We start from the raw sequence: 114,166 nt of genomic DNA on the forward strand, positions 1-114,166 counted from the left end.
CTTGGCACGTTCGGCGCGCATCAGGATGTCGTCGCGGCTGCCGAGCCAGTAGATCTGGAAGAAGATCTTGTCGTTGACCGCGGTGACCTCCTCGACGGGATGCGAGGCGAAGCTCGACAGGCCCATCGCGGTGCCGCGTGCGGCGGCGGCGCGGGCCACCGCGACCTCACCCTCGGGGTCGACGGCCTGCACGCCGGTCGGCGAGATCATGACCGGGAACGAGATGTCCTGCCCCATCACCGTGGTCGCCATCTCCCGCTCCGGCTGAGCGCCCACAACGTGTGGGGCCCAGGCGAGTTCAGAGAACGCCTTGACGTTGTCGTCGAGGGTCACACCGGCCTGGGTGCCGGCGACCAGCGACGAGTACACCGACTTCGGCAGCCGCTTCTTGGCACGACGCTGCGCCTCGGTGACCGTTTCGAACCAGGGGTTTTTCGCCCAGGGGTTGAGAGCCATTTCTCACTCACTCTTCTCTCGGACACGGGCCATCGCCGGAGGTGCACCCAGCGCCTCCGGGACGACTCGGTTCACGGTCGGCCGCGGGTCGGTTACCGCGCGGCAGGGGTGAACCCGGCCAGCGGGTTCTCATCACAGGACTTGGTGAGGCGGCCGATCGGCGCGAGGTCGCCGTCCGGCCGGCGGGTCATCAGGGTCAGCGGGGTACCACGCGAATGATCCTTGTTCGCAGTCGGTTTCACCCGCTCACCGGCGAGCAGTCGTTCGCCGTGGCCCTGGACGCACTCGGGATCGGGGCCGTCGAGCGGCAGGCCGGTGAAGAACTTGGCCGCCATGCAGCCGCCGCGGCAGGCGTCGAAGTGCGAGCACCTGGTGCAGGCACCGGCGTTCTGCGGCTCCCGCAGCTCCCGGAAGAGCTCGGAGCGCTGCCAGATCTCCTGGAATCCGCCGTCGGTCAGGATGTTCCCCGCGAGGAAATTCTCGTGGATGGCGAACGGGCAGGCGTACACGTCGCCGACCGGGTCGATCAGGCACACCACGCGACCGGCGCCGCAGAGGTTGAGGCCCGGCAGGCCGCCGCCGGAATCGGAGCCGAAGGCCGACAGGTGGAAGAACGAGTCACCGGTCAGCACCCGATCACCGTGTGCGACAAGCCAGTCGTAGAGCTCGCGCTGCTGCTCGGGCAGCGGGTGCAGGTCGTCCCAGACGTCGGCGCCGCGACCCGACGGACGCAGTCGGGTGATGCGCAGCGTCGCGTTGTACCGGTCGGCGAGCGCCTTGAACTCGTCGAGCTGGGCGACGTTCTGCCGGGTCATCACGACGCTGATCTTGGCGTCCCGGAAACCCGCCTCGGCGAGGTTCTCCAGCGCACGGACCGCCATGTCGAACGAACCGGGGCCGCGCACGGCGTCGTTGACCTCGGCGGTCGCGCCGTCGAGCGAGATCTGCACGTCGACGTAATCCGACGCCGCGAGTCGGGCGGCGACCTCCTTGTCGATGCGCAGTCCGTTGGTGGAGAACTTGACCCCCACCTGATGGCTAGTGGCGTAGTCGACGAGTTCCCAGAAGTCCGGGCGCACGGTCGGCTCGCCGCCGCCGATGTTGACGTAGAAGACCTGCATGCGCTGCAGCTCGTCGATGATCGCCTTGCACTGTTCGGTCGACAGCTCGCGCGGGTCCCGCTTGCCCGACGACGAGAGGCAGTGCACGCACGCCAGGTTGCAGGCGTAGGTGAGCTCCCAGGTCAGGCAGATCGGCGCGTCGAGGCCGCGTTCGAACTGGTCGACAAGGCGACCCACCTTCGGCGGCTGGTCGGCACCGACGGGCGGCGGGGTGGTGAGTCCTGTTGCGGTGGGCGGCATCTCGATGGTCGTCATCGTGGCGGTCCTAATGGTCTGGGTGGTGGGCTGAGCTACTGCTGCGGCGCGGGGGTCGGGGCCGGCGACTCTCAGGCGGCGCGGCGGGTGATCATCCCGCTGTCGGCGAGCGCGGTGAGCGCCTGCACGTACAGCGGCCGTTGGGCGGGGGTGATGCCGGCGGCCAGCAGGGCCGCCTCGGCGGAGTCGTGGTCGGCGAGGGACCGGACGATCCCCACCACCGTCAGGTTCTTGAGGAACGAGAGCTTGCGGGTGCCGAAGTGGTAGAGCAACGCGCCGAACGGTTCGGGCCGCAACGCCACCTTCGGGTTGAGCTCCCATGCCGCGAAGGTGTCGAAACCCTTCTGCGCCGCCCCGCACTGCGCGGCGTCGTTCCCTGTGTGCTCGTTCTGCACGGGACCGCCCTGCGCGGGGTCGATCTGCGCGGATGCGGTCGCGTCGGTCGCGGGGGTGTCGAACCGGACCCCGGCGACCGGGGCACGGCCGCCGGGGGTCGGATTCGATGTCGGGGCCGACATCAGTAGACCCCGCACATCCCGTCGATCGACACCTCTTCGACGAGGGACTCGGCGATGAGCTCGTCGTTCTGGGCGTTCACCGCGGACTGATCTGCCATGATCCATTCCTCTCTTGGTGGTTGATCGTGACTGCGATCACGTGTGACTGTAGTGGCACTCGGTGCAGAAAACCAGAGTCGACGCCGAAACCGTCCAAACGGTCAGGTCGCGGGTCGGGATCTGCGACGACCTTCTGGCCAACGAACGAGCAGGTCACATAGGGTGTGCTCTCGATGACGACCAACAAGGCGGACGCAGGTCCGCAGCGCAACCCGCCCGGTCGGCGCCCGGCCTCGTCCCGGGCCCGGATCAGCGCGGTCGCGATCAACCTGTTCACCACCCGCGGGTTCGACGAGACCAGCGTCGACGACATCGCGGAGGCCGCCGGCATCGCGCGCCGCACCCTGTTCCGTTACTACTCGTCGAAGAACGAACTCCCGTGGGGCGAGTTCGACAGCCACCTCGACGAGTTGCGCGCGCTCCTGGCCGAGATCCCCGACGACACCCCGATGGCCGACGCCCTCGTCGAGGCACTGGTGTCGTTCAACCGCGTGCCGCCCGAGGAGATCGACAACCACCGCCGCCGCATGTCGCTGCTCCTGGGAGTTCCTGCGCTGCAGGCACATTCGATGATCATGTATGCAGACTGGCGGCAGGTCGTCGCCGAGTTCGCGGCCGCCCGGCTCGGCCTGCGGCCCGACGACCCCCTCCCCCAGACCGTCGGCTGGCTGGCCCTGGGCGCGGCGCTCGCCGCCTACGAGCAGTGGCTCGCCCACCCCGAGCGCGATCTCGAGGAACTCATCGAGACGGGGGCGCGGACGATGGCCGACGGCGTGGCCGCACTGACCCGCGACGTCCGTGGAGACGACGCCATCGCCTGACTACGCTGGCGGAGGCATGCCCTCGTGGTGACCCCACCCGGTGGGCTATTCTGAACTAGAACGTGTTCTAATTCGGTCCGGGGCGAGCCCGGTCCTCGACGTCGGAGAGCTGCACATGTCTGACCTGACCCCTCATGGTTCACGGAGCGTGATCCTCACCGTGGCCGAGGTGATCGATGAGACGTCGGATGCCAAGTCCTTCGAGTTCGAGGTGCCCGAGACGGCGTCGGCGGCGTTCACCGACTACAAGCCCGGACAGTTCCTGACCCTGCGCATCCCGAGCGATCTCACCGGTTCGGTGGCCCGGTGCTACTCGCTGGCGTCGTCGCCGTTCACCGACGCGCGGCCCAAGGTGACGGTCAAGCGCACCGTCGACGGCTACGGCTCCAACTGGGTGTGCGACAACCTGACGCCCGGGTCCCAGATCGAGGTGCTGCCGCCGTCGGGCGTGTTCACCCCGAAGTCCTACGACGACCCGCTGCTGCTCATCGCCGCCGGCAGCGGCGTGACGCCGGTGATGTCGATCCTCAAGGCCGCGCTGAAGAAGAGCAGCGCGCCGCTGGTGTTCTTCTACGCCAACCGGAGTGAGAACGACGTGATCTTCGCGTCGGAGCTGCGCGACCTGCTCCACGCACACGCCGATCGGCTCACGGTCATCCACTGGCTCGAGTCGCTGCAGGGACTGCCCACGGCGACCGCGCTGACCTCCGTGTTCGCGCCGTACGCCCGCACCCACGTCGCATACCTGTGCGGCCCCGGCCCGTTCATGGACGCCGTGCACAAGGCGTTGTCGCAGGCGGACTTCCCACATCACAACGTCCACACCGAGGTCTACAACTCGCTGTCGGGCGACCCGTTCGCCGACGTCGCGCTCGAGGAGGTCACCGAGGAGGAGCAGGCCGACGCGGCGACGGTCGAGGTCGAACTCGACGGTGAGACCCACAAGCTCTCCTGGCCGCGGAAGCGGACGCTCGTCGACATCATGCTCGCCGCCGGACTCGACGCGCCGTACTCCTGCCAGGAGGGTGAATGCGGTTCGTGCGCATGCACTCTCACCGAGGGCACGGTCGAGATGGAGAACACCGGCGCGCTCGACCCGGAGGACATCGAGGACGGGTACATCCTCGGTTGCCAGGCCCGCCCGACCTCGGATTCACTGAAGATCGAGTTCTGAGCGCCGATCCGTGACAGCGTGAGGTGTCCCCCGCCGACACGGTCTCGCCGACACGTCCACCGCCGACACAGGAGCCGGATCCCATGGCCGTCACCCGCATCACCCGGCCCGAACCACGCGCGGGTGGCCCCCGACCCGATCCGGCGTTGCTGGCGCGCGGGCTCGCGTCCATGCTGCTCGGCATCGGAGTGCTGCACTTCCTGGCGCCCGAGCCGTTCGACGAGATCGTCCCGGAGGAGATCCCGGGTGACCCCCGAGCGCTCACCTACGCGTCCGGGGTCGCCGAGATCGCGCTGGGCGCAGGACTTCTCGTCCCCCGCACCCGCCGGCTCTCCGGGTATCTGTCGGCGTTGCTGTTCGTGACGGTGTATCCGGCGAACCTGAACATGGTGCGGCTGTGGTGGGACAGGCCGCTGCGCTACCGCATCGTCGCTCTCGCCCGGTTGCCGTTCCAGTTCCCGATGATCTGGGCGGCGCTCAGGGTCGCGCGGGAGCGCTGACCTACCTGAGCCCCCGGAAGTACGCCCGCTCCTCGGCGCTGCGGTGCTCGAGTGCGTATCCGAGTGCGGTGCGGCCCATCCGGGCCGCGTTGGCCTCGAGGTAGTCGAGCAGGATCTGTTCGTCGACACGCTTGCCCGTCTCACGCAGCATCCAGCCGAACGCCTTCTGGACGAGGTCGCGGCGGTCGTCGCGGACCAGCGGCGCCACGGCCAGCAGCGCCGACGCGTCGCCGTGCTTGATGTGGGCGAAGGTCGCGATGATGCCGACTCGCCGCCGCCAGAGATCCTCCTGCGCGGCATGTTCGACGATGACGGCCGTCTCGCCGCGGAGGAAACAGTATTCCCCGAGCACCGAGTCGGCCGACGAGTCCACCAGATCCCAGTTGTTCACCCGGCCGCGCCGCACCGCGTCGAGATAGAGGTCGACCCAACCCTTCGCGCCCGGCCAGTCCGGCCCGGACCGGCCGCGCAGCGTCTTCTCGAACTCCGCGCGCAACAGGAAGAGCGTGATCAGACGATGCTCGTGGATCGGTGAATCGATCAGGCGGACAACCTCATCGGGACCGATGCCGCGGAAGCGCCGGGCGATCGCCCGCTGCTGCGGCACACGCAGACCGATGAACTCGTCGCCCTCGCCGTATCCGCCCGGCCGGGCCTGGAAGAACCGGGCCAGGCCGGCGGCCCGCTCGGGATCGGCGAGTTCGGCGGCGGCCGCCTCGACCGCGGCCGCGGTGAGCTCGACCCCCATCGGCGCGTCTCAGAGGAGGTCGGCGATCGGGGTCGGGGTCTGCAGCTTGGGCCTGGTCTTCATGACCGCGCCGACCTTGCCCGCACCGACGACGGCCGTCAGGATGCCGTCGCGGCTGTAGTAGGCCAGGAACTTCTTGCCGTCGTCGTCGACCACGTGGACGTCGTCATCGGCACGAGGCTCCCCCAGTACCTGGATCTTGAGGTCGAACTGGTCGCTCCAGAAATACGGGACCGCCGGGGCCACCGCGGCGCCGCCGACGATCTGGTGGGCGACCACGGACGCCTGTTCGACGGTGTGGTTCCAGTGCTCGACACGCCGCGGCGTACCGTCCGCATCGCGCCAGTTGGCGACGTCGCCGACCGCGTAGACGTTCTCGACGCCGGCGTGTCCGGTTGCGTCGCAGGAGATCCCGCCACCGACGGAACGATCGGCGAGCTCGATGCCCGACCCCTCGAGGAAGTCGGTGACCGGAATCGACCCGATGCCGACCACGACGATGTCGGCGGGCAGTTCGGTGCCGTCGTCGAGCTTCACCGATCGCACCTCGTCGTCCTCGCCCACCACGATCTCGCCGACGCCGACGCCGGTGCGGAGATCCACGCCGTTGTCGGTGTGCAGGCGCGCGACGAGTGCGCCGATCTTCTCGCCGAGGGCGACCGCCAGCGGCGTGGGCGCGGGTTCGACGAGCGCGACGCGCAGTCCGCGCGCGGTGAGGCTGGCCGCGATTTCGCACCCGATGAACCCCGCGCCCACCACGACTGCGTTCGTCGCCGAATCGATCTGCTCCCGCAGCGCGACCGCGTCGTCGTAGGTGCGGATCATGTGCACACCGGAGACACCTTCGGTCAGGCCCGGGAATGGGCGCGGGACGAGGCCGGTGGCGAGCACGAGGTGGTCGTAGGCGATGATGTCGCCGGACGCCAGGGTGACGGTCTTGTCCGCCGGGGACACACCGGTCACCGCGTTGCCGAGCCGCAGGGTGATGCCGGCATCGTCGTAGAACCCGGCGGGCTTGAGGTCGACCCGGTCGTCCTTGCCCAGCAGCACCGACTTGGACAGCGGCGGACGGTCGTAGGGCGGGTGGGCCTCGGCCCCGACCAGGGTTACCGGGTCGGTGTATCCGTTGTTGCGCAGGTTCTCCGCGACCCGGACGCCACCGAGCCCCGCCCCGACGATGACCACTCCTGCGGCCGATCCACTCATCTGCTCTCCCCTCTCACCGCGTACACCGATGCGCACGGGACGTCCGGTGACATCCCGCGTCGGGTGTCTCAGCGGGTCACGTCGCCGACCGGTTGCAGGTCGGACAACAGCCAATTCCCGTTGACCTTACGCATGAATGCCCACCTCGCGGAAGAGGTCTTCGCAACTCCTGCGTCGGCCGTTTCGCTAAAGCCTATAGGTTTCTGCCCGTCGGCGGCGGTGGCGCTCTGGTCGAGGAACACCAGCACCTTCGCGCGGTCGCCGGAGAGCTCGGACAGCCCGGCGCCGACGACCGTCGTCTTCAGCCCGATCGATGACGCCCGCGCACCCGGGAGGACCACGTCGACGCCGCGGTTGCGGTACTCGAGACGGAGCGGATCGGCCAGGAGCGCGTCGGTGGCACGACGATGCTGCGGGGGGTCGTCGGGGGCGAAGGTCATGAGCGAGGTGACCGCGGTGCCGGTGGCCTCCAGGATCGCGGTGCGCCCGGTCTCGTCGAGCCCCTGATCGGCGCGCCAGGCCCCGATCCCGGCGACCACCGCGACGAGCAGTGCCGCGACGGCGACGACGTACAGGGCGGCGACCCGGCGTCGGAGGGCGCGGCTCATCCGCGGCGGAAGGAGTTCGGTCACGACAACCTCGCCTCGGCGATCTTCCAGCCGTCACCGGCGCGTTCCATCGTCAGCAGCGCGGTGATCCGTTCGGCGGTGGCGTCGACGTCGGCCGCGCCGTCCAGCTGCGACCGTCCGCCGAGCAGCACCGGGTTGGTCGCGTCGGCGACCACCAGGACATCGGCGTCGTCCCCCTCGTCGCCGGAGGTCGGGTCGGTGACCAGTCCGGCTGAGATCACCTGTCCGACACTGGGGCCGGGCTGTCCGGCGACCTCGGCGACGAGCACGTCGCGGGCCGCCTCGATGCGCTCGTGCTGGGCTCCGGTGCTGACGGCGAGCACCGCGTCGACGTATGCCTCGGCGTCACCGGGGTCGGCGGTCAGCATGGTGACGATCGCGTCGCGCGCCGACGCCAGGACGTCACGTCGGAGGTCGGATTCGTGCTCGTACCCACGGACCCGCCACGCCGACACCGCACCCACGACCAGCAGGACGACGACGAGCGCGGCCACACCGGCCAGTGCGATCCGCAGCCGGCCGCTCCGCCGTAGCGCGCGGGCCCGGAGGGCGGGCGTCGCGGCGATGACGGCCAGGCGGGCGGCGCGTGTGGCCTCGTCGACATGAGCGCGCGCGAGCTGCACGCGCGTCGGGACCCCGTCGGTCTGATCCATGCTCTCCGGCGTCACCCGATCACCTCCGCCGCGGCGAGCCGCCACGCGTCGTCGACCCTCACGAAGCGGGCCAGCACCGACCGTCGCGTCGTGGCCGGATCACCAGTGGCCTCGGCGGCGCGCACGGTGACCGCGACCCGCAGGAGCGCCTGCCCCTCGTCGGCGTCGGCCACCACGATGCCGACCGTCTCCGGCCGCCACACGATCGAGACGGCGCCGTCGGCGGGCGGGCGCGCGAGCTGGCTGCCGTAGTTGTCGAGGAACTCGCCGGCGACCAGGCCGCGGGCCCGCGCCCGGTCCTGCTGCCAGCGACCGGCGTCGACGGAGAACACGTCGGCCACGATCGTCCCCGCGACATCGCGCAGCTGGGCGCGGGCATCCGCGTCGTCGGCTCCGGACCGCTCGGCGCGCCAGGCGAATCCGACCGCGACCAACACCGCGGCGAACACGACCGCGGCCACCGCGATCCGCAACGCGGCGGCCCGGGTGGAGATGGGCTTCTCGGTCCGGATGCCACTCATGGGAGGTACTGCACCGCCGCGAGTTTCAGCGTGCCGTCGTCGGGTTCGACGAGGACCCGCAGCCGAAAGCGTCGTGCGCGTTCCCCGTCGCCATTCGCTTCGTCTCCGTCGAAGACCACGGTAGCGGCCACGAGAACGGTTGCGGTGTCGCCCCTCCGGGCCGACACTCCGGTTCCGTCCACCGACGAGGAGGACGCCGTGCCCTGTTCCCGCACGAAGGTCGTGTAGGCGTCGGCGGACTGGGCGAACTCGTCGTGGAATGCTCCCGTGGCGCCGGCGAGGATCTTCTGGGCACGACGCGGATCGCGGTGGTCCGGCGCGATGAGCACCGAGACACGTTCGGCGGCGGCACGTTCGAAGTCGGCGTCGGTGTACGCGTCACGCGCGTCGTTCCACGCGAGGACGGCGAACACCGCGAGGGCGATGGCCACGATGGCCAGCGCGAGCGGCCTCAGCCACCGGCGTCGTGGCACCGGGCGCCGAAGTCCCGCCTCGACCTCGAGGTCGTGCAGGTCTTCGAGCGCCTCGATCAGCTCACGCCGCGCCGCCCGGGCTGCCGGAATGGTCGACGGGGTTGCGCTCACGACGACAGGCGGTTCTTCTCCTCGGTGTCGACCTGCTCCCCGCGGATGCGGCTGGAGTAGGCGGCACGGGCCTGCCGGTCCGGGTGGAGGAAGATCGAGTCGAGCTTGGTGAGCTTGCGACTGAACCGCTTCATGAACTGCGGGAACAGCGGGCTGGAGTCCGCCCAGCGCATCGAGCGGGGTGCGTAGACCCGCACGACCGGCCGCGCGATGGTGTCGACAACGATTCCCGCGACCTCGCCGGGCTCGACGGTCTGGATGAACTTGTTGGTCTGGAGGCCGGAGATGAGCGCGGTGCGGGTGAAGGTCGGGAGAACCGCGCTGACCCGGACACCCTCGGGCTCGAGTTCGGCGTTGAGCGCCTCGGAGAACTCGATGACGGCGGCCTTCGCGCCGTTGTAGATGGTCAGGCCGGGCGTCGGGATGCGGCCGGCGGTCGAGGCGATGTTGACGATGTGGCCGGTGCGGCGCCTGACCATCCGCCGTGCGGCCTCCTGCGAGCCGATGATCACGCCGAGCACGTCGATGTCGTAGGTGCGGCGGATGATCGTGTCGTCATAGGACAGGAACGGTCCGACCGGCATGATGCCCGCGTTGTTCACGAGCACGTCGATCGGGCCGAGCCGCGACTCGACCTCGGTCAGGAACGCGTCGAAGGACTCCCGCTTGGTGACGTCGACCTCGATCCCCTCGATCCCGAGGTCGGCGGCGGCCTTGCCCACCGCCTCGCCGTCGACGTCGCCGATGGCGACCTTCGCACCCGCGTCGAAGAGCTGGGTCGCGGTCTCGAAGCCGATCCCGCGTGCACCACCGGTCACCACGACGACCTTGTCGTTGAGTGCCGCCCGGACGTCCTCACGGCTCGGCGTCCGGGACAGTTTGTCGCGCAGGCTCATTGGTTCCCCCTCGGGTGTTCGGGTTTGCGGGTTGTGCGGATTGTCTTCGGGCGGGCACTCGCGTCCGTCCGGCCCGGCCGGCGTCGGGTGGCCGATCACCGGCTCGGGATCACCAGATCATCGGGGCGAGGAACTTGGCGGCGAATTCGCGGACCCGCTCGGGTTCGCTGCGCTCCGGATCGGACGGGGGCGTCTCCAGCAGCGAGATGACGAGTCGCACATGGATCTCGACGGCCTCGAGCAGGTCCTCCACCGGCATCTGCGCCCCCTCCTCACGCAGCGTGGCGGCGACCCGGTCGGTGACCATGTCGATGAACAACGACGTCATCCGCGAGGTGACGCTCTTGACCTCGGAGTCGGTGAGGACCATCCGGCTCAGCAGCGGATCGTTCTTGACCAGCTCCGCGCCGACCGCGAAGGCCTCGACGAGGGCCTCCTTGGGGCCGAGTCCCTTGACCGCTTCCTCGAGGGTGCGCATGTTGCGCTCGTAGGCGTCGTTGGCGACCGCGTAGAGCAACGCCTCCTTGTTCGGGAAGCGCCGGTACAGGGTGCTGCGGCTGACGCCGGCGCGCGCGGCGACCTCGTCGACGTTGGCGCGGCGCACACCGACCGCGGCGAACTCGGCGCCGGCGGCGGCGAGGATCGCGGCCTCCTGGTCGGCCGGGCTGGCGGTGTTGCGGACCTTGCGGTTGCCCTTGGTCCTCGTGGGGGTCTTGGCGGGGGTCTTCACTGCAGGGGGGTTCACGGCGTCCTTCACGAGTTCGTCTGCCACGCGATCACCGGTGCCGGAGGGTGACGGGGAGCTTGTCCTTGGGCACGGGCATCGCGCTGTAATCCATGGGGATCTCGTAGTCGGCGGGGACCGACCACTCGAACCCGCGCAGCAGGTGGTGCAAGATCGTCTTGATCTCCATCTGGCCAAAATACAGGCCGATGCACTTGTGCACGCCACCACCGAACGGCATCCAGGCAAACCTGTGCGACCGGTCCTCGGCCCGCTCCGGGGAGAACCTCTCCGGGTCGAACATGTCCGGGTTGGTGTAGAACTCCGGGTCCCGGTGGCTGGCCATCTGCGAGACGGTGACGATGGTGCCCTTCGGCACGTAGAAGCCCTGGAACGAGGTGTCGCGCACGGCCATGCGCGGCTGCGCCGGCACCGGCGGGCACAGCCGCAGCGACTCCTTGAGGACGAGGTCGAGCGCCATCATGCCGCCGAGGCCGTCGAAGCCGAGTTCCGGACCGAGTTCGAGCGACTCGGCGCGGACCCGTTCCTGCCACTCGGGATGCTTGGCCATGTGATAGGCCATCTGGGTCATCGTGATGGTCGACGTGTCATGCGCGGCCATCAACACGAAGATCATGTGGTTGACGACGTCTTCGTCGGAGAAGCCGTGCCCCTCTTCACTTTCGGCGTGACACAGCACGGAGAACAGGTCCGGGGTCTCGCGGGCGCGCTTCGCGGGGATGTGGGTGTGGAAGAACTCCTCGAGGACCTTGCGGGACCGCAATCCCTTCCACCAGCGGCCGCCGGGGACGGGCTTGCGCACATAGGCCACGCCCGCGCGGACGGTGTCGATGAAGGCCTTGTTGATACGGTCGGCCTCGTCCTTCGGCAGATCGAGACCGAGGAAGACCTCGAGCGCGACGTCGAGGGTGAGCGCCTTGAACTGCTCGAACAGCTTCACCCGCCCCTCCGGCAGGCCCGCCACCCGGTCGGCGATCATCGGCTGCATCTCCTGCATGTAGCCCTTGAGCGCGGTGGTGCTGAACGCCTGCTGCAGGATGTGCCGGTGATGGCGGTGCTCCTCGAAGTCGAGGAGCATGATGCCGCGGTTGAAGAACGGGCCGATGAAGTGGCTCCACGCCGGGCCGTTGGCGAACGCCCGGTCCTTGTTCATCAGGAGTTCCTGTGCCGCACGCGGATTGCCGCTCACGACCATCTGCACCCCGAAGGCGTCGAGTCCCGACACCTGCCCGAACCCAGCGAGGCGACGATCGGCGAAGGCGAACGGGTCGCGCCGCATCGACATGATCTCGAGGATGCTGTTTCGGTGCGAGCACGGCACGGGCTGCAGGTCGCTGCCTGCGGGCGGGGTCGCCAACACAGATGCCATGGACCTCTCCCTCCACTCGGCCGCGCCACCGGGGCCGGCGCCGCGATTCGCGAACCCGCCATCGGGCCGCGAATGTGACCCACGTCGCATCCTAGACCAAGTTGAGACAAATCGGCAAGATTGTTCCTAGCGGGACCCGGTCACCGCGACGCGGCCTCTTCCAGGAGTCGATGGCACCGGCGCAACCGGTCCCGCCACCATGCCTGCCGATCCTGGCCCGCGGCATGGGCGTCGAGGTCGAGATGATCGCCGGGGCCGAACCACCGCGGTTCGACGACGCCGTCGCGCATGAGGAACGACGGTCCGACGTCGGCGGTGAACAACGATCCGGTCCCGAGCCCGCAGGCGAGATCGAGGTCCGGGAGGGCGGCGGCCGCGGCGACCCCGGCAGCGATGCCGACGGCACTGTCGAGCGCGCTGGACACGACGACCCGCAGCCCGAGGCCCTCGGCGAGGTCGAGCGTCGCGCGCATCCCGCCGAGCGGCGCGACCTTGACCACCGCGACGTCGGCGGCGTCGGCCGCGACCACCCGGAACGGGTCATCGGCCTTGCGGATCGACTCGTCGGCGGCGATCGGGACATCCACCGCCCGCCGGACGGCGGCCAACTCCTCGACGGTCCGGCACGGCTGTTCGGCGTATTCGACCTCGCCGATGGCCCGGATGGCGGTGACGGCCTCGTCGACCGACCAGCCCCCGTTGGCGTCGACACGGACGCGCCCGATCACCTCGCGGGTCGCCGCGACGCGTGCGACATCGTCGTCGAGGGTCTGGCCGGGTTCGGCCACCTTGACCTTGGCCGTCCCGGCACCGGGATAACGCTTCAACAGATCGGCCACCCGGTCGGCGGGGATCGCGGGCACGGTCGCGTTGACCGGGACCGCGTCGCGCACCGCGGGCGGCGGTCCGATGCAGGCCGCCTCGATCCCGGCCCTCAGCCAGTTCGCCGCCTCCCGGTCGTCGTACTCGACAAAGGGGCCGAACTCGCCCCAGCCGGCGGGACCGGCGAACACCATCGTCTCCCGCCAGGTGAGCCCGCGGAAGCGGGTGCGCATCGGCAGCCGGACGGCCACGGCCGTGGCCAGCAGTTCCTCCACGTCGGGGAGCTCCCACCCACCGTTCGGGGCGTCGTCGCCCATCACGTCCTCCTTGTCGGCCGGATCGGTGTGAACGAGGGTTGTACGAATCGTTGGAACAACCTTCACAGTTTGTTCCAAGTGCGCTACCCTCGGCCTCATGTCAGTCAACCAGGGATTCGATACCGGTATCCGCGAGGCGGAACCGATCATCGTCGAGTACACCCCGGAGACCGCGGCCGAGATCGCCCAGCCCCGCCTCGGTGCCGATTCGCTGGTGTGGAAGTTCTACGGCGACGTCCGGGGCATCCTGGGCTTCCAGCGTCTCGCCGGCACCGAGAACTGCATCGAGCAGCTCGGCCAGGCGGTGCTCGACCACTCGGTCATCTTCAGCGACTTCCTCGGCCGTGCGAAGCGCACCGGGCCGCCGGTCATGAAGACCGTCTACAGCACCGAACCGGAGAAGTGGGGGCGGACGGTTCGCGACTTCCATCGCGACATCAAGGGCACCATCAGCGACGGCTCGCGCTACCACGCCCTGAACCCGGAGCTGTTCTACTGGGCGCACGCGACCTTTGTCGACCAGGTCCTCTACATCACCGACACCTTCATCCGCCGGCTGAGCTACGCCGAGAAGGTCCAGATCTTCGAGGAGTCCAAGACCTGGTACCGGCTCTACGGCGTCAGCGACCGCGGACAGCCGGAGACCTATGAGGAGTTCCTCGAGTACTGGGAGGACATGCTCAACCGGTTCGTCCCGCACAAGACCGTCGTCTACGCGACCGGCTACATCCGCCAGGGACTGCCGCGGCCGAAGAACATCCCCGCCCCGGTGTGGAAGGTGCTGTCGGCGCCGCTCAACGCATTCATCCGCACGGTCATCGTGGGCACGCTGCCCCAGCAGATGCGCGACGTCTGTGGCCTGGAGTGGGATGAGAAGAAGGAGAGGAACTTCCAGCGTTTCGCGGCGTTCATGCGGGCGCTCAACCCACTGTTCAACCGCCTACCGATGAAGTACCTCTACGTACCGTGGGCCTACGAGGGCTGGAAGAAGGTCGGCGTCGACCCGCGCAAGCTGCACAACAAGCCGGCGACGTAGGACCACCACGGCCTGAGGGCCCCGCACGACGCCGCCCTCAGGCCAGGAACTCCTGTACCTGTCGGACGAAGTCGTCACGCCGATCGCGGTGCACGCTGTGCCCGGCCTCGATCGTCACGAAACGCGAGTCCTTCAGCGCGTCGGCCACGGTCCGCAGGTGCCGGGGCGGCAGAAAACTGCGCTCGCCGCCGGAGATGACCATCGTCGACGCGGTGACGCGCGGGAGCTGCGCCCACCAGTCGGGCGAGCACACGTCGAACTCCGCGACGATCTCCTCGCCCATCCGCTTGTCGTACCGCACGTACGGAAAGGGATTGCGGGCGAGCGCGAGGATGCCGCGGACCCGCTCCCCGAAGGTCGACTCCATCGTGATGCTCTCGGACAGGTCCGCCTCGTCACGCGGCATCGGCGGGATCTCCTCGAGCACAAGCCGCCGGACGCGGGACGGTTCGTACATCGCCAGCCGCAGCGAGGTGTGGGCGCCGAGCGAGTGCCCGACGACGTCGGCGTGGTGGATGCCGAGGTTGTCGAGCACGTAGACGAGGTCGTCGCGGAAGTCGTCGAGCCGGTAGGGGCCGTCCGGACGCCCGCTGCGCCCGTGCCCGCGCAGGTCGACACTGACGACCGGGCGTCCCCGGCGCCGCAGTGCGGCGGCGAGGTGCCGCCAGGTCGAGTGGTCCGACGCCATCCCGTGGACGAGGACGACCGGCACATCCCGGTTCGGGTCACCGGCCACCCGGACCGCGAGGTCCGGTTCGGACCGTCGACTCAAGACACGCATGGAGACGAGACTACGATCCGCGGTGATGCGTGCCGCATCACACTGGCGCATAAGAGTTCATCGACGATCCGCTGCCGTGCACTGCGGTATCCGCCCTCGGTGAGGGCGCCGCTCGCGCGGAGGTCGTCGAGGGCGTCGAGCAGCTCGGCGACCGGCCGTACCGTGCCGCCGAAGGTCGACGATGCCACCCCCAGCCCGATGAGGACGTCGAGCGCGGTGACGCCCAGGCCGGTCCAGAACATCCACTCGGTCATCGGTGCAATCGGCTGCGGCAAAGAGAAAGGCGCCCGGCCGCTTTCGCGACCGGGCGCCTCCCGTGACTCGGAGAGTCAGTGGATCATCATTGGATCACTTGATGATCTTCGTGACTCGACCCGCACCGACGGTGCGGCCACCCTCGCGGATGGCGAAGCGCAGGCCCTCGTCCATGGCGACCGGCTGGATGAGCTTGACGCTCATCTCGGTGTTGTCGCCCGGCATGACCATCTCGGTGCCCTCGGGGAGGGTCACGACGCCGGTCACGTCCGTGGTACGGAAGTAGAACTGCGGACGGTAGTTGTTGAAGAACGGGGTGTGGCGGCCACCCTCGTCCTTCGACAGGATGTAGGCCTGGCCCTCGAACTCGGTGTGCGGGGTCGTGGTGCCCGGCTTGACGACGACCTGACCGCGCTCGACGTCCTCACGCTTGAGGCCGCGGAGCAGCAGGCCCGCGTTGTCGCCGGCCTGCGCCGAATCGAGGAGCTTGTGGAACATCTCGATACCGGTGACGGTGGTCTTCTGCGACTTCTCGCGGATGCCGACGATCTCGACTTCCTCGTTCACGTTGATCTCGCCGCGCTCCACACGACCGGTGACCACGGTGCCGCGGCCGGTGATGGTGAAGACGTCCTCGACGGGCATGAGGAACGGCTTGTCGGTCTCGCGAACCGGATCCGGGATCGACTCGTCGACGGCAGCCATGAGCTCCTCGATCGACTTGGTCCACTCGGGGTCACCCTCGAGGGCCTTGAGAGCCGAGACCTTGACGACCGGGGCCTCCTCGTCGAAGTCCTGGGCGGCCAGCAGCTCGCGGACCTCCATCTCGACGAGCTCGATGATCTCGTCGTCATCGACCATGTCGGCCTTGTTCAGGGCGACGAGGATGTAGGGCACGCCGACCTGGCGGGCCAGCAGCACGTGCTCGCGGGTCTGCGGCATCGGGCCGTCGGTGGCGGCGACCACGAGGATGGCGCCGTCCATCTGAGCCGCACCGGTGATCATGTTCTTGATGTAGTCGGCGTGGCCCGGGGCGTCGACGTGTGCGTAGTGACGCTTCTCGGTCTCGTACTCAACATGCGAGATGTTGATGGTGATACCGCGAGCCTTCTCCTCGGGAGCCTTGTCGATCTGGTCGAACGCGAAGCTCTTGTTGAGTTCCGGGTACTTGTCGTGCAGCACCTTGGTGATGGCCGCCGTCAGGGTGGTCTTGCCGTGGTCGACGTGACCGATGGTGCCGATGTTCACGTGCGGCTTGGTCCGCTCGAACTTCGCCTTCGCCACTTGATTGTCCTCCTGGACTGTGTTGTTGCTCTACTGGGCGGATCCCAGCAGGGGTTTTCAATTACGTTGGTGCGCCCGCTTGTCGGCCAGCGCGTTCGCTGTGCGAACCGGTGATTACTCGCCGGTCGCCTTCGCGATGATTTCCTTCGACACATTCGCGGGAACCTCCGCGTACGAGTCGAACACCATGGAGTAGTTAGCCCGGCCCTGGGTCTTCGACCGAAGGTCTCCGATGTAGCCGAACATCTCCGACAGCGGAACCAGTGCCCTCACGACACGGGCGCCACTGCGCTCCTCCATGGCCTGGATCTGGCCACGGCGGGAGTTCAGGTCGCCGATGACGTCACCCATGTAATCCTCGGGAGTCGTGACCTCGACGGCCATGATCGGCTCCAGGATGACCGGGTTGGCCATACGCGCAGCTTCCTTGAGGGCCTGCGCGCCGGCGATCTTGAAGGCCATCTCCGACGAGTCGACGTCGTGGTACTGACCGTCGAGCAGGGTGACCTTCAGGTTGACCAGCGGGTAACCGGCGAGGACACCGTACTGCATGGCGTCCTGGGCACCGGCATCGACCGACGGGATGTACTCGCGCGGCACGCGGCCACCGGTCACGGCGTTCTCGAACTCGTAGGTCGCGCCGTCCTCGGCGTCGACCAGCGGCTCGAGCTTGATGATGACCTTCGCGAACTGGCCGGAACCACCGGTCTGCTTCTTGTGGGTGTACTCGTGCTTCTCGACCGTCTTGCGGATGGTCTCGCGGTACGCCACCTGCGGCTTGCCGACGTTGGCCTCGACCTTGAACTCGCGACGCATGCGGTCGACGAGGATGTCGAGGTGGAGCTCGCCCATACCGCCGATGACGGTCTGGCCGGTCTCCTCGTCGAGCTGCACCGAGAAGGTCGGGTCCTCTTCGGCGAGCTTCTGGATCGCGGTGCTCAGCTTCTCCTGGTCCGACTTGGTCTTCGGCTCGATGGAGACGTTGATGACCGGGTCCGGGAAGGTCATGGACTCGAGCACGATCGGGGCGTTCGGATCACACAGGGTGTCACCGGTGGTGGTGTCCTTCAGGCCGATCATCGCGTAGATGTGGCCCGCGACCGCCTCGTCGACCGGGTTCTCCTTGTTGGCATGCATCTGGAAGAGCTTGCCGACGCGTTCCTTCTTGCCCTTGGTCGCGTTCAGCACCTGGGTGCCGGCGTCGATGCGGCCGGAGTACACGCGCACGAAGGTCAGCTTGCCGAAGTACGGGTGCGCCGCGATCTTGAACGCCAGGGCCGCGAACGGCTCGTCCGCGGACGGCTTGCGCGAGAGGATCTGCTCCTCGTCGCCCACCGCGTGGCCCTCGACCGACGGCACGTCCAGCGGGGACGGCAGGTAGTCGATGACCGCGTCCAGCATCGGCTGGACACCCTTGTTCTTGAACGCCGAGCCACACAGGACCGGGTAGAGCTCGCGGGAGACGGTCAGCTTGCGGATCGCAGCCTTGATCTCCTCGACGGTCAGCTCTTCGCCGCCGAAGTACTTCTCCATGAGTTCTTCGGACGACTCCGCCACGGTCTCGAGGAGCTGCTCGCGGTACTCCGCAGCCTTCTCGACCAGATCGGCCGGGATCTCCTCGATGGTCGGCTCGGCGCCGATCTCGACGGTGCCGCGCCAGGTGATGGCCTTCTGCTCGATCAGGTCGACGACGCCGTCGAAGTTGTCCTCGGCACCGATCGGGAGCTGCAGGACCAGCGGCTTGGCGCCGAGACGGTCCTTGATGGTCTGGACGGTGAAGTAGAAGTCCGCGCCCAGCTTGTCCATCTTGTTGACGAAGCAGATACGGGGGACCTCGTACTTCTCGGCCTGACGCCACACCTGCTCGGACTGCGGCTCGACGCCCTCCTTGCCGTCGAACACGGCGACCGCGCCGTCGAGGACGCGGAGGCTGCGCTCCACCTCGACGGTGAAGTCGACGTGGCCCGGGGTGTCGATGATGTTGATCTGGTTCTTGTTCCAGAAGCAGGTCACGGCCGCGGAGGTGATGGTGATACCACGCTCCTTCTCCTGCTCCATCCAGTCGGTGGTCGAGGCACCGTCGTGGGTTTCACCGATCTTGTAGTTGACGCCGGTGTAGAAGAGGATTCGCTCGGTCGTGGTGGTCTTGCCGGCATCGATGTGCGCCATGATGCCGATGTTGCGCACCTTCTTCAGGTCGCTGAGCACTTCCTGTGCCACTTAATCGCCTCGCATTTTCGCTAGAGCTGTTGGGTCTGGGATTGTTCCGGCCGCGGAGACCGGGGTTGTGAGGTGAACTCGCCGACGGCCTCCGCGGCCGGCAAGTGTCACCAGCGGTAGTGCGCGAACGCCCGGTTGGCCTCGGCCATCTTGTGGGTGTCCTCGCGACGCTTCACCGAAGCACCGAGGCCGTTCGAGGCGTCGAGGAGCTCGTTGGCCAGACGCTCGACCATCGTCTTCTCACGACGCTGACGGCTGAAGGTGACGAGCCAGCGGAGCGCGAGCGTGTTGGCGCGGCCCGGCTTGACCTCGATCGGCACCTGGTAGGTCGCGCCACCGACGCGACGGCTCTTGACCTCGAGGGTGGGCTTGACGTTGTCGAGCGCACGCTTGAGGGTCACGACCGGGTCGGTGCCGGTCTTCTCGCGGGCCTGCTCGAGCGCGCCGTAGACGATGCGCTCGGCGGTCGACTTCTTGCCGTCCAGCAGGACCTTGTTCACCAGCTGGGTGACCAGCGGCGAACCGTAGACGGGGTCGTTGATCAGGGGGCGCTTGGGCGCGGGTCCTTTACGTGGCATTTCTGTCAGCTCCCCTTCTTCGCGCCGTAACGGCTGCGGGCCTGCTTGCGGTCCTTGACACCCTGGGTGTCGAGCGAGCCGCGGATGATCTTGTAGCGCACACCGGGCAGGTCCTTCACACGACCGCCGCGGACGAGCACCATCGAGTGCTCCTGCAGGTTGTGGCCTTCACCCGGGATGTAGGCGGTGACCTCCACCGAGCTGGTCAGGCGCACGCGGGCGACCTTGCGCAGCGCGGAGTTCGGCTTCTTCGGGGTGGTGGTGTACACGCGGGTGCACACGCCGCGACGCTGCGGGCTTCCCTTGAGGGCCGCGGTCTTGGTCTTCGCAGCCTTGTCGTGACGGCCCTTGCGGACCAGCTGATTGATGGTTGGCACTAGGTGTTCATTCCCTCTTCTTGTCGGTTGTGGTTGGTGCTCCGGGCAAGTCCGTCCGGATCTCCGGCGGTGAAACCGGTCCGTTTCGGGCTTCCACAACTCGCCCCACCAGCGCGTTCACGCTGGTCAGTACAAATTCGCTACCCCGAGGTCGGGCGTGTCATACACTCGACAGCGGATTCGCTTTGTCAGCCCGCGCCGCCGTCCTGCCGTGGATCGCCGGACCTGGTGGACCGGTCGTGAACCGTTGGCCGGGCATGCGGACTGGCCCGGCATGGGCCGGGCACCGACGATCCACTGTACCGATCGGGTTTGCACAGGTCAAAAAACGGATCCTCTGCGCGACCTGCAGGTCAGCAGGTCGTGTGCACATGGGTCCGGCGACGCTGGGAACTGGCATTACCTCACCCATGCTGACACCGACCCACCCGCTGCGTCGAGGGTTCGGCGAAGCCGTTACCGAGCTGCTCCCCGGACACCGGCCGAAGGGCCCCTCACCTGCGCCGTCAGCGCCGCGTAGCGGATGTCGGGGTCGCGCCGTCGTCCCGTCGGCGAGTACCGGCCGCCGAGCCGTCGGTCGACGACCGTCGCCGGCTGCTCGGTGCCCCGCTCCGCCCAGCGTGGTGAGCATCACCCGCGTCGCGCCGCCGATAGACGCCCTCCCCCGCTTCGGGACAGACCTCGACCGTCGGCGTCGGAGAGACAGAGATGACCGGAGAGATGAGGCCGGCGCCCGAGACCGGTCGCCTTTCCACCGGCACACGTCGCCATTTCCGGGGCCGTCACTCCGGGGTCTGCGGCAGCCTCACCTTCGCCGCCCCGGGCCTGGCCGGGTTCGACGGCGGCGGCACCACCGGGCCGATGTCGCCGTCGGGCGCCTCGTCGAGGTCGACGATGACCGGCGCGTGGTCGCTGGGCTTGCTGCCCTTGCGTGCCTTGCGGTCGACCCAGGCCGCCTCGACACGGCCGGCGGCCTGCTCACCGGCGAGGATGAGGTCGATACGCATGCCGAGGTCCTTGTGGAACATGCCGGCGCGGTAGTCCCAGTAGCTGAAGACCCGCTCGTCCGGCCACCGGTCGCGTACGACGTCGCGCAAGCCGAGCGACTCGAACCGGGACAGCGCCGCGCGTTCCGGCGGGGTGACATGGGTGTGCCCGGCGAAGGCCTCAGGGTCGAAGACGTCGGCGTCGGCGGGCGCGATGTTCATGTCGCCGCACAGCAGCGTCGTCGACGGGTCGGCGACCGCGCGGGCGAGGGCGTCGAGCCATTCGAGCTTGTAGTGGTAGTGGTCCGAGTCGGGAGTGCGGCCGTTCGGGACGTACAGGGAGTAGACGCGCAGGCCGCCGCAGACCGCCGACACCGCACGCGCCTCGAGGGTCTCCGGATCGGGATAGCCGGGCATCCCCTCGAAACCGACCTGCACGTCGTCGAGCCCCGCCCGCGACAGCAGCGCGACGCCGTTCCACTGTCCTTGGCCGACGTGCGCGACCTGGTAACCGCGCTCGGCGAGGTCGGCGCCGAGCGCATCGTGGAAGGCGGCGTCGGAGAGCTTGGTCTCCTGCAGGCAGACGACGTCGGGGCGACGTTCGTCGAGCCAGGGCAGCAGACGAGGAATCCGCTGTTTCACCGAGTTCACGTTCCAGGTCGCCACGCGCATGCGCCCACCGTAGTACGACACGCCGACCCCCTCGGACGGTGACTTCGGACCCTTTCATTCGTCGGTGATCTGTGCCACGTTGGTGTCATCGACACTCTCTCACCGCGTTCCGATCGAACTCCACGGCGGCAGGTCATCGAGCACTCGTGGAAGCGGTCGGCCATGTCCGGGGTGCGGCCCGACGACGCCGTCCCCGACCGAGTCCACGACATCGATTCCGCCGATCCGCTGCTCGACGCGGCGCGCCCTGTTCTCGACGACGCCGCGGCCCGGCTCGCCGACACCGACGTGTCGTTGCTGCTCGTCGACCATGAGTGCCGCATGGTCTCGCGCGTCGCCTTCGGGACCGCGGTCGAGCGCCGGCTCGACGCGATCGGGGTCGCGCCCGGCGTGCCGCTCGGCGAGGACGTCGTCGGCACCACGGCGTTGGGCACCCCCGCCGAGATCCGCGGCGGGGTCGTCGTCAACAGCAGCGAGCACTACCTGGAACAGCTGCGCTCGATCAGCTGCTATGGGCGGCCGATCATCCACCCGGCGACCCGTCGCCTGGCCGGGATCATCTGCATGTCGGAGATCGCCGAGCGGATCAATCCCCTCGCGGTGCCGCTCGTCGACGGGATCGTCACCGACATCGCCGATCGGCTGCTCGACCGGTCCCGGGCGCACCAGCGTCGCGTTCTCGACGCCTTCCAGCGGGCGGCGCCCCGACGCGACATCGCGGTGGCCGCGATCGGTGACGACCTGCAGCTCACCAATGCCCTCGCCGCGGAGCTGCTGTCCCCCACCGACATCGGCGCCTTGCGCGCCCTCGCCACCGATCCGGCGCTGCGGGCCACGACCCTGCCGCTGACGCTGGTGTCGGGTATGGAGGTGGAGGTCAACGTCGAACCGGTCGCCGGCACCCGTGGCGCGGCGCTCTTCCGCTTCCGGCCCGTGGCCCCGCCGTCGACTCCGCGGCCGACGGACGTGCGGGTGCCGTCCCCGACGAGCATCGCGGTGTCGGGCGAACCGGGGACCGGGCGCACCACGCTGGCGCGCGGGTTCGCCGCCGACGCGGTGCCGGGTGTGAGCCCTGCCCACCTCGATGTCGCCGACGAGCTGATCGCGGGCCGGACGCCTGACGTCGCGGCGGCGCTCGCGCAGGCCCGGTCGGCAGGGATACCACTGATCGTCGACGGCGTGGACCTGCTCGACGACCGGTCCCTCGCCCTGCTCACGCGGGCCACCGTGTCGGCGCCGGCGTCGTCGCCGCTCATCGTCGTGAGCGGGCCGCGCGCCCAGGCGGGCCCTGCGGTCGCCGCGCTGCTGAGCCGTTGCGCCACCCGGGTCGACCCGCCCCCGCTGCGGCATCGGACCTCGGAGCTGGCCGCGATCGCGAGCGCCGTGCTCGCCGACATCGACCCCGACCTGACGCTGTCGGGATCGGCGACCGACGCGCTCCTCAGCCAGGACTGGCCGGGCAACCTCACCGAGCTCATCGCGGTCCTGCGGGAGGCGGCCTCCGCCTGCCGCACCCGGATGTCACGGGTGGTCGAGACCGCCGATCTGCCGGCCGATCACCGCACCACGACGCGGGCGGCCCACCTGTCGGGACGGGAGCAGGCCGAACGCGCCGCGATCGTCGATGCGCTCGAACGGTCCGGAGGCAACAAGGTCCGGGCCGCACGGGACCTCGGGATCAGCCGCACCACGCTGTACGCGCGGATGCGGGCGCTGGGGATCCAGACCCCGGGCACCTAGCCGGGCGTCAGTCGACGAGCGGATCGGCGACGGCCTGCCGGGCGAGCGCGGCGATGAGGTCGGTCTGGGTGACGATGCCGACCAGCACGTCGCCGTCGAGCACCGGCACGGCGTCGCAGCCGCTGTCGGCGAGCATCGGCAGCAGCGCGGCGACCGGTGCGTCCGGAGCCGCGATCGGCAGCGTCGTGGCCATGACGTCGACCGCGGTCAGCGAACTGCCGTCACGCCGGAACAGGCGTCCGAACACCCGGTCCGATCCTCGGCGGGCACCTCCGTCCCGCAGGCGCGAGACCAGATGGATCTGGAACACCACACCCAGGAACCGTCCGTCGTCGGTCACGACGGGCAGTGAGGTGAACCGGTGGGTGTCGAACATCCGGGCCAGGTCGCCCACCGTCGATCCCGGTCCGACGGTGACCAGGTCCTCGGACATGATGTCGCCGGCGACGAGGGGACCGGCGCGATGACCGGCGGCCTGCAGTTCCGCGGCGCCGACCAGTCGCGCGAGGTCCGCGACGCCGAGGTTGAGCGACTGCCCGTAGCGGTCGAGGATGTCGACCAGCTCGCCCTCGTCCAGCCCGATCCGGCTGCCGGCCGAGGGTGTGTCCTCGAACCGCCGGTAGGGGTACCTGCGGCCGGTGAGGCGCGCGTAGACGACGGCCAGCACCACGAGGGCGATCGTCCCGACGGCCACCGGTTCGAGGGCGAACCGGAACCCCAGCTCACGGACCATGCCGGGGCTCAGGGCCGCGGACATCGCCACCGCGCCGCCGGGTGGATGGACTGCGCGGCAGGCCACCATCGCCAGGAAGGCCGCCCCGACGGCCACCGGGGCGGCGACCTGAACGGGCAGTCCGATCGAGCTGACCGCGACGCCGACGAGCGCGGACACGGTGTTCCCGACGACGGCCGACCACGGCTGTGCGAGCGGGCTGTTCGGCGCTCCGAAGAGCAGGATGGCCGAGGCGCCGAACGGCGCGATCAGGAAGAGACCGGTGTGCACGTCGACCGACGACGACCACAGCACCACGGCGAGGATTCCGACGCCGACGGTCGCGCCGAGACCGGCCCGCAGGGCTTCTCTGGGCTGCGTCGCGGCGGCCACCGGGCCGAGCGAGCGCAGGACCCGGCGCAGCCCGGAGAACGTGGACGCAGGCGCTGTCATCGGTCACCTTCCTGCGTCCATGGGGTTCCGGCGGCAGGCGCCACCACCGGAAGAGGCTAGCCGCGCCGTCGACGGCCACCGCCCGCACCCTCGCCTCCGCCCCTTCCCTGTACAGCTGCGGTGTTCAGTTTCTGGACACGGCGACGCCGGAGATCGGTGGGAGAAATGAGTCAGGTCACACCTATGACCCAGATCACCCCTGGCCCCGGACCGGTGCCGGCCCGGCGGGTGGTCTACCACGTCGAGATGGAGGTTCCCATGACCGCAGTCGCCACCGAACTGCTGCCGAGAGTCCGCGACTTCATCGCCCGCGACCGTCCGATGCTGATCGGCGGAGAGTGGGTCGACTCGGCGTCGGGCCGCACCTTCGAGACCATCGATCCGGCCACCGCCCGCCCGATCACCTCGGTCGCGCACGGCGACACCACCGACGTCGATCGCGCGGTCCGCGCCGCACGCGAGGCCTTCGACAACGGTCCGTGGACCCGGATGAAGCCGAACGAGCGGGAGCGGCTGCTGTGGCGGGTGGGCGACCTCCTCACCGAACGCGCCGAGGAGTTCGGTCAGCTCGAGGCCCTCGACAACGGCAAGGCCGCGACCATCGCGACCGCGGTCGACGTCGCGTGGTCGGCCGACATCTTCCGCTACAACGCGGGCCTGGCCACCAAGATCACCGGTACCACCGTCGACGTGTCGATGCCATTCGTGCCCGGCGGCGAGTTCCACGCGTACACGCTGCGCGAACCGGTCGGCGTGTGCGGCCTGATCGTGCCGTGGAACTTCCCGCTGCTGATGGCGGCCTTCAAACTCGCCCCCGCGCTGGCCGCCGGAAACACCGTGATCCTCAAGCCGGCCGAACAGACGCCGCTCACCGCGCTGCTGCTCGGGGAGATCTTCTGCGAGGCCGGGTTCCCGCCCGGCGTGGTCAACATCGTCACCGGCTTCGGCGACGCGGGTGCGGCGCTGTCCGCGCACGACGACGTCGACAAGATCGCCTTCACCGGCTCCACCGAGGTGGGCAAGAAAATCGTCGACGCCGCGAAGGGCAACCTCAAGAAGGTGTCGCTCGAGTTGGGCGGCAAGAGCCCCAACATCGTGTTCGCCGACGCCGACTTCGAGAAGGCGGTCGCCGGTTCGGTCGCGGCATGGATGTTCAACCACGGCCAGTGCTGCGTCGCCGGCACCCGACTCTTCGTCGAACGCCCGATCTTCGACGACTTCACCGCGGCGGTCGCGGAGGCCGCGTCGAAGGCGAAGATCGGGCCGGGTCTCGACCCCGCCACCGAACTCGGCCCGCTGGTCAGCCAGGAACAGTTCGACCGCGTCTCGGGCTACCTGGCCGCCGGCCTCGCCGACGGGGCACGCGCACTGACCGGCGGAAGACGCTGGGGCGACGAGGGGTTCTTCATCGAGCCGACCGTCTTCGTCGACGTCGAGCCCGACTTCTCCATCGTCCGCGAGGAGATCTTCGGTCCGGTCGTCGCGGCCATGCCCTTCGACGCCGACGCCGGGGTCGCGGCCGCCGCCAACGACTCGATCTACGGCCTCGCCGCCGGGATCTGGACCAGCGACCTGTCCAAGGCCCACCGCACGGCCCGCGCGCTCAAGGCCGGTTCGGTCTGGGTGAACCAGTACAACGGCTTCGACACCGCGATGCCCTTCGGCGGCTTCAAGCAGTCCGGCTGGGGCCGTGAACTCGGTTCGGCCGCAATCGATCTGTACACCGAGACCAAGGCCGTCAACATCCAGCTCTGATCTCTCCCCTCCCCCGAGATTCCCCCGCAAGTGCAGAGGAGCACATGATGACACTCACCACCAAGGCCGCCGTACTCACCGGACCCGGGAAGCCCTTCGAGATCGTCGAACTCGATCTCGACGAACCCCGTGAGGGCGAGGTCCTGATCAAGTACGTCGCCGCCGGGCTCTGCCACTCCGACCTCCACCTCACCGACGGCGACCTACCGCCCCGCTATCCCATCGTGGGAGGCCACGAGGGTTCGGGCATCATCGAGGCCGTCGGCCCGGGGGTCACGAAGGTGAAGCCGGGCGATCATGTCGTGTGCAGCTTCATCCCCAACTGCGGTACCTGCCGCTACTGTTCGACGGGCCGGCAGAACCTGTGCGACATGGGCGCCACCATCCTCGAGGGATCGATGCCGGACGGCACCTTCCGGTTCCATTCCGGCAAGGATGATTTCGGCGCCATGTGCATGCTCGGCACGTTCTCCGAGCGCGCCACCATCTCCCAGCACTCGGTGGTGAAGGTCGACGACTGGCTGCCGTTGGACAAGGCCGTGCTGGTGGGCTGCGGTGTGCCGTCGGGCTGGGGCACCTCGGTCTACGCCGGTGGTGTGCGGGCCGGTGACACCGTCGTGATCTACGGCATCGGCGGACTCGGCATCAACGCCGTCCAGGGCGCGGTGTCGGCGGGCGCCAAGTACGTCGTCGTCGTCGACCCGGTCGACATGAAGCGCGAGGCAGCCCTGAAATTCGGTGCGACGCATGCCTTCGCCGATCCCGCGGAGGCCGCGGCCAAGGTCAACGAGCTGACCTGGGGGCAGGGCGCCGATCAGGCCCTCATCCTGGTCGGCACGGTCGACGAGGAGGTGGTGTCGAACGCGACCGCGGTCATCGGCAAGGGCGGCACCGTGGTCATCACCGGTCTCGCCGACCCGGCCAAGTTGACCGTGCACGTGTCCGGCTGTGACCTGACGCTCAACCAGAAGACGATCAAGGGCAGCCTGTTCGGCTCGGCCAACCCGCAGTACGACATCGTCAAGTTGCTGCGTCTGTACGACCAGGGCCAGCTCAAGCTCGACGAGCTGATCACCACCACCTACACCCTCGACCAGGTGAACGAGGGCTACCAGGACCTGCGCGACGGAAAGAACCTGCGCGGCGTCATCATCCACGACAGCTGAGCGACCCTCGCCATCTCGCTGCTGTTGTCCGCCGGCGGCTCGCCGGGAGGTCTCACCTCTCGGTGAGCCGCCGGCTTTCCGCGGTCACCTCCGGCGCGGGAGAATCGGATTCCGATGTTGCGGCACCTCGATCGCCGCCGCCATGCCCCGCACCGCCGCCGTGACCCGGTCGAGTTGCCGCACCGGATCGGGATCGGCGGGTTCGAACACGAGACGGGGTTCGGCCATGGGCATCTCGCCGCCGTGCTCCACGGCCGATCCGACACCGCCGTGCTCCACGGCCGATCCGACACCGCCGTGCTCCACGGCCGATCCGACACCGCCGTGCTCCACGGCCGATCGGACACCGCCGTGCTCGATGACCGGCACCGTGTCGTCGACGGCCTCCCGTAGTTCGGCGAGCGGGTCCCGGTCGTCGGACCGGCCACCGGGAGCCACACCGGTGTCGTCCTGTATCGGCCCCACCACCGACCAGGCGAGTCCGCGTGCCGCGCGGGTCGTCTCGTGCAGATGCGGACGCAGGCGGCGCAACATCGAGCGGTGGGATCGACTGAGCGCGAAGACCGCCGACGTCGCGGCATCGAGAACCGCGGACTCGGCCTCGTCGAGAACCCGGACGGCGTGCAGGATCGCAGACGTGTCGGGTCGCGTGGCGGAGTCGGTGATCGCCTTCGTCGCCGCCTCGGCGAGGTCGACGAGCGCATCGAAGTAGGCGCGCAGTTTGCTGTCGAGGACCGGCGAGGTCGGTGTGCTCAGCACGAGGAACGCCGCGGCCGCGCCGACGACCGCTCCGCACAGGGTCTCCTCGACGCGCCATTCGACGATGTGGCGGTTGAGCACGCCGAGCAGGTCGTAGCTGTTGGTCAGGACGACCGTGATGAACAGGATCGTCCAGGTGTAGGAGACCGCGCCGAGGTAGAAGGCGAAGAAGACCGCGGATACGACGATGACGTACTGGATCACCGGATGTTCACCGATGATCAGCAGCATCGCGATGCCGATCGCCAGTCCGACCACGGTTCCCTTCACCCGCTTCACGGCCTTGGTGAGGATGGCTCCGCGCGTGGCCATCCCGTTGAAGACCATGAAGGCGCTGAGCACCGCCCAGTACCAGCGGCTCGCCGAGATGAGATCGCCGACGACGACCGCCACCGAGCAGGCGACCATGACCTGCAGCGCATAGCGGGTGGTGTCGGGACGGGGCGTCTTCGGTTTCGGTGTTCGGGAAGACGATCCCGACGGCGCCGGCGGCACCATGGTCCGACGGCGATGCCGGACCTCGATCGCGCTCAGATCGGCCGCCGCCGACGCGACCACGCCGAGCGTGGCGACCGTCGCGTCGTGCCCGCCGACCGTCGGCGCCGCGCCCGACGGGGACCGCAGTACGTCTCGGACCCACGACACCGACTGTGCGACGGTGGAATCCGGCCGCCCGGGGGCGGCACCCGCGTCGGCCACGGTCAACGCCGCCTGCTCGCACGACAAGTGCAGCGTCGCGACCCGGAGCGACAGCGTCGCATCGTCGACGTCGGTGTAGCGGGCGGCGTCGTAGTTCTTCTGCCAGACGGCCGTCGCATTCGTCGCGGCCGACAGCCGGGTGATCGCCGCTCCGAGCCGATCCCGGTCCCGTTCCGGTTCGCCGCTCGACTCGACCGCGACGCGCAGCAGGTCGTCGGCGCAGGCGCGCAGGCTGCGCAACAGACTCTCGAGTTCGCGGCCGGGCCGGTCGGGGATCAGCACGAGGCGCACGAGCAGCGCGCTCACCACGGCGACGGCCACCAGGGTCCAGATCACCGGGAGGGCCTCGAGGTCGGCCCGCATGATCACCGCGAAGAAGAACGTGAAGAACCCGAAGAAGCCGAGGGCACTCCCCCGCGGCCCGTAGCGGGTGGTCCACGCCGCGGCCCCGGCGATCACGACGAACGCGATCGCACGCGCGATCGGCCACGGGTGCAGCAGGCACGCGACGAGCGCCGCCGCGCAGCCCGGGACGAGGAGTGCGACGGTCGTGACGATCCTGGCCCGCGCGGTGGTGTCCTTCACCGCGCCCACCGTCGCCCACAGCGACAGGAAACCGGCCGAGATCTCCGCCGCGGCGGGGACATCGGTCACCGTGCGCAGCGCGAGGACCAGCAGTGCGCCGATCGCCATCGCCGACGCACCGCGCGCGGCCTTGCGCAGACGGGCGGCACCGGGATCGTGCGTCGTCAGCAGCGCGGTCAGGGCGAAGGGCAAAGCCATGCCCGAGATCATCCCATCGGCGCTCCCGTTCGTCGCCGGCCGGCGAAGCATGTTCGTGCCACCGTGGCGATGCATCGGCGATGCTGCGACTGCTCCGCGCGACCGGGTGCTTGAATCACCCTGTGACAGCGACCTGGTGGATCCGTGTTCTCCGCATCGCCTTCGCCGCCGTCGGCACCGGTGCCCTGGTCTACCAGGTGATGGTCCGTTGGGGCGACCCCGATTTCACCCTCGGCAACTTCTTCGGCTACTTCACCGTGCTCAGCAACATCGCGGCCGCGGCGGTGCTGCTCGTCGGCGGCCTCATCGCCCCGACGGCGCCCGGGTGGGAGTGGTTCCGCGGCGCGGTCACCACCTGCATGGTGATCACCGGCATCGTGTACGCCCTGCTGCTCGGCGATGTGGACGTGGACGTCACCTACAGCTGGGTCAACGACGTCCTGCACCGCATCATCCCGCTGGTGATGCTCCTGGACTGGGTCATGGTGCGCGCCCGGCGTCTACCCGAACGCAGCTGGCTGACATGGCTGGCGATCCCGCTCGTCTACGGTGTCTACACGCTGATCCGCGGCCCCATTGTCGACTGGTATCCGTACCCGTTCATCGACCCGCGCGATCAGGGTTACGTCTCGATGACCATCTCCTTGATCGTGGTGTTCGTCGGGATGACGCTCATGTCCTTCGGCGTGTACTGGGCGGGCACGAGAGGACGCTCGACGACGACCACGCCGGGCTGACGCCTCGGACTCAGCGCACGCCGTCCGCCCCCAACGCGACGGCGAGCTGTTCGCACCACGTGTCGACGACCTGGGCGCGACGTGCCGAGTCGTCGGTCAGGGTGTCGGCCAGCCCCAGGCCGCGCGCGAAGTCGAGGGTGGCCTGCACGAGCCGGAAGCCCTTCTCGTCGTCGGGCGACACCCCCATCGCCGCCATCGTCCGCTGATGCGCCGCGCGGGCGAACTTCGCCTCGAGCGGAAGGATCAGCTTGCGCAGGGCGGGATCGGACGCCGCGGCCGCCCACACCTGCAGCGCCGCCTTGAACTCCGTGCCGGTGTAGACATCCACGATCCGCCGGACCGCCGCGAGCACCCGCGCGGAGCTCATCGCCTCTCCCGCTTCACCGATCTCGCTGTCCGACGCCACGGTCAGATCCTCGAAGACCTGCTCGAGCGCTGCGGTGATCAGTGCCTCCCGCGTCGGGAAGTGGTGCTGGGCCGCGCCCCTCGACACCCCGGCGCGTTCGGCGACGGCGGCGACGGTGGCCGCGGCCCAGCCGTCGGCCGCGAGGGCGTCGATCGTCGACCGCAGCAGGCGTTCCCGCGTGCGGCGTGAACGTTCCTGCTGCGGTTCGCGGGAGTTCGCGGTGACAGACGTGGACACGCCTCGATCCTGCCTCAGTACGACTTCGGCAGGCCCAGGCTGGTCTGCGCGACGAAGTTGAGGATCATCTCCCGGCTGACCGGGGCCACACGCGCGATGCGGACCAGGCTCAGTAGAGGCGCCAGGCCGTACTCGGTGGTCAGGCCGTTGCCGCCCATCGAGTGCACGGCATGGTCGACGATGTTCTTCGCGGCCTCGGCGGCGGCGTACTTCGCCATGTTCGCCGGCTCGGCGGCGCCCCAGTCGTCACCCGCGTCGTAGAGCGTGGCGGCCTTCTGCATCATCAGCTTGGCCATCTCGAGCTCGATCTTGCCCTGGGCCAGCGGATGGGCGATGGCCTGATGCGCACCGATCGGGGTCTTCCAGACCTGGCGGCTGTTCACGTATTCGACGGCCTTGCCGAGCGCGAACCGGCCCATGCCGATCGCCGACGCCGCAGCCATGATCCGCTCCGGGTTCAGTCCGGCGAACAGTTGGCTCAAGGCAGCGTCCTCGTCGCCGACGAGCGCGTCGGCGGGCAGTCGGACGTCGTCGAGGAAGAGCTGGAACTGCTTCTCCGGGTTCACCAGCTCCATGTCGATCATCGTCCAGGTGAAGTTCTCGGCGTCCGTCGGCACGATGAACAGCGCAGGCTTGAGCTTGCCGGTCTTGGCGTCCTCGGTGCGGGAGACGATCAGCACGGCATCCGCCTGGTCGACACCGGAGATGAACACCTTCTGGCCCGACAGCAGCCAGTCCGAGCCGTCGCGCCGGGCGGTGGTGGTGATGTTGTGCGAGTTGGAACCGGCGTCGGGTTCGGTGATACCGAAGGCCATGGTGATGGAACCGTCGGCGAGACCAGGCAGCCAGCGCTGCTTCTGCTCGTCGGTGCCGAACCGCGCGATGATGTTGCCGCAGATGGCCGGCGAGACCACCAGCATCAGCAGGCCGGTGCCGGTGGCGGCGAGTTCCTCCATGACGATGGCGAGTTCGTACATGCCGGCACCGCCGCCGCCGTACTCCTCGGGCAGGTTGACGCCGATGAAGCCGAGCTTGCCGGCCTCCTGCCAGAGTTCGTCGGTCTTACGTCCCTCGCGGGCGCACTGCTGGAAGTAGTCCTTGCCGTACTTGGCGGCCAGACCTGCCACCGCGGCGCGCAGTTCGGCGCGCTCGGGGGTCTCCACGAAGGGGTTGTCCTGGACGGTCATGTGAATGCGGTCCTCTCGTTGTCTGTGTGCCGTGCGCCGGTCAGGCCTGGTAGCCGAGCCGCTTCGCGGCCAGGCCGGTGAGGATCTCGGTGGTGCCGCCGCCGATGCCGATGATGCGCATGTCGCGATACTGGCGTTCGACCTCGGTGCCGGTCATGTAGCCCAACCCGCCGTGCAGCTGAACGGCCTTGTTGGCCACCCATTCCCCGGTCTCGACCGCGGTGTTCTTGGCGAAGCAGACCTCGGCGATGAGATCGTCGTTCGAGGTGACCTTCCGCTCGACGACGGCGCGGGTGTAGGTGCGGGCGATGTCGATGCGGCGGGCCATCTCGGTGAGCGTGTCCTGCACCGACTGCCGCGCGATGATCGGCTTGCCGAAGGTGTGCCGGTCGCGGGCCCACTGCAGGGTCAGGTCGAGGCAGCGCTGGGCGCTGGCGTAGGCCTGCACCGCGAGCCCGGACCGCTCGGTCACGAACGCCATCGCGATCTGGGCGAAACCGGAGTTCTCCGCGCCCACGAGGTTCTTGACCGGCACACGCGCGTCGACGAACGACAACTCGGCGGTGTCCGAGCAGCGCCAGCCCATCTTGTCGAGCTTGCGGGTGACGGTGAAACCCGGTGTCTCCTTGTCGATCACGAGCAGCGACACACCGCCGGCACCCGGGCCGCCGGTGCGCACCGCGGTGACGACGAAGTCGGCCCGGACACCCGAGGTGATGTAGGTCTTGGAACCGTTGACGACGTAGTGGTCGCCGTCGCGGACGGCCTTGGTGGTCAGGTTGCCGACGTCGCTGCCGCCGCCGGGCTCGGTGATGGCGAGGGAACCGATCTTCTCGCCCGCGAGGGTCGGACGCACCCAGCGGTCGATCTGTTCGGGATCGCCGGCCGCGATGAGATGCGGCAGGGCGATGCCGTGGGTGAACAGGCCGGAGAAGATGCCGCCCGCGGCGCCCGCGTAGTGCAGCTCCTCGGCGAGGATGGTGGTGTCGATGAGGTCACCGCCGGACCCGCCGACCTCTTCCGGGATGCCGAGACCGAAGAGACCGAGCTTGGCGGCCTCGAGGTGGAGCTCACGCGGGATCAGACCCTCGCGCTCCCACTCGTCCTGGTACGGGAGGATGTGCTTCTCGACGAATTTCCGCACGGTGGAACGCAGTTCGAGGCGTTCCGGAGTATCCCAGACGTTCGGGCTGGCAATGGGCACCCGTGGCTCCTTCTTCTCGGTCTTCTCGGTGGGATGTGGGTATCGATGTCGTGTGTGGACGGCCCGGAGGCGTTCAGGCCCCGCGCGGTTCGCGACCGCTGCCGGGCGGGCCGGCGAAACACTGTGCGATCGACGACCATTCGAGGGCGTCGTCGCCGATCAGCTCCAGGCTCAGGTCGGCGCGCGCGCGACGCTGGGTGACCAGCAGACAGAAGTCCAGCGCCGGACCGCGCACGATGTTCGTCGCATCGTCGGGCCCCCAGGTCCAGACCTCGCCCGACGGCGCGGTGAGTTCGACGCGGAACTGCTCTGCGGGCGGGGTCTTGCCGTTGACGATGTAGGCGAAGTCGCGCGTGCGCACACCGATGTGCGCGATGTGCCGCAGCCGATCGGTCGGCAGGACCGTGATCCCGAGCGCGTCGGCGACGTCGAGCCCGTGCGCCCAGGTCTCCATCAGGCGCGCGGTGGCCATCGACGCCGCGGACATCGGCGGCCCGAACCACGGGATCCTCACGCCGTCCGGAACCGCGCGCAGGACGGCCGCGAGTCGGGCGCGCGCCGCGCGCCAGCGGGAGAGGAGCTCGTCCGCCGGGACCCCGGCGCCCGCCTCGGCCGCGTCGTCGACGTAGGTCTCGGGGTTGTTCTGCAGCGCCTCGGTCAGCAGCGCGGTGAACCTCTCGGCGTCGGTGGCCGCGAGCGCCGCGACCTCGTCCGTCCAGGCCAGGTGTGCGACCTGGTGGGCGATGGTCCACCCCTCGGCGGGCGTCGGCGTCGCCCACCCCGTGTCATCGAGATCGGACACGAGGGCATCGAGCTGCTCGGATTCGGTTTCGAGGTCGTCGACGACCTGCTGCACGGCTGCACGGGACATGTCAGCAGCGTCACACACTCTCCGAGAAGAATCAAGCGCGCTTGATTGTTTTTTCCCGACACGATCACCTCGGATGGCGATCGACGCAGGTCAGTGGTAGTGGACGTCCAACGTCGCGCGACTGAGCAACACGTCGTCGTAGGAGGTCATGGTCGCCTCGAACGAGGAGATGCGTCGCCCGGTCTTGATGGGCGTCACCTCGACGGTGACCTCTCCCCCGTCCACGGCGGGCGAGCGGTAGAAGCCGATCGCCATGTCGCCGATCGAGTATTCCTGCCCGGCCCCGGCGTGGAGCTGGCCCGCAAAGGAGCCGGCCTGGCCGACGATCGTCGCGATCACGCCGCCGTGCATGGTGCCGAACATGTTGCCCATCCACCCCTCGGTGAGGGCACGGAAGCGGACACCGGCGTCGCGTTCCGAGGTTCCGTCGAGGATCTCGACGGTGCCGTCGAGCATCTCGGTGAGCGGCCCGGGTTCGCGGACCTTGGTCGCGACCTCCTCGACGATCTCGCGTCCGGTGAGAGCGACCGGGATCGGTTCGGGGAGCCGCACGTCGACCTCGCAGCCCGGCAGCGGCAGACCGATCTCGCCGGAGGGGGTCTCGCCGACCGGGGCACGCCCCACGCGGACGTTGCGGGCGGTGCCGATACATCGCAGTTCGCCTGCGCCGGTGCGGATCGCGACGGTCGTCGACCCCCAGCCCTCGTCGTGCATCATCACCTCGGCGCGCGCCGAGAGGGTGTCGCCGGCCTGCGCGCGCCCGTGCGTCGACAAGGACAGCCGGGCCTGCAGGGTGGCCGCCGACGGATCGCCGTGCACCTGGTGGAACGGGATACCGCCGCAGTGGTCGAAGAGGACCGCAAGCGCCGGCAGCTCGATGAGGCCGCGGTGATCGGCAAAGCGATTGCACAGCACCTGCCCGGCGCGGACGGTACGCTCCGAGACCTCGATGCCACCGACATGAAAGGCGTTCAGGGGATCGCGGGGTTCGGCGTGCTGCCCATGTGTCATGGATCCCCTTCTATCAGCCGGACGCAGCCGACCTCACATTGAGGAGTTCAACATCACTGCCGTAGGCTCGGTTATAAGTGTCCAGAGTGACGGGAGATACACATGGGACGCAAGATCACTGCAGCACTCGGAGCTCTCGCGGCATTCAGCGCGCTCTCCATCGGCGCGGCCTCCGCTCACGCGACGCCGGGTGAGCAACCGCTGAGCGTCGACCAGGTCCCGAACGCCGGCATCACCGTCGGGTCGAACGGCATCAGCGGAGGCTTCGCGGCCTCCATCCTGGCATCGGCCACCGTACCCGGCGTCACCCAGGTCGCGCTGGACACCATGCCCACCGAGGCGTGCGCGACCAACCTGAGAGGCGCCCGGGTCGGCATCTCGTGGACGAACAAGACCACGGGAGCCACCGGCAGCAAGGTGTTCGACGCCTGCAGCGACGGCCGCCCGGCCGACGGCGTGGCCCTCGAGACCGGCGCCGGCAAGGTCGAGTTCACGACGACGATCATCGGCCAGAACGATCAGACCTTCACGGTCGTCCCCGGCAGCGGGTCGTTCACCCGCTGACCAGGCCCCACGGACCTGCCGGGGATGCCGCGGCGTCCCCGGCAGGTCCGCGAGTAGACAATTTCTCAGATCTGTACATACGCCAGGTGAACGCGTTCTAGATTCGGCTGCATGGCCGAGACAGTCACCCAGCTTCTGCAGGCACGCGCCGACGACGACAACCTGGCGATCACCTACGAGGGCCGCACCTGGACGTGGCGCGAATACATCCGTGAGTCGGAGAAGACCGCCGCCGCGATCCTCGGTCTCGCCGACACCTCCCGTCCCATGCACATCGGGACGCTTCTCGGCAACACCCCCGACATGCTCATCGCCCTCGCGGCCGGCGCGCTCGGCGGTTATGTCACCGCCGGCATCAACAACACCCGCCGAGGTGAGGGCCTCGCAGGCGACATCCTCCGCGCCGATTGTCAGATCCTCATCACCGACGCCGAGCACCGGCCGCTCCTCGACGGTCTGGACCTCCCCGGCGTCCGCATCCTCGACACCTCCACGCAGGAATGGGCCGACCTCGTCGCGAATGCCGGTGAGCTGACCCCACATTCGGTGCCCGGCGCGATGGACACCTACATGCTCATCTTCACCTCCGGCACCAGCGGCGACCCCAAGCCGGTCCAGTTCGCGCACATGATGATCCCGTTCGCGGGGCCGGTGCTGGTGGACAAGTACGACATCGGACCCGGCGACGTCTGCTACCTGTCGATGCCGCTGTTCCACAGCGCAGCGCTGATGGGCGGCTACTGCGTCGCCCTGTGCGGCGGCGCCGCCATCGCCCCGGCCAAGTTCTCCGCGTCGACCTTCCTGCACGACATCCGCCGCTACAACGCGACCTACATGAACTACGTGGGCAAGCCCCTCGCCTACATCCTCGCCACCGAGGAGAAGCCCGACGATGCCGACAACCCGCTGCGGGTCGCCTTCGGAAACGAGGCCACCGACCGCGACATCGAGGAGTTCTCACGGCGTTTCGGCTGCACCGTGTGGGACGGCTTCGGCTCCACCGAGCTGGCGATCATCATCACCCGCGAACCCGGTACGCCGCCCGGCTCGATCGGCCGGGGTTTCCCGAACGTCGCGATCTACCACGAGGATCCGCTGGAGGAGTGCCCACCCGCGCGGTTCGACGAGACCGGGGCGCTGCTCAACCCCGACGAGGCCATCGGCGAGCTGGTCAACGTCGAGGGCGGCGGGATGTTCATGGGCTACTACAACAACGAGGAAGCCACCAGAGAGCGCCTGCGCCACGGCATGTACTGGTCCGGCGACCTCGCGTACAAAGATTCCGACGGCTGGATCTACCTGGCCGGGCGCACCGGCGACTGGATGCGCGTCGACGGTGAGAACCTCGCCGCCGGTCCGATCGAGCGCATCCTGCAGCGCATCCCCGAGGTGAACCGGGTCGCCGTCTACGCGGTGCCCGACGAACACGTCGGCGACGCCGTCATGGCCGCCATCGTGCTGCAGGACGACGCCGAGCTCACCCCGGAGCGATTCGCCGAACAGCTTACCGCGCAACCGGATCTGTCACCCAAGGCCTGGCCGACCTACGTCCGCGTCGCCGACGATCTGCCCACCACGGCGACAAACAAGATCCTCAAGCGCGCGCTGAAGGAGGAGGGCCCCACCGCGGGCACCGGGACGCTGTGGGTCCGCGAACCGAGATCGCGGGTGTATCGCGAGACGGTGAGCGCGAGCGCCTGATCCGCGCCGGACGGCAGGCAGATCGTATGGACCGGCTCACCGAACTCGGCTACTACGCCCTCTCGCGCCATCCGGTCACGCCGCGTGAGCTCGCCGCGGAGGCGCGCTTCGCCGACGACCTCGGACTCGGGACGGCGTTCGTGTCCGAGCGGTTCAACGTCAAGGACGCCGCCGCGCTGTGCGGTGCGCTCGCCGGGGCGACCGAGGATCTCGGCATCGCCACCGCCGCGACCAACCACAACACGCGTCATCCGATCATCACCGCGACCATGGGCGCGACGCTCCACGAACTGTCCGGCGGGCGTTTCGCGCTCGGGCTCGGCCGCGGTATAGCGCCGCAGTGGCAGATCCTCGGCGTGCCGCTCGTCAGCGGCGCGGGACTGCGTGACATCACCGGCCTTCTGCGGAGGCTGTGGGCAGGCGAGATGGTCGTGGGACACGACGGGCCGGCCGGCTCGTATCCGCTGCTCGGTCTCGGTGTGACACTCGAGCCCCCACCGCCGGTCCTGCTGGTGACGATGAGCCCTCGGACCCTGGAGCTGGCGGGCGAGATCGCCGACGGCGTCGTGCTGCACACCTACTTCGGCGCCGACGCCACCAGGCGGGCCGTCGAGCACGTCCGGCGCGGAGCCGAACGCGCGGATCGCGACCCGGCGTCGATCCGGATCTGGTCGGTCGTCGCGACCGTCACCGACGACCTCGCCCCGCCCGACCGCGTGCGCCGGCTCCATGGACGGCTGGCCACCTACCTGCAGGGCTATCCCGACCAGCTGATGTGCGCCAACGACTGGGACCCGGCCGATCTCGAACGCATCCGCGCGACAACGGCGTTCGGCAATGCCCGCGGCCCGATCGACGCCACGGCCACCGACGACGAGCTCGCCGAACTCGCCGAGGTGATCCCCGAGGCGTGGGTCGCCGATTCCGCGACGGGTACCCCGGCGGAGTGCGCGCGGGCCATCGCCGGTCAGTTCGATCTCGGCGTGGACTCGGTGATCCTGCACGGCGCCACGCCCACCGAGCTGGCCGGTGTCGTCGAGGCGTATCGCACCATCCGGCCCGCCGCCGCGGCCGGGTTGCCGGTGAATCCCGGAAGGATGTCGCAGTGAGCGAGACGGTCGAGATCCCCACCAGCGTCGAACAACTCACCCCGGCCTGGTTGTCGCGGTTCCTGACCGACAACGGCCACGAGGCGAACATCGCCTCGGTGGACGCCGAAACCGTCGGCACCGGGCAGATGGCGGGCTCCTACCGGCTGCGTCTGCAGTACGACGGCCCGACGGACCTGCCGTCGACGATGGTCGCGAAGCTGGCGACGGGGGCGCCCGAACAGCGCGAGTTCGGATCCGGGGTCTTCCGCAACGAGGTCCGCTTCTACCGCGAGCTGGCAGACGACTTCACCGTCCCCAGACCCGACTGCTATGCCGCGGCGATCTCCGACGCGGGAACCGAATTCGTGCTGCTGCTCGAGGACATCGGCGACGCGCTGCAGGGCGATCAGATCACCGGGTGCTCACCCGCGCAGGCCGAGGCGGTGGCGGTCGCCGCCGCCGGGCTGCACGCCCCGCGCTGGAACGACACCGCGCTGCTGGAACAGATGCCGCTGCCGGGCGAACCCGAGCGCGAGATGATGGAATCCATCCTGGCGCCGATGGCGGACGTCTATCGCGACCGTTTCTCCCCCGACGCCCGCGGTTCGGCGGCCATCGACTGGTTGGTCCGCACCGCCGGCGACTGGCTGGTCGCCCCGCTGGAGAATGCCGCACTCATCCACGGTGACCTGCGGGTCGACAACGTGCTGTTCGGGCCGGGCGGCGCGGTCACCGTGATCGACTGGCAGACCATCACCACCGGCAACCCGTTGCGCGACATCGCCTTCCTGCTCAGCACGAGCCTGACCGTCGAGGACCGCCGCACACACGAGCGGGGCATCGTGGCGTCATATCACCGGGCACTCGTCACCGAGGGCGTGACCGGGTACACCCTCGACCAGTGCTGGGAGGACTACGTCGGCAACCTCGTCCAGGCCCCGCTGATCATCGTGTTCGGTTCCGCCGCCGCACAGCCCACCGAGCGTGGCGACGCGATGTTCGACACGATGTTGTCACGCAGCGCCGCCGCCATCGACGACCTGGTTCCGGGCGGGCTGGGCTCGTGACACCCTCACCGCGCTCATGAAGCTGGTGATCGGCGGCAACGGATTCCTGGGGTCGCGGCTGGTCCGGCAGCTCATCTCCGACGGCGAGGAGGTACGGGTACTCACCCGCGCGACCAGCGATCTGCGCACGTTGGACGGACTCGGCTTCGAGCACGTCACCGGGGACCTCTTCGACGCCGCGGCGGTGCGGTCGGCGATGGAGGGCTGCGACGTCGTGTTCCACTGCGCCGTCGACACCCGTGCGTGGCTGCGGGACCCGGCTCCGCTGTTCCGGACCAACGTCGACGGCCTGCGCGCGGTGCTCGACGTCGCCGCCGGGATGCCGTTGCGGAGGTTCGTGTTCACCAGCAGCGCGGCGACCATCGGGCGGGTCTCGGGACGCCCGGCCACCGAGGAGGACACATTCGACTGGCCGGGGGCGCCCGGCTACGTGAAGAGCCGCGTCGCCGCCGAGGATCTGCTGCTCACCCGCGCCCGGGAGGGAGCGGTTCCCGGGGTCGCGATGTGTGTCGCCAACACCTACGGCCCCGGCGATGTCGGCCCCACTCCACACGGGTCGTTCGTGGCGGGTGCCGCACTCGGGAAGCTGCCGTTCACCATTCGCGGCTGGTGCGCCGAATCGGTGGGCATCGACGACGCCGCTCGGGCCCTGATCCTGGCCGCAGACCACGGGAAGGTGGCCGAGCGCTACATCGTGTCGGACCGGTCCATCGACATGTCCGAGATCACCGCGATCGCCGCCCGGGAGGCGGATCGGCAATCGCCGCGCATGACCCTGAACCGCGCGGCACTCTACGCAATCGGGGCGGCCGGCACGGCGCGGGCCGTCGTGACGCGCAGGCCCGTACAACTGACCGTGCCCTCGGTGCAGTTGATGTTCTTCATGTCCGAGATGGATCATTCGAAGGCCCGGCGAGACCTGGGCTGGACCCCACGTCCGGTCGAGGAGTCCATCGCCGCGGGCGCACGGTGGTGGGTGGAGCGCGCGGCCGCCCGTCGCGCGAAGTCCACCGGCTGACCAGACCCGACCGCCTGACCAAACCGACCGATAGAGCCGACCGACCCAGTGCCGGAACGACGACCCGCACTCTTCCGAGCGCGCCCGTCAACCCAGCAACTCGGCCAACTCGACGAGACTGTATGGCGAGGAATCCCGGTGGTCCCGATAGGCGATGAAGCTCGCCTGCTGGGACTCGAACCGTCCGATGAACCCGCCGGCCGCGCTGAAGACCTGACCGTTGATGTGCTGCGCGGCGTCACTGGCGAGGAAGACGTAGAGAGGTGCGACGTATTCGGGTGGTGCCGGATCGAGCGCGGCGTCACGGGTCTGGTCGTCGAGGATGCCCCGCCGATGCAGACCCTCGATGTGGGCCACGTAGTCGTCGCCGGTCGACAGCCGCGACCTGGCGCCCGGCATCACGACATTGACCCGCACGTGGTGTTCGGCGAGATCCGCGGCGACCGCGAGCGCCAGCGCGTTGACCCCGCCCTTCGCCGCAGGGTATCCGCTTCCGCCGAACATGCCGAGCGACGCCGCAGATCCGGTCAGCACGATCGACCCCGCACCCTGTTCGACGAAAACCCGCCCGGCCGCCCGGACGAGATGGAACGCACTCATCAGGTGGGCGTCGAGTTGCGCGCGGAACTCGTCCGGGGTTATGGTCAGAACCGTCGAGCCCGGTGGTTCGGCGATGCCGGCGCAATTGATCGCGATGTCGAGCGCACCGAACACCCCGAGCGCGGTGTCGACCATCTGCTGGGCGACGCCGTCGTCACCGGCCGATCCGCACACGCCGACGGCGTAACCGCCTCCACCGCGGATCTCCTCGACGGTGTCGTCGACCGCAGCCTTGTCCCGGCCGTTGACCACCACCGATACACCCTGGCCGGACAGCGCATACGCGACCGCCAGCCCGATGCCGCGGGTCGCGCCCGCGATCACCGCGACCCGGCCGCCGAGTCCGACGGCACCGCTGGGCCGGCCGCCGTCCGGACTCACGCCGAGCTGCCGACCGGGGTGATGGGAATGGAGCGTCCGCGGTCGACGAACTCGAAACCCGCACCGCCGCTGAATCGTGCGACGGCGACCTCGCCGCTCTCCTCCTGTGCGGTGTCGGACGTGACGATCCGGATCTCGAGTGCCTCGTCGGAATCCACCGCGCCCTCGACGCTCAGGTACGGACTCACCGCGGTGGCGGCCGCCTGCAGCGGTTCGAGGTGATCCGGGGTGATGATCGACATCCACCCGTCGTCGGCCATCGCCGCCGACTCCCGCGGTAGTCGCACGAGGACGGTGTCGTCGTCGGCGGTCGCGGTGAGACCCGTGTACTGACTCGGGCCGAAGCACGGATGCACGGCGAGCACCTGCGCGAGCCCTCGTGCATCGGTGGGCAGGTCGAGCGCGGCCCGGATGCGGTCGGCGGCCAGCCCGGCGATCCCGGTCAACTGCTTGCGACAGATCTCGACGACCTGCAACTCGTTGTCCGCGCGGCGACGCAGGCCGAGCTGGAAGCCGAGCGCCAGCAATTGATGTTGCAGCGCAACCTCTTCGGCGACCCGCACCAGCGCCGTCCGCGACCACTCGGCGAACTGCAGATCCGCCACGAGCGGACCGCGGTAGTCGACCCAGCCGTCCGTGGCCGAGGCGTCGATCGGCGACAGCTCCAGCCGGCCGGCCTCGGTGCCGAACATCGTCTCGGCGTCCGGCGGCAGCGGAAGTTCCTCGCGGTCGGGTTCGATGGTGACCGTCCACTCGCAGTGCGGCGTCCGGTCCGCCGGGCGCCGGGGCGGCCGGTGCACCGGGCGGATGCGCGCCCTGCGGTTGGTGGCGATGGCCGTCGCGTCGAACGTCGGGTCCTCGATGTCGTGACACATGGTGGTCACGTACTCGTCGCCGAGCGGTTCGACGTCGAGCAGTGCGCCGCAGTGATCGAGGACGAACGATCCGTGGTACTCGTCGTCTATCCGGAACCGGAAATCCATGAACTGCGGTGGCGCACCGATGTCGAGTTGCAGGCACTTGAACATGTCCTCGACGCCGTCGCCGTCGATGCCGAGCGCGGTGCGCATCCGGCTGGTGTAGACGGGACTGGCCGCCATCCACTCCTCGATGGCGATCTCGCCCATCACCTCGCGCCCGTAGGCCGAGATCAGGTGGGCCATCCCACTACGGTCGATCATCTGGCCGCTCAGCAGGAGCTCGGGTACCAGGGTCGCGAGCTGGTCGTGACTCAGACCTGGATAGGTCGGGGCTGGTCGAGTCATGTCACGTCACCAGATCGGAACCGGGGTCTTGCCGTGGTCGTACCAGCCGGGCAGGTTGCCGGGTGCAGCCTTCTCCACCCGCTTGAGCATGCTCTCGCTCATCGCCTTGTCCTGCATCATCTCGATGAACAGCGACGACACGTTCCCATAGTCGAAGAAGTCACGCTGCCAACGGAACCGGAAGTTGCCGCCGTACTTGAACCAGCTGCCCTGGATGCCCTCGAGCGCGTAGTGGCTGCCGTCGGCGCGGGTGCCCTCGTAGACCTGCTTCCAGAAGCCGATCATGTCGCCGGTGGTGTCGTCGATGACCCAGGACTGGTACGGGTACGTCCAGCCCTCGAGGCCCTCCATCTCCTGACCGAGCGCGAGTTCGCGGATCTCCTCCCGGCCGACGGCCATGAAATCCTTCTTGGGGCCGTAGTTCCAGCCGTAGGTCGCATCCTCGGTGTAGAACTCGGCCAGCGGCTTCCAGTCCCCCGCCTTCTCCGCCTCGATGTTCGCGGCGAGCCACCGCTGCTTCATCTCTTCCAGTTCGGCACGGTCAAAAGACATGTGTCCCACTCTCTCCACTCGTCAGGGCTACTCGTCGTCGATGATGCGCAGGGCTTGTGTCGGGCAGTACTGCACGGCCGCCTCGACCTCGGCGCGTCGTGACTCGTCCGGGGTCGGTTCGAGGATCTCCACGTGATCCTTGTGCGCCTCGAAGATCCCGGGGGCCTCCATCTCGCACATCCCGTGGCCCTGACACAGATCCAGGTCGACCTCGATGCGCATCAGCGGTCCTTCCGCCTACGGTAGGCGACCCGGCACGGCTGCTGCAGCTGAACGACCATCTTGGAGTGGTCGTTTCGGTAGGTCTCCGAGGGCTGCAGCATCTCGAACTCGTAGTTCTGGAACAGCACCGAGAAGATCGCCTTGAGCTGCATGATCGCGAATTGCGCTCCGACGCAACGATGCCGGCCGGCGCCGAACGGTATCCACGTCCAGCGGTTGGCGAGGTCCTCCTGCCTGGGCTTCTCGTAGCGGTCCGGGTCGAAGGCGTCCGGCTCCGGGAAGTCCTCGGGCAGCCGGTTGGACACCGCCGGGGACACCGCGATCGACTGCCCTGCGGAGATCTCGTAGCCCTCCACCTGGAAGTCCTTCTGCACCACCCGCATCAGGATGATCAGCGGGGGATGCAGGCGCAGCGCCTCCTTCAGCGCATTCTCCAGCTGCGGCATCTGCCGGGTGTGCGCGAAGGTGCACTCGGGACGCTCACCGGGCGGGGTGTCGCCGTAGATCTCGTCGAGCTCGTCGTACACGCGCGCCATGTAGTCCGGGTTGCGCAGCAGTTCGATGAGCGTCCACGCGGCGGTGCCCGAGGTGGTGTGGTGGCCGGCGAACATCATGGAGATGAACATGCCGGTGATCGTGTTGGCGTCGAACCCGACCTGGACGAGCACGTCCATCAGGTCGCGATCCTCTTTGTTCTCCGTGGGATTCGCGATGCGCTCGTTCATCACGCCCTGGATGAACTCGACGAGCTCGGCGCGTGCGGCATCGCGTTTGCGGAAGGATTCGATGTCGGCGTGGTAGTCGACGTAGGCGATCGGGTCGGTGCCCTTCTCCAGGTCGTGGAACAGATGGGCGATGTGGCCGTTGAGCCTCTCGCGGAACTTGCGTCCGATCAGGCAGGCCGACGACGTGTAGAGCGTCAGCTCGGCGAAGAAGTCGAGCAGATCGATCTCGCCGGAGTCTCCCCAGTTCGCGATGATGCGCTCGACCTCGTTGGGGATGGTCACCGCGTGCTGCTTCATGTGCGGCCCCTTGAGCGCGGCATTGTGGATCGCCTTGGAGCGCTCCTCCGGGCTCGTGTCGAACACGACGCCCTCACCGAACACGGGCGTCATGAACGGGTAGGCGGCGGCCTGGTCGAGGTCCTCCTCCGGCGCGCGGAAGAACTCCTCGTTGGCGGCGGAGCCGGACACCAGCACCACCTCGCGGTCGGCGAGCTGGAACATGCCGACGTCCCCGCACTCCTGGCGGACCCGCCTGAACAGCGAGATCGGATCGGTGGCGAGTTCGTCGAGGTGCCCGTGTTCACCCTCGCCACCCGAAACACGTTGCGGCTTCTTCAGGCCTGATTCGGTGATGGCGGTCATCGGTCCGTCCCCTCGTTGGTGTCTGCCCTGGCTGACTTGTCCTGCGATGATTCGGTTTTCGTCTTCTCGATGCGGTCGCGGGAGATGGCGCCCTCGGCCTCCACCTCGACCGCACGCATGTGGGCGCCGCGGGGCATGGTGACCATCGCGTGCACGGCCTGCGCGATGTGTTCGGGCGCGAGGAAGTTCCCGTGCCGGGCGAGCCCGTGCCTGATCCAGTCGTTGAGCATGTTCTCGGTGGTCTTCTGGTCGAGGTTCATGCCCATGCCGGTCAGGGTCTGACCGGGGCGCACCACCCCGGCGCGCACACCGGTCCCCTCGAGTTCGAGCTGGATGGTCGCGACCAGACCGTCGATGCCGGACTTGGCCGCGACATACGCCGACGACCAGGGCCGGGGATGGAGTACGACGTCGGAGCCGATGAACACGAAATCGCCCCGGCCGCGGTCGATCATGCCTCCGATCACGGCCCGGTAGATGCGGTAGGCACCGTTGAGATGGATGTCGACCTGGTCGGCGAAGTGCTCGGTGCTCGTCTCGTAGGAGAGGCCGACGGCGAGGTCACCGGCCCCCGCGACGACGATCTCGAGATCACCGAGCGCCGCCTGAGCCTTGGCGACGCAGTCGATCACGGACCGCTCGTCGGTCACGTCCAGTGGCACTGCGACCGCCTCGCCCCCGGCGGCGATGATCCGGTCGGCGATCTCCTGGAGCCTCGCCACACGCCGGGCGGCCAGTGCTACGGGATATCCTGCGGCGGCGAGATATTCGGCGGTGGCGGCGCCGATGCCCGACGAGGCACCGGCGACCAGGACCGGCCGGCGTTCGGGATGGGGAAGAAAGGCCATCAGCGCACCGTCACCTTCACGGGGAGTTCGGCGAAGCCGCGGACGTTCACCGAGTGCACGCGCACGGCCTTGTCGGCGTCGATCTCGACCGCGCGGATCGAGCGGATCACCTCGCCCAGTGCGATGTTCGCCTCGAGCCGGGCCAGATGTGCGCCGAGGCAGAAGTGCGCACCGAGACCGAAACTCATCAGGGACTGCCCGGTGTCGCGGCCGATCAGGTACCTGTCCGCGTCGGGGCCGAACACCTCCTCGTCCCGGTTGGCCGATCCGACGAGCAGCAGCACCCGGTCACCGGCCGGGATCACCTTGTCGCCGTAGGGCGCATCCTCGACGACGCGGCGCACGACGATCTGGGTGGAGTTGTCGTAGCGCAGCGTCTCCTCTGTCCATTGCGGGACGACCACCTCGGGGTCTGCGAACACCTTCGCCAACTCGTCGGGATTGCGCCAGCCCCAGTACAGTGCGTTGGCGAGCAACTTGGTGGTGGTCTCGTTGCCGGCGACCACCATCAGCACCATGAACCCGATGATCTCGTCCTCGGTGAGGGTGGTCTTCTCACCCGTCGCGTCGTCCTCGATCTCGGCGGCGATCAGTGCGGACACGAGGTCCTCGCCCGGATGTCTCCGCCGGTCGGCGATGAGTTCGGAGTAGTACTTGTGCAGATCGATGTAGGCGTGGACCGCCGCCTCGGGGATGTCGAGGACACCGTCCTCGCGGTGCAACAACAGATCCGACAGCCGGCGCAGCTCGGCCCGGTCGGCACGCGGGACGTCGAGCAACTCGGACACGACGTCCATCGGCAGCAACGCGGCGAACTCGGCGACGTAGTCGAACTCGCCCATGTCCAGGCACTTGCTCCAGTGCTCATGGGTCAGCGCGGTGATCCGGCCGGTGAGATCGTTGACGCGCCGCGGGGTGAACCCCTTGCTCACCAACTTGCGGATGCGCATGTGCTTGGGGTCGTCCATGGCGAGGAACGACATCGACTTGTGCGCGTCCGGGCCGTACGCCGAGGGGTCCATCGACACCCCCCAACTGTTCGAGAACCGTTGCACGTCACGGAATCCCGCACGGACGTCGGCGTGCGACGCGAGCGCCCAGAAGTCCATCGTGGAGTTGTAGTAGACCGGCGCCTCGGCGCGCAGCCGGGCGTAGGTCGGATACGGATCCTCGTGGAAGTCATAGGCATAGGGATCGAAGGGGATCTGATCCTCCATACCGCGAACCGACGTGGTTTCGGTCATCACTTCTCCATCAGTAGATGTGCTGCGGCGACGAGCCGCTCGGAGGTCTGCTCATAGGACATGTGCCCCATACCGGCGTGGACCAGGCCACCGGCATAGATCATCTCCAGCGCATCGAGCAGCGGGCTCGGGTTCTCCGGGTCCTCGTCCAGCGCGTCAGCGAGACGCCGGCGGATGAACACACCGATCCGCACCCGCAGGTGTTCGACGTCGGGGTCGGTCCCCAGCAGCGCCACGGTCACCGCACCGCCGAGCTGTCCCTCGCCCGCCACCACGAGCGCCACCTCGCGCAGCACCTGTGCGACCCGCTCGCTCTTGGACTTTCCCGGATCCGGCTCGGCGACACCGGCCGAGAGCCGCCGCCAGAAGACCTCGGCGACGAGGTGGGACTTGGACGAGAAGTAGGTGTACGCGGTGGCCGGCGCGACGCCCGCAAGCTTTGCGACCGAGCGCACGGTGAGCCCCTCGAAGCCCTCGGCGTTCAGGACGTCGACCGCCGCATCGGTGAGCCTGGCGACCGTCTCCGCCTGCTGCTGCGTCAAGCGGCGCCGTGTGGATTCCTGCGATACGGGGCTGGACATGTGAGCCACGCTACACTAGCTTTGAACTTGAGTCCAGACACCTGTCCAGATGGAGTTCCAGCTCATGACCCTTCGTCCCGAATCCGCGTCGAATCTGTTGATCGACGGCAAACTCACGCCGGGCGGTGGTGGCGTTTTCGACGTCGTCAACCCAGCGACCGAGGAGGTCATCGGACAGGCCGCCGAGGGCACCGTCGCCGACATGGACGCCGCGATCGCCGCTGCACGCACCGCGTTCGACACCACCGAGTGGTCGCGCGACCACGCCTTCCGGGCCCGGTGCCTGCGACAGCTGCGTGATGCGCTGCTCGCCCACGCCGACGAGTTCCGCGAGCTGACCATCGCCGAGGTCGGCTGTCCCTCGTTCCTCACCCACGGGCCCCAATTCGAAGGCCCCGTCACCGATCTCGGCTACTTCGCCGACCTCGCGGAGAACCACGAGTGGACCCGTGACCTCGGCGTGGCCGAGCCGATGGGCATCAAGAACCACCGTGAGGTGCGGTCGGAGGCGGCCGGTGTCGTCGGCGCCATCACGCCGTGGAACTTCCCGCACCAGATCAACTTCGCCAAGATCGGCCCGGCCCTGGCCGCCGGATGCACCGTCGTCCTCAAGCCCGCGCCCGACACCCCGTGGTGTGCGGCACTTGTCGGCAAGGTCGCCGCCGAGGAGACCGACCTGCCGCCGGGCGCGCTCAACATCGTCACCTCCACCGATCATCAGCTCGGGGCGCAGCTGGCCTCCGATCCCCGCGTCGACCTGGTGTCGTTCACCGGCTCCACCGCCACCGGCAAGAAGGTGATGGCCGCGGCGGCGGAGTCGCTGAAGAAGGTGTTCCTCGAGTTGGGCGGCAAGTCGGCGTTCATCGTCCTCGACGACGCCGACATCGCCTCGGCCTGCTCGATGGCGGCATTCAACGTCGTCACCCACGCCGGCCAGGGTTGCGCGATCACGACGCGCCTGCTGGTGCCGCGCGCGAGGCTCGACGAAGCGATCTCCGCCACCCGCGACGCGATGGCCGGCCTTCCCGCCGGCGACCCCACCGACGCCGGAACCATCTGCGGGCCACTGATCTCCGAGGCGCAGCGGCAGCGCGTCGAGTCCTACATCGAACTGGCTCGACAGGAAGGCGGCACCATCGAGATCGGCGGCGGGCGCCCGGCCGACAGGCCGCGCGGGTTCTTCGTCGAACCCACCCTCATCTCGGGACTGGACAACTCCGCGCGCGTCGCGCAGGAGGAGATCTTCGGACCGGTGCTCGTCATCATCCCGCACGACGGCGACGACGACGCCGTCCGCATCGCCAACGACTCCCCCTATGGGTTGTCGGGGATGGTGTACGGCACCGATGAGGGCCGGATCAACAAGGTGGTCAACGGAGTTCGCACCGGAACCATGGGCGTCAACGGCGGCATCTGGTACGCCGCCGACGTCCCGTTCGGCGGGTACAAGCAGTCCGGCATCGGTCGCGAGATGGGCGTCGCCGGCTTCGAGGAATACCTGGAGACCAAGGCCGTCGCACGGCCGGCCTAGAGAGAAAGCAGGACGATGAGTTCCAAGCGTTTCGAGAACAAGACCGTGATCGTGACCGGCGCGGCCGGCGGCATCGGCGAGGCCTACGCCCGGGCGCTGGCCGGCGAGGGCGCCAACGTCGTGGTCGCCGACGTCAACGACGAGCAGGGCAAGCAGGTCGCCGCCGACATCGGCGGCCTCTACGTCCACGCCGACGTCGCCGACGTGGACTCCGCACAGGCGCTGGCCACCGCGGCCGTCGACGCCCACGGCTCGATCGACGGCCTGGTCAACAACGCCGCCATCTACGGCGGGATGAGGCTCGACTTCCTCATCACGGTGCCGTGGGACTACTACAAGAAGTTCATGAGCGTCAATCTCGACGGCGCCCTCAACGTGACCCGGGCGGTCTACCCGCACATGACGAACGGCGGGTCCATCGTCAACCAGTCCTCTACCGCCGCATGGCTCTACAGCGGCTTCTACGGTCTGGCCAAGGTCGGGGTCAACGGACTCACCCAGCAGCTCGCGACCGAGCTCGGCGGCCAGAACATCCGGGTCAACGCCATCGCCCCCGGCCCGATCGACACCGAGGCGACCCGCACCACCACGCCCGGCGAGATGGTCCAGGACATTGTGAACCGGTTGCCGCTCAAGCGGTTCGGCAAGCCCGAGGACCTGGTCGGGATGTGCCTGTTCCTGCTCTCCGACGAGGCGAGCTGGATCACCGGGCAGATCTTCAACGTCGACGGCGGACAGGTCATCCGCTCATGACCGACGCCCCACCGACCGCACGGCCCCGGCTCGGCTTCGTCGGCCTCGGCAACATCGGCGGACCGATGGCCGGGAACCTGGCGGCCTGGCCGGGCGGGCTCTCGGTGTTCGACCTGTCGGCCGACGCGGTCGCGAAGGTCGCGCAGAAAGGTGCCGACGCGGCCGACTCGCTCGCAGGCCTGGCCGAGAAGTCCGACATCATCGGCATCTGCGTGCTCGACGACGAACAGGTCCGGTCGGTGGTGACCGGACCCGACGGCCTGCTGTCGGCCGCCCGGCCTCAGACGATCATCACCGTCCACTCGACGATCGGGGCCGACACCGCGGTCGAGCTCGCCGAGCAGTGCGCCGCGCGTGACGTGATCCTGCTCGACGCCCCGATCTCCGGCGGCGCGATGGGCGCGGCGTCGGGTCGGCTGGCGATCATGGTCGGCGGCCCTCGCGAGGCCTACCAGAGGCTCAAGGAACCGTTCTCGCTCGTGGCCGACATGATCGTCCACGCCGGCGACGTCGGGGCGGGCACCAAGATGAAGCTCGCCCGCAATCTCCTGCACTTCATCTCGTTCGCCGCCACCACCGAGGCGGCCCGGCTCGCCGAGGCAGCGGGTCTCGACATCGCCGAACTGGGCAAGGTGGTCCGCCACTCCGACGCCGTCACCGGCGGCCCCGGCGCGATCATGTTGCGGGACACCACCGCACCCGTCGACACCGACGACCCCTGGTACGGCATCCTCACCGGCGTCCGCACCCTGGGCGAGAAGGACCTGTCGCTGGCGCTGGCCCTCGCCGACGAACTCGACGTCGACCTGCCACTCGGCCGTATCGCTCTGCGCGACCTGGCCGCGGGACTCGGCGTCCCCCATGCCGAAGGAGACAACACATGACCCGATCCCACATGTCCGACGAGGCACCGGAGGAGATCCGCAAGCGCGGCCTGCGGCGCATGTCCGAGGTCTACGGCTGGGAGGTCAGCGACGGCCCCGGCGACTACTTCGCGCACACCGCCGACCAGGTCTTCGGCAACGTGTGGGCCCGCGAGGGACTCACCGACCGCGACCGGCGCCTTCTCCTCCTCGGCGCCCTCGCCGCGAGCAACAACATCGACGTCGCCGAGATCCAGGCCGGCGCCGCACTGGCCAACGGCGAGCTGACCCCCGAACAGCTCGAGGAGATCGGGCTGTTCCTCTGCTATTACGTCGGCTGGCCGCAGGGCACCAAGATGCACTTCATGTTCGGCGAGGCCATCAAGAAGCACAGGAAGAACACGTGAACGCCCCCATCACCTTCCGGCCGCTCGACGGCGGCAAGGGCTCCTCGCTCCTCAGCGCCTCGCCGGTGCCGGACCTGAGCGCAGCCGGATTCACCGACACCGAGTACGCCGCCTCCGGCGTCGCCGAACGCCTCGTCGGCGACACCCCGACCCCGCCTGCGGAGTTCACCACGCGCGTCGTGGTCCGCCGGCCCGCCCGGCCGGGCAACTTCAGCGGACGCCTCGTGGTCGAGTGGCTCAACGTCAGCAGCGGCAGCGACGCGGCGCCCGAATATTCCTATCTCGCCGCCGAACTCGTGCGCAGCGGCCACGCCTACGTCGGCGTCTCGGCGCAGTACGTCGGTATCGAGGGAGGCACCGGCTCGGTCGGCGTGAGCACGGGCGCGCCGCAGGGTCTCGCCGAGAAGGACCCGGAACGCTATGCCGGGCTGCATCATCCGGGCGACGCGTACTGCTACGACATCTTCGCCTCCATCGGCCGCGCGCTCCGGGACACCGACGCCGACGGGCATCCGCTGTCGGGGCTCGAGGTGTCCACGGTCCTCGCCGTCGGCGAATCCCAGTCGGCGATGGCGTTGACGACCTTCGTCAACGAGGTCCCCGCCGATGACGTCTTCGACGGGTACCTCATCCACAGCCGGGCCGCCGCCGGACTCCCGGCCGGCGAGGTGGGCACCGGCGTCGACGTGACGACGGTGTTCTCCGGTGAGCCGACCCGGCTGCGCACCGATCGTGATTCCCCGATCTTCGTCCTGCAGACCGAGACCGACATCCTCACCAATTTCCGCTATTTCTCGGTGCGGCAGCCCGACGACGACCGCCTGCGGGTGTGGGAGATGGCCGGGACGTCCCACGCGGATCTGCACCAGGTCGGAGCGTTCGAGGAGTACCTGGGCTGCCCCGACCCGGTGAACCGGGGACAGCAGCGCTTCGTCCTGCGCGCCGCGCTGCGGCACCTGACGAGGTGGGCCGAGGGCGGCGCTCCCCCGCCGTCGGCCGAGCCCCTGCGGTTGCGCGGAATCCACACGCCCGAGCCCGAGTTCGAGGTCGACGACCTCGGCAACGTCCTCGGCGGGGTGCGCACTCCGAGCGTCGACGCCCCGACACAGGTGCTCAGCGGCATCGTCCCGGACCCGGTGTCGCGGATCTGCCTCCTGTTCGGCACCACCCACCCGATCCCGGAACACCTGCTCGCCGATCGCTACGGCACGCGCGAGGAGTACGAGATGTGTTACGCGAACGCCACCGACGCCGCGATCGAGGCGGGATTCGTCCTCGCCGACGACCGCGAGGAACTGCTCGCCGACGCCAATCCGGAGTTGGTGCCCGAGTAGGTCGGGGCCTCGGACCGAGACATATCGCCCGCGACACCACACCGGTGTCGCGGGCGATATGGGTTCGGGAAGGACGCACCTGACCGGCCCGTCCGTTCGGTGCAGGTCGTCGCCGGACGCACCTGCACCGAATGGTCAGGTCACCGCCCGCCTGTTCTCGCCTGCCGGCCCCGCGGGCCTGACGGGCTCGCTCAGGAACCCGTCGGTGGCGTGCCGGATGCCGGGCGACATCGCATGCCCCACGTGACTGCCGTTGTACCAGTGGATACGTCCGCCCCAGTGCTGGTGCAGTCTCTGCGCGGCGGAGACCCAGGTGACCCGGTCGTTCAACGCCGCGACGACCATCCGCCGGTCCGGCGCGGGCAACGGCTCGACCGACAGCGGACTGATCACCTTGGACACCTCGCGGACCTCGTCGCTGCGCATCAGTTCGGCCAGGCGACGCCCCTTCGAGCCGCCGCGGGCCATGTGGTGGGCCAACGTCGCGTGCATGTCGAGCATCGGCACCACCGCGAGGACCGAGGAGATCCGCGGGTCCATCGACGCGACCATCGCGGCGATCGGACCGCCGAGAGACGTTCCGGCGATGGTGATGTCGGCCGGATCCTGGGCGGCGATCCAGGACACGAGGGAGCGGATCTCGGCGATCGCCCGGATCGTGATGAGGGTGTTCACGAGCGGGTCGAAGCCCGGATAGGCGACCTTGCTGATGCGCCGTGGCCCGTGCGCGGGCAGCACCGGGAAGACGACGTCGTAGCCCAGTTTCTTGTGCAGGTGCGCGGCCCGGAAGGCGTACAGGTCGTCGGCGCGGCCCTGGGCGGCGCCGTGCACCCAGATCAGCCAGCGTGCGCCCGGACGCCGCCTCGTCATCACCCGCACCGAGGCCAGGCCGTCGGCGTGCGGGTCGAGGTTCGCGACCGAGTCGGGCAGCCGGGTCTCGGTCGAGTAGTCGATGTGCTCGAAGGCCGTGGTCCCGAAGATCTTGCGATCGCGGGACAGGATGCGCGGCGCCCCGGGGTCGCGGTAGACCTCGGAGGGGTCGAGTCGGGCGAACTCGTCGGCGACGTCGCGGCAGCGCGCCACCCACGCCTCGACCTGCTCCATCGGCGGGATGTCGCGGATCACCGAGTTGACCGCGATGAACAATTCGTCGATCGCGGTCTCCCCCACCAGTCGGGGGCCGAATCCTGCTGCGGGGATACCGGTCTCGGGGTTGCCGCGGCGAGCCTCTGCCGAACTCCCGATGGCCCGCGGCAACACGCCCGCGAAGAGCCCCACGCGGGCGAGCTCGGTTTCCCAGTCGATCAACTGGCCTCCTGCGCCATGGACCTGATGCCCAGTGCATCGGCCGCCTCGTCCACCGCGGCGGACACGCGCCGCAGGAATCCCGCGGGGTCGGGCATCGACTCGGGCGTAGCGATGAGGCCCATGCTGAGGCGTCCCGCGTAGCTGTAGGTCGTGAGGTTGACGTCGGCGGGCGCGATGGCCAGCGCGAACGATATCCAGTCGACCACCTCGACGTCACCTACCCACCGCGTCGTGCGCGGGCCCGGGAGGTTCGCGGTGGTGATGTTGTTCATCACCACCGGCATCAGGTCGGCGGCGACGCTGCGGAAGAACGGCCCCAGCCGGCCCGTGTAGGTCGACAGCTTCTCGGTGAGCTCGAAGCCAACCTCGCGGCGGCACGCCACGGCCGCCGCGCAGCTCTCGCCGGTCGCGACGATGCGCTCCACCGGATCGGCCAGATCGGAGCGCAGGTAGGCCGACGAGGTGGCGATCTCGTTGCCGTACGTGCGCGACGAGGTGAGGTCCTTGCACACCCCGAAGATCGTGACCGAGGCGCCGGGCTCCTCGCCGCGGGCGATCAGCTCCTCCCGGATGGCGCCGGCGATGATGCCGTGCAGTGCGCCGTTGACGGTGGTGTTCGCGGCCAGGGCGATCTGCTGCACCGCATACAGCGGGATGTCGGCGGACGCGCACACCCGCGTGGCGCCGCTGCGGGAGTTGAAGCTGGTCCGGCGGGCGGTGAGCGGCTTGGGAATCCGGTCCGCGTTCTCGACCTTGCGCCGCTTGGCGACCGATCGGCGCACGGCCTTGACGAGGGCGGGCAGTTCCCGGGCCAGCCGTCGCGACTCCGCGCGTGCAGACCGGCTCAGCGCCCGGGTGTCGACGTCGTCGGCCGGTATTGCGACCGGCACGGGCTCGACGGCGTGGCCGGGCTCGGCCGTGGCGGCCATGAAGGTGTTCAGCGCGGCGAGCCCGTCGGCCACCGCATGGTGGACGCGCACGACGATCGCCTGCCGGCCGCCTTCGAGACCGTGGACGAGGGTGAGCGCCCACAGCGGGTGGTCGCGATCGAGTTGCTCGACGGCCAGGTCGGAGAGCACGGCGTCGAGGTCGGCGCGGCGGCCGGGCGCGGACACCCGGCGCTCGTCGAGGTGGCGTGTGACGTCGAAGTCGGTGTCGGGCACCCAGTACGGGCGCGCCGAACATCCGCGCACCCACTGGATGCGCTGGGTCGCGCGGGGGAACTTCCCGAGGTACTGCGGCAGCAGGGCGGCGAGCTCGGCGAGTTCGACGGGCCTGCCGCGCCGGGAGGTGTCGAGGACCGCCACCTTCAGCGTGTGCATGGGGTTCGACGCCGACTCCATGTTCAGCATCAGCGCGTCGGGGCCGGTCATCCGTTCGGCCGCCTCGGGCAGCGCTTCCCAGGACACCGCCCGGAGCCGGGCGTCGCGGGTCATGTTCTGCGAGTTCATCGTTCAGCTGACCTTCCGCTCGGGAACCGCGGCCTGCAGCTCGCGCTTGAGGATCTTGCCGGTCGCGTTGCGCGGCAGCTCGTCGAGGAAGTGGACGTCGCGGGGCACCTTGAAGCCGGCCAGCTGCTCGCGGACGTGCTGCTGGATCTGTTCGGCGCCGATCAGGGTCTGCGGCGCCCGCACGATGTAGGCCGCGAGGCGCTGGCCGAACTTCTCGTCGTCGACCCCGATGACGGCCACCTCGTGGACCTCGTCGAGCGCCGCGATGACCTGCTCGACCTCGAGCGGGTAGACGTTCTCGCCGCCCGAGACGATCATCTCGTCGTCCCGGCCGACCACGAACAGGCGACCGTTCTCGTCGATCCGCCCGACGTCGCCGGAGACCATGTGCCCGTCGGCGAATGCCTTGCTGGCCGAACTGGTGTAACCGTCGAATCCGGAGTTGTTGGCGACGACGATGCGGCCGATCTCCCCGACCGGCAGGACCCGGTCCTCGTCGTCGAGGATGCGGACACTGGTGCCGACCAGCGGCCGGCCGGCGGTCTCGGGGGCCGCACGCAGGTCCTCGGGCGTCGCGGTGCTGATCAGCCCGGCCTCCGTCGCGTTGTAGCTGTTGTAGACGATGTCGCCGAAACGGTCCATGAACGCGATGAGGGCGTCGGTGCGCATCCGCGAGCCACTGGCGGTGACGAAGCGCAGGCTCGGCATCGGGCGCGCGTCGAGCACGTCGTCGGGCAGGTCGATGATGCGTTCGAGCATCACCGGCACGACGGCCAGGCCGGTGGCCTCGTGCTCGCGGACGAGATCGAGCGTGGCCACCGGGTCGAACCGGCGCCGCATGATCATCGTGCAGGTCATGGTCGCGGAGATGGCGACCTGGCCGAAGCCCCAGGCGTGGAAGATCGGTGCGGCGATGACCGTCGATTCCCCTGCCCGCCAGGGAATCCGGTCGAGCATCGCGGCCAGCGAGGCGACGTCGGTGCTGCCGCCGCGCCGGGCGCCCTTGGGAGTGCCGGTGGTGCCCGACGTCAGCAGCACGATGCGCCCCGCTCGCGCCGGCCGCTCGGGACGGCGGCCGAGGTTCGCGGCGATGAGCGCGTCGACGGTGTGCCCGCCGACCGGTCCGGAATCGGTCCAGGCGTGGACCCGACGCAGGCGCGGAAGGCGTTCGCCGGCAGGGGCGATGACGGCATCGAACTCATCGTCGGCGATGAGGATGTCGGCGCCCTCGCGCTCGAGGACGTCGGCGAGCTGCGGCCCGGCGAAGCCCGTGTTGAGGAGCACCGCGTCGGCGCCGAGGCGCGATGTTGCGGCCAGTGCCTCGATGAGCCCGCGGTGATTGCGGCACAGGATGGCGACGGTGGCGGGACGGCCGCCGGGCAGGTCTCGAAGTCCCACGGCGAGGGCGTCGCACCGGGCGTCGAGTTCGCCCCAGGTGAGTTGTCCGGCCTCGTCGATGAGGGCCAGTCCCTTCGGGGACCTCGCCGCGGCCAGGCCGATGCCGCTGACCGGGGATGCCCCGCCGTGACGTCGCAGGTTGAGTCCCATCCGGATGTAGCGGTCGAGGCGCAGCGAGCCGAGGAATCCGCTGCGGACGAGGGTCCGCACGAGCCAGGTGTAGGTGGCGAGTCGTTCTCGAAGTGTGCTGAGCATGGGGTTCTCCTTCCGGTCAGCCGAGAACCGGGAACCGGCGTTCGCGGGCGAGACCGTCGAGGGCGTGCTGCATCCGCTTGCGGATCGTCTGGTCCACCTCGTCGTGGTCCGGGTCGGTGCCGAACTCGGCGGTGATGTCGATCGGGTCGAGCACCTCCGTGACGAGCTTCGACGGCAGCGGGATGTTGGGCGGGAAGTGTGCGGTGAGACCGAACGGGAACCCGAGGGCGAACGGCGCGCTGTCGACGCGCAGCAGCCTGTCCAGCCGCAGCAGCTTGGCGAGGGTGTCTCCGCGGTTGAGGAAAAGCTGTGTCTCCTGGCCGCCGATGGACACGATCGGGACGATCGGCACCCCGGCCTCGAGGGCGGTGCGGATGTAGCCGGTCCGGCCGTGGAAGTCGATGACGGCCGACTGGCTGGTGGGCCGCAGCACCTCCCACTCGCCGCCGGGGAACACGATGGTGGCCGCACCGGCCTTCAGCGCCGCGACGGCGTTCTTGGGATGCGCGGGCAGGAATCCGAACTTGCCGAAGACGTCCTTGCCCGCGCCGGTGAAGATGAGGTCGTGGGCCAGGGTGTAGAGCGGCCGGTCGGCGCCGAACTCGTCGGCGAAGGCCACCGCGATCACCGGGACGTCGAACGCCATGAGCCCGCCCGAGTGGTTCGACACGAGCAGGACGCCTCCGTCTGGCACCTTGTCCATGCCGCGCACCTCGGAACGGAAGTAGGTCTTCACCACGAGTTTCAGCACGGGCAGGACACGCTTGACCCAGGTCTCGTCGCGCGCGGTGAGGTCGAAGGTCGGGGCGGTCATCGTCCACCTCTCGCTGATCGGGAAAACGTCCGAAACTAGAACACGTTCTAGTGTTGAATTAGAACACGTTCTAGTGAGGGTCGCCACCTGGCGTTACCTATCCCACAGTTCAAGTGATCGGAGCCATATGGAGTTCATCCTCGAGGACATCTCCGAAGCCGAGGTCGAGCGCCGACGCGGGGTGTACACGCCGCTCACCGACACCGTCCGCGATCTCGTCGACGCCGTCATCCGCACCGAGGTCTCCGAGGACGTCCTCGACGACGCCCGCCGCCGGATCGCCGAGGTCGTGAAGGACCTGCGCAGCGAACAGATGGACGGCCCCTACGGGGTCCGGCACACCCGTGAGAACACCGGCATGGCCTGGGGCAACGCGGTCATCGGCGTCCGGAACGCGCTCGCACCCCCGCTGCGCGTCGAGCATGTCGAGGGCGGGGTGCGCTGCGACTTCACCCTGGGCGCCGCCTACGAGGGCCCGCCCGGGTGTGTGCACGGCGGGGTCTGCGCGATGCTGCTCGACCATCTGCTCGGCAATGCGGCCAGCGTCGAGGGGCCGTGCTACACCGGCACCATCACCATTCGTTATCTCCGCCCCACCCGCCTCGGTGCACTCAGCGCGCACGCCTGGGTGACCGAGGAGACCGGACGCAAGCGCTTCGCGAAGGGCGCCATCTCCGACGCCGAGGGTGTCACCTGCGAGGCCGAGGGCGTCTTCATCGTGCCGAGGTCGGCCGCCGAGGCACCGGCGGTCCGCTGGTCGCAGGGCTGACCGTGCGCGCCGCCGTCACCACCGGCCGGCCCGGCCACGAGGCCTTCGACGTCACCGAGCTGCCCGATCCCACGCCCGGCCCCGGCGAACTCGTGCTGCGCGTCGCCGCCAACGGGATCTGCGGTTCGGACCTGTCGACGGCACCGTTCCTCCCGCCCGGCGTCGTCATGGGCCACGAGTTCGCCGGCGAGGTGGCCGCCGTCGGCGCGCCCGCCGATCATCTCGACGCCGATACCGCGCGGTTCCGGGTCGGCGATCGGGTCGCGTCGATGCCCGTGCGCGGCTGTCATCGCTGTCGCGCCTGCCTGGCCGGGGACATCGCCCGCTGCCCGTCGGCGCGGACGCTGGGCCTCGGCGTGCTGCCGGGAGCGCTGGCGGAATTCGTCGTGGTCGGGGCGGCCGAGACCGTCCGGGTCGACGGCATCGACCCGGTCGACGGCGCGCTCGTCGAACCCCTTGCGGTGGGGTTGCACACCGTCACCCGCGCCGCGATCGCACCGGGCGAGCGCGTCCTGGTGCTGGGCGCCGGACCGGTCGGGACCGCGGTCCTGCACTGGCTGTCCCGCGGGGTCGCGGGCGAGGTCGTCTGCTCCGACCCGTCACCCGGCAGGCGGGCGGCCGCCCTCGACGCCGGGGCGTCGGCGGTCTGCACCCCCGACGAGGTGCCCGGCCTCGTCGGGGACGGTTTCGACGTGGTGGTCGAGTGCGTGGGCAAGCCCGGCATGATCGCGGCCGCCCTCGACGCGGTGCGGACGCAGGGCCGCATCGTCGTCGCCGGCGTGTGCCTGTCCGACGACCGGTTCATGCCGGTCGCGGGCGTCGTGAAGGAGGCGTCGATCCACTTCGTCTCGTACTACACGTTCGCCGAGTTCGCGACCGCCGCAGCCGAGTTGAGCAGCGGCGTCGTCGGGTCGTCGACGCTGGTCAGCGCGATAGTCGGACTCGAATCGACGGGGCGGGTGTTCGCCGAGTTGTCGCAGCCGAACGACCACCGCAAGATGCTCGTCTCGCCCGCCGTCGGGTGAGGCGGGCCTTCACCGTGGCGCCGCCCCGGGCGTAACGTCGGACGAGTGACCAACGCCGTTCCCGACACCCCTGCCACCGAGGCCGCTTCCGCCGAGACCCCCGGCGCCGGGGCCCCGGCGCCGTTCAGCCCCGACGAGGCCGCGCGGGTGCGCGCGATCTGGACCGGGCTCCGGTTGCCCGGCCTCATCGACGTCCACACGCATTTCATGCCGCGGTCGGTGATGGACAAGGTATGGGCCTACTTCGATTCCGCGGGCCCGCTGGTGGGTCGCGAGTGGCCGATCACCTACCGCGCCGACGAGGACGTCCGGGTGGAGACGCTGCGCGCATTCGGGATCCGCGCCTATTCGTCGCTGATCTACCCGCACAAGCCCGACATGGCGGAGTGGTTGAACGGGTGGGCGCAGGAATTCGCCACGAATCACCCCGACTGCCTGCACACGGCGACCTTCTACCCGGAGGAATCGGCCACCGCGTACGTCTCCCGCGCCATCCAGGCCGGCACCCGGGTCTTCAAGGCACACATCCAGGTCGGCGACTACTCGCCCACCGATTCGCTGCTCGACGGAGTGTGGTCGCAGATCGCCGACGCCCGGATTCCGGTCATCATCCACTGCGGCTCCGGCCCCGCGCCGGGTACCCACACCGGGCCGGAGCCGATCCGCGCGCTCCTGCACCGATTCCCGTCGCTGCCGCTGATCATCGCGCATATGGGAATGCCGGAGTACGAGGCCTTCCTCGACCTCGCCCACGAGTTCCCGAACGTCCATCTCGACACCACGATGGCGTTCACCGACTTCGCCGAACGCGACGCCCCGTTCCCCGACGGCTTGCGGTCGCGGCTCGCCGACGCCGGCGACCGGATCCTGTGGGGTAGCGACTTCCCCAACATCCCGTACGGGTACACGCACGCGCTCGAGGCCGTCACCCGCCAGGACATGGGCGCTGACTGGTTGCGAAATGTCTTCTACCACAACGCGGCCCGTCTGTTCGAGGTCGCCGGGGACTGAGCTTGGCCGATGCCGGTGTCCGCTCCACGGAAAACGCGGACACCGGCATCGTGGGTTCCCGCCGCGGGGGCCGACGGGATCCCGCCCCGGGTCAGTCGGGAATGACGCGTCCCGGGGAGTTCGTGGACGTCAGCCGCGGCCGATCTGACCGCCGTCGACGGTCAGCGCGACACCGGTGATGACGCGGGCGTGATCGGATGCCAGCCACACGACGGCCTCGCTGACGTCCTCGGGTTCGAGGTAGTCGATCGGGAGGACCTGGAACGTCTTGAACAGCTCCATCACGTCGTCCTTGCTCGGCTTCTCCAGATCCGGACGCCATACGTCGTAGGTCGGCTGGTTCATCATCATGTCGGTGTTGACCAGGCCCGGGCAGATCGAGTTGACGCGGATGTTGTAGGGGCCCAGCTCGTTTGCGAGCACCTTCATCAGCCCGTTCACGCCGTGCTTCGACGACACGTAGTGGGCGAGATGCTGGTACCCCTTGAGACCCGCCAGCGACGAGGTGAGGACGTAGGCGCCGCCCCGACCCGCCTCGATCATCTGCGGCGCGGTCGCCTTCACGGTGCGCCACACACCGGTGAGGTTCACGTCGAGGGCGTTGAACCAGTCGTCGTCGGTCAGCTCCCAGGTCTTGGCGAGGGTGGTGCCGATGCCGGCGTTCGCGACGACGATGTCGATGCCGCCGAACTCGCCGACCGCCTCCGCGACGACCTCGTCGAGCTGCTCCTGCGATCGGACGTCGGCCTTGCGCGTCATCACGGTGCCGCCGATCGCCTCGATCTCCTTGCCGGTGCGTTCGAGATCGGCGGGGGTCGCCAGGTCGTAGTAGACGCGGTCGATGTTCTCCACGAAGTCGATCGCGACGATCTTGGCACCGGCCTTGGCCAGCGCGATCGAGTGCGCACGTCCCTGGCCTCGTGCCGCACCGGTGACCAGTGCGACCTTGCCGTCCAGCTCTGCCATGTCAAACCCTTTCTCACAGTGGCCCCACCGAGGGGCCGGAGTCTGTCGGTGAAGTCCGGTGCCCTCGCCCGTCACCCGACCGCCATGCGTCCGCCGTCGACCGCGAGCAGCGCGCCGGTGGTGTAGGACGACGTCGCACCCGCGAAATACAGCACGGCGCCGACGATTTCGGACGGGTCACCACCGCGCGGGATCGGCCAGGCCGAGGCGAGTTCGTCGAACGCCTCTCGGTCCCAGCCCTTGGCGATGTCGGTGAAGAACGCGCCGCACATGATCGTGTTGACCCGCACCGTCGGACCATAGGTGGCGGCGAGGCCCTTGGTCAGGGAGTTGAGCGCGGCCTTCGCGGCGCCGTAGGGCACGTACTCGGACGCGGGGCGCTCGGCGGCGTTGCTGGAGATGTTGATGATCGAACCGCCGCCGGCGGCGACCATCTTCGGGGCGAGCAGCGCCGAGAGCCGGAACGGCCCCTTGACGTTGACGTCGAAGACCTTGTCGAAGAGTGCCTCGCTCACCTCGTCGAGGCTCGGGTAGAGCGGCGCGATCCCGGCGTTGTTGACGCAGACGTCCACCCGACCGAAGGCGTCCCAGGCGTCGGCGGCCAGTCTGGTCACCGAATCCCATTCGCCGACATGGACTCCCAGGCCGATGGCGCGGACTCCGGTCTCGGCGGTGATCTCCTCGGCGAGTTCGCAGCAGGACTCCTGTTTCCGGCTGGCGATGATCACGTGTGCGCCCTCCCGGGCGAGCGCCCACGACATCTGCCTGCCCAGACCGCGGCTGCCGCCGGTGACCAGGGCGACTCTGCCGGCCAGGTCGTGTTCGACCATTTCGTCGTGCCTCTTCTCGTTCTTCGGGTTCTCGTCGGTGAGTCACATTCCGCGTTCAGCGCGGGATCGCCGACCAGGGTGCGTCCTTGTCCACGCGGGGTTCCGGGGGCAGGCCGAGGATGCGTTCGGCGATGATGTTGCGCTGGATCTCGTCGGTGCCGCCCGCGATGCGGTAGCCGGGCGCGCCGAGGACATGCTGGTGCCAGCTGAAGGTCCCCCACTCGCCGGAGTCGAGGACGAGACGCCGGCCGAGTGCAGCCCGGGCGAACTCGGCCGTCGCGGTCAGGCGCCCGACCCACTGCATCTTCCGGATGGACCCGAGCGCGCCCGGGGTCGGGTTGCCCGAGGTCGCATCGGCCCGGTCGCGGTGGACGGCGATGTCCGCGAGACGATCTCCGATCAACACCTCGGCAAGCCGTTGCCGGGCGATCGGGTCGCGGTGTGCCCCGGTGTGGAACGCCAGTTCACGACACTGGCGGGCGCTGCCGCCGACGCCCGTGGTGTCCGAACTCGCTCCGCGTTCGAAGCCGAGGGTCGTCAGGCCGACCTTCCAGCCCTCCCCGACCTCGCCGATCCGCAGGTCGTCGGTCAACCGGACGCCGTCGAGGAACACCTCGTTGAAGCTCGATCCGCCGGTCATCTGCCGGAGCGGACGGACGTCGACGCCGGGTGCGTCCATCGGGACCATGAACGCCGTGATCCCCTTGTGCTTGGGCGCATTCGGGTCGGTCCGGACGAGGATCTCGCCCCAGTCGGCGAACTGGGCACCGGAGGTCCAGACCTTCTGGCCGTCGAGGACCCACTCGTCGCCGTCACGCACGGCCCGGGTGCCCAACGCGGCGAGGTCGCTGCCCGCACCGGGCTCGCTGAACAGCTGGCAGGCGAGGAGCTCCGCACGCATCATCGGCGTGATCAGTGCCCGCAGCCGTTCGGTGGTGGCCATCAGTCGCAGAGTCGGGGCGATCAGGTTGATGGTGACGCCGACCAGCTCGTGCGGCGCCGGGACGTCGTACTCGGCCTCGAGGTCGGCGAAGGCCGCGACGAACTCCTCGGGCAGAGCCCGGCCGCCATCCTGTACGGGCCAGGTGATCGCCCCGTAGCCGGCATCGTATTTGGCGCGCTCCCAGGCACATCGTTCGGCGATGAGCCGGCGCTCGTCGGCGTCGGACAGTGCGTGGAACACCGAGACGTCGTCGCTGCCGGTGCCCCAGGTCCGGGCATCGTCACCTTCGAGGCGCCGACGACCCTGGCCCTCGATCCACTCGCGCGCGGTGGCCACGAACTCGTCCACGCCGGGTCGGACCGCTGTGTTCGCTTCCGTCATGCCGTCTCCCTGCCTCTGTGTGCTGTGCCCCTGTGTGCTGTGCCCCTGTATGCCGTACCCCTGCGTGCCGTGCCCATGTCTCCCGTGGCCGCGGATGCCGAGATCGTCTGCCCGGCGCGGACACCGAGCTGCGCCGGACGCTGCTCGGTGATGCCCACGACGAGATCCAGTTCGGCTATCCGCCAGCGGGTTTCACGCCTGGTCAGGACGAGGTCGTAGCGGCTGACCATCGACGTGACATGCGCGGTGTCGTCGGCGGCAACCTGATGGGAGTGCAGGTAGGCCACGACGTCCGCCCGGTTCGCGGCGACGTGGACGTCCATGACCTGCGCAGAGTGCTGTTGCCATGCCAGGTGAGCGGTCGCCGCGCAGATCCAGTCCGCGATCGCCTCCGCGCCGCGGAACTCGTCCGCGGTGTCGTAGGTGGCGCGGGCGTCGGCGGCGAACAACTCGGCCAGGCGCCGTCGGTCCCGGGTGTCGCACGCGACACAGTAGGCCGTGACGAGTGCGGAGATGTCGTCGCGGTGCGCTACCGCACTCATCCGGCCTCCTCACATCGATGGTGATCCCACCCGCACGACTCGGGCGGGTGTGTTATGCGCCACTTCTTGGATTACAGTCGACGACCCCCGCCGTGTCAATCCTCAGTAGGAATATTCCTCATAAATAATTGTGCCGGTTTCGTCACCGGGGCGTACGGCACGCCGGATCAGGGGTCCCCGATCACGCTGCGGCGCAGTGCAACCAGGGACCACCTCGAGTCGTGCCGGATCGATCAGTCGGGCGACTGCGTCGGGTATGCGGTCCAGACGCTCTTGATCGACGTCAGTTCGTGGACCATCTCCTCGCCGAGGGTGCGACCGAAGCCCGAGTTCTTGACGCCGCCGTACGACACTGTCGGATAGCCCATCTGATAGGTGTTGATCCACACGGTGCCCGCCCGCAGGGCCTGCGCCATGCGCTGCGAACGGCCCACGTCGCCGGTGAACACGCCTGCGGCCAGCCCGTATTCGACGTCGTTGGCGATGCGGATCGCCTCGGTCTCGCCATCGAACGGGATGATCGACATGACCGGCCCGAAGATCTCCTCCTGCGCGATCCGCATGTCGTTGCGGACGCCGGTGAAGATGACCGGGGCATGGAAGAAGCCCTTCTCGCCGACCCGGCCGCCGTCGAGCGCCACCGAGGCCCCCTCCGATCGCCCGAGCTCGACGTAGCCGCTCACCCGTTCCAGCTGGACCGCCGACACCAGCGGGCCGAGATCGGTGGCCGGGTCGAAGGGCGAACCGACGGAGAGGTTCTCGCTCGCCGCGACCACCTTCGCGACGAACTCGTCGTGGATGGAGCGGTCGACGAGCACCCGCGAACCCGCGGTGCAGATCTGTCCCTGGCCACTCCACACACCCGCCGCGGCAGCCGCCGCAGCGGCGTCGAGATCGGCGTCGGCGAAGACGATGAACGGGCTCTTGCCACCCAGTTCCAGCGACACCGGCTTGGGGCCCTTCGCCGCGGCCGCCGCGATCGCGCGGCCGGTCTCCACCGATCCGGTGAACGAGACCAGTGCGACGTCACGATGTTCGACGAGCGGTGCACCCACGTCGCGGCCTTCGCCGTGGACGACGTTGAACACGCCCTCCGGGATACCCGCCTCCACGGCCAGTTCGGCCATCAGCACGGCCGACATCGGGGTGTCCTCCGCCGGCTTGAGGACGACGCTGTTCCCCGCGGCCAGCGCGGCGGCGACGAATCCCATGACGGCCGTCGGGCCGTTCCACGGCACGATGATGCCGACCACGCCGACCGGCTCGCGCCAATGCTGTGCCGAGAAGCCCGGCGGAACCGGGGGCACGGTGCCCTGGAGCTTGCTCGGCCATCCCGCGAAGTAGTTCGTCGCGTTGATCGCGAAGTCCTCGAGGAACACCGTGTAGGAGCGCAGGAGGCCGGAGTCGAAGACGTCGAGGTCACCGAAGATCGTGCGATCGCGTTCCACGAGCTGGGCGAGCCGGCGCAGTCGCGCTTCCTTCTCCAGCGGCGGAAGGAGCCGCCAGCGTCCGTCGTCGAACGCCGCCCGCGCCGAGGTCACGGCACGCTCGACGTCGGCGGCGGAACCCTTTGCCGCGGTGGCGATCTGCTCACCGGTCGACGGGTCGATGACCGGCATCGTTGCGCCGTCCGCCGATGCCCGGACCTTGCCGTCGATGACGTGCCCGAACAGGCCCATCCGCTCGATGTGGGCCCGGCCGGCCGTGCCGACCTGTGCCGTGTCCGGGTTCTGGGTTGTGGTCATGGGGTGACTCCTTGCTGGTGGGAGGACCGTTGGGGGGACGGTCCGAGTTCGTGGGGCTACACGTTTGTGGAGGTGATGCCGGAGGCGACGAGGAACCGCTCCCGGAAGTGCGCTTCGTCGCCGTACACCGCGATGTCGGTGACCGCGCGACGGTAGTAGAGGTGGGCGGGGTGTTCCCAGGTGAACCCGATGCCACCGTGCAGGTGCACCGCGGTGTCGGCCGCCCGGTGGGCGACCGGAGCACACACCGCGCCCGCCATCGCGGCGGCGGCGGGCAGCGACTCCGGTGACTCGTCGACCGCCCAGATCGCGTGCGTCACCGCGGATTCGGCATCGTCGAGGGCAACCGCCAGGTCGGCGCACTGGTGCTTGACGGCCTGGAAAGAGCCGAGCGCGCGGCCGAACTGGATGCGCTCGCGGACGTGGCCGGTGGTCATTTCCAGGCAGCGTCGGGCCGCGCCGAGCTGTTCACACGCCCGTGCGACGGTGGCCAGGTCCTCGACCCGACACAGCGCGGCCGGCAGATCATGGGTCGTGATCACCTGCGCGGCACAGCCGTCGAGTTCGACGTGCCCGTACTCGCGGGTGAGGTCGACCGATCGGGTCCGCGTGGCGGTGAAACCGGCGTCGGCGGGGTCGACGCGATACAGCGCCACACCACCGGGATCGACGGGATCGGCAGCGGTGGCCGTGACCAGGACCAGATCCGCGGTGACCGCGTCGAGCACGGCGTCCACCCGACCGGTCAGTCGCGGACCGAGGGGGCCGTCCTCCACCCGGACGGCACCGTCGCGGTGACCGGCGACGAGGGTGCCGATCGAGGTGCCGGACATGAGTTCGGCGAGCAGGTCGGCGCGCTCGGGGCCGGTGACCGCCAGCGCCAGGAGCTGTTGCACCGTGACGACCGAGCCGACCAGCGGCAGCGGGCTCAGCGCGGCGCCGGCGGCGCCGAGGACCTCACCGAGCGCGGCGAACCCCTCGATCCCGTCGAGTTCGGCCGGCATGGCCAGCGCGGCCAGCCCGACCTCGGCGGCCTGTCGCCAGGTCGCGGCGTCGTAGCGGGCGACGGGCTCGTCGTTCTCGGGGATCACGGGGTGGCCGTCGAAGAGCTCGTTGGCCACCCGCGCGATCATCCGGTCCTCGTCGGTCAGGGTCCGGATCATCGGGCGCCTCCTGCGGTCACGGTGGTCGACAACCTTTCCCGGACTACCCGACGCAGCAGCTTGCCGGTCTCGTTGAACGGCAATTCGTCCCAGAAATGCACCGTCGACGGCACACGTGTGGAGCGAAGGGTGGAGCGCACCAGATCCCGTATCTGCGAAGCGATCTCGTCGGTGTCTCCGGTGCCGGGCCGGGTGACGACGACGGCCTCGACGCGCTCTCCCCACTCCTGGTCGGGCACCCCGACCACGGCCACCGAGTCGACCGCGTCGTGCGTGGCGATGACGTCCTCGATCTCGGTCGGGGCGATGTTCTCGCCACCGCGCACGATGACGTCGTCGGCACGGCCCTGCAGGAACAGGAAACCGTCGGCGTCGAGATAGCCGTGGTCGCGGGTCGGGTACCAGCCGTCGTCGGCGACCGCCCGGTGGGACACATACTCGCCGGCGACCTGCTCGCCGCGCACGTACACCTCGCCGATCTGCCCGGGCGACACCGTGTTGCCGTCGTCGTCGCGGATCTCGATCTCCACGCCGGGCAGGGCGCGGCCGACCGATCCGAGCCTGGCCCGCACCCGCGGGTCCGACGACGCGGCCGCGACCCGGTGGTCTTCCGGTCCGAGCACCGCGATCGTGGAACTGGTCTCGGTGAGGCCGTAGGCGTTGACCATGCCCACCTGCGGCAGCAGGCGCATCGCGCGTTCCACGACGTCCACCGGCATGCGTCCACCGCCGTAGGACAGGTGTCGCAGCGCGGGCAGAGTCCGCCCGCGCGCCTCGAGCACGTCGAGGATGCGGCCGAGCATCGTCGGCACCACCATCGCGTGGGTGATGCCCTCGACATCCGCGGTCTCGACCCACTGCTCGGGGTCGAAGGCGCTCAGATAGACCATCCGGCGACCGGCATACACCGAACTCAGTACCGAAGCGATGCCGGCGATGTGGTAGTTCGGCACCGACACCAGGATCGCCTCGTCCTCACCGGCACTGCCGAACTCCACCGAGGACACGATGTAGGACCACAGGTGCCGTTGACGCAGCACCGCGATCTTCGGCGTGCCGGTGGTGCCACTCGTGAACAGGTACACCGCAGGCCGTTCCCCGTCCGGGATGTGGACGAAGTCGTCCGGTGCGGCACCGTCGCCGCTCAGGACGGATTCGGAGCGGCGGACGGTGACCCCGGGACGGGCGGGCACCCGGGCCGCCATCGGGCCACCGGCGAACAGCACCACCGGCGAGAGTCGGTCCACCGCCTGGTTCACCGCATCATCGGCGAGACGGTAGTTCAACGGACACAATGGTTTACCTGAGTATGCGGCACCGAAGAGCAGGGTCGGGAAAACCGGAGAGTTGAGGTCGAGCAGTCCTAGTGCCCGTGCGTCCAGCCCGGCGGCTTCGCTGCCGACCCGGCGGGCCATGTCGGCGAACCGTCGGTAGGTGATGCCGTCCGACCGCCCGCCGAGGGCGATCCGGTCGGGATGCGCGTCGGCGGCCATCTCCAGAAGCAGTGTGATGTCCATGGGTCAGTCCGAAGCGGGAAGGGCCTTGGCCTCGACGAGCGTCAGTGCGCGGCCGTCGATTCCGAGAGCGCCGTCGCCGCCCTTGACGACGAGGACCTGCAGTCCGGTGTCGACGTCCTCGTAGCGCTTGCCCAGCACCGAGCCGGTGTCCCAGCCATCGGCGATCGGGACGGAGTCGACGGTGGCGGTTGCCTCGGCCATCACCGCCCCGCCGCAGGTGATCTCACCGCTGCGCGGCGGCTTGACGACGACGATCTCGGTGCTGCATGCGGCACTCTTGAGCCTGCTTCCTGGTTTGTACACGTTCGAACCTCCAAGTCCGTGGTGATGAGATGAGATGGCGTCCCGAAATGATCAGCCGCCGAGCAGATCCCGGGCGCGGTGCCCGAGCGGGACGACGTCGCGTCCGCGTTCGCCCATCCGGGGATCGGTGGACTCGCCGCGCAGGTGGCGGGCGTAGAGCTGCTGCAGGATTATCGACGTCTTCCAGCACCCGAATGCCTCGTACCAGCGGAGATCGTCGAGGGTGAGTTCGATCCCGCGGGCCTGCGAGTAGCGATCGACGACCTCGCCTTTCGACGGCAGGCCGAGCCGGTCTAGGCCGGGAACCGCCATCGCGGTGTCGTTGTCCGGATCCGGCCAGTAGTTGAGCAGGGTGCCCAGGTCGGTCAGCGGATCGCCGAGAGTGGCCATGTCCCAGTCGAAGACGGAGATTACCCGGTCGGGATCGGAGCGCGCGAACTGGCAGTTGTCCACCTTGAAGTCGTTGTGGACGATGGTGCCCACACCCTCCTCCGGGAGGGTCTCGGCCAGGATCTCGCCCACCTGGCCGATGATCGACACGTCGGCGTCGGGGTCGGCGTCGGCGACCGCGTCCCACCGCTTCGTCCAACCACGGATCTGCCGGGCGAGATAGCCCTCGGGCCTGCCGAGACCGGCGAGACCGGCGGCCACGTAGTCCACCGCATGCAGGTCGGCGAGGGCGTCGACCACGGCGAAGCCGACCCGGCGGCCGGCGTCCGGCACGGTCATGGTGTCGGGCAGGCTGTTCCATACGACGACTCCCGGCCGGTATTCGCTCACCAGGAATGGCGCGCCGATGACGTCGACGTCGTCGGCGAACAGCAGCGCCCGCGGGGCGCGCGGGTAGTGCGGGTACAGATGCGACAGCACGGTGTACTCGCGCTTCATGTCGTGCGCGCCGGGGGCAACCGTACCGAACGGCGGACGACGCACGACCACAGTGATGTCCGGGTAGGTCAACCGGTAGGTGAGGTTGGCCGAGCCGTTGGGGAACTGTTCGACGACCGGCTCGCCGTGGACCTCCGGGATGCGTTCGGCCAGGTAGGCGTTCAGCCTCGGCCAGTCGAGGTTCTCACCGGGGCGGACCTCGGCGACCTCTACGTCGGTGCTGGGCATGGTGATGCCGGACGGGTCGGCCATCGCTCAGACCTCCGCGAGCAGGTCGGCGAACCTGGCCTCGGCCTCCGCCTCGAGCGCGGGCAGGTGGCGGGTCGGGAAGAGACCGGGGGCCGGCGTCGCGTTCTTGAGGAGTTGCTTGGCGAGCTGGACCTTGTGGATCTCGGTGGCGCCGTCCGCGAGTCCCATGTGGAAGGACTCCATGACCCACGAGCCGAAGGGCATCTCGGTGGAGATGCCGAGCGATCCGTGCAGCTGCACCGCGCGACCGGCCACGTCGAGCAGGACCTTGGGCATCGCCGCCTTGACGGCCGAGATGTCGGCGATCACCTTGCGATAGTCCTTGAACCTGTCGATCTTCCACGCGGTCTGCAGCACGAGCAGACGGAACTGTTCGAGCTGGATCCACGAGTCGGCGAGCATCTCCTGGACGAGCTGGCGGTCGGCGAGGGTGCCCCCGCCGCTCTTCCGGCTCACCGCGCGTTCGATCATCATGTCCAGCGATTCCCGAACGAGACCGACGGTGCGCATCGCGTGGTGGATGCGTCCCCCGCCGAGGCGGGTCTGGGCGACCGCAAAGCCCTGGCCGCGTTCGCCGAGGATGTGGTCGGCAGGGATTCGGACATCGGTGTAACGGACGTAGGCGTGGGTGTCGCCGATGGCCTCGTGACCGGAGACGCCGACGTTGCGGACGATCTCGACGCCCGGGGTGTCGGCGGGCACCACGAACATCGACGAGCGATGGTGCCGGTCGGCATCGGGATCGGTGACCGCCATGACGATCAGGAACGACGCGAAGTTCGCATGGGAGGAGAACCACTTCTCGCCGTTGATGACCCAGTGGTCGCCGTCGAGCTCGGCCCGGGTCACGAACGCGGTCGGATCGGAACCTCCCTGCGGTTCGGTCATCGAATAGGCCGAGACGATCTCGTTCTCGATCAACGGTTCGAGATAGCGCTTCTTCAGTTCGGGTGTGCCGTAATGAGCGAGGATCTCGGCATTGCCGGAGTCCGGCGCCTGGCACCCGAATACGACAGGCCCCGAGTGGGTTCGACCCAGGATCTCGTTCAGCAGGGCGAGTTTCAGCTGGCCGTAACCGGGGCCGCCGAGCTCCGGACCGAGGTGGCAGGCCCACAGCTTGCGCTCACGAACCTGCGCCTGTAGGGGCTTGATGAGCGCGTTGCGCTTCGGATCCCGGACGTCCCAGGCGTGGTCGATCACCCGGTCGACCGGTTCGACCTCAGTGCGGACGAACTCCTCGACCCAGTCCAGTTCCTTCTGATAATCCGGATCGGTCTCGAATCCCCAGCTCATGGTGTTTCCTCACTCTGAAACGTCCGGATGCCGCATCCGGCCGGTGAAAGTTCGCGAAGTCCTCAGCGGGTCAGCACCGCACAGGCGCTGATGCCGGGGGCGCCGTAGACGTGGGTGAACCCGACTTTCGGACTGCCCGGCACCTGGCGCGCGCCGGCCTGCCCGCGCAACTGCAGGACGGTCTCGTGGATCTGGCGCAGCCCGGTGGCGCCGATCGGTTCCCCGTTGGCGAGCACTCCGCCGTCGGTGTTGATGGGCAGGCGTCCGTCGGGCCGGGTCTCCCCCTCGGCGAGCAACTTCTCCTGTTCCCCGTGCGCACACAGGCCGGTCTCGGCCATGTGCATGATCTCGGCGCCGGACTCGGTGTCCTGGATCTGCGCGACATCGACGTCGGACGGTTCGATCCCGGCGGACTCGAACGCAGCGCGCGACGCATACACGGTGGGGCCGTCCGCCGTGTCCGGGCAGGCCCAGGGACTGTAGACCTCGAAGGAACCGAACCTCCGCGACCGGAACTCGACCGAGCGCAGGTATATCGGGGTCGACGTGTACCGGTGCGCCTGGTCGGCTCGGGCCAGTACGAGCGCGACCCCGCCCTCGCCCGGCGAGCAGAACATGTACTGCGTCAACGGGTAGTTGATCATCGTCGACGAGGCGATCTCCTCGGCCGTCAACGGCTTCCTACGCCAGGCGTTCTCGTTGAGCGCACCGAGCGAGAACGCCTTCTCCGCGACCAGCGCCAGCGACCGGGTGTCGATCCCGTGGTCGTGCATGTACCGCTGGATCTTCATCGCGAAGAACTGCGTGGTCACCATCATCCCGGTGGACCCGTACCACTCGGGCAGGCCCAGGGTGCGCGGGTCCTCGTTGAACGCGCCCCGCGGGTGCTTGTCGAAGCCGATGACGATACCCAGGTCGTACGCTCCGGACGCGATCGCGCCACGCGCGGTGATGAGTGCGGAGCCGCCGGTGGCGCAACCGTTGTAGACGTTGATGAACGGGAGACCGGTCAGGCCCAGATCGGCGACGAGGGTGTCGGCGTCGCCGGCGGAGTGGCTTCCCCCGAAGGCGAACTGCATGTCCGACCACTCGAGCCCGGCGTCGGCGAGGGCGTTGCGAGCGGCGATCGCACCCTGTTCCCTGCCACTGCGGCCCGGGGTTCGACCGAAGGGGTGGATGCCGATGCCGACGATGGCGACACCGTTGCCCGCGGTGGCCGCCCGGTGTTCGGCGGATCGCTGTGCGCCGGCGCTCATTCCCGTGCCTCCTCGAGTTCGGGCCCGAAGGCGAAGGTGTGGACGACGCGGCCCTCGTCGTCGCGGTATGCGGGGATCAGCCGCAGGGTCATCACGTCCCCGTTGTGCAGTGCGGCCGGGTCGTTGACGGTCAGGCGGGTTTCGACCCGTACCGGACCGAGATCGACGTACCCGACGCCGTACGGCTCGAACTCGCCGAGACCCCGGTACGGCGGCTTCGGTTCGAAGCCCTGAACGGTGAAGGCCCACAGCGTCCCGGTCCGGGGAAGCGGCTCGGGTTCCATGTCGGCGGCGCCGCAGCGCGGACACCCTTCCTGTGCCGGGAAGGTCACCGTCGCACAGTGGTCGCACCGAGCGCCCACCAGGCGCACATGGCCCTCGTCGTCGACGGCGAACAGCGATTCGTCGACCACCTCGATGCCGGCGAGTTCCCGGACGGTCATCGCTTTCCTCCACCACCGTGGGCGGCTCGACGCCGACCCGCTCGATATGACACACATCACCCTATTCCTCATGAGGAGTTTGTCAAGGGCCGGAGGCGATATTCCTCATCATCAAATGTGTCGGAACGGGTGACCTGTCGATGTACTCCCGCATCTGTGTGACCAGGCCGTCGGCATCCACGTCGCAGACGACACAGGCGTGGCGGATGAGCACGTCCCCCGAGGCGGTCACCGATCGGACGGTGTGTTCCTCGACGAATCCCCCGTCGAAGAGATGGCGGCGGATGTCGGAGTAGGTGTGTCGGGCGGCATCCGGCGCGGCGTTGCCGACGTGTTCGGCGGCAGCCGACACCGCGCGGGGCCGCCCACCGTTCTGGACGATCACCGCGTCGGGTGCGAAGCAGGCCAGAAAGGCGTCACCGTCGGAGCGTTCGACGGCTGCGAACAGTTTCTCCGCGAGGGCCTGAAGTGTGCGAGCATCCATCGGGGGCAACTCCTGCCTGGTTTCCGGGATGGATCACCCCTGCGCGGGAACCCAATCCGGGATGGTGACGCCGTCGACCTCGACGAACTCGGCGACCATCGGCATGCCGATGCGCAACTTCGGCCGGCCGCCGAGATGTCCGAGGAGGCGTACGCCGGCCGGTTCGTCGAGTTCGACGAGCACGCACGTGTACGGGACCGGGAAGGCCGGATGGACCTGGTGTTCGACCACGGTCCAGGAATGCAGCGTGCCGCGGGGCTCCACGTCTCGCCAGGACACCGAATGCTTTCCGCAGTCCGCGCAGAAGGACGACGGCAGGTGGATGACGGTGCGGCAGTGCGCACATTCCGCTACGACGAGTCGCCCCTGCGCCGCAGCCTCGAAGAAGCCGCGGGTGTCGGGGTCCTCGGTCACCGGCGCAAGGCCGTCACGTGTACGGATCGTCGTATCGCTCATGAAGCCACCAACATCAGTGCACTGGCGCCCGGCGGGGGCGCCGACGTGACCAGCGACGCCCTTGCCCCCGCACGCTGCGAGGTCGAGGTCCCGCGGATCTGGCGCACCCCTTCGAGCACATGGTTGAGTCCGTGGATGTACCCTTCGGACAGATTGCCACCCGCGGTGTTGACCGGGACGCGGCCCCCGGGCCCGAATTCCCCTGCCGCACAGCGATCCACCGCCTCGCCCCGCTCGGCGAGACCGTAATCCTCGAGCTGCAGCAGCGCAGTGATCGTGAAGCAGTCGTAGATCTGCGCGACGTCGACGTCGCCGGGACCGATCCCGCTGCGCGCGTATAGTTTGTCCGCACACTCCCGCGAGGGCCAGGCCGTGATGTCGGGCCTCATCAGCACCGGATACATCATGCCGGGCTGGACGTGACCGCCGGTCGCCTGGGCCACGCCGGCGATCAGCGCGGGGGTGGCGCGCAGGTCGCGGGCACGTTCGGCGGTGGTCACCACCACCGCGCATCCGCCGTCGGTCTCCAGACAGAAGTCGAAGAGCCGCAACGGATCGGCGAGCATCCGCGAGCCGAGGTAGGACTCCATGGTCATCGGTCGCTCGGCGAACACCGCGGCCGGATTGGCGTTGGCGTGCGCCCGGCATCCCACCGCGAATCCCCCCAGACCGCGCGCGAGTCGGTCGTCGTCGATGCCGTGGTCGTGCGCGTACCTCCGGGCGACCATCGCGAAGAACTGTCCGGGGGTCTGCATCCCGTACGGGGCGAAGAACTCCTCGAACGTGCTGTTGCCCCCGGCCGCCACGGTCTCACCCGCGCCGAGTCCGAACCGCTTGCCGGAACGGCCGTTCAGCGACCGGTAGACCAAGACGGTTGTCGCGAGGCCGGCGGTGATCGCCGCGACGGCCTGGCCGATCATCGCCGCGGGGCCGGAACCGCCGGGACCGTTCTCACCCCAGTAGTCGATGTCGCCGACCCCGAGGACGTGCGCGAGTGCCGGCGCCGACACGTCGTCCATGTCGCAGCGCACGATCCCGTCGACGTCGGCGGGCGTGAGACCCGCGTCCTCGAGCGCTGCCCGGGAGGCCTCGGCCGCGAGCGTCAGCACCCCGCGGCCGGAGTTCGAGCTGAACTCGGTCGCGCCTATGCCGACGATCGCACAGGTGCCGGGTGTCCACGCCGCCATCAGGCGCTCGCCGCCCGCGGTCCGGCCTCGGCGGCGACCTCGGTCCGCACCTCGTCGGTGTGCTCACCCAGTCTCGGAGCACGTCCCGGCCTCGCTTCGAACGACGAGAATTGCCAGGGCGCACCGGGATACGTGATCGTCCCGCCCTCACCGTCGGGGACCTCGGTGAAGAAGCCGCGGGCCGCGAGCTGCGGGTCGGAGGGCAGGTCCTCGAAGGCCTTCAGCGGGCCGATCGGCAGGCCGCGCCGCTGGCCCTCGTCATAGGCGGTCGATGAATCCTGGATCATGAAGAAGACCTCGATCATCTGCTGGATGTGACCGAACTGCTGTTGCCGGTACTCGAGCGCGTCATAGGCCGGATCGGTGAGATCCGCGGCGACGCCGAGCTCTTCCATCCAGGACACCAGGGCCTTCCACATGTGCTGGTCGGCCAGGATCAGGGCGAGATAGACGTACACCCCGTCGGCGCACTCGAACAGTGCCGGCTGGGTCGGCACCGGCTGCGCATGGCGGCAGGTCTGACGCTGCACGATCGCCTTCGGATAGAACCAGTACGGATTGGCCAGCTCACCGCTGACCGCATTGGCACCGTGAATCGACACGTCGACGACCTGCCCCTGCCCGTCGGCCTGCCGCTCGATGAGTGCGAGCATCGCGCCCAGGTAGGCGAAGATCGCGCCGAGCTGATAGCCCTGGTTGCCGCCGGGACGGATCGGCGGGATCGAGTGATCGTCGTAGCCGCAGCTGTTGAGCAGGCCACCGGCCGCGAGCGCGACGAGGTCGCTGGTCCGGTATCCGGACCAGGGACCGCGGAGACCGAACGGCGTGACGGCCACGAGGATCAGTCGCGGATTGCGTTCGCGCAGTTCGGCGAAGGACGTTCCGAAGCGCTCGACGCTCTCCTCTCGCCCCACGACGAGCAGGTCCGCGCGAGCGCACAGTGCGTGCACCATCGCGACGTCATCGGCGTTCTGCGGATCGGCGACGACGCTGCGCTTGCTGGTGTCGTACGCCCAGAACTCCAGGCTCCGGTTCGGATCCTCCTGCCCACCGATGAACGGGCCCTGACGCCGGCCGGGCGCGCCCTGCGGGGGCTCGACCTTGACGACGTCCGCTCCGAGGTCGGCGAACAGTTTGCCGGTGTACTCGCCCGCCGGGTCGTCGATGAGTTCGACGACGGCCAGCCCGTCGAAGGGCCGGTTGCCGGTGTCGGGCCTGGCTTCGTGTGCATTCATGTCAGATGACTCCCGCCGCAGCGAGTTCGGCCCGCTCGTCCTCGTCGAGACCGAGGATCGTGCCGAACACATAGTCGTTGTCCTCGCCGAGCAGTGGCGCCGATCGCCAATTGTCGGGTCCGCCGTGCTCGAACTCCACCGGCACGCCCTCGAATTTCGCGGTGCCGATGACCGGATGGTCGAGCTCGAAGAAGGTTCCATACGTGGCGATCTGGGGGTCGCGCGTGTCGAGCTCGGCCGGGTTCTGCACAGCGCCACACGCCACGCCGGCGCCCTGCAGGAGGGTCATCACGTCGTACTTGTCACGCGTGCGAGTCCACTGACCCACGTGCGCGTCGAGGGCATCCTGGTTGGCGAACCGCGCTTCCTGCGTGGCGAACTGCGCATCCCTCGCCCAGTCCGGGTCTCCGATCGCCTCGACGAATGCGCGCCAGTCCTTCTCGTCGAAGACCGCGATCGCCACCCACTGGTCGTCGCCGGCGGCCGGGTAGACGCCGTGGGGCGCGGCCTGCGGGAACTCGAGGCGGTTGCCGCGCGGATAGTCCGGGCGGCGGCTCGGCCGGCTGTTGACGAGGGTGTCGAGCAGGTCCGCGCCGAGCAGGTTGACGCCGACCTCGGTTGCGGAGACGTCGATCTCGGTGCCCTGGCCGGTGCGATTCCGGTGGTAGATCGCGGTGAGGATCGCGGCCGAGTTGTAATAGGCCGCCTGGTTGTCCATGTACGACAGCCCCCAACCCGACGGCTCGCGCCCGGGGAGTCCGCTGTTGAACGACAGGCCGCTGACCGCCTGGATGACCGGTCCGTAGCTGCGGTGGTCGCGGTACGGGCCGCTGTGCCCGAACCCGCTCATACGCGCGTAGATGATGTCCTCGCGCAGCGAGCGCAGGTGGTCGTAGGTCAGGCCCCACTTCTCCATCACACCGGGGGCGAAATTCTCGGTGACCACCGACGACGCCTTGATCAGCTCGTCGGCGAGCTCACGTCCGCGCGGGTCGGACATGTTCAGGGTGATACCCAGCTTGTTACGCGCGTAATTGTTGAACAGGCCGCCCTTCTCCGGGTCGGGATTCGGGTCCTCCTCGCCGTAGGAGCGCACCTCGTCCTTGTAGATCGGCAACCGGCGCGGCATGTCGAGTCGCTTGCGGTTCTCGATCTTGATGACCTCGGCGCCGAAATCCGCGAGGAGCCTGGTGGCCACCGACCCGACGCCCATCCAGCAGAAGTCGGCCACGCGAATCCCTGCGAGCGGGCCGCTACGAGGACGTGGAAACCGGTCTGCGTCCGTGGCGCACTCGGTCATAGCCCCTCACCTTCCTTTCGAGTCGTGACACGCATCACTGTTATTCCTCATGATGAAATTGTCAAGCACCGGGTGGACCTGAGCCCAGAATTCATCCGACTGATTTCGAAGGGCGCTCCGCGCCGGTGATTTTGCGGGCACACCGGGACGCCGGCCCCTCGCCGCTCGTCGGCGCACTCCTCGCACGCCTGGCGACGAGGGAGTGCGAGCCGCGAGCCGCTCCGCACCCGCCGCAAGCCGGAGCGGGCGGCCCGCGCACTCACACCCGGGTCGCGATCACATGGACGCCGTCGGCGCACCCATGGGGCCGGGTCACTCCAGCAGCAGATCCTTGAGACGCTCGCGTCGCGCGGGGTCCATGCCGCAGGGCCCGGCCAGATAGTCCTCGAAGCTCCCGTATTCCTCGCGGATCGCGTCGAACGACGCCTCGAGGTACTCGCGTCGCGCGGAGTTCTCGTGGAGCTTCTCCGGCGTGATGATCGGATCCGGGAGTTCGTCGAGCCAGACCACCATGGAACGGTAGAGGCGGTCGGCGGTGAAGTACTTCTTGGACAGCAGGTAGTCGGCGACGATCGCCTCCCACTCGACGTCGAGGGTTGCCAGGATCAGCGCCGTGACGAATCCGGTGCGATCCTTACCGGCCACACAGGCCACGAGCAGTGGGAGCCGTTCCGGGTCCTCGAGGCTCTCGAAGACGCCGCGCATGCTCTCGCCGAACGCCCTTGGCATCTCCCTGGCGTTGCCGAGCAGCACCTCCTCGATGTACTCGCCGGAGGTGTCGGCCATGACGCGTCGGATCAGTTCGACGCCGGCGACCCGCGCATCCGGGAGCTTGGCGACCGGGATCTGGTGGGGGTTGGTCCCTTCCGGCCACTCGATCGGATCGCGCTGCTGCTCACCCGGACTGCGCAGGTCGCAGATCGAACCGATGTGCAGCTCCGCCAACTGTTTCCGTCCGAGGTCGGTGAGCCCGGCCAGGGACTCGCTCCGGTAGAGGACGCCCTCGCGCACCTTGCGCCCGTCGGTCGTCGGGAGTCCGCCCAACGAGCGGAAGTTGGCCACGCCGTCGAGAAGCACCTTCGGCGCGGTCACTGCGCCGCTCCCCGACCCAGTGCCGCCTCCATCGCAGGCGTCAGCGTCTTGAGTTCGGCGACCTCGAGCAGACCGGTGCCGAGACGCCCGCCCATCTCGAAGACGGTCAGACCGTCGCCGGCGAAGAAGCCCTCGTCGTGACTGTTGACGTCGGCGACCACGGCGCGGCCATGCACGTGGTAGCCGCGACCGTCGGCGGTCCAGATCCGGGCGTCGCAGCCGGTCGGGCTGTATCCGTCGTCGTCTACCGACATCCCGAACGAGACGCGATCGACGGCGCGGAATCCGTCGTCGTACACGTAGCCCGAGACCCGGCTGCCGGTGTCGGTGACGAACCCGGCCACCGACATGAACAGGTCGTCGCCGAAGGTCGCGCAGATCCAGCGGTGCGAGCGCAGGCTCGACCAGCTGCGCGGACCCCACGAGTGATCCTGGAATGCCCAGGCGGTGAAGTCCGTCTTGTCGCCGCCCGTGGTCAGCGTGCCGGTGACCCGACCGAAGGATTCGTAGTGGCTCGAACCGATCTGGACGCCGTTGCCGTCGAGGCCGAAGGCGAACGGATCGGTGAATGCCTCGTACCGGACCGTGGCGGTGAGGTCGCTGTCGGGATAGGTCGCGGTCACGTCGTAGGAGCGCAACGGCTCCACGGTGGTGATGTCCAGTCCACCGAGGGAGAGGTCGGACAGGTCGGCATCGGGCAACGGGAGGGTCAGCGACTCGAAGTGTCCGCCGACCTTGTTGTCGACGACCGTCCAATTCCACACATCGGCCCTTCCCCTCGGGGTCTGGAGGCCGAGGTGGTAGTTGCCGCCGATCCCGCTGTGCGGGTCGTAGAAGGTGAGGTACCAGCTCTCCTGGAAGCTCTCCTCGCCGGTCGGCTCGTGCGAGCGGTCGTGGACCCGGTCGGCCTCGGCCGTCAACAACGTGACGTTACCCATGTCGGGTGCGTCTCCTATCTCTTTGCAAGCGTTGGTTCTTCGATGAGGCGGATCGTCCCGCCCGGCCGGCGTGCGGGTCGGCCGGGCGGGACGATGATCCGCGTCAGGCGTTCGCGCCGACCTCGACGGACTCGGCCGCGGGCTCGTCGGTCAGGATGTCGACCTGACCGGTGGTGCCGTTGATGCGGACCCGCGCGCCGTTCGGGATGAGCCGCATGCCGCCGACCAGCTGGACGGCCGGGATGCCGTGCTCACGCGACAGGCACGAGCCGTGCGCGAGCATGCCGCCGGTCTCGATGATGAGGCCGCCGATGATCGAGAACACCGGGGCCCAGCCCGGATCGGTTGCGTTGCACACCAGGATCTCGCCCGGCTGCAGCTCGGCGATCTGCGACATGCTCGGCATCACGCGGGCGACACCCTCGATCACACCGCCCGAGGTGCCGATGCCCACGAAATGGTTGCCACCCTCGCTGTCGGTGGTGTCCTCGACGACCGGATCGTTGCCGCGCAACAGCATCGGCGGGGTGAACATGCGGCTGTTCATCTTGTCGAAGGCCTTGCGACGACCGGAGATCTTGGCGCGCACCAACTTCTCCGGCTGACCACCGGCCAGGACCGAGAACAGCTCGTTCTCGCTGAGGAAGAACGCGTCCTCGACGTCGTCGAGCAGGCCCCGCTCGACGGCCCGCCGACCGACCTCCAGGAACGCCTTGCGCTTGGCGTAGGTGATGCGGTCGATGTAATGGCGCCAGTCCTCACGCAGGACGAGGAAGTCGATGACCTCGTCGTAGAGGAACTTGAACACCTGCTGCGCGATCTTGCCGAACCGCGACCGGCCGATGTACTCCATGACCTCGTTGAACGCCGCCTCGCGCTTGGCGATGACCCGCTGCTCCTGCTCGGCCGGGGTCGTCGGGTTCTCGACCTGCAGGTACATGCGGAACGCCTCGTAGTCGATGTTCGGATCGTCTGCGCGCCGGGCGAAGTAGATGTCACGGTCGGCGTGACCACGGTGCCCGTGCTCGGCCAGGAAGGCGTTGTACTGCTCCAGGAAATCCCGGCCCTCCGCCGAATCCTCGAGGGCCCTGAAGAACTGCGCCCCCGGGTTCTCGTCGAAGATGCGGCGCAGCTCGGCCGAGTTGCGGATCAGTTCCGAGAGACGGAAGAACTCGTGGGTCTCCTGGCTCTGCAGATTGGTGGGCAGGCCGCTCATCAGCTCCTGGCCGATCAGCGCGTTGGTGCCCTTGTAGTACTTGGCGACCATCTGGCCGAAGGCGCCGAAGATCATCAGGTTCTGCACATGCGTACCGACCCACAGCGAATCCATGAACCGGATCGCCTGCTCCTGCAGGTTGCGCTCGTAACGATGCAGCGCGTCGTCGGACAGCTTGCGCAGCTCGGCATCGGGCAGTCCGTTGGCCTTGTCGATCTCCTCCGGGGTGAAGATGAAGTGCCGCGCGTTCTTCTTCCAGTTGTAGAAGGCCGACGTCGGCGAGGAGTTGATCGCGCAGATCATCCGGAACCACCGCTTGACGTCGAGCGGTTCGCTCAGCGTCTTGGTGAGCATGTCCTCGGGGACGTTGAACGCGCCACCGGCACGGACCGAACGCGGCAGGGCGTAGCGCTGGAACGGCTCGTCCCAGTCCAGGCTGTAGTAGGCGGTGCCGTACTTGTACTTGTAGGTCCGCAGGTTGATGAGGTCGCGGAAGCCGGCGAGCTCGGTCATCCGCATGATCCCCTCATGGGACTCGCGGGCGCGGATCGAGTAGAACAGCGGGGTGATGCCGCCGGTCCAGTACTGCTCGGAGTACTTGAACGTCCACAGGGTGTTCTCGTCCTCGGGTGCCAGCTGCCAGTCGTCGACGCATTCGTCCCAGGTGAAGTCCACGCCGGTGATCGGACGCGCCTGCAGCAGGTAGAACTTCCCGTCGGCGTAGCCCCATTCGATGTCCTGCGGCAGGCCGTCGTAGTGACGCTGGACCTCACGTCCGAGGGCGGCGAGCTCGGCGACCTGCTCGTCGGTCAGCGCACGGCGGCTGCGGTCGGCCTCCGGCGTGTCCTTGGTCTCGGTGCCACTCCCCGACTCCCGCACCGTGATCGTGAGGGCCTTGTCGCCGATGTGCGTGCGGCGCAACGAGAGATCGTTGCCGGAGACCACGTACTCGTCGGGGGTGACGATGCCCGACACGATGGCCTCACCCAGGCCGTAGCCGGCGTTGATGACCATCTCGTCGGTGCGCGCGTTCAGCGGGTTCGCGGTGAACATGACGCCCGACAGCTCCGACGACACCATCGTCTGGACGACGACCGCGATGCTGGCGGTCGCGTGGTCGAAGCCGTTGCTGTTGCGGTAGGAGACGGCCCGGGCGGTCCACATCGACGCCCAGCAGTCCCGCACCGCCTTGAGCACGTCGTCGACGCCCACGATCTCGAGCAGTGTGTCGTGCAGGCCGGCGAAGCTCGCATCGGCGGTGTCCTCGGCGGTGCCCGACGACCGGACGGCCACCCGCACGTTGTCGCCGAGTGCCGCGTATGCACGGGCCACCTCGTCACGGATCGCGGCCGGGATCTCGACCGATTCGACGATCTGCCGGATCTCGGTGGTCACCTGGTCGAGCTGCGCGATGTTGTCGTGGTCGATGCCGTCGACGAGCGACTTGATGCGCACGGTGGCACCGGCCTCCTCGAGGGCGACCCGATAGGCCTCGGTCGAGACGACGAATCCGGCCGGAACGTCGAAACCTGCGGCCACGAGCTCGGCCAGGTTGGCGCCCTTTCCGCCGACCAGCGCGTTCTCACAGCGCTTCCGGTCCTCGAACGGGACTACATACTCCACGGCTTCTCCTCTGGGGGTTCGGATCTCGGGGTTCGGATCTGGGGGTTCGGATCTGGGGGTGTCGAAGTGGTGCACGTCACTCGATGTGAGGGATTCAACATGACCTGCGTCACACGTGTCAATAGTTCCTACTGAGGAATTATCGCTTGTCTCAAATATTCCTCAGTAGGTTTATGCTCACTGGGATAGCCTTCGCTCGACAGCACCGACCGAAAGGGGACCAGTGATGCGCGACGGACGTGTCGCTCTCGTAACCGGGGGAACAGATGGAATCGGAAAGGCAATCGCGTTGGCACTGCTGGAATCCGGCGCTCGCGTGGCCGTCACCGGACGGCGCGCCGAGAAGGGCCGGGAGCTCGTCGACGAGGCGTCGGCCGGCGACCGCCTGGTGTTCGTCGAATCCGACGCCCTCGCCGACGGCGAATCGGAGCGGGTCGCTGCCCATGTGCGCGACGCCCTCGGACCGATCGAGATCCTGGTGAACAACGTCGGCGGCGGCACCGGCGAGTACGGACGCATCGACAAGCTCGACCCCGGCGCCTTCCGCCGCGGCTTCGAGCTGAACGTGATGACCGCGGTCACCATGACCCACGCGGTGCTCCCGCAGATGGTCGAGGGCGGGTGGGGACGCATCCTCATGGTGTCGTCGCTCGAGGGAAAGCTGCCCACCCTGCCGGGCATCGGCCCCTACGTGACCGCCAAGCACGCGCTGATCGGACTCGCCAAGTCGATCGCGTTCGACTGCGGCGAACTCGGCATCACCTGCAACACACTGTGCCCCGGGTACGTGGAGATCCCGACGCGGGTCCGCACCCAGTCGTCGTCGGCGGGCAAGGCCAACACCGGGCGTTATGCGAATCCCCAACAGAACTACAAGGATCTGACAAGAACCGGCCGGCATGCGACCCTTGATGAGGTCGCCCACGCCGCGCTGAGCCTGCTGGGCGAGCACGCCGGCGCGATCACCGGCACCACCCTCAACGTCGACGGCGGGTCGTCGCCCTACTGATCGCGCGGACCGGACTCGGGGTTTTCGTTCACCCGTACGAAATGCCACAGGACGGCCTCGTTCACCACGTACAGTGCAACCGTCCCCGTGACCGGGCGTCCGGCGGTACCCGTCCCCGTGACCGGGCGTCCGGCGGTACAGAGAAGACACCGAGCGAGAAAAGGCCGAGGATGACACGCGAACTGGCCCGCACAGGCCTCCCGATCATCTACAACCCCGGAGCGATGCGCTCTTCGGTGAGGTCTGGCGAGCCGACGCGTGCGCCGAAGGCCTCCGAGACCACGGCTGCGGCGATCGTCTCGGACATCGTCTCATTGGGTCTGCGTCCCGGCGATCGGCTTCCGGCCGAGAGTGACATGCTCGCGAACTATTCGGTCAGTCGCGAAACCCTGCGTGAGGCCCTGCGCATCCTGGAGGTCCAGGGACTGATCACGCTCAAACGAGGTCCGGGCGGTGGGCCGTTCGTCAGCTCGCTCAACGCGTCCTACCTGGCGCGCACCGCAACGCTGTACTTCCACCTCGCCGGTGCGACCTACGACGAGGTCTTCGACACCTGGCTGATCCTCGAGCCGCAACTGTCGGCGAAGGTGGCCCGTCTCGAGGATCGCAAGCTGAAAGAGGCCGCTTTCGCCCGGTTTCTCGACTACGACGTCGACGAGCACGAGGCAAGCGAGATCTTCAGCGACCTCAACAACTTTCACGCCGTCATCGCCGAACTCAGCGGCAACCGGGTGATCACGCTCCTGACCCAGGCCGTCGACCACATCGTCGTCGAGCACGTCCTCGAGGCCGGCCGCGACACGATCCCCGAGGACGACGCGATGAGCCATGTCCACGGCGACATCGCCAAGGCGATCATCGCCGGCCGGCCCCGCAAGGCACAGACGCTGATGCACGAGCACATCAGCGACGTCGTCGAGCGCTTCCGGAGCAGCCATCCGGAACGGTCCGACGAGCTCGTGAAGTGGATGTGAGCCCCGCGGCCCGTCAGAGGACCTGAGACAGGAAGGTCCGCAGCCGATCCGACTTCGCGTCGTCGAAGATCTGGTCGGGCGCACCGGTTTCCACAACCGCGCCGTGGTCCATGAACAGCACGTTGTCGCTGACGTTGCGTGCGAACCCCATCTCGTGGGTGACGACCACCATGGTCATCCCCTCCTTCGCGAGATCGGCCATGAGGGCGAGCACACCCTTGACCAGCTCCGGGTCGAGAGCCGAGGTCGCCTCGTCGAAGAACATGACCTCCGGCGCCATGGCGAGGGCACGGGCGATGGCCACGCGCTGCTGCTGACCACCCGACAGCCGCGCGGGCCGGACGTCCGCCTTGGCGGTGAGGCCGACGATCTCGAGCTGCCGCAACGCGACCTCGCGGGCCTCGTCCTTGCTGAGTCCCTTGAGCTTTCGCGGTCCGAGGGCGACGTTCTCCACCACGGTCTTGTGCGGGAACAGGTTGAAGTGCTGGAACACCATCCCGATCCGGCGGCGCAGTTCGTCGGGGTTGTCCCCGAGCACCGACCGGCCGTCGAGCAGGATGTCGCCGGAATCGGGTTCGTAGAGTCGGTTGAGCACACGTAACAGCGTCGACTTGCCCGAGCCCGACGGCCCGATGACGGTGGTCGTGGTGCCGGCGCCGACCTCGATGTCGACGCCACGCAGCACGTGGTGCCTGCCGAAGGACAGGTGCAGCCCGGTGCCGGTCAGCGACACGGCTTTTCGTGTGGTGGTGGCAGACATGTGCCTATCCCTTCTCGACGGCGGTGACGGGCAGCGGATCGTCCTGGACGTCGGCGGGCCGTCCGGTCCGCAGGCGACGGTCGATGTGATTGACCAGGTGCGTCAGCGGGATCGTCAGGATCAGGTACATGATGCCCGCCGCGACCAGCGGCGACAGGTTTCCGGTCTGCGCGTTGAGGTCTCGTCCCACCGCGAACAGTTCTCGCTGACTGGCCAGGAGACCGAGGAAGTAGACCAGCGAACTGTCCTTGATGAGGCTGATGAACTGGTTCATCAGAGCGGGCAGCACGCGACGCACGCCCTGGGGCACGACCACCAGTCGCATCGACTGCCGGTAGCTGAACCCGATCGCGCGCGATGCCTCGAGCTGGCCGTCGTCGACGCTCTGGATGCCCGAGCGGAAGATCTCGCCGATATAGGCGGCGGCGAGGAGTGCCAGCGCGACCGCACCGAGCCAGTACGGGTTGTTGCCGGTGATGCCCTTGACCACCGGACCCACGCCGAGACCGACGATGAGGATGACGACCACGGCCGGGAGTCCGCGGAAGATGTCGGTGTACACGCGTGCGGGCCAGCGCAGCCAGCGGGATCGCGAGATGCCGCAGATCGCGAGGATCATGCCGAGAATGGTGCCCAGGACGCCGGACACGACCGACAGGATGAGGGTGTTCGCCAGGCCGGTCTTGATCAGTTCGGGGAAGGACTTCTTGTAGAGCTCCCAGTTGAAGAAGGTGTCGCCGAGCTGCTGCAGAGTGCTCTTCGGCTTGGTGGCCTCGCCGGGGACGTTCTTCTCGGCGTTCGCCGCGGCGACCGCGGCGATGTCCTGCAGATCCGGTGCCGGCGCGGCCTTGCTGCCCGGCTTCCAGCCCTCGGGGAGCTCACGGGGCACCCAGTCCTCGTACAGCTTCGCGTACGTGCCGTCGGCGATGATGGCGTCGAGACCGGAATTGAGCGCCGCCACGAGGTTCGGCTTGTTCTTGCCCACCGCCCAGGCGACGAAGTTGTTCACGCTGAAGGTGTTCTCGACGATCGCGGTGCCGTCGCCGTCGCGGACGGCGCCCTCCGCCTGCTGCGACGGGGCGACCCACGCGTCGACCTGACCACTCTTGAGGTTCGCGTAGGCGGTCGCGTAGTCGGGAAACTTGACCGGGTCGAGTCCCAGCGTGTTGACCACGTAGTCGTCCTGGACCGTGCCCTGCACGACGGCGATGCGGGTCGCCGCCGAGAGATCGCCGAACGACTTGATGGGGCCGCCCTCCGGGGCCACCAGCGAGAAGTAGCCGAAGTCGTAACCGTTGGTGAAGTCGACGGTCTTGCGACGATCGTCGGTGGTGGTGATCGACGACGACCCGACGTCGAACCGGCCGTTGGCGACCTGCGAGAGCAGACCGGCGAACTCGGTGCCGTTGAACTCGATCTGCAGGCCGAGTTTCTCGGCGACGGCCTTGAGCAGCTCGTTGTCGAAGCCGGTGAACACGCCCTTGCTGTTCACACAGATGCTCGGGCCGGCGTCGGACAGGGTGCCGACGGAGAGCTTGCCCGGCACCAGCAGTTCGAGCGCGCCGACGTCGATCGACTCGACCGGCGCCGTGGTGGGGGTGGTGTACCTGTCCTCCCCGCCCTGCTCGGCGGCAGCGAGGTTCACCGGCGCCGCCGATGCCGACGCCAGACCCGCGGGTGCGCAGCTGTCCTGTGGTGCCGCCTGGGCGCTCGGGGCCGGCAGGCCGAGAACCGCCAGGACGCCGACGAGTGCTGCCGTCAGCGCGAGTGCGAACAGACGGATCGCACGCGGAACGGCTCGTTGAGCTCGGTGGGATCGGTGGTTGGACACCACTCCGAGGCTATCCGCGGCGAGTCCTCGGGTCCCAATTTTTCGCTCCCCGCTGGGTCTAATCCGGCTGACCTGGGAATTGTCCGGGTTGTCGGGTTGGATGTGGCACGGATCTGTCGGCAATGGGTCGCCGAGCGAGAGCCATCTGCCGGCTCGCTCCGACGACCTGCCACTGGTCCAGCGGTTCGTGTCGCCCGGCTACACGAACCGCTTCATCTGGTTTCTACCCCCGCGCGGCGATCCGCGCCCGCACCTCGGGGCGGCGGAGCGGCGGGACCGTCTTGGGTGGCTGACGACGCTCGGGCAGGGCGTCGAGCAGGGTGCGCGTGGCGTCGGTGACGGCGACGACCGCGGCCTCGAAGGCCTCGACGTTGGCCGGCGAGGGCTGTCGGATGCCGCTCACCTTGCGCACGTACTGCCGGGCGGCCGCCTCGATCTCCTCCCCGGTGGCCGGGGGTTCCAGTCCGCGGAGTTCGGTGATGTTGCGACACATGGCGGTTCCCTTCGCAGATGGGCGTCGTCGTGCGGTCGTCGCCGGCCGGGGCCTACCGATCCCCTCGATCGCCGATCTTCACGACCGCCTTACCCAGAATCCGCCCTTCGGCCAGGTCGGTCAACGCCTCGGGCAGCTGCTCGAGTGTGTAGGTCTTGTTGACCTGTGGGGTCATCCCGTCGGCGATCATCTGGGTGAGCTCCTCGTGCAGCTTGGCCGGGAGGTTCAGCTCCGGATGGGTGCGGACGTACTCGCCCCACGCCGCGCCGACGACGGCGATGTTGCGGAACAGCACCCGGTTGAGCTTGACGGTCGGGATGCCGCCGGCCGCGAAGCCGACCACCACGTACCGGCCGTCGGGGGCGACCTGGCGCAGCGCCTCGTCGAACACCTCGCCGCCGGACGGGTCGATCATGACGTCGACGCCCTTCGGGGCGATCTTCTTCAGTTCGGCACCCCAGCCCTCCTCGAGCTGGACGATCTCGTCGGCGCCGGCGCTGCGCAGCAGCTCCTCGGCACCCTTGCGATGCACGATGGCGATGACCTTCGCGCCCATCGCCTTGGCGACCATGATCGTCGCGGTGCCCACACCGCCGGCGGCGCCGAGCACGCCGACCACCTCGCCGGGCTGGGTGTGCGCGCGGGTCTTCAGCGCGAAGAGCGCGGTCTGGTAGTTGATGCCCATCGCCGAGCCCTGCTCGAAGGAGAGTCCCGCCGGCAGCGGAAGCAGCTGCTCCGGCGAAGCGGCGACCTGCTCGGCGAAGCCGCCGACGATCGAGGCGACGAGAACCTTGTCCCCCACCCTCACCGACGAACCCTCGGGGGCCGAGCGCACCACCCCCGCGACCTCGGTGCCGGGGGTGAACGGCACCGGGATGCGGAGCTGGTACTTGCCCTGGCTCATCAGGAGGTCCGGGAAGCAGACACCGCAGGACTTGACGTCGACGACCACCTGGCCGTCGGCCGGCGTGGGATCGGGAACGTCTTGCAACTCGAGTCCGGACGGGCCTGTCTCTGCAGTGAGTACCTGAGCTTTCATATCGCTCACCCTACGCGGCGCCTCTCACACACCCGATAGGATCTGCCCTATGTCACAGTCCGCGTCGCCGACGCCCAACGCAGTGCCGAATGCACCCTCGCCCGAACGTCTCAGGGTCGCCGAGGAGGCGCCCGGATTCATGCCGCTCGACGAGGCGCAGACGCTCTTCGAGATCGCCGCAGAGTATCTGTCCCAACCGGATTCGACGAAGGTAGGGGTCGAGATCGGCACCTATTGCGGTAAGTCCACGGTCTTCCTGGGTTCGGCCGCCGAGGCGCACGGCGCGGTGATCGTAACCGTCGACCATCACCGCGGCTCCGAGGAACACCAGCCGGGCTGGGAGTATCACGACGAATCCCTCGTCGACCCGTACTCCGGCAAGCTCGACACCTCGGCGCGCTTCCGCCGCACCATGTTCGACGCCGGACTGGAACACACGGTGGTCGGGTTGCTCGCCCCGTCGACCGTCGCCGCCCGCGTCTGGGGCAAGCCCGCCGACTTCGTGTTCATCGACGGCGGCCACAGTATGGAGGCCGCCCAGAACGACCTCGACGGCTGGGCCCCGTGGGTGCGCATCGGTGGCGCGCTACTGATCCACGACGTCTTCCCGGACCCCGCCGACGGTGGCCGACCGCCCTACGAGATCTATTGCCAGGCAATGGACTCCGGGCAATTCACCGAGGTGCGCGCCGAGGGCTCGCTGCGGGTCCTACGACGCGACTCCGGCGAAGTAGGGGCACCACTCAAGCGCTAGTGGGACGGGCGTGCCGGTCCCTCGGCACGCCGGCACCGGCGAGCCACCCGAGGACCGGCATCAGCCCTGCCCCATGAGCGCTCGAACCCTTCCCAGCACGTCGGGGTAGCGCTTGAGATGCGCGCCGCCATTGACGTCGAAGGCGGCGCCGGTGATCCAGCTCGCCTTCTCCGAGGCGAGGAACACCACGATGTCGGCGATCTCCGCCGGATCACCGCTGCGGCCGAGCGGGGTGTTCTCGATGTACTCGTCGGTGAGGCCGGGGATCAGGCCGATGCCCTCGGTCAGCGGCGTCGACACCAGTCCCGGCGAGACGGCGTTGACCCGCACGCCACGCGCGGCGAGCTCGAGTGCCGCGACCTCGACGAGCATCAGGACGCCGGCCTTCGACGCGCAGTAGGCACCCATCCCGGCGCCCGGCTGACGGCCGTTGAGCGAGGCGATGCAGGTGATCGACCCGCCGTCGGCGATCCGTTGTCCCGCATGCTTGATGACCAGGAACGTCCCGGTCAGGCACACGTCGACGGTGTGCTGCCAGGCGCCGAGCTCGAGTTCGGTGAGCGCGCCCGGATCGGAGAGACCGGCACAGTTCACCACGGTGTCGAACTCCCCCACCGCGTCGAAGCCCGCGGCGACGGAGGCCTCGTCGGTGACGTCGAGGCGCAGGGCGCTCACGGTGTCACCGCGCCCGGCGGCCACTTTCTCGGCGCTGTCGCCATCGACATCGGCGACGACGACCTCGACGTCCTCGGCGGTGAGGGCATCGACCGTGGCCAACCCGATCCCCGACGCCCCGCCGACGACGACCGCGCGTTTCACCGCGCCTCCGCCAAATGCTTCGCGAGATGCCGTGTGAGGAACATGATCTCGTGGTCGACGCACGGCTCGAAGAAGTCGCTGCCCGCAAAGACCCCGAAGTGGTCGCACGGATAGTGGCGGACCTCGGCGCGCGCCTTGAACGCCGCCTTGGCGGCAGCGTGCGGCGGTGCGGCCGAATCGAAGTCGGCGATCTGCACGAGCACGGGCGCGTTGATCCGGTCGAGGTGTTTGTCGGCGCGGAATGCGCCGATCTCCAACCCGACCGAAGCGTCGACCTCGTTGCGCCACGATGGTCCGGCGATCGCCAGGTAGCTCTCCAGGAATCCCGGGGACGTCAGTGCCGCATTCTGGTCACCGGGCTTGCCGACGACACGCATCATCTTCGGCGCCCGGCCGAGTCTCTTGGACACCGAGCTCGCCAGGGCCGTGGCCGTCGATCGTGCGATCGACGCGCCGCCGACCTGCTGGAAGGCCGCCTTTCCGGCCGCGAGTCCGCTGACGAGCGGAACCACCGCGATCACCGCGGCGACGTCGGCACGGTCCGCGGCCACGGTGAGCGCATGCCCACCCGACTGCGAGACACCCCAGAGGATCACCCGATTGGGATCGACCCCGGGCTGCCGCTTGGCCGCCACGATCGCCGCCCGGTAGTCCTCGGCCTGTCTCGTCAGCGAGATCTGTTGCCGCGGTTCACCGTCCGACAGACCGAAGCCCCGGTAGTCGAAGGCGAACACCGCGAGCCCGGCGTCGGCGAGACGGAGAGCGAAAGGCGCGAGGCCCGAATCCTTCGTCCCCGCGAAGCCGTGTGCCATGACGACGACGGGACGCTTTCCGTCGACCTCGAACCGCGACGTCGAGGACCCCTGGAAGAACCAGGCGTCGCAGTCGACACCCGATGACGGGAAGCGCACGGTCTGCGCACCGGTCGGTGTGATCATGCCGAGGCCTCCGTTCCCGCAGCGGCACCGGCCGAGACGGTGTCGGCGACACCCGCCCACTTCACCGGGCCGAGTTCCTGAGCACGCCTGCGCCCTTCGGGCAGTTCCTTGGTGCGGATGTTGTGTTCGTACAGGTAGTGGTCGAGTTGCTGGGTGTGCCGTGCGGTCGGCACCATGTGCCCGGTGTAGAACTCGGTGTCGGCCTTGATCGTCTCCCGCATCTCCGGGACCGAGGGCGGCCGGTAGTTCCCGGTGGCATAGGCGCCGATCACCCGCGCCTGGCATTCCACGAACGGGAACAGCGTCGGCACCGCCTGCGCGAAACCGGCGAACACCAGGTCGTCGATGCCCGGGTAGAACATGCGCTTGTACAGGTCGATGCGGTTGTCGGGGGCGCTGATGAACTCGGGATCGAAGAACGGGAAGGTGATGTTGTAACCCGTTGCGTAGATGATGATGTCGAAGTCGTCGGCAGTGCCGTCCTCGAAGTGCACGGTCGAGCCGTCGAGCCGACTGATGTTGGGTTTCGCGACGATGTCCCCGGACCCGAGGCGCAACGGCAGTTCCACCGACTGCGTCGGATGCGCCTCGAAGAACTTGTGATTCGGCTTCGGCAGGCCGTAGTCCTCCGGGTGTCCCGCGGTCATCGGCTGCATCAGCTGCATGAACTTCCGCTGCCACTTGACCGGAATGTGCGGCGAGGTGTGGTAGTACTTGTCGGCGGGCTTGCCCGCGAAGTACTTCGGCACGATCCACGCGCTCGACCGCGTGGACAGGGTCAACTTGTTGTCGAGTGCCTTCGACGACAGTTCGACGGCGATGTCGGCGGCGCTGTTGCCCAGCCCCACCACGAGAATCCGCTTGCCGCTGAAGTCATGTGGCGTGCGTGGGTCGATGTAGTGATGCGCATGCATCTCGACCCCGTCGAACTCGCCGGGAAAGTTCGGGTACCGGGGATCCCAGTGGTGACCGTTGGCGACGATGAGCAGGTCGAAGCGACGTCGTTCACCGCGCTGGGTCTCCAGCTCCCAGCCGCCGCCGTCGAGGCGTCGGGCATGTTCCACCCCATTGGTGAACTCGATCCGCGACAGCAGGTCGAACGCCTCGGCATAATCGTCGAGGTAGGCCTTGATCTGGGTGTGGTGCGGAAAGTCGGGGTACTCCTCCGGCATCGGGAAGTCTCGGAAGGACAGCTGATGCTTGGAGGTGTCGATGTGCAGGGACCGATACGCACTACTGTGACCGTTCGGGTTGCCGAAGGCCCAGTTGCCGCCGATCCGGTCGGAACTCTCGAAGCAGGTATAGGGCACCCCGTAGTCGGTGAGCATCTTGCCCGCCGTCAGGCCGCTGATCCCGGCGCCGATGATCGCGGTGGTTGGTAAAGGCACGCTGCCCCCTAGGACGAGATCGGGTGTAGACACAATCTGATTTCTGTCTACACGATCCCCGCCGCCGCGGTATACAGATTCCGCGAACTGTCTACGGCCTTGTTAGTCTTCGGCCTGTGAGTCACCCGTCCCACACGGGCGACGCGTGCCGGTGACCACCGGACACCGCGACAGACACCAGGGGGAACCGTGACCGAGGCAACCACCACGTCGGTGCAGGAACGCCTCCTCGACGCCACCGAGAAGCTGCTGGCGGAGAAGGGCATCCGTGCGACGACGATGCAGCAGGTCGCCGAGTCGGCCGGGGTGTCGCGGGCGTGGCTCTATCGGCACTACCCGGACAAGCCGTCGATGATCGGCGCGACGATCGTCCGGCTCACCGAGTCCTTCTGGCGCGAGGCCCGCGCCGAACTCGACGCCGTCGACAGCTTCGTCGGACAGCTCACCGCTGGTGTGCGGATCGGCCGGGGCGCGTACGACGATCCGGGCACCCTGCTCATGCGGTTGCGCACCGAGGAGCCGACAGAGTTCGCCGAGTGCGCCGGCGTGGGCGTGGTGAAGCTCGTCCCAGACCTCGCCACGTTCTGGTACCCGTACGTCGAGGCCGCTGCACAACGTGGCGAGATCCATCCCGACCACGACCTCCACGAGGTCGCCGAGTGGCTCGCACGCGTGCTCATCAGCTTCGGCACGTCACCGGGCGAGACCCTCGACATCGACGACGCCGCGCAGGTTCGACGGCACTTCGAACGGTACGTGATCCCGGGCCTGCGGGCAGATCCCGGAGCATGAGTCGTATCGCCGCGAGGGCGCCCATTCGCGCCGAGGGGCGACGTGGGCGACAACCGGTGACACCCACCGACATCGATTCCGACGCGGATCATACGTGGTCGCGTACCGGCCGGGCCGGTCACCGACCATGCGATGCCGCGTGCACGCCTGGATCAGGGGTTGTCGGTGTCGGTGCATCACCCGCGGCCCGGTCGGTGTCGACGTGCTGCATCTCCTACCGCAACGCACACACCTCGCAGTTTGGATCCGTGCACGCCTCTCCGCGGGGCGGGCGAAGGACACGAGACACTGCGCAGCTTTGATCCGCAAGCGGTAAGGAGCCTTGGATCAGCCGTCCTGCAACCAGGTTCATGTACTCGGACCGACGTCCACCCACATCACCTCGGACAGAGGGAGTCCCGGCCCGGAAGACGATCGGTGCCATCAGCGCTGAAATAAACGCTGCGGCAACCGGTTTCGACACCTCTCCAACTGCTCCGGTTCGCGCGCATGTCGACACCCGACTTGACCACCACGTACCCGCTCGGGCGCTGACCCCATCCAGCAGAAGGATGGCGGTACCCCTCAGCCACCACGGCAGCGGCACATGTGCGGTGGCCGCACGATCTCGAACACTCGACAGCAGGACATGCGCACCGACCCTGCGCGGCCGGCCGAGTCGACAGGCCGTCCGCCCACGGCAGGGGCCGGCCCCGACGAACTCCACCGGCCGACCGCTCACCTGCGCCCGACAAGCCGTCCGACAGTCCGGCTACACCGCTGCAGGCGCCAGTTCCAGCTTCCCGGCGAGCTTCGCCAGGTAACCGCTCGCACGTTCGACCGAGTCGTCCGGCAGCCCGTACAGCACCGTGGTCACGCCGATCTCGCGCCACTTCTCCAGCTTCTCCGGGACCGGCTTGAAGTCGAGCACGACGACCTGTGGGTCGCCCTCGCGGCCGGCGTCGGACCAGATCTGCTTGAGCAGCGCGACCGATCCCTCGATGTCCTCCTCGCCCGGCGTGGTGATCCAACCGTCGGCGCTGCGGGCGATCCACTTGAAGTTCTTCTCGTTACCGGCCGCGCCGACCTGCACCGGGATGTGCGACTGCGTCGACTTCGGCCATGCCCAGCTCGGGCCGAAGCGCACGAACTCGCCGTCGTACTCGGCCTCCTCCTGCGTCCAAAGGGCGTTCATGGCCTCGAGGTACTCACGGAGCATCGTCCGACGGCGCTTCGGCGGCACGTTGTGGTCGGCCAGCTCGTCGAGGTTCCAGCCGAATCCGACGCCGAGCGTGACGCGGCCGTCGGAGATGTGGTCGAGCGTGGCGATGGCCTTGGCGAGGGTGATCGGGTCGGACTGGACCGGGAGTGCGACGGCGGTGGCCAGGCGGATGCGCTCGGTGACCGCGGCCGCCGACGCCAGCGACGTCCACGGATCGAGGGTGCGCATGTACCGCTCGTCGGGCAGGGTCTCATCGCCGGTACGCGGATGGGCCGCCTCGCGCTTGGTCGGGATGTGACCGTGCTCGGGAACGTAGTACGACGCGAATCCGGCCTTCTCGATCAGCGGTGCCAGCACATGGGGCTTGAGCCCGCGATCGCTGGTGAACTGGACGATTCCGAAATCCATGAGGCCTCCCTGGCGGCGTTGCGGGCCGTCCGTCGAACACATCAGACGGTTGACTGGACACCAGTCTAGGTGATGCGCGCCACAGAGAGAAGAGCCCGGGCGAGTGCGGTGGCATCGCCCGCCTCGCAAGCGCGTCGCCACCGGGCTGTGCCGTGGACCGAGTCGGCGGCGCCCCCGGTTGCCGACGTCGAACCGCGGGCGACGACAGGGACCTCAGAGAACCGTCGCGGGCTCCTCTTCCCGCGGCGTCACGACCAGGCTCTGGCGCACGTCGCGGAAGATCCCATTGGCGACGCTGGTGCGGCTGACCGCGTCGGCGGCTAGCACGACCGCAGCCGAGGTCCAGCAGCTCTTCTCCACCGGCCAGCGCTTTCCGTCGGCGAAAACCAGTCCCGTCCAATACGATCCGTCGGGGTCCCGCAGGTGCTGGATCGACGCGATGAGTTCGATCGCGTCGGCGGTGTCGCCGAGGGCGTCGAGAGCCAGTGCCAGTTCGCAGGTTTCGGCGCCGGTGACCCACGGCCGGTGGTCGACGCAGCGAACCCCCTTGCCGGGCACCACGAATTCCTCCCAGCGGCGGGCGATGAGCTCCTGCCCCACCCGGCCGCGCACCGCGCCGCCGAGGATCGGGTAGTACCAGTCCATCGAGTGCTCGGACGGCGGGGTGAAGATCTCCCACTCCTCGCGCACGACGTCGGCGCGGATCGCGTCACCGAGTCGGGCGTGCGCAGCGATCCAGTCGTCGTCGGGCTGGTCCATCTCGGCCGCGATCCGGATCGCGCAGTCCAACGCCTGGAAGATGCTGGAGTTGCCGGTGATCAGCGCCTCTCCGAACATCGCTCCCGTGCGGTGGTCGCCACCCCAGCGGAAGGCGCCGTCGGGCCGTTGGAATCGCAGGACGCAGTCGATCGCCGACCATACGACCGGCCACATCCGTTGCAGGAACCCGTCATCCCCGGTGATCAGGTAGTGATGCCAGACGCCGACGGCGATGTACGCGCAGAAGTTCGAGTCCGTGCCGGCGTCCTCGACCTTGCCGCACACGGTGCGGATCGGCCAGGAGCCGTCGTGCCGCTGCGCACGGCGCGACCATTCATATGCGGCCTCGGCCTCGGCGTGAAAGCCGGTGACCGACAACGCCATCGCGGATTCGATGTGGTCCCAGGGATCGGTCTGCCCGCCGGGGAACCAGGGCAGTGCCCCGGACTCCTCCTGCATGCCGACGATCGCCGCACCCGTGGCGCGGATCTGATCGGCGGTGACAACTCCCGGGATCTCCGGGATCGCCGTCATGAAGACGCTGCGGTCTCGGGCTTGCGCAGGTACAGGGCGACGGACTTGCCGATGACCGGGTTGAGCAGCCGCTCGGCGGTCGTGGTGGCCCACGGCTTGCTCATCATGTCCCAGACCAACAGCTTGTGATAGGCCTTCACCAGCGGGTTGTCGTCGTTCTCCACGCCGACGGCGCACTTCAGCCACCAATACGGTGCGTGCAGGGCGTGCTCGTGATCGGTGCCGGTCACCTCGAGGCCGGCACGGCGCAGCTTGTCGGCCAGCTCGGACGCCTTGTAGATGCGGACATGCCCGCCCTCGACCTCGTGGTACTCGTCCGACAGCATCCAGCAGACCTTCTCCGGCCAGTACCTGGGCACGGTCACCGCGGCGACACCGCCCGGCTTGAGGACGCGGACCATCTCGCTGATCGCACCCTCGTCGGCGGGGATGTGCTCGAGGATCTCGGACATGAGCACCACGTCGAAGCTGTTGTCCGCGTACGGCAGACGAAGGGCGTCACCGACCTCGGCGCGCGCCTTTGCCGACGCGGGAACCTGCCCCTCGGCCGTCATCGCGTCGAACATCTCGGCGACATCGGCCATGTCCTTCTCGGACATGTCGAAGGCGATGACGTCGGCTCCGCGACGGAACATCTCGAAGGAGTGGCGTCCCTGGCCCGCCCCGATGTCGATCGCCTTGGTGCCGGGTCCCACTCTCAGCCGGTCGAAATCAACTGTCAGCACTCGATGTCCCTTCTGTGGCTTACCGGTGACCGGCCAGCACGGTTTCGTAGTGAGCCGCCGTCTTGGCGGCCACCGCTGCCCAGCTGTAGTTCTCCTCCGCCCGGCGACGGCCTCCCGTGCCGAGACTGCTCCGCAACTCCGCGTCGTCGAGGAGTCGCCCGATCGCCTGGGCGAGCCGGCCCGAATCACGCGGCGGCACCAGCAATGCGGCCTGCTCGTCGGTGCCGACGACCTCGGGGATCGCGCCCGCGCGGGTGGCGACGAGCGGCGTCCCACAGCTCATCGCCTCGACCGCCGGCAACGAGAAGCCCTCGTACAGCGACGGGACACAGGCGACCTCCGCAGAGGCGAGCAGATCGGCGATCTCCGAATCCTCCAACCCCGAGACGAGCGTCACGCGGTCGGATATCGCGAGATCCTCGATCATCTTGGCAGAAGGGCCATTCGGGTCCAACTTGGACACCAGTACCAGATGGACGTCGTCGCGTTCGGCGGCGAGCTTCGCGACCGCCTCCAACAGGTACGACACACCCTTCAGCGGGGCGTCCGCACTCGCGACACATACGATGCGCCCGGGCACGCGCTCGGCGCCGGGCCGGAAGACCTCGGTGTCGACGCCGAGCGGGATCGTGGTGATCCGACCCGACGGGATGTCGAAGGCCTTGCGGATGTCGATCTCGCTGCTGCGGGACACGGTGAGCAGCTCCGGGATCCGCCGCGAGACCCGCCCCTGCATCCGCAGGAACGAGTGCCAGCGCCACGCGGTGATCTTGCGCCAGCCCTTCGCCGCCTTGACCGCGAGCGTGCGGTCGCGGGTGATCGGGTGGTGGATGGTCGCGATGAGCGGGAAACCCGCCTTCTGGATCTGCAGCAGGCCGTAGCCGAGGCACTGATTGTCGTGGACGATGTCGAAGTCGTCGCGACGTTCCTTGAGCAGACGTGCGACCCGCAGGCTGAAGGTCAGCGGCTCACCGAAACTCGCGGTCCACATCTGGGCGACCTCGATGAAGTCGATCCAGTCGCGATACTCGTTCAGCTTGGGCGTGCGGAACGGATCCGGCTCGTCGTAGAGCCCGAGGCTGGGCACCTTGGTGACGGTGACACCGGCGTCGATCGCGGCCTGGTCGAGTTCCGGGTACGGCTGCCCGGAGAAGATCTCGACCTGGTGGCCCAGAAGTGCGAGTTCGCGGGACAGATGACGGACGTATACCCCCTGCCCACCGCAGTGTGGCTTGCTGCGGTAGGACAGCAGCGCGATCCGCACGGTTACTTCGCCCCGGCGGTGGCGGCCGCCTCGAACTCGGGAATGCTGACGAACTTGGCGCGCACGCGGCCTGCGGCCTTGCCGGCCGCCTTCTCCGCGGCGTCGATGGCCTTCCAGCCGGCCAGATCGATGCGGTGTGCGCCGCGGTCGGCGACGAGCGCCGCGACGTCGTCACGCGAGGACGTCGGGTCCGTGAGCGACTCGGCGATGAAGTCGTCGATCACCGCCCGCGCGGTCTCCTGTCCGCAGACCCGGTTCATGCCGATACCCCCGCTCGCGCCGCGCTTGATCCAGCCGGCCACATAGAGTCCCGGCATCACGTCTCCACCCGCGGTCGCCTGCACGCGCCCGCCCTCGTTCGGGACGACGCCGCGCCCCTCGTCGAAGGGCAGGTCGGTGACCGGGACACCGCGGTAACCGATGGCCCGCAGGACCAGCCCGGTGTCGATGTCGAAACGTTCGTCGGTGGGGGTCACGGCGACTCGGCCGGACCCGTCTGCGTAGGCGTTCCGCACGCAGGTCAGCCTAGTCACTTCGCCGTCACCCGCAATTTCTACCGGGGACACCAGGAACCGGAACACGATCCGCTTGTTGCCCGGCGTCTGGGGACGCTCGGAGAACTCGCGGGCCAGACGGATCTTGGTGGCGATGGTCGAGTCGAGCGTGTCGTCGGCGAGCGCGGCCTCCGACGCCGGATCGAGGACCAGCTCCTCCGGATCGATGACCACGTCGACCCCCTCGACATCACCCAGCGCAAGGAACTCGCTGTTGGTGTAGGCGGCCTGCGCGATGCCGCGACGACCCAGCAACACCACTTCCTTGATGTTCGATTCGCGCAGCTTGGCCAGCGCGTGGTCGGCGATGTCGGTCTTCGCGAGCTCCTCGGGATCGGTCACCAGGATGCGGGCCACGTCGAGGGCGACGTTGCCGTTGCCCACGACCACCGCGCGCTCGCCGGACAGGTCGACGTCCAGGTCGACGAAGTCGGGGTGGCCGTTGTACCAGGCGACGAACTGGGTGGCGGCCACCGAGTTGCGCAGGTCCTCACCCTCGATGCCGAGGCGCTTGTCGGTCGCGGCGCCGACCGCGTAGATGACCGCGTGGTAGCGCGCGCACAGCTCGTCGTGGCTGATGTGCTTGCCCACCTCGACGTTCAGGAAGTACTGGAAGTTCTTCTTCGCGGCGACCGACGCGAAGGTCCGCTCGACCCCCTTGGTGGCGGCGTGGTCCGGCGCGACGCCCGCACGGACCAGGCCGTAGGGGGTGGGCAGGCGGTCGAACATGTCGACCTTGATGGTGGGCTTGCGTACCAGCTCCTCGGCCGCGTAGAAGGCGGCGGGGCCGGCGCCGACGATGGCGACATGCAGTTCCTTGTCCGGCAGCTGCGGGGCCTTACGGGGCGGGACCAGGCCGCCCTCGACGTCGTGGTCCTTGTAGTAGTCGGCGTTGATCTGCAGGTACGGCTCGTCCTTCTCGGTGAGTTGATCGTCGGGCACGATCGCCTCGACCGGGCATTCGTCGATACAGGCGCCGCAGTCGATACACGTCTCCGGGTCGATGTAGAGGGCCTCCGCCGTGAGGAACTCGGGCTCGTCGGGCGTGGGGTGGATGCAGTTCACCGGACACACGCTCACGCAACTCGCATCGTTGCAACATGGGCGGGTAATCACATGCGCCATCTGCTGTTTCCTCGTCATCCAACACGTAGAACGTGTTCTAGTTTCGGCGTTGACTGTATCTTATCCGCAAAGATACCTGCGACCCAGTGAAGGGGTTCGAGTGAGCCAGGTTACTGTAGGCATGAGAGGCACCTCACTTCCGGATCGGAAAGATGGTGCACGCTGTTTCGAGGGGAGGTACCGGGTCCGCACCGGCGATGTGGACCAGGAGATGCGGGTCCGACTCGACGCCGTGGCCCGCTACCTGCAGGATGTGGCCAACGACAACATCGAGGCGACCGACTTCCACGCGACCGATCCCTTCTGGATCGTCCGGCGGACCGTCATCGACGTCGTCCGCCCCATCTCCTGGCCGGCGACGGTGACCGCCCAGCGGTGGTGCGGCGCGCTGTCGACGCGCTGGACCAACATGAGGGTGCGGTTGACCGCCGAGCACGAGACGAACCGGTTCAATCCCGACCCGCGCCCCGACGGCCTGATCGAGACCGAGGCGTTCTGGATCAACGTCAACGATCAGGGCATGCCGTCACGGCTGTCCGACGCGGCGTTCGAGATGCTGTCGTCGATGACCGACGAGCATCGCCTGCGCTGGAAGCCGATGAACCCGGAGAAGGCGCCGGCGCCCGAGGACATCGAACTCCCCGACCGCGAGCACGTACTGCGGAGCACCGACTTCGACCCCTTCAAGCACCTCAACAACGCCGCCTATCTAGAGGCGATCGAGGACGAACTGGTCGATCACCCCGATCTCGTCGACATGCCCCACCGCGTGGTCATCGAGTACCTGCGCCCGATCGTCCCCGGGACCAGGCTCATGCTGCGCCGTGTCCGCGAGGGCGAGCGGCTCGACGTGTGGCTGCTCATGCCCGACGACGTGGTGGCGGCGACGGTCTCGGTGGGTCCGCTACCGCTCGTCGAGGCGTAGCCCCCACATGGCGTAGAAGCAGTGGGGTCATAGCGCCGATTTTTTCTACCGATCGCTCACTGCCCGCCGCGCAGCAGCAACTCCATGAGCTTGATCGGGGCCTCGCACGGGTCGCCGGGCGGGGTCGACCGCGGCTCGACGAACCAGGTGAAGATCCCGCGGCTCGGGGCCCGTGCGGTCACGCCGCAGACACCGGGCCGGTCGGGGCTGCGCTGGGTGAACGCGGACTGGCTGGCGACCTTGATGTTCTCGGTGGTGAACCCGAGTTTCTTGGCCGTCTCCTTCTCGACGTTGACGCTGCCCCACTCGAACCAGTTGAAGGTCACGCTGACGACGTCGGTGGCGCCGGCGACCAGCCAGCGGCAGATCGCCCCGGAGAACGACGGTTCGGCGAATCCCCCGCCGGCGACCACCCGGGCGATCGTCTCGTCGGGCAGCACTTCGCATTCGAGCAGGAGCCGGTCGAACTGGTCGGTGTCGATGTCGCTGGTGCCGGACTGCGCGGCGCCGCCGACGGGCAGCGCCTCACCGTCGACGGTGCGGGCGCATCCGGCGAGCACGACCAGGCCGACGACGATCGCCGTCAGGAGTGCCGGTGCCCGCCTCACGACGCACGCTCGATCGACATCGTGGCCAGCTCACGCGCGGCGTCGCAGATCTGCTGGATCGGGCGTGGGTTGCCGGCGTCGCCGCGGATCGACCACTCGAAGAAGTCGGCGCCGAAGTCGATGCCGACCTCACAGATCTGCCCGGACTCCGTCCAGCCGATGAATCCCTTGTGGCCGTTGATCTCCAGCTTGTTGGTGACGTCGCGGGAGAGTTTCACGTTGGCCTCTTCCCGGCCGATCGGCGAGCCACGGTACCAGTTGAACGAGGCGACCGCACCGGTTCGCGAACCGGTGGTGTCCCATTCGCAGACCGAGGTGTTGTTGACCGTCTCGGTGAGGCCGGCGAACCCGGTGACGCGGACGACGTCCTCGAGGGTGACGCCGCCGCACCGGCCGAAGAACGGGCCCGTGCCCGCCTGGGCGGGGGCTTCCGGGGTGTCCGGCCGGTTCGGATCCGAGGAGGTGTCGTCGGACGAGCATCCGGTCAGCAGCAGCACGACCGCGGCGACCGTCGAGAGGAGGAAACCGCCGGTGCTGCGGAGCCGATCGAGTTGTCGCCGTTCCCGTTTCGTCGGGCGACCGGCGCCGCGGTCGCGGCGCGGCTGGCTCGCGATGATCTCCTTGGGCGGCGGAGGCGGCGACTTGTCGATGTAGCATTCGGCGGCCGCCGGGGCCGACACCCGCTTGCTGATGGTCTTGACGACCTCGACGATGCGTTCGCGACCGTTCACCCAGACCCGGATCTCGTCACCCGGCACGATCGGCTGCGCCGGTTTGGCGGTGGCGCCGTTGACGCGCACGTGACCGCCGCGGCAGGCCGCACCCGCCGCCGACCGGGTCTTGGTCAACCGGATCGCCCAGATGTAGGCATCGACGCGCGTGGACATGGTTCTACCGACCCTGCCTGCATGCCTCCGGGCCGCGATGACGACCCGAACCATCGATCATGCGCGCGCACTCCCTTCGCCCTGAACCGTGCTGCCCGAGGTGCCCCGCCATGCACGGCGTGGCGCTCGTGTTGGCCCCACTGTAGCCGCGCCGGCCTCGGCGTCGGCGCTACCGCGCGGCGTGATCTTCCTCAGCGCTTGCGGGTCAGCAGATAGAGCCCGCCCCCGACGGCCAGGATGGCGAACAGGATCGCCAGGAAGGTCTGGTCGAGCAGCAGCAGGACCACGAAGACCGCGATACCGGGAGACACCGCGATCAGGCTCATGACCGGGTGCCGGCGGACGACCTCCGCCACCGCCCTGCTTCTGTTCGGATCGATCGCCATCGTGCCCTCCGTGGTCTGCTCCCGGTGTCCGTCCAGGGTAGTCATCGCGACCGGGTGCGGTGCCGGTCGTGTCGCCGACCGCGACGGTCCGCCTCACGCCCGCCGAGCCGGTCACGCCGACCCATCCGGCGATGCCGGGGGGATGGTCGGCGCCCCGGCACGGATCGGGTCCTGGTGCCGGGGCGCCGGTCTGTGGGGGCGGTCAGGCCGCCTCGCCGGCCGACCCGGAGTCGGAGCCGCCGGCCGAGCCGGAGCCGCCGTCGGAATCGCCGCCGCTGTCAGAGCCACCCGAACCGGCCGAGCCGGACGAACCGGCCGAGCCGGAGGAGGCACCCGAACCGGCCGAGCCGGACGAGCCGCCGCTGCCCGAATCCGAGCCTCCCGGGCCCGAGTGGCCGCCGGGGCCGGACTCCGCTCCGTCACCGTCCGAAGCGCTGCCCGCCGAGCCGTCCGCCGGGCCCTCGGCGTCCGCGCCGGTGTCGACGCGGTCCTCGAGGCGATGCTTGCCGTGGTACTGCTCGCGATGCTTGCCGACGTACTCGTCGCCCGCCTCCGTATCGTCGGAGGCATCGTCGGAGGCGACCTCCGGGGTGTCGGTTTCGACGCCGGTCGCGGCGAAGGCCGACGGCGCCTCGGCGAACGTGGTCGTCTCGGCGGCCGCGACACGCGCGGCGGTCGTCGATGCCGAGCCCGACGTCGACGGGAAGTCGACGGAGTCGGTGGCCGGCAGACCGAAGGGCAGCTCGTAGCTCGGGACGTGGAGGACCGGCACGATCTGGCCGGTGTCGAGCCGGCCGAACGTGATGACCGGAAGCCCGAGTGCGTTCGGGCGCATCTCCCCGTTCACCTCGACCAGCGGACGCAGCGTGATCTTCTGGCCCAGCCAGTCGATCTCGATGGGTCCGGTGAATCCGTAGTCGCTGGTTAGTCGGATGAAGTTGCCACTGAACAGGCCGTAGTCGCCGCCGATGGACAGGCGGGCGAAGTCCTTGGACAACGAGAACCAGTCGCTGTCGAAATCGACACCGTCGCCGCCGAGCAGCGCGGAGGCGAGTCCGGCCAGGACCTCGAGCCCCGCGCCTCCGAGGACACCGGTCGGATCCGAGAGGAGCGCGGACGGGTCCGTGAGCGCGAACTGCACCTCGCCGTTGCTCTGCCGGTAGCGGAAATCGAACGTGCCGCCGACATTGGCGCAGGCACCCACACGGCCGGCGTAGGCAGCGGTGAGCCCGCCGTAGCAGCCGACGCCGGTCATGCCCGGGATGGTCGCCAGCGGCTTGCCGAGAACGGTCACGTCGAGGTCACCGGTGTTCCAGGCGTGGGCCGAACCGATCACCGCGAAGGCGAACGCCGACCGGCCGTCGCTGGCACCGGCGGTCGCGATGCTGACCGGCAGGTAGGACACGGCGGTCGCGTTGCCGTCACGGTAGGCCATGGCGAACTGGAAGCCGTTGCCCTTCACCCTGGCCGAACCGTCGGTGCCGGGTTCCGGGGTGAGCTTGTCCGGCAGCGCGGTGTCGAAGATCGGCACGAGGATGACGTTCGCCGTGTCCTTCACCCACTGCGGGATGTCGTCGTACATCGACTTGAACGATCCGTACACGCCCACCGGGACGAGCTCCAGGCTGTCGGGCATGACGAGCGCGACGCCGTAGCCGAGCAGTCCGGTGGAGGAGTTGGAGCAGTCCGCCCCACCCCTCCCGCCGCCCGACGCACACATCTCGATACGCCAGGTCTCGACGATGTCGGCGAGCAGGTCGTTGTTGATGTCGGCGAACAGGCCGCCGAGCGGGTTGATGCCGTATTCGTTCTTCAGGTCCTTGACCTGGTTCGCGAGATCGACGTCCGTCAGCGGGGTCGGGAACGGCCACGACAGCGCCTCGGCCGCGCCCGGCTCCACGATCTGGCCCGCGCCGACCGCCGCGACCGTCGCGAGCGCTGCTGCGCCCGCCACGACGCGGTGCGCGCGCCGCTGCTTGCGGTTCGCGCGTCGCGCGACCTTCTCCGAACGCTGAATTCCGTTCTGCCCCATGTTGGTCACTCGTCCAAGTCCTTCTCCCCGACCCCCCTGGCCGAGATATTCAAGCATCAGGCGCACCGAGCCGCGAATCAGGGGTGCATTTCGGACGAATCGGTGATCTGGACCGGTCGTGGTCCGACGCCTGGGGTCCCGGGTGCCACCGGGCCGCGCGGCTCGGACGCGCGTGTCGCGCGTGGCCCGGTCACCAGCGGTCGCGGTCGAGCTCGGCTCCCGCGGACCCCGCATCGGCGGCACAACCGAAGCCGACGACCCACCGGGACGAATCGGTGGCGGGGTCGACGATCTCGACCCGGCCCAGCATCATCGGCTCGGGCAGCGCGGCAAGGAAACCGCCCAGCGCGGCCGGCGACAGCCGCCAGACCTCCCCGCGGATGGAACGGCCGGACTCGGGATCGCGGATGAGGCCCGGTTTGGGCGGCGTGGTGTCGAGCGCGACGAGCCGGTACGCCGGCGCGGTGACCACCTCGCCCGCCCAGCGTGCACCGCGGTCGGCGAGCTCGTGGGCCAGCGGACCGCCGCGCATGTGGGCGCCGAAGACCGCGAGGTCGACCGCACTCCCGCCCTCGACCCACGACGCGCCGCTCTCCACCCACGACGCGCCGACGCCGGCGTCGCCGAGGAAGCGGGCGGCGAGGTCGACGAGTACGGCGTCCTCGTGGGCTCCCGCGAGGAATGTGACGCCGAATTGCGCCTGGCCGCCGTCCCTTTCGGTGACCACACCGCTCGGCACGGCGATCGCACTCAGATCGAAGAGGTTGCAGAAGTTGGTGTAGGTGCCCATCCGCGAGTTCAGGCCGACCGGGTCCGCGGCGACCTCGGCGATCGCCGGATGAGCAGGTGCCGTCGGAACCATCAGTGCGGTGGCATCACCCCACTGCCGCATCGCCTCGGCGCGGAGCCCGGCCAGTCTCCGCTGCGCCCGCAGCAGGTCGACCGCACCGAATCGCGAAGCGGCGCCGATGATCCCGGTGACCGTGGGATCGAGACCGGCGTCAGCGGATCTCCCCGCCGCCGAGAGGAATTCCCCCACCGCATCGAACCTCTCGGCCACGAGTGCGTCCTCGTACAGCAGTTTCGCCGCGGCCAGGAACGGCGACAGGTCGACGGTCTTGATCACCAGCCCCGCGGCCTCGGCCCGCGAGATCGCCTCGGCGAACGCCGCGCGCCACGCCTCGTCGAGTTCGGGGAGTTCTGCGGGCACCACGACGACCGGTTGCTCGGGTGCGGCGAGCCGGGTTGCCGACCCGAACGGACGCGGGCCCACGGCCTTCGCCATCTCCGCCATCGCACGGTTCGCGAGGGAGAGGTCCGGTGCGAAGATCGTCACCACGTCGTAGCTCCTGCAGGCCGGCACGACGCCCTCGGTGGAGATGGCGCCGAGAGTGGCCTTCACCCCGACGATGCCCTGCAGGCCGGCGGGAACGCGACCCGATCCCGCGGTGTCGGTGCCGATGGCGATGTCGGCGAACCCGAGGGCGACGGCCACCGCCGAGCCGGAGCTCGAACCTCCCGAGATCCGTTCGGGACGACGCGAATCCCGCACCGCGCCATAGGGACTGCGGGTACCCACGAGACCGGTGGCGAACTGGTCGAGATTGGTCTTGCCGATGACGACCGCGCCGGCGGCCCGGAGCGCGGCGACGGCGGGCGCGTCGGCCCCCGGGGTGTAGGCGTATCCCGGGCACGCCGCGGTGGTGGGCAGCCCGGCGACGTCGACGTTGTCCTTGACCGCGAGCAGCTTGCCGGCGAGGGGCCCGCCGGCCGCGACGGATTCCTCCACCTCCGCGGCGACCTCGGCCCGCGGCCGGAGGGTGATGAAGACCTCGGGACGGTCTGCGATCCGCGCGTAGATCTCGTCGATTGTCGTCATGCCACCTGTTCCTCGGTCACGAATTCCGTGTTGTCCGTCCTGGGTTCTGCCGCGAACTCACCCGCTGCGGACCACCGCTGACGCTCCTCGGCGCGGGCGGCCTCCATCGTCGCCCGCCTGGCGGCGATGTCCTCTGCATTGTCGTCGAGGAATCGCTGATGCGCGGCCAGAGAGAACACGCCGTCGACGATCTTGGTGCTGTCGCCGCGTCCGGCCGCCACGTCGGCGCGCATGTCCAGCAGTTCCTCGGCACTCACCGGATACCACTTGATCTGGTCGAAAAAGCGCAACAGCCAGGGATGTTCGGGGTCGAACCCGGGCGCGGGCCGTGGGTGGCGGTGGTTCCACACCTGGGTGGTGCGTCCGACGAACTGGTAGCCACCGGGGCCCTCCATCCCGTAGATGCACAGGTAGGCGCCGCCGATGCCGACCGCGTTCTCCGGGGTCCAGGTGCGGGCCGGGTTGTACTTGGTGGTGACCAGACGGTGCCGAGGGTCGAGCGGAACCGCCACCGGCGCACCCAGATACACGTCGCCGAGGCCGAGCACGAGGTAGCTCGCGTCGAAGACGGTCCGGTACACGTCGTCGACCGAGTCGAGTCCGTTCATCCGGCGGATGAACTCGATGTTCCACGGGCACCACGGCGCATCCGACCGCACGCCGAGCATGTAGCGTTCGATGGCCTCGCGGGTCGCCGGGTCGTCCCACGACAGCGGCAGGTGCACGGTACGGCTGGGCACCACGAGGTCCTCGGCCGCCGGCAACTGGCTCTCGCATTCGATGAGCCACTCCAGCATCTGCTTCTGCGACCACGCATCCGGATCGGCCTTGACCTGCAGTGACCGGATGCCCGGCGTGAGGTCGACGAGGCCGCGCGGGTTCTCCGCCGCGATGCGCTCGCTGAGCGCGTGCACACGGGCCCGCAGCGCGAGATCCAGTCGCATGTCGCCGTATTCGACGAGGATGTTGTCGTCGCCGGAGCGGCGGTAGGTGACGGTGGTCGTGCCGTCGGCGGTCGCCGTCGAGCCGAGGATGCCGTTGTCGGGATCGCCACCCGACGACAGCACGTCCACGAAGCTCGCGCGACGCGCGAGCCCGAGCTCGCCCGGCGACGCGGTCTCCTCGCTGCGCACCGCGACGAACCTGATCGTGTCACCGGGCTTGAGCTGACCGAGCTTCCACCGCTGGGCGGTCACCACGGTGACCGGGCAGACGAAGCCGCCGAGGCTCGGGCCGTCGGGTCCGAGGAGGATCGGGGTGTCGCCGGTGAAGTCCAGGGCGCCGACCGAATACGCGGTGTCGTGGATGTTGGACGGGTGCAGCCCCGCCTCCCCGCCGTCGTTGCGCGCCCAGCGTGGTTTGGGGCCGATGAGCCGGATGCCGGTGCGGTCGGAGTTGAAGTGGACCTCGTAGTCGGTGTCGAAGAGGTCGGCGATGTCGTCCTCGGTGAAGAACTCGGGCGCGCCGTGCGGGCCGACGGTGACCGCCAGTTGCCAGGTGTTGGTGAATGCCGGCTGTTCGTCGTTGAGGATGCGACGCGGCGCGCGGCTCTCCCCGCCGAGCACCGCGACCCGGTCACCGGCGATCAGCGGCCGCCCGTCGAGCCCGCCGAAGCGACCCATCGTGAAGGTCGAGCGGCTGCCCAGATGATCCTCGGCGTCCAGGCCGCCGGCGACCGCGATGTACACCCGCATGCCCAGGTCACCGGTCGAACCGACGTCGAGGACGTCCCCGGCCCCGACATGGATCGGATGCCATTGCGGCACCGCACGACCGTTGACGGTGACGGTGGCCGGCGCGCCGGTGACGGCCACCACGGTGGGTTCGTCGAAGCGGAGCGCCGGCCCCATCAGGGTCGCCTCGAGACCGGCTGCGGTCTCCGGGTTTCCGACGGCCAGGTTCGCCAGCCGGAAGGACAGGTCGTCCATCGGCCCCGACGGCGGGACACCGACCTTCCAGTACCCGATACGGCCGGGCCAGTCCTGGATGGTGGTGAGGGGGCCGGACCGCAGGACCGTGACGGGGGCCGGCTTGCCGGTGTGTTCGGACATGGTGACGGATTCCTCGAAGGTGTCGATGACGCAGGATCTCGATGGGCTGGGCGGGTTCTTCAGGCGCCGGGCCGGGTCACGATGACGCGGACCGCGGTCGGATCGAATCCGTTGCAGGGGTTGTTGATCTGCGGGCAGTTGGAGATGAGCACGAGGGTGTCGATCTCGGCGCGCAGGGCCAGTCGCCTGCCCGGCGCGGACAGACCGTCGACGATGCCGAGCGAACCGTCCGGGTCGACCGGCACGTTCATGAAGAAGTTGACGTTGCCGACGAGGTCGGCCTTGCCGAGCCCGTGCCGGCTGCCCTCGATGAGGAAGTTCTCCACACAGGCGTGCTGATGCTTGGTGTGGTGGCCGTAGCGCAGCGTGTTCGACTCCTGCGAGCAGGCGCCGCCGACGGTGTCGTGGTTGCCGACCTCGTCGGCGACGATCGCCATCAACGCGTCGCCCTCCTGGTCGCGGATGACGGTGCCGGCGGTCAGGAAGATGTTGCCCTGCGCGGCGATCGTGGCCTGCGCGGAGTAGCGCCTGGTGTGGTCGCCGGCGCCGTAGAAGAGGGTGTCGACGGCCTGGTTGCCATAGAGGTCGACGATGGTGAGGACGTCACCGGCGGCGACGACGCCCGACCAGGGGCCGCGCTCGCCGATCACCTCGTCGTGGACGACGCTGCCGGGAACGAGGGCCAGGTCGGCGGCGGGGGCGGTCGCGAAATCGATGGTGGCGGTCATGGTGGGGTGGGTTTCCTCTCGGATGGGGTGAGCTCAGAGGTGAGCTGCGGCCCAGACGTCTTCGGCGTTGGCGGCGGCGCGCTGGTATTCGGGGTCGGTATCGGCGACCCCGGCGAGCAGTGCGTCGAGGTCGGCGGGGGCGCGCCAGGCGAGCACCTCCACCGAGGTGGTGTCGAAGGTCGGTGACGGGTCGACCGGATGGGCGGTGTTCGCGATGGCGACGATGCACGGCAGGTGCAGGATCAGGTCGACGGACCTGCCGGGGCCGGCCGATCCGATCGAGCGCAGCGAACCGTCGTCGTCGACGCGGACGCCGTGGAAGAACGACACCGACGGCGGTACGTCGGTCGGGGTCAGGCCGTGCTTGGCCGCGGCGAGCGTGAACATCTCACGCCCCGCCGGGCTGGCCGAATGCACGTGCCCATCACCGTATTTCGCAATGTTGGAGGCGAGCGTCGTGGTGCCGCACAGGGCGTCGTGGTGGCCGGAATCGTCGGCGACGATCGTGGCCAGCACGCGACCCTGGTCGCTCAGCAGCGGATGGCCGGCACCGAGGTAGGCCTGCCACGGGACCTTGACGGTGTCGGCGACGTTGAGCCGCTCCCACGGGGCGTCCGCCCGCCACAGCAGGACGTGGGCACAGGCCGACCCCTCGACGTCGTGCAGTCGCAGGCGCGTGCCGCGGGCCAGCACCTTGGAGGTGTAGCGGCCCCCGGGCACGGTCTCGGCCCAGGTCAGCGTGGCCGGGTCGACGTCGGCGGGCGGGTTCGGCCAGTTCGACGCCGGGACGACGGGCATCGAGTCGGTGATCCGGCCGCCCTGCGAACGGGCGTGCTCGCGGGCGCCGGCGGTGGTTCCGGTGTCGGTGGCGACGGTGGTCATCGGTGTACTCCTCGGGAAAGTGGTTGCGCGGTATGGACCGTGGTGACCGGGACGGTGCGCACGTCAGGCAGCCGCCGGGTCGACGCGATTCGGGTGCGGCCTGCCGCGGGGGAAGCAGGCGAGGCCGACCGCGACGGTGACGACGATGACGATCGGACCGGCCCAGCGGAGGATCGGCATGTCGCCCGCCGGGTCGAAGACCTCGGCGCGCGGCCACGCCAGGTTGATCACCATGAGCGCGCCGTAGACGACGGCGAGCAGGTTGACGGCGATCCCGAATCGTCCGAGGCCGAACAGCTTCCGCCCCCCGGCGTCGACCCCGCCCGATGCCGGCCAACCCTTGAACCGGCGGTAGAGCATCGGCGCGGTCACCGCGAGGTAGGCCAGGTAGATGAGGATGATGCACACGCTGGCGAGGGTCGCGAAGATCGCCGAGTTGCCGACGTTGACCACCAGGACGCCGATGCACAGGACGCCGATCAGAATCGACGGCGCGATCGGTGTGCCGGTTCGTGGGTTGACGTGTGCCAGTTGCCTGGAGAACGGGAGCCGGCCGTCACGGGCCATCGAGAACATCAGGCGCGAGCACGCGGTCTGGATGGCGAGGGTGCAGATGAGGATCGCGACTGCGACGTCGCACAGCAGGACCTTGCCCCAGAAGCTGCCGAGCACCGAGTCCAGGACGTAGGGCAGTCCACCGATCGCGAGTTCCTCGCCGAGCGTCGGCGCGGCCATGAGTGCGCCGATCAGCATCAGGCCGCCGCCGATCGCCGAGACGGTGAGCGCCATGCGGATCGTGCGCGGGGCGACACGGCGCGGATCGCGGGTCTCCTCGGCCAACTCTCCGGCCGAGCCGAAACCGACCATCACGTAGGCGGCCATGAGGCCGGAGACGATGAACGACCAGATGTAACCGGGTTGCGTCCCGGGGATGCCGGTGTCGAAGACGACGTCCGGGCCGCGCTGGGCGTGGGTGAACAGGGCGAGGATCACGGCGGTGACGCCGACGAGTTCGCACACGACGCCGATGTTGTTGACGCGGCTCATCCACGAGACGCCGACGCAGTTGACGGTGGTGACGATGACCAGCAGGATCGAGCCGAGCAGCACGGCGTTGGCGGCACCGCTGGTGCTCGTGAGCGTCGGGTCGTCGCCGATGATCTGGAAGCCCGACCACACGGTCGGCAGGACCACCTGCAGCGCGATCGCGGCCGCGGAGGCGGTGACCACCTGGGCGATCATCATGAACCAGCCGCCGAACCATCCGATGACCTCGCCGCCCATGCGCCGCGACCACTGGTAGATCGCGCCCGAGATCGGATAGCGCGCGGCGATCTCGGCGAAACAGAGCGCGACGAGGAACTGGCCGCCGTAGACGATCGGCCAGGTCCAGAAGAAGGCCGGGCCGCCGAATCCGAAACCGAAACCGAAGAACTGGAAGACGGTGGTGAGGATCGAGACGAAGGAGAAGCCCGCCGCGAACGAGGCGAACTTGCCGAGCGAGCGGTGGAGCTGCTGGTCGTATCCGAACTCGGAGAGGTCGTCGGCGTCGAGATCTCCGGCCGATCCGGCCGGACGGGTGCCGGCGGAACCGGGCACGGCAGACGGGGCCGCCGTCGTGTCCGGGGTGGATGTCGCGGAACTGAGAACCATGGTGAGCATCTTCTTTCCGTGTCGAGGTGCTCCCCGTTGAGCGTTTTTCTGTCGGTTGATAGATAATCGGAGCGACATTTCTATCGCTTGACAGAAATGTTCCGGGCCCGAAAACCCCGGTTAAGAGTTCGTTAACCGACCCAGGTCACGCGTTCTCGTCGTCCTCCCATGGCGCCGCGACGTGATCGACTAGGGGCCGACAGTTCGCACGACGCAGGAGGAATCATGGGCACCGGCACGAGCACGGCCGCCGCGAGCGGACCCGGCCGCCCTCGTCTGATACCCGCACGGCGTCGGGGCGAGACCGCGCGCGAGGAGATCCTCGACGCCGCGGCGGAGCTCTTCACCCGCCACGGCTACACCGGGACGTCCACACGGATGATCGCCGAGGCGGTCGGCATCCGGCAGGCGTCGATGTACCACTACTTCGGCACCAAGGACGACATCCTGGCGACGCTCCTCGAGACGACCGTCGTCGCGTCGCTGGAGCGGGCGCGCGAACTCCTCGCCGCTGACGGCTCCGCATTGGAGCGCCTGCTCGAGCTGGCCCGCTTCGACGTCGGGCAGCTGGCCGGGTCGCGCTGGAATCTCGGTGCGCTGTACCTGCTGCCGGAGGTGGGCGAACCCCGGTTCGCCGAATTCCGCACACACCGGCAGGAACTGGCGAGGGCCTACGCGGCACTCGCCGCGCAGGCCCTCTCGGATCCCGACGACCGGCGCAGCCTGCTGCCGTTCCGCATCGTCGAGTCGCTGATCATGATGCGCGCCGACGAACAGCGTGGCGAGCTCGGCGAACACACTGCCGAGGGACTCGTCGACACGATCGTCGGCGCGATCGCGATGCTCATCGAGCACCGCCCCGGGGACTGAGCGCCCCCGGTTTCAGCAACTGCCGATCGGGCCTCCCTTCAGGGCCACCTCGGCCATGCGGAACGGCGAGCAGTTCTGCGCCGCCGGGCGCGTGGACTGGCTCGGATCGACCTGCGAGACCGCGGGCTTCGGCGCCGGCGGGACCGGGAGCTGCGGCAGTTCGGGCAGCTCGATCCGGGGAAGTTCGACGACCGGCACCTTCACCTCGGGGAACTTGATCTCCGGCAGCTTGACCTCGGGGATCTCGATCTTTGGCGGTTTGACCTCCGGAAGCGTGACCGCCGGGACCCTCGCCGCGGGCGGCGCGATCTGCCTGACCGCCGGGACCGGCGAGAGCGGCTTCGGGACGATGCCCGGTTCCGCCGGCGCGGACGCGTTGCGCTGGTGCTGCCGGTGTGCGGCCTCGTGGTGCTTCGGCTGCGGCTTGTCCAGCGGGACCGTCCAGCCCTTCTGGTAACCGTGCGCCGCACCGATGGCGATCCCCGCGGTGACCGCGGGCAGCGCGACCAGCGTGGCGACGAGGGCGGTGCCGACCAGTGGTCCGACGACCAGACCCGTGGGCAGGAACGGGATTCCGAAGAGGAACCCGACCAGACCGCCGGTGGGTGCGCCGATCGCCAGACCGATCGGCAGGACCGCAGCTCCGCCGATCACACCGCCGACGACGGCGTCACCGACCATCTGTTCGGCCACCTTGTCGGCCCTGGCGTCCGACACACCGTTGCCGCGCAACACATCGGAGATGGCGCGGACGACATCCTCGGAGCCCGCGGTGATCGCTTCGGCCGCCTGCGGCGAGATCGAGCCGGGACGACGGAAGTCGATGTTGCCGACCTTGATGATCGAGCCCGGCGCAGCGACGGAATCGGCCACCGGTCGTGCCGGGACCTTTTTCACCACCGAACCGGACCGCCACGACGCGACCCTGGAAACCCCTTGCGGCACGGAGTTGTTCGCGAGGGTGTGCGCCACCACCACCTGGGATGCGGGGCGGGCCTGTGACCGCAGCGCCACCGGCACCTGCGTCGGCGGCGCCCCGCCGGGGGTGATCGCCGGGAGCAACCCGTGGTTGGCGGCTCCCGGAG

The 114,166-nt window shown here is 68.8% G+C and carries 109 protein-coding genes (2 of these 109 only partly in view); 27 read left to right on the plus strand and 82 right to left on the minus strand.

Going from position 1 to position 114,166, the window contains the following annotated elements; all coding sequences use genetic code 11:
* From mftD to mftA, 4 genes are all read right to left on the minus strand, one after another.
* A protein-coding gene (gene mftD, locus ABFT43_RS07690) for a pre-mycofactocin synthase MftD (RefSeq protein WP_347959791.1) crosses the window boundary here: on the minus strand, positions 1-456 show its start. Its footprint begins 744 nt before the window's first position; only the first 456 of its 1,200 coding nucleotides appear in the window; the start codon lies at positions 454-456; the stop codon falls past the left edge of the window.
* Between the two features lie 92 nt (positions 457-548).
* Complete coding sequence (mftC, locus tag ABFT43_RS07695) at positions 549-1,832, minus strand: mycofactocin radical SAM maturase (RefSeq protein WP_347959792.1); 1,284 nt, start codon at positions 1,830-1,832, stop codon at positions 549-551.
* A 71-nt stretch (positions 1,833-1,903) separates the two neighbouring features.
* Positions 1,904-2,350 (minus strand): mycofactocin biosynthesis chaperone MftB, encoded by a 447-nt coding sequence (mftB, locus tag ABFT43_RS07700; RefSeq protein WP_347959793.1) that lies wholly within the window; start codon positions 2,348-2,350, stop codon positions 1,904-1,906.
* Positions 2,350-2,448 (minus strand): mycofactocin precursor MftA, encoded by a 99-nt coding sequence (mftA, locus tag ABFT43_RS07705; RefSeq protein ID WP_347959794.1) that lies wholly within the window; start codon positions 2,446-2,448, stop codon positions 2,350-2,352. The genes mftB and mftA overlap by 1 nt, the downstream gene beginning before the upstream one ends.
* A 174-nt stretch (positions 2,449-2,622) precedes the next feature.
* Between mftA and mftR the strand changes: the two genes are divergently transcribed.
* The 3 genes from mftR (at position 2,623) to ABFT43_RS07720 (ending at position 4,944) form a co-directional block, all read left to right on the plus strand.
* Positions 2,623-3,270, plus strand: a complete 648-nt coding sequence (gene mftR / locus ABFT43_RS07710) for a mycofactocin system transcriptional regulator (protein ID WP_347959795.1) — start codon at positions 2,623-2,625, stop codon at positions 3,268-3,270.
* Between the two features lie 115 nt (positions 3,271-3,385).
* A complete protein-coding gene (locus ABFT43_RS07715) occupies positions 3,386-4,444 on the plus strand; it encodes a ferredoxin--NADP reductase (RefSeq protein ID WP_347959796.1) in 1,059 nt (352 codons plus the stop codon).
* An 83-nt stretch (positions 4,445-4,527) separates the two neighbouring features.
* Positions 4,528-4,944, plus strand: a complete 417-nt coding sequence (locus tag ABFT43_RS07720) for a DoxX family protein (protein WP_457590116.1) — start codon at positions 4,528-4,530, stop codon at positions 4,942-4,944.
* A 1-nt stretch (position 4,945) separates the two neighbouring features.
* Here the strand turns inward: ABFT43_RS07720 and ABFT43_RS07725 are convergent, their stop codons facing one another.
* From ABFT43_RS07725 to ABFT43_RS07770, 10 genes are all read right to left on the minus strand, one after another.
* Positions 4,946-5,692, minus strand: a complete 747-nt coding sequence (locus ABFT43_RS07725; protein ID WP_347959797.1) for a DNA alkylation repair protein — start codon at positions 5,690-5,692, stop codon at positions 4,946-4,948.
* A gap of 9 nt (positions 5,693-5,701) precedes the next feature.
* Positions 5,702-6,898 carry an NAD(P)/FAD-dependent oxidoreductase gene (locus ABFT43_RS07730; RefSeq protein WP_347959798.1) on the minus strand — a complete coding sequence of 399 codons (1,197 nt, stop codon included), beginning with the start codon at positions 6,896-6,898 and terminating at the stop codon, positions 5,702-5,704.
* Positions 6,899-6,966: 68 nt separating this feature from the next.
* Positions 6,967-7,530, minus strand: coding sequence for a hypothetical protein (locus ABFT43_RS07735; RefSeq protein WP_347959799.1), 564 nt, complete (start codon positions 7,528-7,530; stop codon positions 6,967-6,969).
* Positions 7,527-8,180, minus strand: a complete 654-nt coding sequence (locus ABFT43_RS07740) for a hypothetical protein (protein ID WP_347960087.1) — start codon at positions 8,178-8,180, stop codon at positions 7,527-7,529. Before ABFT43_RS07740 ends, ABFT43_RS07735 begins: the two co-directional genes overlap by 4 nt.
* An 11-nt stretch (positions 8,181-8,191) precedes the next feature.
* Positions 8,192-8,701, minus strand: coding sequence for a hypothetical protein (locus tag ABFT43_RS07745; protein WP_347959800.1), 510 nt, complete (start codon positions 8,699-8,701; stop codon positions 8,192-8,194).
* Positions 8,698-9,285: a hypothetical protein gene (locus ABFT43_RS07750; RefSeq protein WP_347959801.1), complete on the minus strand. Its 588-nt coding sequence runs from the start codon at positions 9,283-9,285 to the stop codon at positions 8,698-8,700. Before ABFT43_RS07750 ends, ABFT43_RS07745 begins: the two co-directional genes overlap by 4 nt.
* The gene (locus tag ABFT43_RS07755) at positions 9,282-10,181 is read right to left on the minus strand and encodes an SDR family oxidoreductase (RefSeq protein WP_347959802.1); all 900 of its coding nucleotides are present in this window, start codon (positions 10,179-10,181) and stop codon (positions 9,282-9,284) included. The genes ABFT43_RS07750 and ABFT43_RS07755 overlap by 4 nt, the downstream gene beginning before the upstream one ends.
* A gap of 109 nt (positions 10,182-10,290) precedes the next feature.
* Positions 10,291-10,953 (minus strand): TetR/AcrR family transcriptional regulator, encoded by a 663-nt coding sequence (locus tag ABFT43_RS07760; RefSeq protein ID WP_457590117.1) that lies wholly within the window; start codon positions 10,951-10,953, stop codon positions 10,291-10,293.
* A 4-nt stretch (positions 10,954-10,957) separates the two neighbouring features.
* Positions 10,958-12,295, minus strand: coding sequence for a cytochrome P450 (locus tag ABFT43_RS07765; protein ID WP_347959803.1), 1,338 nt, complete (start codon positions 12,293-12,295; stop codon positions 10,958-10,960).
* Positions 12,296-12,435: 140 nt separating this feature from the next.
* A complete protein-coding gene (locus ABFT43_RS07770) occupies positions 12,436-13,434 on the minus strand; it encodes an o-succinylbenzoate synthase (protein WP_347959804.1) in 999 nt (332 codons plus the stop codon).
* Between the two features lie 97 nt (positions 13,435-13,531).
* Here ABFT43_RS07770 and ABFT43_RS07775 point away from each other — a divergent pair, with 97 nt between their 5' ends.
* Positions 13,532-14,470, plus strand: coding sequence for an oxygenase MpaB family protein (locus ABFT43_RS07775; protein ID WP_347959805.1), 939 nt, complete (start codon positions 13,532-13,534; stop codon positions 14,468-14,470).
* A gap of 37 nt (positions 14,471-14,507) precedes the next feature.
* Here the strand turns inward: ABFT43_RS07775 and ABFT43_RS07780 are convergent, their stop codons facing one another.
* From ABFT43_RS07780 to ABFT43_RS07810, 7 genes are all read right to left on the minus strand, one after another.
* Entirely contained in the window at positions 14,508-15,251 is a 744-nt protein-coding gene (locus tag ABFT43_RS07780; protein ID WP_347959806.1) for an alpha/beta fold hydrolase, read from the minus strand.
* Positions 15,239-15,505 carry a hypothetical protein gene (locus tag ABFT43_RS07785; RefSeq protein ID WP_347959807.1) on the minus strand — a complete coding sequence of 89 codons (267 nt, stop codon included), beginning with the start codon at positions 15,503-15,505 and terminating at the stop codon, positions 15,239-15,241. Before ABFT43_RS07785 ends, ABFT43_RS07780 begins: the two co-directional genes overlap by 13 nt.
* Before the next feature lie 94 nt (positions 15,506-15,599).
* Positions 15,600-16,790 carry an elongation factor Tu gene (gene tuf, locus ABFT43_RS07790; RefSeq protein WP_347959808.1) on the minus strand — a complete coding sequence of 397 codons (1,191 nt, stop codon included), beginning with the start codon at positions 16,788-16,790 and terminating at the stop codon, positions 15,600-15,602.
* Between the two features lie 114 nt (positions 16,791-16,904).
* Positions 16,905-19,010, minus strand: coding sequence for an elongation factor G (fusA, locus tag ABFT43_RS07795; RefSeq protein WP_347959809.1), 2,106 nt, complete (start codon positions 19,008-19,010; stop codon positions 16,905-16,907).
* Between the two features lie 107 nt (positions 19,011-19,117).
* Positions 19,118-19,588 carry a 30S ribosomal protein S7 gene (rpsG, locus tag ABFT43_RS07800; RefSeq protein WP_006899326.1) on the minus strand — a complete coding sequence of 157 codons (471 nt, stop codon included), beginning with the start codon at positions 19,586-19,588 and terminating at the stop codon, positions 19,118-19,120.
* Between the two features lie 5 nt (positions 19,589-19,593).
* A complete protein-coding gene (gene rpsL / locus ABFT43_RS07805; RefSeq protein WP_006899325.1) occupies positions 19,594-19,965 on the minus strand; it encodes a 30S ribosomal protein S12 in 372 nt (123 codons plus the stop codon).
* 782 nt (positions 19,966-20,747) lie between these two features.
* Positions 20,748-21,623, minus strand: a complete 876-nt coding sequence (locus ABFT43_RS07810; protein WP_347959810.1) for an exodeoxyribonuclease III — start codon at positions 21,621-21,623, stop codon at positions 20,748-20,750.
* A 69-nt stretch (positions 21,624-21,692) separates the two neighbouring features.
* Between ABFT43_RS07810 and ABFT43_RS07815 the strand changes: the two genes are divergently transcribed.
* Complete coding sequence (locus tag ABFT43_RS07815; protein WP_347960089.1) at positions 21,693-23,363, plus strand: sigma-54-dependent Fis family transcriptional regulator; 1,671 nt, start codon at positions 21,693-21,695, stop codon at positions 23,361-23,363.
* A 7-nt stretch (positions 23,364-23,370) separates the two neighbouring features.
* Here ABFT43_RS07815 and ABFT43_RS07820 read toward each other — a convergent pair whose 3' ends face one another.
* Positions 23,371-24,528, minus strand: a complete 1,158-nt coding sequence (locus ABFT43_RS07820; RefSeq protein WP_347959811.1) for an HPP family protein — start codon at positions 24,526-24,528, stop codon at positions 23,371-23,373.
* A 258-nt stretch (positions 24,529-24,786) separates the two neighbouring features.
* Here ABFT43_RS07820 and ABFT43_RS07825 point away from each other — a divergent pair, with 258 nt between their 5' ends.
* Positions 24,787-26,283 (plus strand): aldehyde dehydrogenase family protein, encoded by a 1,497-nt coding sequence (locus tag ABFT43_RS07825; RefSeq protein WP_347959812.1) that lies wholly within the window; start codon positions 24,787-24,789, stop codon positions 26,281-26,283.
* A gap of 47 nt (positions 26,284-26,330) precedes the next feature.
* Positions 26,331-27,449 carry an NDMA-dependent alcohol dehydrogenase gene (locus ABFT43_RS07830; protein WP_347959813.1) on the plus strand — a complete coding sequence of 373 codons (1,119 nt, stop codon included), beginning with the start codon at positions 26,331-26,333 and terminating at the stop codon, positions 27,447-27,449.
* Positions 27,450-27,533: 84 nt separating this feature from the next.
* Here ABFT43_RS07830 and ABFT43_RS07835 read toward each other — a convergent pair whose 3' ends face one another.
* Positions 27,534-29,690 (minus strand): FUSC family protein, encoded by a 2,157-nt coding sequence (locus ABFT43_RS07835; RefSeq protein ID WP_347959814.1) that lies wholly within the window; start codon positions 29,688-29,690, stop codon positions 27,534-27,536.
* 122 nt (positions 29,691-29,812) lie between these two features.
* Between ABFT43_RS07835 and ABFT43_RS07840 the strand changes: the two genes are divergently transcribed.
* On the plus strand, positions 29,813-30,427 hold the full coding sequence (locus ABFT43_RS07840) for a Pr6Pr family membrane protein (protein ID WP_347959815.1): 615 nt from the start codon (positions 29,813-29,815) through the stop codon (positions 30,425-30,427).
* Positions 30,428-30,437: 10 nt separating this feature from the next.
* Here the strand turns inward: ABFT43_RS07840 and ABFT43_RS07845 are convergent, their stop codons facing one another.
* The 5 genes from ABFT43_RS07845 to ABFT43_RS07865 form a co-directional block, all read right to left on the minus strand.
* Positions 30,438-31,070, minus strand: a complete 633-nt coding sequence (locus ABFT43_RS07845) for a TetR/AcrR family transcriptional regulator (RefSeq protein WP_347959816.1) — start codon at positions 31,068-31,070, stop codon at positions 30,438-30,440.
* Between the two features lie 14 nt (positions 31,071-31,084).
* Complete coding sequence (locus tag ABFT43_RS07850) at positions 31,085-32,257, minus strand: acyl-CoA dehydrogenase family protein (RefSeq protein WP_347959817.1); 1,173 nt, start codon at positions 32,255-32,257, stop codon at positions 31,085-31,087.
* A gap of 40 nt (positions 32,258-32,297) precedes the next feature.
* Positions 32,298-33,461, minus strand: a complete 1,164-nt coding sequence (locus tag ABFT43_RS07855; RefSeq protein ID WP_347959818.1) for an acyl-CoA dehydrogenase family protein — start codon at positions 33,459-33,461, stop codon at positions 32,298-32,300.
* A gap of 73 nt (positions 33,462-33,534) precedes the next feature.
* Positions 33,535-34,332, minus strand: coding sequence for a TIGR03084 family metal-binding protein (locus tag ABFT43_RS07860; protein WP_347959819.1), 798 nt, complete (start codon positions 34,330-34,332; stop codon positions 33,535-33,537).
* 90 nt (positions 34,333-34,422) lie between these two features.
* Positions 34,423-35,343, minus strand: coding sequence for a PaaI family thioesterase (locus ABFT43_RS07865; RefSeq protein ID WP_347959820.1), 921 nt, complete (start codon positions 35,341-35,343; stop codon positions 34,423-34,425).
* 102 nt (positions 35,344-35,445) lie between these two features.
* On the opposite strand from ABFT43_RS07865, the gene ABFT43_RS07870 reads away from it, so the two are divergent.
* The 5 genes from ABFT43_RS07870 to ABFT43_RS07890 all read left to right on the plus strand — a co-directional run bounded on the left by ABFT43_RS07870 (position 35,446) and on the right by ABFT43_RS07890 (position 40,784).
* The gene (locus ABFT43_RS07870) at positions 35,446-35,907 is read left to right on the plus strand and encodes a hypothetical protein (RefSeq protein WP_347959821.1); all 462 of its coding nucleotides are present in this window, start codon (positions 35,446-35,448) and stop codon (positions 35,905-35,907) included.
* Positions 35,908-36,018: 111 nt separating this feature from the next.
* Entirely contained in the window at positions 36,019-37,608 is a 1,590-nt protein-coding gene (fadD1, locus tag ABFT43_RS07875; RefSeq protein WP_347959822.1) for a fatty-acid--CoA ligase FadD1, read from the plus strand.
* A 26-nt stretch (positions 37,609-37,634) separates the two neighbouring features.
* A complete protein-coding gene (locus ABFT43_RS07880; protein WP_347959823.1) occupies positions 37,635-38,717 on the plus strand; it encodes a TIGR03857 family LLM class F420-dependent oxidoreductase in 1,083 nt (360 codons plus the stop codon).
* Complete coding sequence (locus ABFT43_RS07885) at positions 38,714-39,766, plus strand: phosphotransferase family protein (protein WP_347959824.1); 1,053 nt, start codon at positions 38,714-38,716, stop codon at positions 39,764-39,766. Before ABFT43_RS07880 ends, ABFT43_RS07885 begins: the two co-directional genes overlap by 4 nt.
* Positions 39,767-39,782: 16 nt before the next feature.
* Positions 39,783-40,784, plus strand: coding sequence for an NAD-dependent epimerase/dehydratase family protein (locus ABFT43_RS07890; protein WP_347959825.1), 1,002 nt, complete (start codon positions 39,783-39,785; stop codon positions 40,782-40,784).
* A gap of 87 nt (positions 40,785-40,871) precedes the next feature.
* On the opposite strand, the gene ABFT43_RS07895 is transcribed toward ABFT43_RS07890, so the two are convergent.
* Genes ABFT43_RS07895 through ABFT43_RS07930 form a run of 8 tightly spaced genes read right to left on the minus strand, consistent with a single transcriptional unit; the run spans position 40,872 to position 47,844 of the window.
* The gene (locus tag ABFT43_RS07895; RefSeq protein ID WP_347959826.1) at positions 40,872-41,765 is read right to left on the minus strand and encodes an SDR family NAD(P)-dependent oxidoreductase; all 894 of its coding nucleotides are present in this window, start codon (positions 41,763-41,765) and stop codon (positions 40,872-40,874) included.
* Positions 41,762-43,030, minus strand: a complete 1,269-nt coding sequence (locus ABFT43_RS07900; RefSeq protein ID WP_347959827.1) for a hypothetical protein — start codon at positions 43,028-43,030, stop codon at positions 41,762-41,764. The genes ABFT43_RS07895 and ABFT43_RS07900 overlap by 4 nt, the downstream gene beginning before the upstream one ends.
* A 6-nt stretch (positions 43,031-43,036) precedes the next feature.
* On the minus strand, positions 43,037-43,582 hold the full coding sequence (locus ABFT43_RS07905) for a nuclear transport factor 2 family protein (protein ID WP_347959828.1): 546 nt from the start codon (positions 43,580-43,582) through the stop codon (positions 43,037-43,039).
* Positions 43,583-43,609: 27 nt separating this feature from the next.
* On the minus strand, positions 43,610-43,804 hold the full coding sequence (locus ABFT43_RS07910) for a ferredoxin (protein ID WP_347959829.1): 195 nt from the start codon (positions 43,802-43,804) through the stop codon (positions 43,610-43,612).
* Positions 43,804-45,171, minus strand: a complete 1,368-nt coding sequence (locus ABFT43_RS07915; RefSeq protein WP_347959830.1) for a cytochrome P450 — start codon at positions 45,169-45,171, stop codon at positions 43,804-43,806. Before ABFT43_RS07915 ends, ABFT43_RS07910 begins: the two co-directional genes overlap by 1 nt.
* Positions 45,168-46,019, minus strand: a complete 852-nt coding sequence (locus tag ABFT43_RS07920) for an SDR family oxidoreductase (RefSeq protein ID WP_347959831.1) — start codon at positions 46,017-46,019, stop codon at positions 45,168-45,170. Before ABFT43_RS07920 ends, ABFT43_RS07915 begins: the two co-directional genes overlap by 4 nt.
* On the minus strand, positions 46,019-47,263 hold the full coding sequence (locus ABFT43_RS07925) for a cytochrome P450 (RefSeq protein ID WP_347959832.1): 1,245 nt from the start codon (positions 47,261-47,263) through the stop codon (positions 46,019-46,021). Before ABFT43_RS07925 ends, ABFT43_RS07920 begins: the two co-directional genes overlap by 1 nt.
* The gene (locus ABFT43_RS07930; protein WP_347959833.1) at positions 47,263-47,844 is read right to left on the minus strand and encodes a TetR/AcrR family transcriptional regulator; all 582 of its coding nucleotides are present in this window, start codon (positions 47,842-47,844) and stop codon (positions 47,263-47,265) included. The genes ABFT43_RS07925 and ABFT43_RS07930 overlap by 1 nt, the downstream gene beginning before the upstream one ends.
* 64 nt (positions 47,845-47,908) lie before the next feature.
* Between ABFT43_RS07930 and ABFT43_RS07935 the strand changes: the two genes are divergently transcribed.
* Genes ABFT43_RS07935 through ABFT43_RS07955 form a run of 5 tightly spaced genes read left to right on the plus strand, consistent with a single transcriptional unit; the run spans position 47,909 to position 52,732 of the window.
* On the plus strand, positions 47,909-49,375 hold the full coding sequence (locus ABFT43_RS07935) for an aldehyde dehydrogenase (RefSeq protein ID WP_347959834.1): 1,467 nt from the start codon (positions 47,909-47,911) through the stop codon (positions 49,373-49,375).
* A 15-nt stretch (positions 49,376-49,390) separates the two neighbouring features.
* On the plus strand, positions 49,391-50,128 hold the full coding sequence (locus tag ABFT43_RS07940) for an SDR family oxidoreductase (RefSeq protein ID WP_279103916.1): 738 nt from the start codon (positions 49,391-49,393) through the stop codon (positions 50,126-50,128).
* Entirely contained in the window at positions 50,125-51,012 is an 888-nt protein-coding gene (locus tag ABFT43_RS07945) for an NAD(P)-dependent oxidoreductase (RefSeq protein ID WP_347959835.1), read from the plus strand. Before ABFT43_RS07940 ends, ABFT43_RS07945 begins: the two co-directional genes overlap by 4 nt.
* Positions 51,009-51,398, plus strand: a complete 390-nt coding sequence (locus ABFT43_RS07950; protein ID WP_006899294.1) for a carboxymuconolactone decarboxylase family protein — start codon at positions 51,009-51,011, stop codon at positions 51,396-51,398. The genes ABFT43_RS07945 and ABFT43_RS07950 overlap by 4 nt, the downstream gene beginning before the upstream one ends.
* Positions 51,395-52,732: an alpha/beta hydrolase domain-containing protein gene (locus ABFT43_RS07955; RefSeq protein WP_347959836.1), complete on the plus strand. Its 1,338-nt coding sequence runs from the start codon at positions 51,395-51,397 to the stop codon at positions 52,730-52,732. The genes ABFT43_RS07950 and ABFT43_RS07955 overlap by 4 nt, the downstream gene beginning before the upstream one ends.
* A gap of 135 nt (positions 52,733-52,867) precedes the next feature.
* Here ABFT43_RS07955 and ABFT43_RS07960 read toward each other — a convergent pair whose 3' ends face one another.
* From ABFT43_RS07960 to ABFT43_RS07975, 4 genes are all read right to left on the minus strand, one after another.
* Positions 52,868-54,040: an alpha/beta fold hydrolase gene (locus tag ABFT43_RS07960; RefSeq protein ID WP_347959837.1), complete on the minus strand. Its 1,173-nt coding sequence runs from the start codon at positions 54,038-54,040 to the stop codon at positions 52,868-52,870.
* Positions 54,037-55,413 (minus strand): wax ester/triacylglycerol synthase domain-containing protein, encoded by a 1,377-nt coding sequence (locus ABFT43_RS07965; RefSeq protein ID WP_457590126.1) that lies wholly within the window; start codon positions 55,411-55,413, stop codon positions 54,037-54,039. Before ABFT43_RS07965 ends, ABFT43_RS07960 begins: the two co-directional genes overlap by 4 nt.
* Before the next feature lie 81 nt (positions 55,414-55,494).
* On the minus strand, positions 55,495-57,144 hold the full coding sequence (locus tag ABFT43_RS07970) for an AMP-binding protein (protein ID WP_347959839.1): 1,650 nt from the start codon (positions 57,142-57,144) through the stop codon (positions 55,495-55,497).
* A gap of 16 nt (positions 57,145-57,160) precedes the next feature.
* The gene (locus tag ABFT43_RS07975) at positions 57,161-57,958 is read right to left on the minus strand and encodes a 1-acyl-sn-glycerol-3-phosphate acyltransferase (protein WP_347959840.1); all 798 of its coding nucleotides are present in this window, start codon (positions 57,956-57,958) and stop codon (positions 57,161-57,163) included.
* Between the two features lie 127 nt (positions 57,959-58,085).
* On the opposite strand from ABFT43_RS07975, the gene ABFT43_RS07980 reads away from it, so the two are divergent.
* From ABFT43_RS07980 to ABFT43_RS07990, 3 genes are all read left to right on the plus strand, one after another.
* Positions 58,086-58,727: a PaaI family thioesterase gene (locus ABFT43_RS07980; protein WP_347959841.1), complete on the plus strand. Its 642-nt coding sequence runs from the start codon at positions 58,086-58,088 to the stop codon at positions 58,725-58,727.
* Between the two features lie 2 nt (positions 58,728-58,729).
* A complete protein-coding gene (locus ABFT43_RS07985) occupies positions 58,730-59,752 on the plus strand; it encodes an alcohol dehydrogenase catalytic domain-containing protein (RefSeq protein WP_347959842.1) in 1,023 nt (340 codons plus the stop codon).
* 147 nt (positions 59,753-59,899) lie between these two features.
* Complete coding sequence (locus ABFT43_RS07990) at positions 59,900-60,763, plus strand: amidohydrolase family protein (protein WP_347960090.1); 864 nt, start codon at positions 59,900-59,902, stop codon at positions 60,761-60,763.
* A 129-nt stretch (positions 60,764-60,892) separates the two neighbouring features.
* Here the strand turns inward: ABFT43_RS07990 and ABFT43_RS07995 are convergent, their stop codons facing one another.
* The 20 genes from ABFT43_RS07995 to ABFT43_RS08090 all read right to left on the minus strand — a co-directional run bounded on the left by ABFT43_RS07995 (position 60,893) and on the right by ABFT43_RS08090 (position 82,813).
* Positions 60,893-61,729: a mycofactocin-coupled SDR family oxidoreductase gene (locus ABFT43_RS07995; protein WP_347959843.1), complete on the minus strand. Its 837-nt coding sequence runs from the start codon at positions 61,727-61,729 to the stop codon at positions 60,893-60,895.
* Between the two features lie 71 nt (positions 61,730-61,800).
* Positions 61,801-62,559 (minus strand): SDR family NAD(P)-dependent oxidoreductase, encoded by a 759-nt coding sequence (locus ABFT43_RS08000; protein ID WP_347959844.1) that lies wholly within the window; start codon positions 62,557-62,559, stop codon positions 61,801-61,803.
* Between the two features lie 55 nt (positions 62,560-62,614).
* The gene (locus ABFT43_RS08005; RefSeq protein WP_347959845.1) at positions 62,615-63,883 is read right to left on the minus strand and encodes an acyl-CoA dehydrogenase family protein; all 1,269 of its coding nucleotides are present in this window, start codon (positions 63,881-63,883) and stop codon (positions 62,615-62,617) included.
* Complete coding sequence (locus ABFT43_RS08010) at positions 63,880-64,425, minus strand: nuclear transport factor 2 family protein (protein WP_347959846.1); 546 nt, start codon at positions 64,423-64,425, stop codon at positions 63,880-63,882. Before ABFT43_RS08010 ends, ABFT43_RS08005 begins: the two co-directional genes overlap by 4 nt.
* Positions 64,426-64,658: 233 nt before the next feature.
* The gene (locus tag ABFT43_RS08015; RefSeq protein WP_347959847.1) at positions 64,659-66,170 is read right to left on the minus strand and encodes an aldehyde dehydrogenase family protein; all 1,512 of its coding nucleotides are present in this window, start codon (positions 66,168-66,170) and stop codon (positions 64,659-64,661) included.
* A 56-nt stretch (positions 66,171-66,226) separates the two neighbouring features.
* Positions 66,227-67,333, minus strand: coding sequence for an acyl-CoA dehydrogenase family protein (locus ABFT43_RS08020; RefSeq protein ID WP_347959848.1), 1,107 nt, complete (start codon positions 67,331-67,333; stop codon positions 66,227-66,229).
* Entirely contained in the window at positions 67,330-68,850 is a 1,521-nt protein-coding gene (locus ABFT43_RS08025; RefSeq protein ID WP_347959849.1) for a class I adenylate-forming enzyme family protein, read from the minus strand. Before ABFT43_RS08025 ends, ABFT43_RS08020 begins: the two co-directional genes overlap by 4 nt.
* 3 nt (positions 68,851-68,853) lie before the next feature.
* Positions 68,854-69,153: a hypothetical protein gene (locus ABFT43_RS08030; RefSeq protein ID WP_347959850.1), complete on the minus strand. Its 300-nt coding sequence runs from the start codon at positions 69,151-69,153 to the stop codon at positions 68,854-68,856.
* Between the two features lie 51 nt (positions 69,154-69,204).
* Entirely contained in the window at positions 69,205-70,293 is a 1,089-nt protein-coding gene (locus ABFT43_RS08035) for a phosphotransferase family protein (protein ID WP_347959851.1), read from the minus strand.
* Positions 70,294-70,296: 3 nt separating this feature from the next.
* Positions 70,297-71,583 carry an acyl-CoA dehydrogenase family protein gene (locus tag ABFT43_RS08040; protein WP_347959852.1) on the minus strand — a complete coding sequence of 429 codons (1,287 nt, stop codon included), beginning with the start codon at positions 71,581-71,583 and terminating at the stop codon, positions 70,297-70,299.
* A gap of 62 nt (positions 71,584-71,645) precedes the next feature.
* Positions 71,646-72,839: a thiolase family protein gene (locus ABFT43_RS08045; protein WP_347959853.1), complete on the minus strand. Its 1,194-nt coding sequence runs from the start codon at positions 72,837-72,839 to the stop codon at positions 71,646-71,648.
* Positions 72,836-73,282: a Zn-ribbon domain-containing OB-fold protein gene (locus ABFT43_RS08050; protein ID WP_347959854.1), complete on the minus strand. Its 447-nt coding sequence runs from the start codon at positions 73,280-73,282 to the stop codon at positions 72,836-72,838. The genes ABFT43_RS08045 and ABFT43_RS08050 overlap by 4 nt, the downstream gene beginning before the upstream one ends.
* Positions 73,283-73,364: 82 nt before the next feature.
* Positions 73,365-73,766, minus strand: a complete 402-nt coding sequence (locus tag ABFT43_RS08055; protein WP_347959855.1) for a nuclear transport factor 2 family protein — start codon at positions 73,764-73,766, stop codon at positions 73,365-73,367.
* 33 nt (positions 73,767-73,799) lie between these two features.
* Positions 73,800-74,222: a Zn-ribbon domain-containing OB-fold protein gene (locus ABFT43_RS08060; protein ID WP_347959856.1), complete on the minus strand. Its 423-nt coding sequence runs from the start codon at positions 74,220-74,222 to the stop codon at positions 73,800-73,802.
* Positions 74,219-75,409: a thiolase C-terminal domain-containing protein gene (locus ABFT43_RS08065; RefSeq protein WP_347959857.1), complete on the minus strand. Its 1,191-nt coding sequence runs from the start codon at positions 75,407-75,409 to the stop codon at positions 74,219-74,221. Before ABFT43_RS08065 ends, ABFT43_RS08060 begins: the two co-directional genes overlap by 4 nt.
* Positions 75,409-76,644: a CaiB/BaiF CoA transferase family protein gene (locus ABFT43_RS08070; RefSeq protein ID WP_347959858.1), complete on the minus strand. Its 1,236-nt coding sequence runs from the start codon at positions 76,642-76,644 to the stop codon at positions 75,409-75,411. Before ABFT43_RS08070 ends, ABFT43_RS08065 begins: the two co-directional genes overlap by 1 nt.
* Position 76,645: 1 nt before the next feature.
* On the minus strand, positions 76,646-77,944 hold the full coding sequence (locus ABFT43_RS08075; RefSeq protein WP_347959859.1) for a CaiB/BaiF CoA transferase family protein: 1,299 nt from the start codon (positions 77,942-77,944) through the stop codon (positions 76,646-76,648).
* 312 nt (positions 77,945-78,256) lie between these two features.
* Positions 78,257-79,036, minus strand: coding sequence for a tyrosine-protein phosphatase (locus tag ABFT43_RS08080; RefSeq protein WP_347959860.1), 780 nt, complete (start codon positions 79,034-79,036; stop codon positions 78,257-78,259).
* The gene (locus ABFT43_RS08085) at positions 79,033-79,974 is read right to left on the minus strand and encodes a DUF7065 domain-containing protein (protein ID WP_347959861.1); all 942 of its coding nucleotides are present in this window, start codon (positions 79,972-79,974) and stop codon (positions 79,033-79,035) included. The genes ABFT43_RS08080 and ABFT43_RS08085 overlap by 4 nt, the downstream gene beginning before the upstream one ends.
* A gap of 103 nt (positions 79,975-80,077) precedes the next feature.
* Positions 80,078-82,813: a PEP/pyruvate-binding domain-containing protein gene (locus ABFT43_RS08090; protein ID WP_347959862.1), complete on the minus strand. Its 2,736-nt coding sequence runs from the start codon at positions 82,811-82,813 to the stop codon at positions 80,078-80,080.
* A 226-nt stretch (positions 82,814-83,039) separates the two neighbouring features.
* On the opposite strand from ABFT43_RS08090, the gene ABFT43_RS08095 reads away from it, so the two are divergent.
* Both ABFT43_RS08095 and ABFT43_RS08100 read left to right on the plus strand, forming a co-directional pair.
* Complete coding sequence (locus ABFT43_RS08095) at positions 83,040-83,822, plus strand: SDR family NAD(P)-dependent oxidoreductase (RefSeq protein WP_347959863.1); 783 nt, start codon at positions 83,040-83,042, stop codon at positions 83,820-83,822.
* 170 nt (positions 83,823-83,992) lie between these two features.
* Complete coding sequence (locus ABFT43_RS08100; RefSeq protein ID WP_347959864.1) at positions 83,993-84,796, plus strand: FadR/GntR family transcriptional regulator; 804 nt, start codon at positions 83,993-83,995, stop codon at positions 84,794-84,796.
* Between the two features lie 13 nt (positions 84,797-84,809).
* Here the strand turns inward: ABFT43_RS08100 and ABFT43_RS08105 are convergent, their stop codons facing one another.
* The 4 genes from ABFT43_RS08105 to ABFT43_RS08120 form a co-directional block, all read right to left on the minus strand.
* On the minus strand, positions 84,810-85,556 hold the full coding sequence (locus ABFT43_RS08105; protein WP_347959865.1) for an amino acid ABC transporter ATP-binding protein: 747 nt from the start codon (positions 85,554-85,556) through the stop codon (positions 84,810-84,812).
* Between the two features lie 4 nt (positions 85,557-85,560).
* The gene (locus tag ABFT43_RS08110; RefSeq protein WP_347959866.1) at positions 85,561-87,387 is read right to left on the minus strand and encodes an ABC transporter substrate-binding protein/permease; all 1,827 of its coding nucleotides are present in this window, start codon (positions 87,385-87,387) and stop codon (positions 85,561-85,563) included.
* A 223-nt stretch (positions 87,388-87,610) separates the two neighbouring features.
* A complete protein-coding gene (locus ABFT43_RS08115) occupies positions 87,611-87,880 on the minus strand; it encodes a DUF2277 domain-containing protein (RefSeq protein WP_347959867.1) in 270 nt (89 codons plus the stop codon).
* 52 nt (positions 87,881-87,932) lie between these two features.
* Positions 87,933-88,919, minus strand: a complete 987-nt coding sequence (locus tag ABFT43_RS08120; protein ID WP_347959868.1) for an NADPH:quinone oxidoreductase family protein — start codon at positions 88,917-88,919, stop codon at positions 87,933-87,935.
* 49 nt (positions 88,920-88,968) lie between these two features.
* On the opposite strand from ABFT43_RS08120, the gene ABFT43_RS08125 reads away from it, so the two are divergent.
* On the plus strand, positions 88,969-89,673 hold the full coding sequence (locus ABFT43_RS08125; protein ID WP_347959869.1) for a class I SAM-dependent methyltransferase: 705 nt from the start codon (positions 88,969-88,971) through the stop codon (positions 89,671-89,673).
* A 60-nt stretch (positions 89,674-89,733) separates the two neighbouring features.
* Here ABFT43_RS08125 and ABFT43_RS08130 read toward each other — a convergent pair whose 3' ends face one another.
* The 3 genes from ABFT43_RS08130 to ABFT43_RS08140 are packed head-to-tail and all read right to left on the minus strand — an operon-like array spanning position 89,734 to position 92,818.
* Positions 89,734-90,492 carry an SDR family NAD(P)-dependent oxidoreductase gene (locus ABFT43_RS08130; RefSeq protein ID WP_347959870.1) on the minus strand — a complete coding sequence of 253 codons (759 nt, stop codon included), beginning with the start codon at positions 90,490-90,492 and terminating at the stop codon, positions 89,734-89,736.
* Entirely contained in the window at positions 90,489-91,430 is a 942-nt protein-coding gene (locus tag ABFT43_RS08135) for an alpha/beta hydrolase (protein WP_347959871.1), read from the minus strand. The genes ABFT43_RS08130 and ABFT43_RS08135 overlap by 4 nt, the downstream gene beginning before the upstream one ends.
* Positions 91,427-92,818, minus strand: coding sequence for a flavin-containing monooxygenase (locus ABFT43_RS08140; protein ID WP_347959872.1), 1,392 nt, complete (start codon positions 92,816-92,818; stop codon positions 91,427-91,429). The genes ABFT43_RS08135 and ABFT43_RS08140 overlap by 4 nt, the downstream gene beginning before the upstream one ends.
* 189 nt (positions 92,819-93,007) lie before the next feature.
* Between ABFT43_RS08140 and ABFT43_RS08145 the strand changes: the two genes are divergently transcribed.
* Positions 93,008-93,610: a TetR/AcrR family transcriptional regulator gene (locus ABFT43_RS08145; RefSeq protein WP_347959873.1), complete on the plus strand. Its 603-nt coding sequence runs from the start codon at positions 93,008-93,010 to the stop codon at positions 93,608-93,610.
* Positions 93,611-94,361: 751 nt separating this feature from the next.
* Here the strand turns inward: ABFT43_RS08145 and ABFT43_RS08150 are convergent.
* The 5 genes from ABFT43_RS08150 to ABFT43_RS08170 all read right to left on the minus strand — a co-directional run bounded on the left by ABFT43_RS08150 (position 94,362) and on the right by ABFT43_RS08170 (position 100,180).
* A complete protein-coding gene (locus ABFT43_RS08150; RefSeq protein ID WP_347959874.1) occupies positions 94,362-95,219 on the minus strand; it encodes an LLM class F420-dependent oxidoreductase in 858 nt (285 codons plus the stop codon).
* A 213-nt stretch (positions 95,220-95,432) separates the two neighbouring features.
* On the minus strand, positions 95,433-96,512 hold the full coding sequence (locus ABFT43_RS08155) for a prenyltransferase/squalene oxidase repeat-containing protein (RefSeq protein WP_347959875.1): 1,080 nt from the start codon (positions 96,510-96,512) through the stop codon (positions 95,433-95,435).
* The gene (locus ABFT43_RS08160) at positions 96,509-97,237 is read right to left on the minus strand and encodes a class I SAM-dependent methyltransferase (protein WP_347959876.1); all 729 of its coding nucleotides are present in this window, start codon (positions 97,235-97,237) and stop codon (positions 96,509-96,511) included. Before ABFT43_RS08160 ends, ABFT43_RS08155 begins: the two co-directional genes overlap by 4 nt.
* A 19-nt stretch (positions 97,238-97,256) precedes the next feature.
* Positions 97,257-98,501: a glycosyltransferase family 4 protein gene (locus ABFT43_RS08165; RefSeq protein WP_347959877.1), complete on the minus strand. Its 1,245-nt coding sequence runs from the start codon at positions 98,499-98,501 to the stop codon at positions 97,257-97,259.
* Positions 98,502-98,503: 2 nt separating this feature from the next.
* Positions 98,504-100,180: an FAD-dependent oxidoreductase gene (locus tag ABFT43_RS08170; protein WP_347959878.1), complete on the minus strand. Its 1,677-nt coding sequence runs from the start codon at positions 100,178-100,180 to the stop codon at positions 98,504-98,506.
* A gap of 100 nt (positions 100,181-100,280) precedes the next feature.
* Between ABFT43_RS08170 and ABFT43_RS08175 the strand changes: the two genes are divergently transcribed.
* The gene (locus tag ABFT43_RS08175; protein WP_347959879.1) at positions 100,281-101,105 is read left to right on the plus strand and encodes an acyl-[acyl-carrier-protein] thioesterase; all 825 of its coding nucleotides are present in this window, start codon (positions 100,281-100,283) and stop codon (positions 101,103-101,105) included.
* A gap of 56 nt (positions 101,106-101,161) precedes the next feature.
* On the opposite strand, the gene ABFT43_RS08180 is transcribed toward ABFT43_RS08175, so the two are convergent.
* From ABFT43_RS08180 to ABFT43_RS08220, 9 genes are all read right to left on the minus strand, one after another.
* Entirely contained in the window at positions 101,162-101,713 is a 552-nt protein-coding gene (locus ABFT43_RS08180) for a DUF3558 domain-containing protein (protein ID WP_347959880.1), read from the minus strand.
* The gene (locus tag ABFT43_RS08185) at positions 101,710-102,600 is read right to left on the minus strand and encodes a DUF3558 family protein (protein WP_347959881.1); all 891 of its coding nucleotides are present in this window, start codon (positions 102,598-102,600) and stop codon (positions 101,710-101,712) included. The genes ABFT43_RS08180 and ABFT43_RS08185 overlap by 4 nt, the downstream gene beginning before the upstream one ends.
* Positions 102,601-102,791: 191 nt before the next feature.
* On the minus strand, positions 102,792-102,986 hold the full coding sequence (locus ABFT43_RS08190) for a hypothetical protein (protein ID WP_347960091.1): 195 nt from the start codon (positions 102,984-102,986) through the stop codon (positions 102,792-102,794).
* 202 nt (positions 102,987-103,188) lie between these two features.
* Complete coding sequence (locus ABFT43_RS08195; protein WP_347960092.1) at positions 103,189-105,018, minus strand: hypothetical protein; 1,830 nt, start codon at positions 105,016-105,018, stop codon at positions 103,189-103,191.
* Between the two features lie 190 nt (positions 105,019-105,208).
* Positions 105,209-106,897, minus strand: coding sequence for an allophanate hydrolase (gene atzF / locus ABFT43_RS08200; protein WP_347959882.1), 1,689 nt, complete (start codon positions 106,895-106,897; stop codon positions 105,209-105,211).
* On the minus strand, positions 106,894-108,948 hold the full coding sequence (locus tag ABFT43_RS08205) for a 5-oxoprolinase/urea amidolyase family protein (protein WP_347959883.1): 2,055 nt from the start codon (positions 108,946-108,948) through the stop codon (positions 106,894-106,896). Before ABFT43_RS08205 ends, atzF begins: the two co-directional genes overlap by 4 nt.
* A gap of 59 nt (positions 108,949-109,007) precedes the next feature.
* The gene (locus ABFT43_RS08210; RefSeq protein ID WP_347959884.1) at positions 109,008-109,676 is read right to left on the minus strand and encodes an urea amidolyase associated protein UAAP2; all 669 of its coding nucleotides are present in this window, start codon (positions 109,674-109,676) and stop codon (positions 109,008-109,010) included.
* 33 nt (positions 109,677-109,709) lie between these two features.
* Positions 109,710-110,558 (minus strand): urea amidolyase associated protein UAAP1, encoded by an 849-nt coding sequence (locus tag ABFT43_RS08215; protein WP_347959885.1) that lies wholly within the window; start codon positions 110,556-110,558, stop codon positions 109,710-109,712.
* A gap of 63 nt (positions 110,559-110,621) precedes the next feature.
* The gene (locus ABFT43_RS08220; protein ID WP_347959886.1) at positions 110,622-112,211 is read right to left on the minus strand and encodes an amino acid permease; all 1,590 of its coding nucleotides are present in this window, start codon (positions 112,209-112,211) and stop codon (positions 110,622-110,624) included.
* 225 nt (positions 112,212-112,436) lie between these two features.
* Here ABFT43_RS08220 and ABFT43_RS08225 point away from each other — a divergent pair, with 225 nt between their 5' ends.
* Positions 112,437-113,081 carry a TetR/AcrR family transcriptional regulator gene (locus ABFT43_RS08225; RefSeq protein ID WP_347959887.1) on the plus strand — a complete coding sequence of 215 codons (645 nt, stop codon included), beginning with the start codon at positions 112,437-112,439 and terminating at the stop codon, positions 113,079-113,081.
* A gap of 12 nt (positions 113,082-113,093) precedes the next feature.
* Here the strand turns inward: ABFT43_RS08225 and ABFT43_RS08230 are convergent, their stop codons facing one another.
* On the minus strand, positions 113,094-114,166 hold the 3' portion of the coding sequence (locus tag ABFT43_RS08230) for an ABC transporter permease family protein (RefSeq protein WP_347959888.1). It continues 148 nt past the right edge of the window; 1,073 of the gene's 1,221 nt are visible here — the last part of the coding sequence; its start codon lies off the right edge, out of view; it ends in the stop codon at positions 113,094-113,096.

This window comes from Gordonia aurantiaca (assembly GCF_039939235.1).
GTDB lineage: Bacteria > Actinomycetota > Actinomycetes > Mycobacteriales > Mycobacteriaceae > Gordonia.

Coding starts and splice junctions, on each gene's coding strand:
- ABFT43_RS07905 (WP_347959828.1), bottom strand. CDS start 43,582: ATGTCTTTTGACCGTGCCGAACTGGAAGAGATGAAGCAGCGGTGGCTC.
- ABFT43_RS07900 (WP_347959827.1), bottom strand. CDS start 43,030: ATGACTCGACCAGCCCCGACCTATCCAGGTCTGAGTCACGACCAGCTC.
- ABFT43_RS08060 (WP_347959856.1), bottom strand. CDS start 74,222: ATGAGCGATACGACGATCCGTACACGTGACGGCCTTGCGCCGGTGACC.
- ABFT43_RS08220 (WP_347959886.1), bottom strand. CDS start 112,211: ATGGTTCTCAGTTCCGCGACATCCACCCCGGACACGACGGCGGCCCCG.
- ABFT43_RS07980 (WP_347959841.1), top strand. CDS start 58,086: ATGGAGTTCATCCTCGAGGACATCTCCGAAGCCGAGGTCGAGCGCCGA.
- ABFT43_RS08135 (WP_347959871.1), bottom strand. CDS start 91,430: ATGATCACACCGACCGGTGCGCAGACCGTGCGCTTCCCGTCATCGGGT.
- ABFT43_RS08035 (WP_347959851.1), bottom strand. CDS start 70,293: ATGGCCGACCCGTCCGGCATCACCATGCCCAGCACCGACGTAGAGGTC.
- ABFT43_RS07870 (WP_347959821.1), top strand. CDS start 35,446: ATGGGACGCAAGATCACTGCAGCACTCGGAGCTCTCGCGGCATTCAGC.
- ABFT43_RS08040 (WP_347959852.1), bottom strand. CDS start 71,583: ATGAGCTGGGGATTCGAGACCGATCCGGATTATCAGAAGGAACTGGAC.
- ABFT43_RS07730 (WP_347959798.1), bottom strand. CDS start 6,898: ATGAGTGGATCGGCCGCAGGAGTGGTCATCGTCGGGGCGGGGCTCGGT.
- ABFT43_RS07725 (WP_347959797.1), bottom strand. CDS start 5,692: ATGGGGGTCGAGCTCACCGCGGCCGCGGTCGAGGCGGCCGCCGCCGAA.
- ABFT43_RS07920 (WP_347959831.1), bottom strand. CDS start 46,019: ATGGCCTTTCTTCCCCATCCCGAACGCCGGCCGGTCCTGGTCGCCGGT.
- ABFT43_RS08015 (WP_347959847.1), bottom strand. CDS start 66,170: ATGACCACAACCCAGAACCCGGACACGGCACAGGTCGGCACGGCCGGC.
- ABFT43_RS07835 (WP_347959814.1), bottom strand. CDS start 29,690: ATGGCTTTGCCCTTCGCCCTGACCGCGCTGCTGACGACGCACGATCCC.
- ABFT43_RS08085 (WP_347959861.1), bottom strand. CDS start 79,974: ATGGGTAACGTCACGTTGTTGACGGCCGAGGCCGACCGGGTCCACGAC.
- ABFT43_RS07930 (WP_347959833.1), bottom strand. CDS start 47,844: ATGTCCAGCCCCGTATCGCAGGAATCCACACGGCGCCGCTTGACGCAG.
- ABFT43_RS08010 (WP_347959846.1), bottom strand. CDS start 64,425: ATGAGTGCGGTAGCGCACCGCGACGACATCTCCGCACTCGTCACGGCC.
- ABFT43_RS07810 (WP_347959810.1), bottom strand. CDS start 21,623: ATGCGCGTGGCGACCTGGAACGTGAACTCGGTGAAACAGCGGATTCCT.
- ABFT43_RS07975 (WP_347959840.1), bottom strand. CDS start 57,958: ATGACCGCCCCGACCTTCGACCTCACCGCGCGCGACGAGACCTGGGTC.
- atzF (WP_347959882.1), bottom strand. CDS start 106,897: ATGACGACAATCGACGAGATCTACGCGCGGATCGCAGACCGTCCCGAG.
- ABFT43_RS08170 (WP_347959878.1), bottom strand. CDS start 100,180: ATGGCGCATGTGATTACCCGCCCATGTTGCAACGATGCGAGTTGCGTG.
- ABFT43_RS07945 (WP_347959835.1), top strand. CDS start 50,125: ATGACCGACGCCCCACCGACCGCACGGCCCCGGCTCGGCTTCGTCGGC.
- ABFT43_RS08195 (WP_347960092.1), bottom strand. CDS start 105,018: ATGGGGCAGAACGGAATTCAGCGTTCGGAGAAGGTCGCGCGACGCGCG.
- ABFT43_RS07915 (WP_347959830.1), bottom strand. CDS start 45,171: ATGACCGCCATCACCGAATCAGGCCTGAAGAAGCCGCAACGTGTTTCG.
- ABFT43_RS07910 (WP_347959829.1), bottom strand. CDS start 43,804: ATGCGCATCGAGGTCGACCTGGATCTGTGTCAGGGCCACGGGATGTGC.
- ABFT43_RS07865 (WP_347959820.1), bottom strand. CDS start 35,343: ATGACACATGGGCAGCACGCCGAACCCCGCGATCCCCTGAACGCCTTT.
- rpsG (WP_006899326.1), bottom strand. CDS start 19,588: ATGCCACGTAAAGGACCCGCGCCCAAGCGCCCCCTGATCAACGACCCC.
- ABFT43_RS07715 (WP_347959796.1), top strand. CDS start 3,386: ATGTCTGACCTGACCCCTCATGGTTCACGGAGCGTGATCCTCACCGTG.
- ABFT43_RS08155 (WP_347959875.1), bottom strand. CDS start 96,512: ATGACGGCGATCCCGGAGATCCCGGGAGTTGTCACCGCCGATCAGATC.
- mftA (WP_347959794.1), bottom strand. CDS start 2,448: ATGGCAGATCAGTCCGCGGTGAACGCCCAGAACGACGAGCTCATCGCC.
- ABFT43_RS08150 (WP_347959874.1), bottom strand. CDS start 95,219: ATGGATTTCGGAATCGTCCAGTTCACCAGCGATCGCGGGCTCAAGCCC.
- ABFT43_RS08225 (WP_347959887.1), top strand. CDS start 112,437: ATGGGCACCGGCACGAGCACGGCCGCCGCGAGCGGACCCGGCCGCCCT.
- ABFT43_RS07770 (WP_347959804.1), bottom strand. CDS start 13,434: ATGGGCGACGACGCCCCGAACGGTGGGTGGGAGCTCCCCGACGTGGAG.
- ABFT43_RS07970 (WP_347959839.1), bottom strand. CDS start 57,144: ATGCTCAGCACACTTCGAGAACGACTCGCCACCTACACCTGGCTCGTG.
- mftR (WP_347959795.1), top strand. CDS start 2,623: ATGACGACCAACAAGGCGGACGCAGGTCCGCAGCGCAACCCGCCCGGT.
- ABFT43_RS08020 (WP_347959848.1), bottom strand. CDS start 67,333: ATGATCCGGACCCTGACCGACGAGGACCGGATGATCGCGCGGGTGGCC.
- ABFT43_RS08050 (WP_347959854.1), bottom strand. CDS start 73,282: ATGACCGTCCGGGAACTCGCCGGCATCGAGGTGGTCGACGAATCGCTG.
- ABFT43_RS07775 (WP_347959805.1), top strand. CDS start 13,532: ATGTCAGTCAACCAGGGATTCGATACCGGTATCCGCGAGGCGGAACCG.
- ABFT43_RS08095 (WP_347959863.1), top strand. CDS start 83,040: ATGCGCGACGGACGTGTCGCTCTCGTAACCGGGGGAACAGATGGAATC.
- ABFT43_RS07740 (WP_347960087.1), bottom strand. CDS start 8,180: ATGGATCAGACCGACGGGGTCCCGACGCGCGTGCAGCTCGCGCGCGCT.
- ABFT43_RS07745 (WP_347959800.1), bottom strand. CDS start 8,701: ATGAGTGGCATCCGGACCGAGAAGCCCATCTCCACCCGGGCCGCCGCG.
- ABFT43_RS07940 (WP_279103916.1), top strand. CDS start 49,391: ATGAGTTCCAAGCGTTTCGAGAACAAGACCGTGATCGTGACCGGCGCG.
- ABFT43_RS07780 (WP_347959806.1), bottom strand. CDS start 15,251: ATGCGTGTCTTGAGTCGACGGTCCGAACCGGACCTCGCGGTCCGGGTG.
- ABFT43_RS08075 (WP_347959859.1), bottom strand. CDS start 77,944: ATGACCGAGTGCGCCACGGACGCAGACCGGTTTCCACGTCCTCGTAGC.
- ABFT43_RS08025 (WP_347959849.1), bottom strand. CDS start 68,850: ATGGACATCACACTGCTTCTGGAGATGGCCGCCGACGCGCATCCCGAC.
- ABFT43_RS07935 (WP_347959834.1), top strand. CDS start 47,909: ATGACCCTTCGTCCCGAATCCGCGTCGAATCTGTTGATCGACGGCAAA.
- fadD1 (WP_347959822.1), top strand. CDS start 36,019: ATGGCCGAGACAGTCACCCAGCTTCTGCAGGCACGCGCCGACGACGAC.
- ABFT43_RS08055 (WP_347959855.1), bottom strand. CDS start 73,766: ATGGATGCTCGCACACTTCAGGCCCTCGCGGAGAAACTGTTCGCAGCC.
- ABFT43_RS08065 (WP_347959857.1), bottom strand. CDS start 75,409: ATGGCGGCGTGGACACCCGGCACCTGTGCGATCGTCGGCATAGGCGCG.
- ABFT43_RS07880 (WP_347959823.1), top strand. CDS start 37,635: ATGGACCGGCTCACCGAACTCGGCTACTACGCCCTCTCGCGCCATCCG.
- ABFT43_RS08185 (WP_347959881.1), bottom strand. CDS start 102,600: ATGTCCACGCGCGTCGATGCCTACATCTGGGCGATCCGGTTGACCAAG.
- ABFT43_RS07825 (WP_347959812.1), top strand. CDS start 24,787: ATGACCGCAGTCGCCACCGAACTGCTGCCGAGAGTCCGCGACTTCATC.
- ABFT43_RS07850 (WP_347959817.1), bottom strand. CDS start 32,257: ATGACCGTCCAGGACAACCCCTTCGTGGAGACCCCCGAGCGCGCCGAA.
- ABFT43_RS07720 (WP_457590116.1), top strand. CDS start 4,528: ATGGCCGTCACCCGCATCACCCGGCCCGAACCACGCGCGGGTGGCCCC.
- ABFT43_RS08205 (WP_347959883.1), bottom strand. CDS start 108,948: ATGTCCGAACACACCGGCAAGCCGGCCCCCGTCACGGTCCTGCGGTCC.
- mftB (WP_347959793.1), bottom strand. CDS start 2,350: ATGTCGGCCCCGACATCGAATCCGACCCCCGGCGGCCGTGCCCCGGTC.
- ABFT43_RS08105 (WP_347959865.1), bottom strand. CDS start 85,556: ATGTCTGCCACCACCACACGAAAAGCCGTGTCGCTGACCGGCACCGGG.
- ABFT43_RS08000 (WP_347959844.1), bottom strand. CDS start 62,559: ATGGTCGAACACGACCTGGCCGGCAGAGTCGCCCTGGTCACCGGCGGC.
- ABFT43_RS07830 (WP_347959813.1), top strand. CDS start 26,331: ATGACACTCACCACCAAGGCCGCCGTACTCACCGGACCCGGGAAGCCC.
- ABFT43_RS07860 (WP_347959819.1), bottom strand. CDS start 34,332: ATGTCCCGTGCAGCCGTGCAGCAGGTCGTCGACGACCTCGAAACCGAA.
- ABFT43_RS08210 (WP_347959884.1), bottom strand. CDS start 109,676: ATGACCGCCACCATCGATTTCGCGACCGCCCCCGCCGCCGACCTGGCC.
- ABFT43_RS07965 (WP_457590126.1), bottom strand. CDS start 55,413: ATGACCGGCCCCGACGCGCTGATGCTGAACATGGAGTCGGCGTCGAAC.
- ABFT43_RS08120 (WP_347959868.1), bottom strand. CDS start 88,919: ATGAAAGCTCAGGTACTCACTGCAGAGACAGGCCCGTCCGGACTCGAG.
- ABFT43_RS08005 (WP_347959845.1), bottom strand. CDS start 63,883: ATGACGGAAGCGAACACAGCGGTCCGACCCGGCGTGGACGAGTTCGTG.
- ABFT43_RS07765 (WP_347959803.1), bottom strand. CDS start 12,295: ATGGCATCTGTGTTGGCGACCCCGCCCGCAGGCAGCGACCTGCAGCCC.
- ABFT43_RS08215 (WP_347959885.1), bottom strand. CDS start 110,558: ATGACCACCGTCGCCACCGACACCGGAACCACCGCCGGCGCCCGCGAG.
- ABFT43_RS07925 (WP_347959832.1), bottom strand. CDS start 47,263: ATGACCGAAACCACGTCGGTTCGCGGTATGGAGGATCAGATCCCCTTC.
- ABFT43_RS07785 (WP_347959807.1), bottom strand. CDS start 15,505: ATGACCGAGTGGATGTTCTGGACCGGCCTGGGCGTCACCGCGCTCGAC.
- ABFT43_RS08125 (WP_347959869.1), top strand. CDS start 88,969: ATGTCACAGTCCGCGTCGCCGACGCCCAACGCAGTGCCGAATGCACCC.
- mftC (WP_347959792.1), bottom strand. CDS start 1,832: ATGACGACCATCGAGATGCCGCCCACCGCAACAGGACTCACCACCCCG.
- ABFT43_RS07995 (WP_347959843.1), bottom strand. CDS start 61,729: ATGGCAGAGCTGGACGGCAAGGTCGCACTGGTCACCGGTGCGGCACGA.
- ABFT43_RS08115 (WP_347959867.1), bottom strand. CDS start 87,880: ATGTGTCGCAACATCACCGAACTCCGCGGACTGGAACCCCCGGCCACC.
- ABFT43_RS08190 (WP_347960091.1), bottom strand. CDS start 102,986: ATGGCGATCGATCCGAACAGAAGCAGGGCGGTGGCGGAGGTCGTCCGC.
- ABFT43_RS08045 (WP_347959853.1), bottom strand. CDS start 72,839: ATGAGCGCCGGCGCACAGCGATCCGCCGAACACCGGGCGGCCACCGCG.
- ABFT43_RS07890 (WP_347959825.1), top strand. CDS start 39,783: ATGAAGCTGGTGATCGGCGGCAACGGATTCCTGGGGTCGCGGCTGGTC.
- ABFT43_RS08100 (WP_347959864.1), top strand. CDS start 83,993: ATGACACGCGAACTGGCCCGCACAGGCCTCCCGATCATCTACAACCCC.
- ABFT43_RS08070 (WP_347959858.1), bottom strand. CDS start 76,644: ATGAATGCACACGAAGCCAGGCCCGACACCGGCAACCGGCCCTTCGAC.
- ABFT43_RS07755 (WP_347959802.1), bottom strand. CDS start 10,181: ATGAGCCTGCGCGACAAACTGTCCCGGACGCCGAGCCGTGAGGACGTC.
- ABFT43_RS07950 (WP_006899294.1), top strand. CDS start 51,009: ATGACCCGATCCCACATGTCCGACGAGGCACCGGAGGAGATCCGCAAG.
- ABFT43_RS07820 (WP_347959811.1), bottom strand. CDS start 24,528: ATGACAGCGCCTGCGTCCACGTTCTCCGGGCTGCGCCGGGTCCTGCGC.